The following is a 114,516-nucleotide window of genomic DNA, read 5'->3' on the forward strand; positions in this document are numbered from 1 at the left end:
CTCAGTTGGTCGACGAGTTTCTGCCAAACCGGATTGGGCATTGCCAACTCACTGCACCAAGTTGGTCATGGCGAAGTTCGCAACGGAGCTGCGACTTACGCCGAGCGTTAGCCGCGCTGTTGCATGGTACCGGGGTTGAGGTTGTCTTGCGTTTCGGTGGCGATCCGCGGCGAGACTACGGTGCCAGGAACCACGAGCGGGCCGTGGGTATTGGCTTCCATGATCTTCTTCAGTTCCACGCCGTCGACCGATTCGACTTCGATCAAGCGGCGCGTGAGCGCTTCGAGTGCAGCCCGGCGAACTTCGAGGATGTGCCGAACCTTTTCGTTCGATTCGTCGAGGATGCGGCGAACTTCTTGATCGATCTCGCGCTGCGTTTGTTCGCTGGCGTGGCTTGAGTATTCTTCGCCAGCCGCGGCTGCAAGGAAGGGACTGCGATGGCTTTGCTTGTAGCAGACGCGGCCGAGGCGGCTCATACCGTACTGCATCACCATGTTGCGGGCGATTTCGGAAGCCCGTTCGAGATCGTTCGACGCGCCGGTGCTGATGTCGTTGTAGATCATCTCTTCGGCCAGCGTGCCGCCGAAAAGAACCAGGATGCGGCTTTCGAGTTCCGATTGCGTCATCAGGAAGCGATCACCCTCGGGACGCTGCATGGTGTAACCGAGAGCAGCGAGACCGCGCGGAATGATCGACACTTTGTGGACCGGATCGGTGTTCGGCAAGCTATACGCCACGAGGGCGTGACCACTTTCGTGATAGGCGACGCGCAGCTTTTCCTCGTCGTTCATCACGCGTTGCTTCTTTTCGAGCCCTGCCGTGACGCGTTCGACGCCGTCGTTAAATTCGCTCATGCCAACCGAAGTCTTTTCCTTGCGGGCAGCGAGGAGGGCGGCTTCGTTCACGAGGTTGGCCAGGTCAGCGCCGACAAAGCCGGGCGTGATGGCGGCGATTTCTTTGAGCTCGACATTCGGGTCGAGCTTCACTTGCTTGACGTGAACCTTGAGGATGTCTTCGCGGCCTTTGATATCGGGGCGATCGACCAGCACGTGGCGATCGAAACGACCAGGGCGAAGGAGCGCCGGATCGAGCGTTTCGGGGCGATTGGTCGCTGCCATCACAATCACGCCGCTGTTCGAACCAAAGCCGTCCATTTCGACGAGCAGGGCGTTGAGCGTTTGTTCGCGTTCGTCGTGGCCGCCGGGCATGCCGCTGCCGCGACTCTTGCCGAGGGCATCGAGTTCGTCGATGAAGATAATGCAGGGCGCCTTGGCTTCGGCTTGCAGGAACATGTCGCGGACGCGCGCAGCACCCACGCCGACGAACATTTCCACGAAGTCGGAGCCCGACAAGCTGAAGAACGGCACGCCGGCTTCACCCGCAATGGCTTTCGCGAGGAGCGTCTTGCCCGTTCCGGGAGGACCGACGAGTAACACTCCCTTCGGAATGCGACCGCCGAGGCGTTGATACTTTTCAGGCTGGCCGAGGAAGTCGACCACTTCGCGAACTTCTTCAACGGCTTCATCAATGCCGGCGACGTCGCTGAAGGTTATGGCGAGATCTTCCTGAGCGTAAAGCTTGCCGCGGCTGCGACCAAACGACATCGGGTTGCTGATGCCAGCCAAGCGGCGAACCATCAGATAGACGACCAGCAGACCGATGAGAATCGCGAGGATATAGGGCGAGGCTTGTTCCAGTGGATTGGGTTGCGGGGCCGATCCCTTTTCAAATTTCGAATCGATCAGAGCTTGCTCGACCTCGACGCGCATCGGCGTGTTGGTGCTGGGAATGAAAGCCTGAAAGCGGACGTCTTCTCTTTTGGTCGTGCTGTCGACTTCCAGTTCGCCGCCGCCGCGAGCGTCCTTGAGCGTCGACATGGTCACCGTGCCGGTGACACTGCGGTCGTGCACCACGACGTTGGCGAGATTGGTGATGCGATATTTTTTCTTGGTATCGCGGCCGTCCTGTACATCGACATGGCCGACGTAGCCTTCGGCGTTTTTGTCTTCGGGACCGCCGACGCTGACGTGCGGGCTAACCTTGATTAGCTTGACCAGATCCGACTGGTCGATGGTCATGGCAAACAGGCCGCGAGAGACCACGACCACCAGCGTTAGGCCCAGCAGGACGAGGACGACAATCGCAAACAGGTTGAAATTCGACAGACCGCGATTATCCCGGTCACGCCCGTTGTCGTTGCTCATGCTCGTTCCTTGCGGTTGATCCGGAGAGAGGATCGGAGAACATTTTTCTGCCTGAATATCTCAGTATAGCGTCCTCTGGTTTTATTGCATCTGCTGGGATTTGTTCCCGTTGCTGCATTTCTAGCTCCCCCCTACAATGAGCCGCCGCACTCAAGTGCAAGCGTGGTTCCAAGTTACAGCTATTTCCATCGATCGATTGTTCGCCACCCGCATGACCTCACCCCGCAAGATCGCGCTGCTTGGCTCAACCGGCAGCATCGGGCAAAGCACGCTGGAAGTGGTGCGGCACTCGGCGGGACAGCTCCAAGTGGTCGCCATGAGCGCCCACACCAGCTGCGAGCAGCTGCGGCAACAAGCGTTGGAATTTCGGCCGCGGTGGATCATTCCCACCGAGGCAGCCGCTGCGGCCAAATGCGATTGGTCGGCTCTAAAAGGCGTGAGCGAAGTGGTTTGCGCCCCCGATGCCATGCAGCGAGTGGTGCAAAGTGACGAGGTCGACGTCGTCGTGGCAGCCATCGTCGGCAGCGCCGGACTGGATGGAACCTGGGCCGCGATCGAAGCCGGCAAAACCGTTGCTCTCGCTAATAAAGAAACGCTGGTGATGGCCGGGCCGCTGGTCATGCCCCTCGCGGCAAACCGTAACGCCAAGATTTTGCCCATCGATAGCGAACACAGTGCAGTGTTTCAGGCCTTGGCGGCTGGGCGTCGGCAGGATCTGCGGCGTATTATTCTGACGGCTAGCGGCGGGCCTTTCCGCCGCATGCCCAAGGAGCAAATGGAGCAGGTCACGGTCGAACAGGCGCTGGCGCATCCTACGTGGCGAATGGGACCGAAGATCACGGTCGACTCGGCCACCATGATGAACAAAGCCCTCGAGCTGATCGAAGCCCGTTGGTTGTTCGATTTGCCGCCGGAACAAATTGAAGTGATGATCCACCCGCAGTCGGTGGTTCATTCTTTGGTAGAATTCAACGACGGTTCGGTGCTGGCTCAAATGAGTCCGCCCGACATGAAGTTGCCCATACAATATGCGTTGACCTGGCCCGAGCGGCGAGCCTCGCCGGCCCGGAAGGTTGATTGGAAAACTAGTTGGAATTTGGAGTTTGAACCGCCGGACGAAGACCGCTTTCCTGCCCTTTCGTTGGGGCGCGAAGTGGCTCGAGTCGGCGGCACCGCGGGCGCGGTGTTGAACGCGGCGAACGAAGCAGCCGTGGCCCGGTTTTTGCGCGGCGAGATGCGATTCCTGCAAATCGTGCCGGCCTGCCGCGCGGTCATAGATCATCATTCCTACAATCCCTCACCCACGCTGAAGCAATTGATGCATCTCGACGCGTGGGCACGGGAGGAGGTTCAACGGTGGATTTCGTAATCGATTTGTCCTACCTACTCGCCGCAACGGGCGATCCCAATCCACTGGTCGCAGCACTCACGTCGCTGCTCGGCACGCTGCAGAGCTTGCTCTATGTCGCGGTCGGCTTGGGCTTCGTCATCTTTGTGCACGAGCTAGGCCACTTCCTCGTGGCCAAGGCTTGCGGCGTGAAGTGCGAGAAGTTTTACGTCGGCTTCGACTTCTTCGAGATTCCAATTCCGTTCACGAAGTGGAAGATCCCGAACGCGCTGTGGAAGATGCAGATCGGCGAAACCGAGTACGGCATCGGCAGCTTGCCGCTGGGCGGCTATGTGAAAATGCTCGGCCAGGATGATGATCCGCGCAATGCCGAAGCCGAAGCAGAACGAACGAAGTCGGGCGCCGAAGGATCGTCTTTGGAGGGTAAGCCCGTTGAAAATGAAACTGGTGCTGGCCTGACCATCGGATCGTCGATCGAAAAGGTCGGCGAAGCCGTGTCGGCGCATCCGCCGAAAGATCCGGTGACCAATGCCGATCCGCCGGCGCAGCCCGCCGTGGCGGTGAAGACCGCCGATGGCCGCGTGATCATGACCGATCCGCGCAGCTACACGGCGAAGTCGGTTCCCGCGCGCATGGCCATCATCTCGGCCGGCGTGATCATGAATGCGATCTTCGCGGTCGTGTTTGCCACGATCGCTTATCGTCTGGGCGTGCCTGAGTTGCCCGCCGGCATTGGCGCGGTCAGCCCCGGTGAAGCCGCCTGGCAAGCGGGTGTTGAGCCCGGTTCGAAAATCCTGCGATTCGGCAAGACGAGCCAACCTCACGAATGGCTCCGCTACGAAGACCTCCGCAAAGCGGTGATGCTCAACGGCACGACACAAGACCTCGCCATGCAAGTTCGCCTGCCGAATGGCAAGGAAGAATGGTTCGAAGTTCGCCCGGTGCAGCACAAAGAAAACACCTTCCCCACCATCGGCGTCGCCATGCTGGGCAGTAACAAGCTTGGACCAATGCCCGCCGAACTCGCCGCCAAAGAAGGGATGGCCCATCAACTCGCCAAGACCGACGTGCCGTTTGAAAAGGGTGACGTCGTCAAGGAGCTCGATGGTCAAGCCGTGAGCACCGGCGCTGAGATCAACTCGCTCCTCGTGCGCAAGCCACAAGGGCCAATCACGCTCACGATCGAACGAACCAAGCCGCTGCCGAAGGACGCGCCGAAAGACGCCAAGCCTGAAGTCACGACGCTGCCCATCGTCATCGAAGCCAAGCCGATCATGGACACCGGCCTGATTGTCGGCCTGGGACCGATCGCGTCGATTCGCAAAGGGAGCCCCGCCGATGTCGCTGAACTGCACGTCGGCGATGTGATCGAAACCATCGACGGTCAACCGGTCGGCGATCCCCTGTCGCTCGGTCAACGACTGCTCGACCGCGTGGGCAAAGAAGTAACGATCGTGCTCAAGCGGAACAAGGAAAAACTGACCAAGACCATCACCCTCGAAGCGCCGCGCAATCTGTGCACGGTCGGTCTCTTGGCCAGCAGTGGCCGGGCCGCTGCCGAGCCTCTCGGTGTCGCTTTCGACCTGCTCGCCGAAGTGGCCGATGTCGTTCCCGATTCGCCCGCTGCGAAGGCTGGCCTCAAAGCTGGCGATCAACTGATCGTGGCCGAATATCTCAAGAGCAAAGCCGCCAAGCCGGACACGCTCGACAAGGAAATCGGCGAACTCAAGCCGTTTGAATTGGCGAAATCGCCGAACCAGTGGGTGCGCGTGTTTGGTTACAACCAACTGGCCAAGCCCGATCAACAGCTCAAGATTCGCTATCAGCGGGGCGAAAAAACGATGACCGCCGAACTGGGGCTCGTCCCCTCGACGACCCACTTCGACGAAGGCCGCGCGTTGCCGATGATGCAAGAAACGCGAGTCAATCAAACCGATGACTGGGGCCGGGCGTTCCAACTGGGCTTCCGCGAAACCAAGGAAGCGATCATGGAAGTCTTCGCAGTCCTGAATCGGTTGGTCACGGGCAAGCTGGCCCTGTGGCACTTGTCGGGCCCGCCGGGAATTCTCCGCGCTGCAACGCACGTTGCTTCGACGGGCATTCCCAAGATGCTGATCTTTTTGACGATGCTCAGCGCAAACCTGGCCGTGGTCAACTTCCTGCCGATCCCCGTGCTCGACGGCGGACACATGGTGTTCCTCGCCGCCGAATGGATCCGCGGCAAACCGGTCGATGCCGAACTGCAAATGAAGCTGACTTACGCCGGCCTCGCGTTTCTATTCAGCCTGATGGTGTTTGCCTCAGCCATGGATGTGGGCAGATTCTTTATGTAACCAAGTAGAAGTTCCGTAGGGTGGGTCGAGCGGTACTCCGCGAGGCCCACCAAACTTTGCGCCAGACATTGGTGGGCCTCGTGAGTACACTCGACCCACCCTACACCATAATCATGTCCGACAATCCCGCTGCTCTGCTCGAAACGTTCGACAACCAATTCCCCGCGCGGGATTATGTGATCGAAATCGTCTGCCCCGAATTCACCTCGGTCTGCCCGAAGACGGGCCAACCCGACTTCGGCGTGCTAACGTTCACTTACACGCCCGAGAAAAAGTGCGTCGAGCTCAAGAGCTTGAAGATGTATCTGCAGAGCTTCCGCAATGCGGGCATCTTTTATGAGAACGTCACCAACCGCATCCTCGACGACCTGGTCGCCGCTCTACACCCGCGGCGGATGAAGCTCGTCGCCTCGTTCACCCCCCGCGGCGGCATCAGCACCAGCGTGACGGTCGTTCACGAGTCGAAGTAACCTGCGGCGGCCCTGAAAGTAGCTGAATTCGCCAGAATTCAGACGGTGACTCGTTCGGTCTCTGAATTCTGGCGAATTCAGCTACTGGGCACTGCGATTATTTCATTCCAATGTTGCTGTCGCCGCATTGAGTAGTTAACGTACGCATGTACGAACCGCGGTCCGCCTGCCGCCGACGTCTTCTGCACTCTTAGAAGAGTCGCAGGTACGTTATGAAACGCCGTGGCTTTACGCTGGTCGAATTGCTGGTCGTCATCGCAATTATCGGTGTGCTGGTAGCTCTCTTGCTCCCCGCCGTGCAAGCCGCTCGCGAAGCCGCGCGGCGGATGCAATGTCAGAACAACGTCAAGCAAGTTGCCTTGGCGATGCACAACTACCACGACACGTTCCTCCGCCTGCCGCCTGGCCAGTGGAACAATTTCTATTCGAACGACGCTCCTTGGATCCGAGGTTGCTGGGTGCAGCCGATCCTGCCATTTATCGAACAAAAGAATTTGTACGAAGTCTACAACGCTGCCCGTCTGACCAACGGCGACTGGGCGCTGCTCTGTCCCAACAAGGACTCGATCATCAAGTCGCTGATCTGCCCTTCGGACGGCAACAGCCCGAAGACGAAAACAACCGATACGAACTCGGTGGGTGGGGCGAACGTCATGCAAGGGATGCATGTCAACTACGCCGTGTGCTCGGGCGCGAGCACGTATGGCCCGAACGGCGACAATCTCGACGGCATGTTTTACACCAAGTCGTTCTTGCGACTCGCCGACGCAGTCGATGGCACGGCCAATACGTTGCTGTGCAGCGAGATCTGCATCTCGCCCGATAAAACGGCCAACGACTTGCGGGGCCGTTACTGCAATTCGTGGGAAGGGAACAGTTGGTTCAGCGCGCTCAATCCGCCGAACACCAGCGTTCCCGACGCGCAGAATTATCAAGGGCAATCGATCAAGCAGGCTCCTGTCACCAGCGTGACCACCACGAGTGGCTCGCAAGCGCTGTATGCTCGCAGCTATCATCCAGCCGGTGTCAGCGTCGGTTTGCTCGACGGCTCGGTGCGGTTTATGACGAATAACGTCAACGCCGTCACCTACAAAGCGCTCGCGACTCGCAACGGTGGTGAGCCGACCGGCGATTTCTAAACTCCTTCTCTTCTATCCCGTCAGGTTTTTCATGCTGCGCGCGCTCTCGCTGCTCGTACTTTGCTTTTCCATCGTTGGTTGCGGCTCGTCGGACTCCACGATTTCCATCAAGGGAAAAGTGACACTCGACGGCCAACCGGTGGAAAAGGGGGACATCTATTTCACCAACGCCGATCCGCAGTTCGGCCAGGAAGCCGGCAAGATCGCCAACGGCGAATACTCGGCCAAGGTCCATCCGGGCCAAAACAAAGTCGCCATCAGCGCCACCCGCGAAGTCCCCGGAAAATTCGGCCCGATGGGGACCGAACCACTTCTGGAAGACGCCGTGCCGGCCAAGTACAAGCTGCCGACCACCTCGAACCTGAGTGTGAACGTGACCAAGGAGAAGAAGGACGGCTACGATTTCCCACTGGAATCGAAATAGCATTAGCCGCGTTATCGAAGCCCGCGACCGTTTACTTCTTAGTGGACATTCGCATAATGCCCATTCCGTTTGTGTTCCCTCCCGACGTGGCATCACCCATGCCTGTCGGCGGTAAGCATGTCGGGGTGTTTGTTGAGATAGTCCCAGGCGAAATCGGTTATAACGTAGGGGAACCTGATAGTCGGGCCATAGACGAGAGTTGAATTGGAGCCCCGGTAGATAACTCCAGCATCTTCCAAGCAGATGACTACCCCGTCGAATCTGTCAAGATTCTGAGCGCGGGTTTTCCTATCTACATACCCCTTCAAGATAAGCTTCTCATCGTCGGTAAGTTGGTGAAGCCGCTTCCGGTGATTCTTGGCGACGGTTCTTCTCTCCAACCACGAGCCAATTGCTGCCCCAACTGTGGCGATTGTTTTCCAAATTACGGCGAGAACTTGCGACAAGAAAATACACGACGCGAGAACAAAGAGGATTGCGACAATCCAGCGAAAACTACCGAGCCCCAACCAGTCAAGGATTTCAGTTGAGAGCAGCATCGCGCCAAGAACGATGGCTGCTACGAAGGCAAAGAATGGCCTCTTTAGCCACTCAAGTACCGAGGTCCAATCTTTCAGCGAATCCATCGACAATCGCCTCTCAGTATTAGCCACAAATCACCGTTGCGATGCAGCCTTCTTGAAATCGCTCCCGGCTCGATTGAATTGCTCAATCAGTTGTTGAAGCTGTTCCCAATCGCCGGAGATTGGTGGCACCGACTCGCCATTGCTTGCTCGAAGTACCTGATTCTGAATCTTTGCGATAAGGGATTCAATTTCATCCGCCAGTCGAAGGCATCGGGTTGACTCATAAGCTGGTGCCCAATTCTTGTAAACCGAGATGAATGCACGCAGATCGACAACTTGCTTTCGCACGTCCTCTAGGTTCTCAAAGATTGCTTTCAGCTCGCTTGGAGAGGCTGAGAGTCTGGACGGCGGCTTTGTATCAGGAGGCGGTGAGTCTGAAACAGGCGTCGGAATCGGCGATTGTTCCGGTCGGGGCCGGATCGCAGATTGCCAAGCAATGCCGATAATCACGCCCACTACGACCGCCGCTGTAATCGCTACCCGCATGAAAATGCCCTCCGCATAAGCGTAGGCCATTGTTTGAGAGAGGGGTCGCCACACCGCGTTTTTGGGCAGACACCTGAATAGCTGGGCAAGATGAGGCTTTTAGGCAAAGCCGTTCCGATTGGCAACGACACACGCCTCGTTCCTTGGAAACTTGGTAGATCCGGCAACTACAGAGAGAGGTTGCGCGCACCAAACCAGGAAATTTAATTCGCTGGCGAAATAATATCGAAGTTTCGGCGGTTACATCGGTGTTATACGATGGTGATATTCGTGCGGCGCGGACATAAGGGATTGCGATCTATTTTTCGTCGCAATCACATTCCCCAAAGTACCTTACGACGATTCGCAGGTTCACATTCGCCTAAAGTAGCGCTGTTATAACTTGACTGCGGATTTTCCAGCCTATCTTGTCGCAAGCTATTCACCTGTAGTCACTTAGAATCTCATCGAAAACTGCACTGGGGTGTTATAAACATCGCGTCCGAAGCAATTTAAGGGCAACGTGGACAGCATGTCCACCTGATGGCCCGCTCGCCTGACCTAAGTTGGCAACCAGCCGCCGAAGTAAACCGTAGAGACACTTGGCTGGCGAAATCCGCGATCCCGATTGCGGGCAACTACCATATCTCTGGTGGCTGTTTTGCCAGAAGGTTGAGAATCAGCGCCCGTTCAATTGGTAAAGTCGGTTTTCTGTGTGAACAGGCGGCCGCACAACCGGTTAAGAGCAGAATTCGACCTGTCTTACCCAGACCAGCAGGTCGGAATAAACGTAAAACCCAATGGGCGTAAGTGGTTGTAGCAAATGTCCGCCCCTTACGCTGGAATAGAATTAGGTGACAATGAGTTGCTGACGGCGACAGTGAGCCGGTGAGCTGCTAGCGTGCCCTTTTCAAGGGATCAATGATAACGGATAAATGAGGGGCTCTCGATCAAGGGAATCCTGAAGCGACAGTGGCGCGGGCGGTGTTATCGCTGGCCTGCGTGCTGTCACATTACGCCTCGTCGTTCGCGACTTGGCTGAGGAGTGATTCATGGCTGTGACGGACAGCGTTGTGTTGGAAACCCGCCTGGTGACGAAGGTCTATGGCGAAGGAGACACCAAGGTCGAGGCCTTGCGCGGTGTCGATGTGCAGGTGCATGCCGGCGAAATGCTGGCCATTATGGGACGCAGCGGCAGCGGCAAGAGCACACTCCTCACACTGCTCGGCGGTGTCGATGTTCCTACCGGCGGTCATGTGCTGCTGGAAGGCAAAGATCTCGCAAAAATGACCGACGACCAGCGCACGCTTATCCGCCGGCAACGGATCGGTTTTATTTTTCAAGCGTTCAATCTGCTGCCGATTTTCACGGCAGAAGAAAATGTGGCGTTGCCGCTCGAGCTCGACGGCATGAACCCCGCGGTCGCCAAGAAGAAGGCGCTGGAAAAACTCGAACTCGTCGGCATGGGCAAACGAGCCGGCCACATTCCCGGCAAGCTCTCCGGCGGCGAACAGCAACGCGTAGCCATTGCCCGCGCACTCGCCATTGAACCAGCGATCCTGCTCGCTGACGAACCAACGGGCAATCTCGATTCGGCCAACGGTGAAAAAGTAACGGCCATGCTTCGCAGGCTGGTCGAAGATCACGGTCAAACAATTGTGATCGTAACGCACGACGCTCAAGTGGCCCGCCAAGCTGATCGGGTGATTTATCTGGCCGATGGTTTGATCGATCGCGAAGAAATCGTACGTCCTCGCAAGCCAGCCGCCGCTGCCGTCATGGAGGCCAGCCGTCGATGAGCTTAGGCAAGTTTTCGAGCCGCAGCCTGACCTCGCGGTTGGGCCGGACCATTCTCACGATTCTGAGCATTGTGATCGGCGTGACGGCCGTTGTTTCTGTCAGCTTGCTGAGCGAAACAACCAGCAAAGCTCAGAAGATGATGTTCGAAACCGTCACCGGCAAAGCGACGCTGGAAGTGACCGTGCCCGGCAACGCCGGCTTCGAAGACGACATCGTCGCCAAAGTGCAGCAGACCCCGGGCGTGCAGTACGCCGTGCCGCTGCTGCAGCGCGACGCCAAGATCATCAGCGGTGAAAAGCAAATCAAGCTGCAAGCGCTGGGTGTGGATACCGCTCGCGCTTCGAAGGAGCAAACCGTCGATCAGCTGGTGCGCGACTACAAAGTCACCGCTGGCCGCATGGGTGAACTCCGCACAGACAAGAAGAAGCCCTATGAACTCGTCATTGATGAAGGCTTTGCCAAGCAACAGCACCTGAAGATCGGCGATGTCGTTTCCGTGCGCGGTGCGGCTGCTAAAGTGGATCTGGAAGTGGTCGGCCTGGCCAAGCCGCTCGGCGGCGCTGCGATGCGTCAGATGGCGCTCGCGATGATTCCGCTCAACGACTCGAAGAAGATCTTCAACCGCACTCACCCCAATATCATCGACTCGATTCAAATCGTCACGGCGGTTGGCGCCAATGTCGATCAAGTCGCGGCCGAGATCGCCAAGATTCTTCCCGAAGGCTTGAAGGTTCGTCCGCCATCGAGCAATTCGAATTTGATGAAGCGGATGTTGCTGTCGACGGAACAGAGCTTGTTCGTCTCGACGGTGTTTTCGTTCGTGCTGGCCTGCTTCATCATTCTCAACACGTTCTTTATGAGCGTGGGAGAACGCCGTCGTCAGCTGGCCATCATGCGGGCCGTCGGCGCGACGGGCAAGCAGATCATGTACACGATGCTCGGCGAAGCGCTCATGCTCGGTGTCATCGGCACGGGCATCGGCATTCCAGCCGGCATCGGCGCAGCGTATCTGATGAACCGTACGATGTCGCGCGGCTTCGATGTGATCCTGCCCGATCCACAGATTCATTGGTTGCCGATCGCACTCGCTGCATTTCTCGGCATCGGCATTTCGCTCATTGGTTCGTATGTGCCGGCCTGGCGGGCGGGACAAGTTTCGCCGCTCGAAGGTCTCAGCCGCGTGTCGCGCGAAGACATCGAAGGTGGCGGTCGCCGTTACCTGGTTTTCGGCGGGCTGCTCATGCTGATCGGCGTGGTGATTGTTTATTTCTGCATCGCTGGCCAACTGAATATCTACGTCGGGCCGTTTGGCGCCGTGTTCCTGTTGATCGGCGTCGTCTTTTTGTCGCCGCTGTTTTTGGAACCGCTGATCACGGTCTTTGCTGCCATGATCAAACCCTTCACCAAGGTCGAAGGGGAAATGGCCCTGCGGCAGATTCTGCGGCATCGCGTCCGCACGCAGCTGACCATCGGCGTGCTCTTCGTCGCCGCCTGTGCGGTGATCGGCATGACCATTTCGATCAAGGACAACGTGCGCGATATGCAGGAGTGGTATCGCGCGTCGGTTACGAGCGACTTTTTCGTTCGCTCACTGATGCCTGATATGCAAAAGGGAACTTCACCCGACTTGCCCGCCGAAGTGGGCGATGAAATCCGAGAGATTTCCTATCTCGACCCCAGCATGGTCGAACGAATTGTGTTCGTCGGCGCCGACGTTTTAGACAAACAAGGAGCCGAGCATGGCATTCACGTCGTCGCTCGCGACTTTGCCGATCACCGACCCCCGTCGTTCGATCTGACCGACGGAACTTTGGAAGGGCTGCGCGAAAAGCTCTTCGATGGCCAGGTCGTGATTGGTTCGATTCTCGCTCACGACTTGAACCTCAAGGCGGGCGAAGAAATCAGCATCCTCGGCCGTAACGGGGCAGAAAAAGTGAAAGTCGCCGCAGTTGCCAACGACTACATGGTCGCCGGCCTGTCGGTTCACATGCAGCGCAAGACGGCGGAGCGGATTCTCGGTATCGAAGGCGTCGACGCGTATGCCATTCGCCTGGCCGAAAACGAGAATCGCGAAAAGCTCGAGGATCTGCGGAACAAACTCGCAGTCATCACCGACAAGTACGCCCTCATGCTGCAATCGAACACGGAACTGAGCTGGACCATCGACGCGATGAAAGCCGGCGTGGAACTTGGCATGTGGGGGCTCGTGTACGTCGCCTTCTTCGTCGCCATGATCGGCGTGGTGAACACGCTGACGATGAACGTGCTGGAACAAACTCGCGAGCTCGCCATGCTGCGGATCGTCGCGATGACCAAGACACAAGTTCGCAAAACGATTCTGACCCAAGCTCTGCTTATCAGCGCGGCGGGCCTCGTGCCGGGAATCGCGGTGGGCGTGTTCGTCGCTTACATCATGAACCTGGCCATGGTGCCATCATTCGGCCGGGAGATTGAGTTCCACTTTTATCCTGGCTTGCTGTCGGTCGCGCTCTTCGGCACGATTGCAGTTACGCTGATCGCGGCTTACTTCCCCGCACGTCGCGCGGCGAACGTCGATCTCGCGCAGGCGCTGCACTACGATTAATCGGCAGGCAGGCCTCAAACCAAAAGACCTCAAGCAACTTAAGTGGCTTGCTTGAGGTCTCTTTCATGCTGGCGCTGGTTGCGAACGATGCAATCGACCCAAGTCTCGACTCGCGATTGCTCGACCCCTACGTAATCGACGAGGAATGCGATCGCCAGCGATCGATTGTCGCCCGCACTTAGCTGCGTCCACCGCTGGACGAATTCGGCTTGCGTTTTGAGCCCGAGTTCGCGGTCCTGCTTCTGCATGTGCTGGGCAAAGATCTCGCCGAGCTTTCCCCACTCATCGTCCCGCCGAGTGATGAACTGCGCAATTGGTAAGCGGAACTTGAGCGGTGAATCGCTGTGCTCCCTCTCCCAGGGAAACTGCAGATTGCCGTAGAGCTCCACATTCCACCCAAAGCTTTGGCCGTAAAGCGTTTCGCCGAAACTGCGAGTGATTTCGAGGCGGCCGATCACTTCTAGCTGCTGTGCCTCCAAGGCTGACTTTTGGTCGTGGACCACATGCACTTCAACGGCCGCTTCCGGCGGGCTGCTGGTGAACCATTCCTTGATCATCACGTGCGAAGCGGCCACTTCGGCGAGTGTAGGCTTGTTCGGCTGACTGATGCGCGTGGTGACGAGGATAGCTCCGGCATAGCGAGTCTTCTCTCGATCCGCGGATACGCAAACTGCCGCTCCGTAGTTGCCATCGGCATGTCGAAAGGCCAGGCAATCGCCCGTCCGAAACGGGACGGAGTAGAGTCGCGGTTTGACCCGTTTCCGCGGTTTCTTGGTGGGGACCGCGAGCTTCTTCAGCAAGCGAGCGAGGATCTTCTTACGCGCCGGGTAGTCGGCTTCCCAGATCTCTTGCTCCAGATCTTCGTCGAAGGTTTGCTGCACGATGGCAAGCACATCGTCGTCGAGCGCCCCGCATTCCCACTGAGCCAGCGCCAGACCGAGCCAGAACGGTGTGTTGTCTATTATCACGCGATCGCGAAAAAGCGATTTCTCCTCGAACCGCTGCCGGATCTGCTCTGGCGTAGCCCCGAGGTTGTACTGGTCGATGTACTCGCCATAAGCGTCGAGCGCGGCATCGTCTTCCAGAATTTTGGTCCCCCAGGTGCCCATAGAAATGAGACTCTAACGTTGAAAAGGTGAGTTCACAATCAAATCGCCGCAACCGGTTCAAAATCAGTCTGCGGCGGAAGTTAGATCGCAGCGAATCTGCTATGCTGGGGGCTCCATTGTCGGGTCTGCATTGTGGACCATCCCCTCCGCCATTCCCCCCCGCTGTCATGTCTGCCGACTTTGAGGCCGCTCGATTTCAGGAACATCTGCGTAGCCTGCGGCAGCGGATTGAGGCTCAGCTGGCGGGCTGCACCGAATATGGCCCAGAAGTGCCCGCCCGGCTCGCGGCGGCGATTCGGCACAGCCTGTTTGCCCCCGCCAAGCGATTGCGGCCGCTGTTGGTGTTAATGGCTTGCGAGGCCTGCGGTTATGGGATCGAGGCAGCGTTGCCAGCGGCGGCAGCAGTGGAGTTTATCCACACTTACTCGCTGATTCACGACGATTTGCCGGCCATGGACGACGACGAACTGCGTCGCGGCCGGCCAACTTGTCACGTGGCTTTTGACGAAGCGACGGCGATCCTGGCGGGTGACGCGATGCTCGCTCAGGCGTTTGAAATTGTGGCGGCAAATTGTCCGGCTTGGGCGCTACAATCCTGTTTGCAGGAGTTGGCCCGCGCGGCCGGTCCGGGAAACCTGGTGGGAGGTCAGTACGACGATTTGAATCCGACCGAGCTCGAGCAAAGCCTCGCCGGGTTGGAACGAATACACCGGCGGAAGACGGGGGCTCTGATCAAGGTCTCGCTGCGAATGGGCGGCGCGATCGGGCAGGCTTCGGCGACCCAGCTTGCGGCTTTGGAGCGGTACGGCGATTGTCTGGGGTTGGCGTTTCAAATTGTCGATGACCTCTTGGACTTGCGGGGCGATGAAAGCAAGATGGGAAAGAAGACAGGGAAAGATTCCGAGGCTGGCAAGCTGACCTATCCCGGTTTGCTGGGCGAAGCAGCCAGTCAGCAGCGCGCAGCCGACCTGATTGCCGAGGCCCGGCAAGCGGCGGGAACATTTGGGGAGCGGGGTGCGTACCTGGAAGCGCTGGCCCGGTATGTGTTAGAACGGAATCACTGAGATTGGCTTGGAAGCCGCACAAAAAGCTATGCATCAAATACTTTCCAAAATCGAATCGGCCGCTGACCTGCAGAAAATGTCGGTCGGCGAACTCACGACCCTCGGCGCGGAAATCCGCGACGTGCTGTGCAATCTGCTCAGCACCCGCACCGCTCACTTTGCGTCGAATCTCGGCGTCGTCGAGCTGTGCCTCGCATTGCACAGCGTGTTCGACTTCCGCCGTGACCGCCTGATCTGGGACACCGGCCATCAGATCTATCCGCACAAGCTCGTGACCGGCCGCTATCACGAATTCAGCACGATCCGCACCAAGGGCGGATTGATGGGTTATCCCAACCCGCACGAGAGCGAATACGACCTCTTCATGACGGGCCATGCCGGTTCGAGCGTTTCGACGGCCTTGGGTTTGAAGAGCGGCGACGATTTGCGCGGCGAACCCGAACGACGATCGGTCGCGGTGATCGGCGATGGCGCATTTCCCTCGGGCATTGTTTTCGAAGCGCTCAATAATGCGGGCGGTTTGAAGAGCGACACGCTGGTGATTTTGAACGACAACAAAATGTCGATCTGCCCGCGCGTCGGCGGCCTGGCCAGTTATATGGATCGGCTGCGCACGACTCCGTTTTATGCCGGGCTGAAGAACAGCGTGGTCGAGACGCTGAACAAGGTGCCGCTGCTGGGCGATCCGGTGGAACGCTTCCTCGCGCAAATGAAGGAAGCCGTGAAGGCCGGTTTGCACGGCGGGATGATGTTCGAGGATCTCGGCTTCCGCTACCTCGGCCCGATCGACGGCCACAATCTGGTGGTGCTCCGCAAATACCTGCAGATGGTGAAGAACCTCAAGGGTCCGATCCTGCTGCACGTCGTTACCGAGAAGGGCCACGGCTATCAGCCCGCCGCGGCCGATCCGGTGTTCTTTCACACGCCGCCGGCCTTTGAAGATGACAACGGCTGTGCGATTCCGAAAAAGTCGGGCGGTTCGCCGGCCTACACCAATCTCATCAGCGAAGCCATTGGCAATGCGATGCGCCGCGATAACCGCGTGACGGTGCTGACCGCGGCCATGTGCCAAGGGAATAAGCTCGAGAAAGTTCGCGAGGAATTTCCGCAGCGGTTCTTCGACACGGGCATTTGTGAATCGCACGCGGTTGCCTTCGCCGGCGGTCAGGCCAAAACTGGTTTGCGGCCGATCGTCGATATCTACAGCACGTTTCTGCAGCGCAGTTACGATCAGATTTTCCAGGAAGTCTCGCTGCAAAATCTGCCGGTGCTGTTCACCATGGATCGCGCGGGGCTCACAGGTCCCGACGGCCCGACGCACCACGGCAGCTTCGACATCGCTTACATGCGGATCTTCCCGAACATCGTCTGCATGGCGCCGGGTGATGCTTACGATGCGCAGCGGATGATCGATTTCTCGCTCACGCTCGACGGGCCGAGCTCGATTCGCTATCCCAAAGCCAATGCCGAAACGCTGCCGGGCGATCGCCAGCCGATCGAACTGGGGCGGAGCGAAATCATTCGCTGGGGCCGCGATGGCTTGATTCTGGCCTGCGGCACGCTGGTAACCGAGTGCGTTCGCGCAGCCGACCGGATGCGTCAGGATGGGCTCGATATCGGTGTGGTCAACGCAAGGTTCATCAAGCCGATGGACAAGGACCTGCTCGAGCGGGCTCTCCGAGAATGCCCGTTCATCGTCACTGTTGAAGAAGGCTGCTTGATGGGCGGTTTTGGTTCGGCGGTGCTCGAGGCGGCCTCGGAATTGGGGCTCGATTGCAGCCGGATCAAGCGGCTGGGCATTCCTGATCGGTATGTCGAGCACGGCGAGCGGGCCGAACTGCTGGCCGATCTGGGGCTCGACCAATTGGGCCTGATTGCGACTTGCCGGGCGCTCGCCGAGCAAAGAACGCACGCCTAGCAGCGAATATCATGCATTCCGCCGGCCGAGCTCTTTGGGAGTTGCGGCCCGCTGGCGGGGAACAAATAATGCATAAGCGTGCGAGTTATCGCTCGGAGTACCGAGTTGTTCGGAATACTCGGTGTTCGCCTGATCTGCGGCTCTCATCTTTTTCATGGCACAACGTCACGAGCAAATCGATTCGATCATCCGTGTGGTCACACCGGAAAACATCGCGTTCGAATATCGGCTCGCCGGTCCGTTTCGCCGTTTGCCGGCCCTGCTCATCGACTGGACCATAACCGCCACGGCGATCTTCATCTGCGCAATTGCCATTGCGATTACGTTCGGCGCTTTCATTAGCGGCGGCCTGGCCGAAGCGATGATCTCGATTAGCTTCTTCGTCTTCCGCTGGTTTTACGGCGGTTTGTTCGAAACGTTCATGAACGGCCAAACGCCCGGCAAACGGCTGACCGGCATTCGCGTGCTGACGACCGAAGGTCAGCCGATCAACGGTCTGCAGGCGATCATGCGGAACCTGTTCCGCGGGGCTGATTTGTTTTTGCCGTTGCCGTGCCTCGGCTTGCTGGTGATGACGCTGAACAAGCGGAGCCAACGTCTGGGCGATTTGGTGTCGGGAACGATCGTGGTCGTCGAGCAGAACTCTTGGCTCACCGGCGTGGCGAAGCTTGAAGATCCTCGCGCAATTCAGCTTGCCGGTTATCTGCCGCCGAACTTTATTGTCTCGCGGCCACTCGCTCGCGCATTGGCAACGTATGTCGAACGTCGGCGATTTTTTTCACCGCTCCGCCGCCGCGAAGTCGCCAAGCACTTGGGCGAGCCGCTGTTGGTGCAGTTCGGTTTGCCGGCGGATACGAGTTACGATTTGCTGCTATGCGCGCTTTATTACCGCACGTTCATTGCCGATCGTGGTGAAGACGAACGGCGGCTCGCCGAAGCCACCGCGGCCGCTGCGCAGGTCAATCCGTTCTCGCAGCCATTCGCCACGCCCGCGCAGTTCAATTACAAACCGCCGCCGCTGCCGCAAGAGCAGATGGTGACGATTCCCGCCACGCCGCCTCGGCAGTTCTAAGAAAGTACAGACACGCTATGAAAGTTGTCGAACTGCTGGAACGCCGCCGCCAAAACTGGCAGGAACTGGAACGCTATTGCGACCGGATCAGCCAGTCGACGCTCAACACCGCAGAGATCTCGCGGTTCTCGGCGCTCTATCGCGCAGCGTGCGCCGACCTCGCGCTCTCGAACTCCTATCAGTTGCCCGAAAACACCGTTCAGTATCTTCACAAGCTAGTCGGCCGGGCTCACAACCAGCTCTATCGGGCCAGGCAGTTCGATTACAAAGTCTGGGCCAAGATGCTGCTAGAGGATGTGCCGCAGCGGATCTTCAACGATCGCTGCGTGCAGACGATGTTCGTTTTCTTCTGGGGCTTTTTCATTCTCAGTGCCTGGCTCGCCTATTCAAAAACGGCCTGGCCGGAATTTGCCGAGGAAATGCTCCCGCCCCAGATGCTTGAGCAGATGCAGGAGCACTTCAAGAAGCCGCCAGATGGCTCGGACCGCGACGGCGACACGAACCTGCGAATGGCGGCCTTCTATATCAACCACAACACCGGCATCGGCCTGCAATGCTTCGTCTGGGGCCTGCTTGTGGTTCCCGGTTTGTATATCACGGCCAAGAACGCGGTTTGGCTGGGGGCTGCCTTTGGTTACATGGCCCGCCCCGATGTGCCGCAGGGGGAACACTTTTTTCACTTCGTGCGGGCGCACGGGCCGTTTGAACTAACTGCGATTGTCCTTTCGGCCGGCGCTGGTTTGCGGCTCGGCATGGCCTGGATCATGCCGGGGCAACTTTCGCGCGGCGCGTCGCTGCAAAAGAACGGCGCCGAGATGATGCCGGTGATGTGCGCGGCAATGCTGATGTTTTTGTTCGCGGCGCTCATCGAGGGATTCATATCTCCGTCGTCGGCGCCCATCTGGTTGAAGTCTGGCGTTTGTTTGCTCTCGAGCGCTCTGCTGGGATTCTATTTCGTGGTGCTCGGTTTCCCGCGGAGGCTCCTCAATGCAGCTCGATAATACGCGCATTGCTATCCGCGAACGAAACCTGCTCGAGACGCTCGACCTATCGTTTCGTTTGCTGCGCGAATTCTGGAAGCCCTGGCTAATCTGTTCGCTGCTGGCCATCGTGCCGTTGGCTGCGATCAATGCCCTGCTGCTCAACTGGATGGCCGACGGTCTCGACTTTACCGAGCCCAATGAATGGCCGGTTCGCTATGCCTGGACGATGGCCGTCTTCATTTATTTCGAAGCGCCGCTGGCTTCGGTATTTGTCGTCGCATATCTGGGTCCCGCGGTCTTCATGGAGAACCCGCGGATCAAGCAAGTTGTCTGGGATGCTCTCAAACAATACCCAGCGATCTTTATCTGCCAGTTTCTGTTTCGCGCTGTGCTACCGATCTGGCTGCTCGCACTGGCCTTTGATCGCTTCGAGCCGAACTTTTTACTCGAGTTCGGGCTGATAGTGCTCTTGATGATTCCCTACGTCACGATCATGCGAGCCTTTCGGCCTTACATCAATGAAATCATCGTGCTGGAAAAAAATCCGCTCCGTTCCAAAAATCCGCAGGTGATCACCATCGGCGAACGCAGCTCGCATCTGCATGGCCCTTACAGCAACGACTTGTTCGTCCGCTGGCTGGGCACCGTGCTGGCCACCCTCGTACTGGTGTGGATGGTCGGCACGACGACTTATTTTCTGCAGGCCGTGCTGTTTGCCAGTTATGAATTGAATTGGATTCTCGTTTACATTTGGTATCCCGCCATGTTGTGGACGGTGGTCAGTTTAATTTCGGTGGTGCGGTTTTTGGATTACCTCGACCTCCGAATTCGCCACGAAGGCTGGGAAGTCGAACTGCTGATGAAGGCCGAAGCGCTGCGACTGAAACCAAGCCTGCTCTAAATCATGAAATTCTTCGCCCAGATCGTCATCCTGCTCGCCGCACTCCAGTGCTGGCCGGGAAGACTCTGCGCGCAGGAAGCACCGGCCCGCGAATCGGTGAAAGACGCCCGTAACGCGCTGAACGGTCGCACCCCCTTTCCGTTTTACGATTCGGCCAAAGACGATGTAAAACGCATGAACGTCAAAGCGCCGCCAGATGCCGCGCCCCCCGCGAAGGGAAGTACAACCTGGACTAGAAACGGCACCACGCCCGTGCGCGGCGGCGGCGGACGAGGCGGTGCAAGCGGCCTCGGCGCATTGCTTCAAATAATCGGGGTAGCGCTGTTCACAGCCGTCATCTCCGCCGTGGTCTACTTCCTGGTGAAGGCGTTTCTGCAGGGTGAGCAAACGCAAACCGAAGGGACGAAGTTCATCGATACCTCGAGCGACGTTGACCGCGTCGAGGATTTGCCGTTTCAGATCAAAAAGCCCACCGGCGATTTTCTGTCGGAAGCGCAGCGACTGTACGAAGCGGGCCAATACTCCGAAGCGATCGTGTATCTCTTCAGTTATCAACTGGTCGCCCTCGACAAGCGACATGTCATTCGCCTCGCCAAGGGGAAGACCAACCGGCAGTACCTGCGTGAGACGCGCTCGCGCGAAATGATCAAGCAAGTCCTGCAGCGCACGATGATTTCTTTCGAAGATGTCTTTTTCGGCCATCACAATCTGAGTCGCGAACGCTTCGAGGAGTGTTGGCGGCAGCTCGATGAATTTCATCAGCAACTAGAACGGGTGGAGGCCGCCGCCGCATGAGTGCTGCACCGACCTATCATTCCACCACTGAAGCTGCCGCAGGTGGCAACAAGTGGACGCTGCCGGCGGTCCTGGTGGGCGCCGTGTTGCTTGTTGCCTTTTTGATTTGGCTGTTTCGCAGCGCTCCCGAGTTGGAAACCGGCTACGGCCGGCGGATGGGCAACAATTATCGGGCCAGCGTCAACGGCACGATTGTTCTCTCGGAAATGTTCCGCTACAGCGGCCGCACGGTGACTTCGGTCGACAGGCTCACGCCGAAGCTGCGAAAGTATCAAACCATCGTCTGGTTTCCCGACGACTTTGGTGTGCCGACCGTGGAGCAACGGCAGTTTTTCGAACAGTGGTTGTCAGAAGGTTCCGGCAGGACGCTGATTTACGTCGGTCGCGACTACGACGCAGCGACGGCCTATTGGACAGAAATCCAGGCCGATGCCCCGCAAGATCAACTCGACGAAATCAAACAAAAACGCTCCGAAGCCAAGAGCAAGTTTGCCGAAGAGCGGGCGCGCATGCCCAAGGAAGAATTCGCCCGTTGGTTTGTGCTCCGCGATGGCAAGGCTCGCAAAGTGACTACGCTCGCCGGTCCTTGGGCAGATGGAATCGACGCCAAGCAGGCCGATATTTCGGTCAGCAGCCAGTTGGATAAGCCGACCATAAAGGATCGACCGAAAGACAATAAGGAAGAACTGCCCGAGGATTTCGAGCCGCTGCTGACCAGCGAAAAAGAAACGCTTGTTGCCCGCGTCACCGACAAGTCCTGGTCCGATGGCCAAGTGATTGTCGTCGCCAATGGCAGCATGTTCTTGAACTATCCGCTGATCAATCACGAAAATCGCAAGCTCGCCGGCAAGCTGCTCGACGAATGTGATCCCGACTCGCAAGTTGCGTTTCTGGAAAGTGGCCCGGGCGGACCGCCGATCCAGAAAAAAAGCAGCGAGAAGCAAGACCGCGAATGGCCTTTCCCATTGAACGCGATCGTGTTTCACCTGGTCATGTTTTCGCTCGTCTTTTGCCTGGCTCGCTCGGCGATCTTTGGCCGAGCTCGCGAACTGCCGCTGGAATCGCCTAGCGATTTCGGCCGGCACATTTCCGCCCTCGGCAAGTTGATGCAGCGGACCAAGGACCAGGCCTATGCCTACGCCCGTCTGCAGCAGTATCGCCAGCACGGCAAACGAGACTCCGGCAAGTCACACAAAAAATAACTCAACTACAAAATTACGCCACACCTTTTGCGAATCACCTCTGCATGTCCATCCCTTCACCTGGAAATGACCCGAACTTCATCGAGTTTGCCTGCACCGCCTGTGGCCGCACGCTGAAAGTGCCCGCCTCGGCCGCCGGACGAAAGGCTTCGTGCCCGTCGTGCTATGGTGTGGTGCAAGTGCCGCAATCGTCGACGGTCACGCCGCCACCGTTGTCGTTTGGTCCACCGACGCAATCGCCACCGTTGCAACCGCTCCCGCCCATGCCGCAGCAACCTCAACCGTTTGGGCAACCGCCGCAGCCTTTTGGCAATCCTCAGCCTTTCGCGCCGCAACCCTTTGCCCAGCAGCCGACGTTTTCGGCTCCGGCCAGCGGCGCGCCAGCATTTTCTCCGCCGCAGCATCATCCGCCGCAACCAGCGCCGGTGGGTGGCATTCACATGTCGCCGCGGGCCGAACCCGGCAAAGAAACGCCGACCAAGAAACTATTCGACCGCATTACCAAGGAAATCGCCAAGCTCTACGTCGGCCAGGATGAACTCGTCCTCGGCGCGCTCGTGGCCCTCTTTTCCAGCGGCCACGTGCTGATCGAAAGCGTCCCCGGCCTCGGCAAGACCTTGTTCGTGCGCACGCTCGGCAAGGTTCTCGGCTGCAACTTCGGCCGCATTCAATTCACGGCCGACTTGATGCCGTCCGACATCACCGGCGCACCGATCTTCGATATGAAGACGCAGGAGTTCCGCTTTCGCCCGGGGCCGGTCTTCACGCAATTTCTGCTGGCCGACGAAATCAACCGCGCACCGGCGAAGACGCACGCGGCGCTCCTCGAAATCATGCAGGAATATCGCGTAACGATCGACGGCGTGAGCCACGTCATCGAAAAGCCGTTCCTGGTGCTCGCCACGCAGAACCCGATTGAATCGGAAGGGACATACAACCTGCCCGAAGCTCAGCTCGACCGCTTCATGTTCAAGTTGATGGTGAACTACCCGCAAGAGCAGGAAGAGTCGCAAATTCTGAAGATGCACAGCCAGCAGCTCGATCTGAATGATCGGCTGAAGCATGAAGTCGAGACGATCACCAATCAGGCCGAGATCTTGAAAACGGTGCAAGAGAACGCCAAGGTGCGGATCGACGACCGCCTGATCGACTACGTCAACAAGATCGTGCGGCGGACCCGCGAATGGCCACAGTTTCACATGGGCGCTTCGCCCCGCGCAGGTCTCGCGCTCGTGCAGGCCGCGCGGACGTTGGCGGCGTTTGGCGGTCGCGATTATGCGGTGCCGGACGACGTGGTGCAGATCGCGCTGCCGGCGCTGCGGCATCGCGTGGTGCTGACTGCCGAGGCCGAAGTGGAAGGGCAGAAGATCGATGATTTGCTGACGGAGTTGATTCGTTCGGTGGAGGTTCCGCGCTTGTAGCGGAAGCTTCATGGAACGCCTCAATCAATGGCTGACCCAGAACGCCGATCTGCTCAATCACTACTCCGTGCTGATTGTGTTGCTCGCGGTGCTGCCACTCGCAATCCTTGCTTGGACACGGCGGACGTTTCCGCACGTCGCGGCGATCGCGATCTGCGGCATCCCGGTCGTGTTGACGTTTGCCCTGCTGATCGACAAGCGGCTGCTTGGCGCTGTGCTCGTGGTCGATGCCATCATTCCGCTCATTCTGCTGATCGACTTCTTTACGATCCCCAATCAAAAATCGCTCAAGATCGAGCGGCAGGCTCTGAAGATTGCCTCGCTGCAAAAGCCACATCGCGTCACATTAATGGTTTCGAACGTCAGCCCACGGGCCTTTTCGGTGTGGGTGCGCGACGACGTGCCGCAGGAGTTCACGGCCGAGCCGAAGGAGTTTGTGCTCAGGCTTGGCTCGCGCAGTCGATCGACAGTCCATTACGACCTGGTCGCCAGTCGCCGCGGCGCTTACACCATGTCGTGCGTGCACGTACGTGTCCGCAGCCTGTTCGGTTTTTGGAAACGCTTCTACAAATATCCCGCGCCGAGCCTGATTCATGTTTATCCCGACATGAAGCAGTTGTCGGAGTTCGCAATCCTGGCTCGCACCAACCGCCTCAGCTTGATGGGCGTGCGGCGCACGCGAAAAGTCGGCACCGAAAATGATTTCGAACGCCTCCGCGATTACACGCTCGACGACAATCACAAGTTCATCGATTGGCGGGCCAGTGCGCGGCGGAACAAACTGACAGTCAAAGATTTTCAGACGAGTCAGAGCCAGCGATTGATTTTTCTCGTCGACTGCGGCCGTTTGATGACGAACGTCGCTTCCGGCATCAGCCTGCTCGATCATTCGCTCAATGCGGTGCTCATGCTCAGCTATGTCGCACTGCGGCAAGGCGATTCGGTGGGCATGATCTGCTTTTCCGACAAGGTAATGTCGTTCGTGCCCCCACGCGGCGGCATGAACCAAATGAACCAACTATTGCATTCCTCGTTCGATCGTTTTCCGCAGTTGGTCGAGTCGCGCTACGATGATGCCTTCCTGCATCTTCACACCCACTGCAAGAAGCGGTCGCTGGTGGTGCTGATCACGAGCGTGATCGACGAAGTCAACTCGCACCAGGTACAGAGCTACCTGGGAAATGTGGTAGGCCAGCATCTGCCACTGGGCGTGCTGCTGCGGGATCATCATTTGTTCGATGCCGCCGATCGCGATCCGCGCAGCGAAGAGGAACTCTTTAAGGCGGCTGCCGCAGCGGAAATCCTCTCCTGGCGGCATCAAGTGCTGCGCGATCTGGAGCACACGGGTGTGCTCAGCCTTGATGTTTTCCCAGAGGATATGACGGCTCCGCTGGTAAATTCGTACCTAAACATCAAGGCGCGTCATTTGCTGTAGCGTGACAGCACGACGGAAGATACGGCAGCGAAGAAACTGTTCCATCGTCGAATGCATGTCAAAATGTCGGCGCATTGCTTCTCGCGAATTGCCATGCGCACAATGACGCCAATCGATTATCCGCGCGAGTGTGCCGCGCGGCCTGCTGCCATCTTCGTCGTCAGGAGTTTCGTCATGCGAAAGTTTGTTTCGTTCGCCAGTTTGCTCGTGCTGGGTTTGAGCGTCTCGTCAGGCTACGCAGCCAACAAGTGGGGATTGAAGGAAGGCTCGCCGGAATTGAAATCGGCCGGGCATCTCGCCTTCGGCCCCGAGGGAATTCTGTTCATCGGCGATGCCAAGGGTGCGCAGATCGTTGCCATCGATACTGGCGATGCGAAGGGCGAAGGCAAGAAGATTGAAATCGCCGATTTGAACGCGACTCTCAGTGCCGCAGCCGGCGGTTCAAAGGTCACGGTCAACGATCTGGTGGCGAATCCCGCCAGCGGCAATTTGTATCTGTCGGTGACCAAGGCCGACAATCAACCGGGCCTGATCAAGATCGATACCAGCGGTAAGGCGAGCGAAGTTTCTCTGACCAAGACGCAGTACGGCAAGCTCGCGCTGCCAAACCCGCCCGAAGACAAAGAGGTGGCAGCGAAGGGCCGAACTCGCAATCTGCGGAACGAAGCGATCACCGATCTCGCTTATGCCAATGGCAAGCTGCTCGTCACCGGTGTGACCGCCGATGCCACGCCTTCGAACGTCCGCGAAATCACGTTCCCCTTTGCCGAAGCCGATCAAGGAACGGCTGTCGAGATCTTCCACGGCGCGCATGGCCGCCTTGAAGACAATGCCGCGATTCGCGCTTTCATTCCCTTCACCATCGATGGCCAGCCGTCGGTGCTCGCCGGTTTCACCTGCACGCCGCTGGTGCGGTTTTCGGTGAACGATCTGGAAGCGAACAAGGGGAAGAAGCTTCGCGGCACCACGGTCGCCGAGCTCGGCAATCGCAATCAGCCGATCGACATCGTGCTGTATGAAAAGGGTGGCGACAAGTTCCTGCTCATCGCTAACACGGCTCGTGGCGTGATGAAGGTCAGCACCAAAGACATCGGCCGCAAGGAAGGGATCGAAGCCCCCGTCGGCGGTGGCGGCACGGCTGGCCAAAGCTACGAAACGATCAAGGACCTGGAAGGGACCGTGCAGCTCGATAAGCTCGGCGACTCGCAAGCGGTTGTCGTGATCAAGAGCGGCGACAATCTCGCGCTGAAGACGATTGAACTGCCGTAGTTTTCTTTGCCAGTTCTATCGGTAGTGCAAAAGCCGTTGAAGCCCCGCCGGAAAGGCGGGGGCGATTTTGACGAGCGTGGTTAGTCGGCTCGCTTGCTGACTGCCATCGTGGGAAACGACGAGAACAAGTAGAACGCCCGCGGCGTCGACAGCTCCAGCAGTCCTGCCGCGCTGTTCATTTCTTGCAGGCCCGCCAGTTGCTTGGCTTCGGCAGCGCCGATGCTGCCGAGGAGCGACGCGGGCTTTTTGTATTTTACCACGCGAACGCTATCCTTCTGCAGCTTGGCCAGTTCCAGCGCCCGATCGATGGCTTCTTCGATAAACCCGATCTTATCGACCAGACCGTGCTTCAGAGCCTGATCGGCAGAGAAAATTTCGCCTGTGGCGAGCGTATCGAGAGCAGCACCATCCTTGCGAAAGGCGGGTCGGCCCGATTTGACGATGTCCTTGAAGCGGCCGAACGATTCATCGACGTACGATTGAATGATGGCTCGATTTTCGGGCGACAGCTCGCGGGTCATGCTCAGCATCTGCTTCCGCTCGTGGCTGGCGATCGAATCGTCGACCACGTCGTACTTCTTCATCAAGCCCGCCACGTTGTAGTGCGGAATAATCACGCCGATCGAACCGGTCGTCGTGGTCGGCTCGGCGAAGATCGAGTTGTCTTGATCCTCAACGGCCATCGACACGTAGTAACCACCGCTGGCGGCCATGCTGCCCATGCTCACGACGAGCGGAATCTTCTTTTCGTTCTTGAGCTTCTTCAAATGGTGATAAATGAAGTCGCTGCCGGTCACCGTGCCGCCGGGCGAATCGACTCGCACTACGATCGCCTTCACGTCTTCGTCATCGCGCACGTGATCGATCTGCTGCTTGACGAAGCCGTCCCCTTCCATGATCACCCCTTCGATCGAGATGACCGCGATCTTGTCGCTGGCGCTTTTGCTGCCGGAGACATACTTCTCGTCGATGCTGCTCGAGCTATCGGAGCTCGCAAAGGCAGCCCATTGAACAATGATGATCAGCCCCGCCAGGAACAGGCCCATCCAACCCAGGATGGCGGCGATGGCCCAGAGCACGCCGCCACCTTGGCGAATGATGATGGGTTGCGGCTGATAATTCGGCGGCATTTGCGACATGAGCGTCGGCTCCAAAACGGCGAGAGTCTTAACGAATACTGCAATCCTACGTTATTTTACGAAAAAATGCGTCGCCATCGTAGGCCGGAAAAACAGTACTAAAACAGTTTCATTTGACCACCGGGCAGGCGTGGCGGACGAAATCGGCTGCAATCGAGTTCGGGTTCGGGCTGGTTGAGTTGCAGTTTGTGACAAAACGCTTTGAATGTCCGTGCGATCCCTTCGGCGTACGGGCCGGATCCTTTCATGCGTTGGCTCCATTCGGCGTCGTAAAGCTTGCCGCCACGAACCGACTTCACGAGCGCTTCGACTTTCTCTGCCTGCAAAGGCCGATGCTCGCGCAGCCAAGCCGTGAAGATCGGCGAGACGGCCCAAGGCAATCGCAGCATCACATAGCCAGCACTCGTGGCGCCCGCATCGCGGGCCGCGGTCAATACTGCGGGAATCTCGTGATCATTCAGACCGGGAATGATCGGCGCGTTCATCACGCGAACGGGCACACCTGCCGCCGTCAGTTCGCGAATGGCCCGCAACTTCGCCGCGGGGGTCGCCGTGCGCGGTTCCATGGTACGAGCCAGTTCGGCATCGAGCGTGGTGATGCTGATAGCCACGGCGGTCAGATTGCGGCGGGCAAACTCGCGAAACAAATCGAGATCGCGGAGGATGAGCGAGTTCTTCGTGATCAGCGTGAAAGGCTGCTCGGCTTCGAGCAGCACTTCGAGAATGCCGCGCGTCAATTTGAATTGCCTTTCGGCGGGCTGATAACAATCGGTCACGCCAGAGATCATGATCGGCTCGGGCTGCCACGATTTCTTGTTAAGCTCCTTACGCAGCAACTGCGGCGCGTCGTGCTTCACCATGATCCGCGTTTCGAAGTCTAGCCCCGCGTTCATGCCGAGCGTTTCATGACCAGGACGAGCGTAGCATTCTTGCCATCTAAGCCCTGCTCGCCAAATTCCGCCTGTATTCTCGCCCGGTCTAATTCGCTGTATCGCCCGGTAGAAGTCCAAAAAAGTTCCACCCGAAGGCCCAAATCATTTAGCAGGGAGCGTAGCGCCATCGGTTCGGCATAAATCCCGCTCCCGAACACTTCGCCATTTAGCACGAGGCGCTCAGCCACTTCGCCCGGTGCATCTCGCTCGCTCCCGTGATGCGGCGCTGCGGGCTGTATGCAAACGAGCTTCGCCCGAACCCCTCGCCACCAATCGCTAAACCCGGTCTCATTTTTCGGATCGCTCGCAGCGGATTCCGCAGCCTCAATTCCGGCAAGTTCCGTCCGCAAAGTCTTCACGTAATCCTGAAGGTCTTTCAAGTCTTCATCACCTACCTGCGTGTAATTCTTCACGCCTTTAGCAATCTGTTTCTTGAGTTCAGCGGCACGATCTGCGAGGCCAGCGGGATTAGGTTTCACCGCTGCCGGTTTAGCTCGCAGGACTTTCAGCACTTCGGAATCCACCGATTCAATAAGCTTGTGAATAACAAACGGGAGAATTGCCCGCTCTGTCACGCTCCATTGCCTACAGGTGCATCCTTGCGGGCGCTGCGAGGCTGTACTGCAAGCATAGGTGACATACTTCTCACCGCTCCGATACTTCCGGGCACGTTTTTCCATCCTGTAACCGCAGTGACCACAAACAAGCACACCGGAAAGAGCGCCATTGCCGTGCAATTGCCGTGCGGGCCTGAATTCGCCTTGCTTCCGCACAAGCTCCTGCACCCGATCAAAAACTTTCCTGCTCTTGATGATGATCGGAGCGCTGTTTTCCTTAACTCGTTTTTCCATCCTCTTGAAATGGGTCTTTTTAGTTCGCCTGTAACCGGGCGAGCATTGCCCGATATAAACCCGCTTAGTAAGAATGTCTTTCACTGCATCCTTATCCCAACTGCCGCCACCGGGCGAGGGAATGCCTTGCTCATTGAGTTTGCGGGCGATTCCTCGCATGCTGCGGGAATCACCATCGCAGAAAGTATCAAAAATCCACTGTATGATTTTTGCTTCCTCTTCATTCTTCTCAAGCTTCAAGTGCCAGCCCCTCGCTTTAATGCCCGAAGCTTTAGCAGTTCGCTTGATCCGTGCCACTTCCTTGCCTTCATAAAAGTAAATGCGGTCATAGCCATAGGGAACTTTGCCGTGCGGCCAATATCCCAAATCCATTACATTGTTGCGGCCTGAAGTAGTAGCGCTGGCCTGATTTACAGAGTATTCATGATCTAGCTCGCTGCGGATCGCATCAACGATACGTCCCTGCATCGTATTCCAATCAATCACACCGTTTTCAATAGTTTCCAGAATCTTCCCGGCATCAACAAGAGCTTCCTTGTACTTCGCCCCCGTAATGCTATTCAATCGCCCGAAGCGATTAGTATTCACGCAGATAATACGCTCCCAATTTGCCGCAGGAGCTTCCCGAATCATACGCAGGAAGTTCAGCCGCTTATGAACATCTTTGCTACCGCTCTTTCCTTCATCGATATAAATGGCAACGATTTCATAGCCCTTCGCTTTACAGAATGCGATTGCATCCCGTTGCTGCCGCTCAATGCTCAATTCCTGTTGATCGCTACTCATGCGAAGATACAGACAAACTTTCACTTGCTCGCCCCTTCATAATCGGCAGCTTCCGCCACCATTGAAACGGAAACCACCTGCGTAGGATTGATAACCAAACCTAGCAGCGCCACTACAGTTACTCGCCCCTTAGATTCATCATCAACAGCGAGGAAAACAATATTATCATCACCGGGATCGGACAATTCCGGTTTGAACCGAACTTGCTGGCCTTTCTTTATCACTTTCTTGCCTTTCATTCAGAAGAACAAAACCCGAACTAGCAAGCTATTATCGCCTGCGGGCGGGGGCGTGTCTGCTGCCCGATTTATAGGGAAAAACCGGGCTGTTGCTCACTACCATAGAGCATGAAAATTACTATCGAAGTTGCGTTTGAATTAGGTGATGTTGTCTTCATTCGCCTGCGTGATGATAAAAGACCGGGAATGATAACCAGATTCCACGTTTCGCCCGGTGGGATTACCTACTGCGTATCATGGTGCAATGGCTCTGAAACTTGGCACTATGCAATCGAGCTAAGCACGGAGTATGTCCCCGATTTTGTTACTGATGCTCTGCAATAAGCTGCGATATGAAATCAGGCGGCGCTAGTTTCTTCAGGTGATGCTTCCACCACTGCTGCAATAAGCCTTTCTGAGCGTGCGATATGGGCCTGCCTTCACAAACCTGATTCACGATCAGCTCGCAGATGAATTTTTTCTTCATAGGGTTCGTGGTGGTGGCGTGAATTTGAAGAGATCGCTCAAGCCACGTTTTATCGCTTGCCATCCCTTATGTATGCGCTATGCAAACGGATTTTCACCAATGTACATAAAAAAGCCTGCGGGGTGTTGATTAGCTCCCCGCAGGCCCAGACCGTAATCACCAAAGGTCAAAGTGATTAACAGATTCGCTACGGTATAATAGCACGCTCGCAACATATTACAACACCAGTTTTTTCTTCTTGCGCTACAGCAACAAGTTTTCTCATTGCGCTACAGCAACAAGAAAGTATTTCGGGAAAAATCGATTTTTGCTGTAACGGATGGCGGGCGGAATTGCTATATTATCTTCAGACCGTGAAAATACGGTTCGCAGGTTATGTTCTTAGGAACTTTCCCGGTAGCTCGCTACGAAAAAGACACCTAACAGGCTGCGGAGATTAAAAAGGTCTCTCTAGCTCTAGTCCCTCTGACCACGGATGAGGGAATAAAATTCAAATCAAATTGAATATTAACTAAGAGGATGAAAACTGAATTTTACTGCTAGGCTTACAAACCTAGAGTTTTTTCCAGGCAACGGGTTGCTAGTTGATGCAACAAGATACACCTACGTCCTGGTCCAAATGGAAGACTAATAATCTAACTTACGAACAAAAATTCAGAGTGGTAATTAGAAACAAGTGGTGAGTTCAAGGGTCTCATCTGTTTCGTCTCTTGCTAGATGAAAGAAGCGATAAAAGCGAACCGGGCAGATACAAACACTTTGGAATATCTTATTTTCTTAATAGGGTTTTCCACGGGAAGGTGGTTTTCTATAAATAACCAACCAATAGTCCCGTAGGGCATTTGCTATTATTCGCTTTCTCGTTCATCGCATCTAATTAAAATGCTCCCTAAAGCTCTAGGAAGCGATCTGTAGGCCGCAAATGCTCTGATGCGGCATACATATCATCGTGACATGGAAAGCAAGGAAAGAACGCAGCAACGAGATTTTTGAAAACGTAGTTTGGCCGATAGTTCGGACCTACTGCGGTGATGGCGAGATATACGCCACCGATGGGCCGCAGGGCACGATATTGCACCTGCTCGATGCGAAGGCCGGTATTGATTACTTCCAGCAGCTTCCTAGCGGTGGCTTCACAGGGATTGCTGCGAGGGTGGAAGATAAAGGGCGGAATTATCATACCTTCACGATTCGTTACCCTTCGGAATGGACCGGGCGCACAAGGGACATTGCCGCATTGAATTACTATCCGCACTGGTGGGTTCACGCCTATACCGATGGTGACAAGTTCCAATCCGCCGCAATAATCCGCACGCAGGAGCTATTTGATTATGCGCATAAGCTTCATAAAATTATGAAACAGCACGCAGGCCAAAAGTTCTATAGCATCCCGTGGGAAGAATTCCCCTCAGCCATCGTTATAGGCGAATCCGCTCCCCTGTAAAGCGAACCCGGAAAAAATCGAAATTTTCCGCCCGGTAGAAAGTTCTTGCTTTACAGCAATAAGAAAATATTTCCCGAATTCTTTCGCCCGAAGCGCCAAAACTTCGATTTTCGTTGGACGTGGCCGCACTCCCGGCAATTGATACCGCACGCAAAGCAGCGAGGAAACACAATGAACAGCAAGCAATTAGAAATCAAATTCACAATCCGCAGGCTGATCCGGTTAAAACGGAAAATTCAAAAAGCAAAGACAAAACTCAATAACCTAATAAGGAAACAATAATGAACTACAAGACAGCAGAGCAAATTCTAACAGATCAGTTCAACCTAGAGATCGCTGTAATAACTGAGGAAGGCATTCAAGCTGCCCTTAGAATACAAGAGGAAATAGGCCAGCTTTCTGATGCTGAAATAACAAATGCCCAGCTTCGGGCAGCGGGTGCCGCACGGGCATATCTCGATGGATTGCAAGAGTGGCAAGAGTATCGTTATGAAATGGAATCGCTTGAAGCATAGATAACATCGTATCGATCCATTGGCCCACGCAGCTCGTTGCTGCGTGGGTTTTTTCGTTTAATTTCATAAAAATCTTGCTCAGCAATACTACCATAGGGAGTGAATTACTTAGATTTATTTAGCGGCATCGGTGGCTTCGCACTTGGCGCACAATGGGCCGGAATCACTTTTGATAATCACTTGAACAGTGATATTGATGCCTTTTGTAACAAGGTCTACGCCCATCACTTTCCCGGTTCAATAAATCTCGGAGACATCACAGCAATATCAGGCCACGAGCTTCGGGAGCAATATGGGAAAGAATGGTGCATCAGCGGGGGTTTCCCGTGCCAAGACATCAGCAGCGCTGGCAAGCGTGAAGGAATCACCGGAAGCCGCTCCGGTTTATGGTTTCAATATCACAGGCTTATTATTGAACTCCGCCCCAAGTTCATCATCATCGAAAACGTGCAAGGCTTGTTCAATAGAGGATTTTATGAAGTCCTCACGGGCTTGGCCAACTGCGGGTATGATGCGGAATGGCAAACTGTACAAGCGAATTGGTGGGGACTGCCACACTATCGTAGAAGGCTCTTTATTACTGCCTACCCCACGGGCATTCGATGCCACGCAATTCCAGAATCATTGCAGGCCAAGCGAAGTGTGGCCAACAGCACGCAATTTAACTGCGAGGCTGATCGGATACCAATATCAACTCTCGGACAAGATGCCAAAGCCACCGGGCTGGTTTGTGGCGAACCCCTTGTTCTTAGAAGAGATGATGGGCTATCCGCACAATTACACAAACATCATTTAGCACGGGTAAAGGCTCTGGGCAATTCGATAGTGCCCTACGCTGCTCGTGACATATTCATAAGGTGGAAACAAACATGGAAATCGGAATAAGCTTTATCGTTGTTGGATTCGTAGTAATCGCATTCATGGCTTTCAAGTTCAAAATGCGGGAGTATTACTCACATTACAGACGCAGTAACGATGTATGCGAGTGCTGCGGCCTGCCAAAGACAAAGCCAGAGGAATATGAACATGAATAAATACAAATCAAACCCTAAGCACGTAGTATCGGTGCAGCTTGATGCTGACACCTTAAAGAACATTGATAAGCGTATCGATTCGCTCGCAGTGCAAGGCATGACAGATTGCTCACGCTCGCAGGTAGTCCGGTGGGCGCTCACAGAATACTTCAAAAAGCCAGTGAAGGTTGCTAATGAATTGCCTTAGCAAAGAACAACAGCAAGAGCTATGGCTTCTAGCACTCAGCGTAGCCCGGCGAAACGAATATGAAAAATCATACGATGCCAAAAACAGGCCAATTATCATTTACAGGCCAAAGAGGATTGATGGAGAAGTATTGCCCGAAGTGCAACAAGATCGTGCCAGTGGATCACAGCCACAGCAGGAAGACAATCAATTGCCGGAAACCATATCCAGCCCACATGCTGAAGGTGAACCGGATCAAGCTTGCGAATAACCCGCTATGCGAAGATTGCGAGGAGCAAGGCATCACGAGGCCCGCAAGCGAAGTGCATCATATTGTAAAGCCCAATGGCAACCCTGAACTGATGTACTCGCTCAATAACTTAAAATCACTATGTAAATCGTGCCACAGTAAGCGCACGCAGAGGGGAGAATGAGAACAACCAAAACTGATGGCCGCTATGTGAGCTTCAGCGTGACTGAGGAAGTCTATCAGCGCCTAGACAAGATGATTACCGATCTGAAGCAAAGGGGCTTAGGCATGCGTAAGATAGACCTATATCGCATTGCTATAGAGCAGATGCTTGAGAATGGCCTAGATGTGCATGTAAAGCACGAGGGAGGATACTAATGTTGCGAATAACAAGAAAGCTATATGAATCGTTTGTCATTCAGGTTCCACCATCGGACAAGCCGCAGAAGGTCAAGGTAATAGTATCAAACCTGCAACGCATTGATGATGATAGGGTTGGCCTAGCTATTGATGCCCATAGGGACATCACTATCCTGCGATCAGAGTTGATTGATAATGCTGCCCCCTAGGTGGCATATCCGGCAATTTTTTAAGACTTGCCAATATCATTGAACGCACCGGGACGTTCCGCTTTTTTTTAAGGTTTTTTGGCCCGATCCGGTGAGCGAGGCCAAGGCTGCAATAGGCTGCCACACGCAATAGGAAGCCCATTACAGCGATGCGAGGCCCAAAAGCCCCTCGCAATACAGGCGAATAAGGAAAGCTCACTGCGGAACGCAGGGAGATTTCTTCACCAAATTACATAGATAAGAACATGGCAATCATAGACAAGATCGGAATTAACCTGCGTGTGCCGCAGGAAACAATTGAGAATATAGGACAAACAATGGGAGCCCTGCGCAAGATCGCACGGCAAGTAGAGGACAACAATATGGACGGCGAACAAGTTAAGAATATATTCTTTGATAAGCTCGAATCGGGCGAATTGAAGCAAGCTGATGCCGATGAATTTCATCGCTGCACTGGCCTCTCGTGTGGTGCCGGTGAAGTGTGTGTTCATGCTGGTAAGCACACGATTGTAGTTTCAAAGGTGTTCCCTGTTCTTGATTGGATTAAGGATACCGTAGGCGAAACCTTCCAGCCCGGTGACATTGTGCGCCTCAAGAGCGGTGGGCCGCTGATGGTTATTGGCGAGCGTGTTACTAATGCACTCGTGCTTTGCTCTTGGTGTGATGAGGGCGAAGATATGAATAAATGGGGTCAATTACACTCTGAGACATTGGCCACCGCCACCCTCGTGAAGGCTGAGACCACAGAAATCGTTACCGATGTGCGAATCTTTGGCAATTCAATCACGATGCAAAAGCAGCGTGCGTATATCACGCCTGCCGGTGAAAGTGAATGGAAAACGATTCACGTAGGCAGCCCCTGCGAGGATGATTAATGAGCGCTGCCAAATCCCTCACCCTCAAGCTCCTTGAAGGGCACCCGAATCAGGCCGCATTGCGGCCGAACATGCAGGCCACGGGCGAACCCGTTAAGCCCGATCTAGGCCCGCACGGCAGCGCATTGTGGGATGAGATCGTGCCGCAGCTTAGGGAGCAAGGCATTGCCACGAGCATTGATGCGGGCGCTCTGGAATCCCTTTGCTTCTGGTGGGATGTATTCAAATCCTCGCAGGACAAGCTCGCAGCGGTGGAAGACATCACGGGCACCGATGCAAGCAGGGCTATGAATTTCATTAGCAAGGCTTTTGATAACTATCGCAGGCTTGCTCAGCAGTTCGGACTAACAGCACAGGCCCGCAATAGCGTGAGCAGCGCTCCCGTGGGCGATGATGCGGGGGATTTCTTCTCATGACAGAACTATGCTTACTAAATTTCGGTCTTACTTTCTATGGAGACAATATCGGAATGGATGATTACCACCCTGAGCTTCCTTCCGATCCGCCAAAGGAAACAAAAGCAAAGAAGCTATCCCAAGGTCCAAGCGCCCGCCGCAAACGGAAGCGTGAGCGAATGATGCGGCAGCATCCCTATTGCACATACTGCGGACTGAAGCTCAATAACGAGAATTCTACGCTCGATCACATCAGGCCAATAAGCAGAGGCGGGACAAATCATGATGATAATCTTGTCTTGTCATGCAGAAAGTGCAACGCAGAAAAAGGCGATCAGCTACATCACAAGTGGCTTCGCAAGAAAAAGAATCGTATGAAGCGATTCGCAAAAGGAAAGGATGGAATTTGAATTAAACGGTTATGATCCGTTCACGCACGATGGCAGTTTCTTCTATGATGAAGCTGCTGCTGAGAAGCCCCTCGCCTTCGCTGAAAAATGTCTCACTCACACTAAGGGCGAGTTTGCCCGAAAGCCTCTGATTCTTCACCCGCAGCACGCTGATTATGTCCGTGCATTGTTCGGTTTCAAGCATAAAGAAACTAAGCTCAGAAGATACAGAACCACGCTTTACAGCGCTGCCCGTGGTAATGCCAAGACAACATTATCATCCCTGCTCGCTCATTATCTAACCTATTGCGATGGCGAAGGTGGTGCAGAAACCTACCTATGCGCCAGCACCGCAAAGCAATCCGCAATCAATTTTGACATTATCAAACAGCAGGTAGTGCAATCCGCTAAGCTTAGAAGCAGGCTTGAGATAAATGAAAGCAGATCACGTATTCTGTACCGCAAGAATAATAGCTTTTGCTGCTCAGTTTCTTCGGAAGCAGGCGGCGCTCACGGGTGGAATACTCAGTGTTGCATCTGCGATGAAGTTAAAAACTGGCGAGGCCAACAAGGTAGAGATTTCTGGGGAGCTATTGAAACTAGCATGGGCAAGCGGCGGCAGCCCCTGCTGTACATATCAAGCACGCAAAGCTATGAACGTGAGGGAATTTGGTTCGATCTGTACACGTATGCTAAGCGGGTGAAGGAGAAACCCGATGTTGATTTCTCTTTCCTGCCCTTCATATTTGAACTTGATGCCAAGGATGATTGGACCAATTTAGAGCATATCAAAAAGGCGAATCCGCTCTGGGGAACTGGGGTTCAGCCTGATTATATCAAGCGAATGGTGGCGAAGGCTCAGACAGTTGCCAGCTTTGAAAATGAATTCAAGCGGGAACATTGCAATCTGTTAGTTGAGCAGAACAATCGGTTTATCAAAATGCAGGATTGGTTCGCCTGCCCGCAGCATGATCTTGATGTTGCTAACGAATGGTGCGTTGCTGCTCTTGATACTTCCAGCACCAAAGACCTAACAGCGCTCGCATTGTACTGGCCTAAATCCAAATACCTGCGGGTATGGTTCTGGATACCGGGCGAAAGTGCCCGGCAGCGATCAATGCGGGATGGTGTTGATTATGAATCGTGGATCAGGAACCCGCTTTGCAATATCACGTTCACGAAGTCCAAGCGAATCGAGCGTGACACGATAGTAAGCAAGATCATGGAGCTAAAGGGCAAATATAAACTCACTGGTATTGCCTTCGATCCGTGGGAAGGGCGGGTAGGTCTGGCTGATGATCTTCATAAAAAAGGCATCCGTATGATCGAACACGGGCAGAGTTATTCCGCTATGAATGCGCCCACGAAGCAGCTTGAAGTTCTTATTGCTACGCACGAATTGAACAAGGGCAATAACCCTCTGCTCGATTGGAACTTCTCTAATCTATGCGTGCAGGAGCATCCAAACGGGTTTATCAGGCCAGTAAAGCCGCAGGAGCAGGCCAAGCGTATTGATGGCTGCGTGGCAACGATCATGGCTTTAGGCATATCAAAAGCAATAACTCCTGTAACAATCACCTAGCGAACAGCTAAATACGGCATGTTCACATGGTTAAATAATATTGTCCGTGGCGTGTTGCAAGAGGGTGGTTACATTCGCTCGCCACAGGGAATCATACTCCCAGACGAGATGCAGGAACGCTATCGTGGCGGGGTTCAAGTTAATAAAGAAACATTCCTTGCCATCCCTGCGGTTAAGCGTGCCGTAGAAATCATCACAAACAAGGTAGCAAACTGCCGTTGTCACGTCCTAAAAATCCTCGCTTCCGGTGGCCGTGAATTTGATAAGAAACATGCAGCCTATAAGCTGCTCCGCAAGCGGGCGAATCCCTACCTTGCCGCCATCGAGTTTATCAAAACCCTCGTGCAGGATGCTATTTGGGCAGGCAATGCGTATGCGTTCATTCAGAAGAAAGCGGGCGAACCGGATGCACTGTACATCCTTGATCCTGACACCGTTACCCCTGCTATTATCCACACTGCAACCACGCAGCAGATGGTTTACGTGGTTCGCCGTGAAGGGCAAACTATTGCTCTTGATGCTTCGGAAGTAATTCATATTCGCTCGGCGCTCACTCGCTCCTGCGGCCTAGTGGGCATGCGCCTGATTGATCTTTGCCGGGAAAATATCTCCCTTCATATCTCAGAAGCCCGCTATGCAACGAAGTTCTTTGAGGCTGGCGGTATTGCTGATGCGTGGATCGAAGTGCCCGAAGGCGCTGTAGTTGATGAAGAGACATTAAAAGCCTTCAAGGTTTCATTGAATCGCCTGTTCAGCGGAATAGAAAACTCCCGATCTGCCGTTGCGCTCACGGGTGGTGCGAAGCTTAACAAGACTTACCTTAGCAATGGTGATTCCCAGCTATTGGAATCCCGCACTTTTAGCCTGATTGACATTGCGAACCTATGCGGGATCGATCCTAGCTTCATCGGTGGCCAGACAAACACGAGCTATAGCAGCCTTGAGAGTATCAACACCGCTGCATTATCTAATAGCTTCGGGCCTTGGCTGTCTGTTATCGAAGCAGAGTTTTCTTACAAGCTTCTGCGAACCGATGAACAAGATGATTATTACATCGAATTTGATAGAAACGATCTGACAAAAGGCGATGCCACGGCGGAAACCGCTGTTGCTGTTATGCGGGTGAGCAACGCATTGCAATCGTGGGAAGAGTACCGATTTGCCAATAACTTGCCTGTTGACAATAAGGAAACGGATACTTTTTGGCGTCCAAGCAACCTTGTTGATGCCTTTGCTGAGCCGCCAGCGCCCGCAGCTTCGCCATTTGGTGCCCCTCAACCCCCGCAAAACCCAGCCTCTGAGGACCAAACAGGGGCAAAAAGTGATGCGAGCGGCGAAGTAATCAGAGGAAAGCTTGCAGAAATCACGGAAAGAGAGCTTTCCAGATTGATAAATAGACTTCGCAAGGATGCACCAGCGAGCAAGGATGCTCTTTTTGCTTCTCATCATCACGTCTTCAGTGATGCACTGCCGGGCGCTGAGATGTTTATTGAGCGCTTATTCCTGCAAATTGGGGAAGAACTCGGGCAGGTTTTGCCAGAACAAAGGGCTGCGGTTTATGCCCGGTTAGATGCCAGAAAACTGGCAGGAGCAGTATGGAATCATTAGTATTTTCAGGTCCGAATAGCATCACGATTGAGGATGGTATCGTGCGGGGATTGGCCGCAGTTTATTACGATGGCTCAGCAGACACAGAATGTCAGCCATATCCAGATGGAACCTTTGAGAGGATCGCACCGGGCGCATTTGATAATGCACTGAAACGTGGTGGCGATGTTATTGCTACCTTCGATCATAACCAGAAAAACCTGCTGGGCCGCACTCGCTCAAGTACCCTCAAGCTCACGCCAGGTGCTCGTGGTATTGAAGTGGAATTAAAACTTCCAGACACGCAACTTGGCCGTGATGTCAAGTGTCTTATTGAGCGTGGCGATTTGCACGGGTTTTCATTCACCGGCAAACCGGGAAAAACTGCCTTCGCTCGTGAGGCTGGCAAGCGGGTGCTGACAATACAGGACTTCCAGAGCATTGCTGAGATTGGCATTGTTGTTACCCCTTGGTATTCGGGCGCAAAGATCAAGCGAGGCTGGCACGAGGAAGAGGAAAAACGGTGGGAAGATTATCAAGACTCCCTGCGGAGAATCGAATTGGTGAAAAACCTAAAGTAGCTGCATAGATACAGGTGGAATTTCTCTAGCATGTGGAATTCTCCTTAAAAGTTTGAAAGTGTTATCGGGCCTGCAAGTGCGTATCGCTTGCAGGCTTTTTCGTTTTCATAATCAGCCACATAGATACCTTCGATCCAAGTATCAAGGCCCAAGCGCCTAGCACGTTTTGATCGTAGGTATTTTACAATGAGTGATTTGAAACAACTTCAGGAAGAAAGAGCAGATATTATCCGTGGCTTGCAAGACTTGACAGCCACCGTTGAGAAGCGAGGCGGCGCATTCAGCGAAGATGAGAAAGAGCGGTTTGATAAAGACATGGCCCGTCAGGCTGATGTTGAAGGAAAGATTGATTCTATCCGCCGCAGCCAACAGGTTTTGGCATTGAATAGCAAGGATGTGGAACATGTTGATCCAGCACGCAATTACTGCGCTGCGAAGAACATGGAAAAAGAGCAGCACTTTACTCGTGGCTGGCTTGCATATCATAGTGACCGCAAAGATTTGGTGAGGGATTCTCACCGTCAAGCAGCTTATGATCTTGGCTACAATCTGAGCGATCCTGAATTCGTTTTCAGAAATCAAGTTGTTGGCACTGACAACGTAGGTGGCTACCTGCGTCAGCCTAACCAGCTTGTTGGTCTTGAGAAGGCGCTGAAGTGGTTTGGTGGCATCACATCGGTTTGCGATGTTGTTCCATCGAGCAACGGTTCGCCTACTTACATTGCTACGGTAAATGATACCGGCAATGTTGGCGCTGCCACGAACGAATTGGGCACCGCTGCAAACGTCTCGATTGCTGTTGGCAAGATTGATTTCAATTACCACAAGATCAGCACAGCGGTCTTTGAAGTATCGGAAGAATTGATAACCGATTCTGAATTCCCATTTGAGGATATGGTTGCTGAGCTTATGGGTGAGCGCCTCGCTCGTGCGATTGCTACTCATTCCACTACGGGCAACTTGACCAATAACAAGGGATTCGTAACTGAATCCGTATTTGGTCACACTGTAGCTACGCCTACCGCTCTAACGGTAGATGATTTTATTGATCTTGAAGCTAGTGTTGATCCAGCCTATAGGATCGATCCAAGCACACGCTATTACATGAACGCCAACACGTTCAGCTATTGCAAGAAGCTGGTTGATGATCTGGGCCGTCCATTGCTGATGCAAGATTATGCGAATGCTAACTTGCAGAAGATCAATGGCTATGAAGTCTTGATCTGCAATGACATCGCAGACATCGGTGCGGGTAACAAATCGGTATTGTTTGGCCCAGCCAGCAAGGTTCGTTATCGCCCGGTCACAAACGGCACAGGCATTAAGCGCCTCAGTGAGCTTTATGCTCTGAACAATAGCGTTGGCTTTACTTCTTTCCAGCGGTTCTCGCAACGCACGAAGCAGCCAAATGCTATGAAGCACTTGATCCACGCTCTATCGTAATAATATCCTAAAGACATGGGGTAGGAACCCCGCAACGTCCCTTAGCGTTGCGGGGTTTTTTCGTATCTGGCCTGAATAAATAAGGCATGTTCACAAAGTTAATCACCGCTCCTGCGAGCTACCCCATCACATTATCAGAAGCCAAAGCTCACTTGAAGGTTGAGCATTCAGATGAAGACACGTTAATAACTTCATATCTCGATGCCGCCACGCAGTACGTGGAAACGCTATCGGGCCTGCACCTTGTTGCCCAAACATGGGAACAACATCAGCACGGGTTTTACTGCAACTGGTTATTAAAACTCCCGATTCAGAGCATCACGCATATCAAATACTACGATGGCGATAATGTCCTGCAAACTCTGGATTCTGCTGAGTACAGGCTGCAAGCTCCCTATAAGCAACGGGCATGGATTGAACCCGTGAACTCGTGGCCAAGCACTTATTGCCGATCTGATGCCGTTCAAATCCGGTTTGTAGCTGGTTTCTCTGCCGTTCCTGAAAGAGCTAAGCAGGCGGTTCGCCTCGCTCTTGGGGTTTTCCATGCTGAGCGCTCGGGCGAGATCGTAGGAACGATTAGCAAGCAGTTAGAAAACGGCATCAATAGGCTTTGCAATGGCCTGCGGGGGTACTAATGAGAATAGGAACCTACCGCCACCGGATCACGATACAGACACAAACCACGGCACGGGATGCAGCGGGGGCTCTTGTACCTGGTACTTGGGCCACGCACGCAACACGGTGGGCTAACGTCCATGCAATCGCAGGGGGCGAGGCCCCACAAGCTGCTCAGCTAAAAAATACCCGCAGCTATTCAATAGCAATGCGGTATCTGTCCACCGTTACTGAGCAAATGCGAATCTCTTGGGATAGCAAGGTGCTGCAAATCATCAGCATCGTGCCGGATGAGACCAAAACAGAAATGGTAATTACTGCAACTGAGGTTAGATGAACGGAGTAACTGTAAGCTGGAAGAAACTAGAAAAAGAACTCAAGCAGTTTGATAAGAAAGTGCAGAAGAAAACCCTGATGCGCAACATGCGTAAGGGAATGAAGATTATCAAGGCTGAAGTAGAGGAGCAGGCCCCCGTAGGTGAGACGGGCGCACTTGCTGATAGTGTTAAAATCAAAGCTGGCAGGAAGTCCCGCACCAGCGCCAGCATCAAGGTGCAAATAGGCGAGGGAGATTTTAAGGGCGAAACGTGGTATGCCGCCGCAGTGGAATACGGCACGAGCAAGATGGAAGCAAACCCATTCATGCGCCGCTCGCTTGATAACAAGGGCGATGAAGCAAAGAACGTAGCGATGACAGGGATAGCAATTGACATCGAGAAACTAGCTGCCGTTGATAAATAAAGCATGCTCGAAACATCGCTTTACAATTACCTTGCCGCTGAGACCAATATCACAGCCATAACCAGCACCCGAATTTATCAACACTTCAGGGACCAAAACGCAGCGCTCCCTGCAATCACGATCCGCACGATTAGCAAACCGCACATTCATAACTTGAGCGGTAGCGCTGGAGCATCACGGGCGAGGGTGCAAATAGACTCTTGGGCCGCTGATTTGGCCACCTGCTTGAGCCTCGCTGAGGAAGTTAGGCAATCATTACAGGGATTCAGGGGCGATATGAGCGGAACCACTATAGGTTCGTGCCTGCTTGATAATGAAGTTCACTTGCACGAGCGGAATGATGGTGAGCAGTTCGGCACCTTTCATATTGCCAGTGATTTCCTGATTATCTTCGATGAGGAAATACCTTCGTAGCTCCATAAATAACTTCACAATCATTTGTGAGGTTATTAAATGGCAGTTGTAAAAGGAATGGGAACCACGATTAAGATGGGTTCCGATGTTACGGCACAAGTCTTGAGCATTAGCGGGCCTGCGTTTAGCTTGTCTGCGATTGATGCCACCAATTTGGCAAGCACCTGGAAAGAATATGTTCCGGGCATCCATGATATTGGCGAGCTTACTTTTGAAATTCAATACAATGCGGGCGAAACCACGCATGCAGGTTTAACTACAGCCCACATTGCTAAGACAGTTAGCACTTGGACTCTGACATTCACGGACACGGGCGCTGCTACGTGGGCCTTCAGCGGGTTCATAACAGGCTTTGAACCGGGCGGAATGGAAGAGGATGGAATTGTAACTGCATCGGTAACGGTTCAGGGTACAGGTGCGATCACAATTACTCCGTAGGATACTACCATAGAGCATGAGTATTAAACAGCAAATCCTAGCTGCCAATGATCTGCGGCTAGAAAAACTTGAAATCCCTGAATGGAATGTCAACTTGTGGGTGCGTGCGTGGGATGGTTCCGCACGCTCACGGCACGAGGACAGAGCAAGGGCATTATCAAAGGGAGCAAGCACCCGATTCCTGCGAGAACATATCGTTGCCATTTCGGTATGTGATGAGGAAGGCAGGCTTGTCTTTGATGAAGACAAAGACCTTGAAGCGCTCAGCAAAAAGTCTTCTGCGATCCTTGATCGGATCGTGGCGGCGGCGCTCAAGGTGAATGCTATTACTGCTGATGATCTGAATGATCTAAAAAAAAGCTAGAACAAGATCACTTCCGCAGGTTCATACTGAGGCTGTCTCGCCATTATTGCATTCCCCCTCGCAGGCTGCTTGAGGAATTCAATGGCTATGAAATCTCAGAGCAGATTGCCTTTGAGCAAATCGAACCGCTGCCGGATTTCTATTGGATGAATGCCATGAACTGCGGGATTACTGCGCAGGTGGCAGGCTGCAAGCGGGTTCGCATGGATCGCTTCATGCCCAATTATAAAAGCGCCGCACAATCGCCCGATGAAATGCGGGCGCTGCTTGGTTCCGTGCTTGGCTTTGCTAGATAGTGCATGGCAACAATCGGCAACATTATTATCGGCATGAAGGTATCAACAAAAGGTCTCACTGCGGGCCTTGGCTATGGTATCAAACAGATAGCTAACTTCGCTCAAAAGGTTCAAGGCTCAGCAGCCTTTGGCGTGGTCACGGATCAATTATCAAACGTGGCGCATGCGCTCACGGAAGTTACTAAGGCTTCCTTCGATCAAGTGGATTCAGCGAGTGAAGCAGCAGGCCGGATCGGCACGAGCGTGAAATCATTCACGCAGCTTCAGTACGCTGCCAAGATCACAGGCTCAGATATTGAGGGGCTGGAAGGTTCCATGCTCAAGCTCAATGCCTTGCTCGCCAATCCTTCGGATAAGGTTACAGAAACGCTACAGGCAATGGGCCTTGATGCCGCCAAACTAAAAGATCAAGACCCCTCAGAAACCTTCAAACAGATTGCAACGGGGGTTTCTGAGATAGAAAACCCTGCGGACAAAGCAGCCGCAGCCATTGCATTGTTCGGGAAGTCTGGCACGCAGTTATTAAACACGCTCAATGCGGGCGGGGATGAAATTAATAAGCTTGCCGATGAAGCTGATAGGCTTCATGCGAGCGTGAGCGATATTGATGCCCGCAACATCGGTGAAAGTTCCGATGCAATGGATAAGCTCGCCTTCGCTTGGCAAGGGCTAGGGAATATCATCGCCGCAGAAGTAGCCCCATTCATTACGGAAGTTATAGAAGCCTCGCTTCAATGGCTCACTACTTCCGTGGACCTTTCCGAAGTGGTTGCAATGGGATTTGGTTTCATTGTGAAGGCCATCGGGGTTGTTCTCGATGTTCTTCATACGCTCAAGCTCGCCTTCCTTGGCGTGCAGGTGCTAGTAACGAAGATGATACAGGGCATTGTCATCGGGTTCGGATACTTGGCCAAGGCTATCGATTGGGTAGTGAGCAAGGTATCGGGCGCTGAGATGCAATTCGGCACCTTCATGGACACGCTAAGCGAGGACTTGAGCAATCTTGCTGATGGGCAATGGAAGAACCTGCAAGATGAATTCACCAATGCAACACCGGGCGAGAAACTAAATGAATGGTTTGAAAGCGTGCGGGACAAGGCACGGCAAGCGGGCACGGAGCTAGGCAAGAACAAAACCAAGGTTGATGCTTTGGCTGAATCCACCAATAAGCTCGTGGAATCTATCAGCGATCTTGAGGACAAGCTCAAGTTAGAAATTGATACCTTTGGCATGAGCAGCGATCAGATTGATATTTTCAAACTGAAATCTCAAGGTGCTACGGATGACATGCTTGAGGGTGTTATCGCCTTGCAGAAGAAGCTCGAAGATATGAACAACATGAAAGAGTTTGAAGACACGATGAAGGCCGATGCGGCGGCGATCTTTGAGCAGACACGCACGCCCCTTGAGCAATTTGAAGAAGAAGCAGCGAAGCTACAGCGGTTATTGCTTGGCGGTTTCCTAGATCAAGACACCTTTGATCGGGCGATGCAGCAGGCCAAGGACAAGATAGAGGGTGAACCTATTGATATGCAGGCCAATATCAGCGGATTGGTGGAAAAAGGTTCGCAGGCTGCCCGTGATATTGTTCTGAAACATCGGTTCGGAATGGATGCTGCTAAGGACAATGTAGCGAATAAGGCATTGAAGGCGCAGGAAGAACAGCTTGATCGGTGGGATGTTGCTATTCCTATCCTGCGTATGATAGCCAAGCCAGCGCCTGAGAATCTGATTAACATCGCCTAAATATGGCATGGGAATAGTATCTGTAGCGTTGCAGTCACGTAACTGCTCGATCAATGAGAAGTCTGAACCAAGCTACTCGCATGTTTACTTGGTTCGGACTGACAACAAACTGCAAAACCTGCCAAGCATTCGCAGCGCTCCCGGCATCGCTATAGGTGATTCATACTTTGATGATAGTTTCGCCGGATGCAATGGGGTTGATTCTCAGCCTTATGGTGAAGATGGTTTCTGGCATACCGTCACAGTGAATTGGGGGCCTTGGCCTGAACGGGAAGAAAACCCGCTCAATGAACCCACGCAGGTTGAATGGAATCTATCTCAGTTTGAACTTGAAGTAGAAAAAGACCGCAACGGCAAGCCAATAGTAAATGCTGCGGGGATGCCGCCACGGGACATCCTCACGAAGGATGATAGCAGGCCGATCCTTACAGTGACTCACAATGAAGCCAGCTTTAATGGAGCGCTCGCATATTCATACCGTGATACCGTGAACCGGGCGGCATTTTTTAATGCTCCTCGTGGCACCGTGAAGGTTATGAACATATCAGCATCCCGCCAGTTCTCACCGATCTGCGGTTTCTTCTATCAAGTGAAGTATGAATTCGCCTTCAATCTCGATGGCTGGGCGAAGGAATTTCTAAATTGCGGCACGCATGAACTTGATGCCGGAAAGCTCAAGCCCATTTTAATAAACGGCAAGCCTACTGATGAACCCGTGCCGCTGACACGAGCAGGGGCGAAGCTCCCCGCAGGCGCTGCACCCGTGATGCTGAAATTCGATGTTTATCACGAGGCTGATTTCGGAGCTTTTAACTTGGAATAATATGGCAACATTCAATGACCAATCAGCGAGACGAATTGCAAAAGCGGTTCGCATCGTAGAAAAACTAACTAAGAATAAGGGCGGTTTGCGTAGGCCCCTGCACGGGGGCGAGGGTGGATTCTGGGCAAAGATCGGTGAGCGTGAAGATAAACGCTATAGCTGGAAACAGGTTCACGCTGTTGATGATGACAAGCTAGAAGAGGATGAAGAAAACTTCGCTTCCGGTGACAAGGATGAAGAAACCGGATATGCAATTGAGGCGATGGAAAAAAAAGACGTGCCAGAGGATTCTATCGTATGGCTACAGCCCGGCATCACAAAGGATTACTATGTCTTCAAATATTCTGATGCCGTTCCCGGTCTCATTCGCTTTCAGCTACAGGAAGATTTAACATTAGGTGGGCATGCACGAGCGATCCCGCTCAAACTCTCTCACCCTTCAAGCTCATACATTGCCGATGATGATGCTGATGAGATAGAAGTTTATGATATTTTCCGCCGCAACTTCAGCGGAACAAGCATTGAAGGCATCGCCTCGCCCGGTATGTGGGCAGGTTTTCAATATATGTGGGGCTGGGCGCAGCAGCGAACCGGCAGCACCGATTACGTGGACAGTGGCGAATCGGAAAGCACAAGCGATGATGAAAAAAGAGTCAAATATGATATTGTTTGGATGGAGCAAATCGCTGAACGTATCATGTTCATGACAACAGGCCCAGTTCATAGCGAAGGTGGCGGGTTAGCAGTAGAGGCTCAAGTAATCAGGTTTGATGGCCAAGGTATCAGCCCGGTAGAAGTGATTGCCAATGATGAAGAGGATCATATCACGATTCACGTTCCCTTTTTCTTTCAGGACTCGCTAGGCAGCAATGCTTATGGACTCGCAGAATATGATTACAGCGAGCGGAAGTATTACATAACGGAAGTAATGCGGGTTGCAATCTTCGCTACAGCTACGATTACTGAGAAGCTTTGCGGGGATGAATTCCCTTCTAATGATGTTGACATCAGCGGGTTTAGCATCATCCCGCACGGGTGGCATCAAATGAACCCGCCTGCCACGCCAACAAAGGCGCAGAATTCCTACGGGCACGCAGGCCCAAGCGGTTCAAAGGTTCTATTACTGCGGGTTGGCTTAGACTCACTTCCTATAGATGGTGACAATGACAGCCAGAAATATCGCTGGGAAATTGTGAACATTTACAAGCGGCAAATGAATGTCATCTTCGATCTGACATGGGGTTTGAATGATGATGTAGAAATGGCGGTTCAATACAAAGAACGGGTTTGCCGCATGGAATGGTGCGATCCAGACACGCCAGAAGCATGGCAAACCCTCGTCACCGCAAAGAATTGCGATGGCACGGAGGATTAGTGGCGCTTGTATTGAGAAATGATGGCAGCTTGTTATTAAATCCGCATACGGGCGGGTTAGCTTTTGGCGTGCCGATCCTTGGGGCAACAAACGGAGTTTATCAAAATTGCTGCGGCGGCAAGTGTGACTGCATGTGCAATACGTTGCCTAGCTCGTGGACTCTGGAGTTTTATGATTGCACGGAAGAATGCACCTGCTTGAACGGCATGACAATAACGGTGGATCGTGGAACTACAATTACAGGCGGAATAGAAAATGATTGCGCTGGTTATGTCAATGGCAGCCCGTATATCTGCGAGGCGGGAACGGGACATATCAAGTGGGTTGGCTGCCACATGGATAATGGAGCTTCGGGAATCTTCACGGTATCAATGCGGATAAATTCGGATCAAGTGTTTTTTGGAATTCCTACTTCCACTTGGCCCGGTTATTATTTTCCGTTTGGAACCTACCCAAATGATCCAGCGAGGGACGTGCATTATCAAGATTGCTTTACCCCTGGAACCATTACCGTTGATGGTTACTTGCTTTACTTCGCCTTCGATTTCTTGCACTACGGATTTACTGTTGATGTCACTCCGCACCCATAGGATTTTATGAATTGCCAATATGTTGAAACATCGCCCCCTGATGAGAAAGGGAAACGCACGGTCACTTGTTCGGTTTGTGGTTTCAGCCTGAAAACCCGCTCGCTGCCAGAGAATTGCATAAGGGCATGCGGGCCTGCACGCACAGCGCCCGCACGAATGCAAGGCTGCAAAAAGTGCGGAAAGAAAAACTTGCCTGAATCATAAATAAGGCATGGCAAATCTAATCGTATGCAATGAAGGTGAATTAGTAATTACAGGCTGGGCCTTGCGGGATACCAGCGTCACCGATGATATTAAACTCAAATTGTTCAAGAACAATGTCACGCCATCGGCAACAAGCACCGTTGCTACGTTCACGCAGGCGGATTTCACAGGGTATTCTGCTAAATCCCTCGCTCGTGCAAGCTGGACAGCACCAAGCACGGTATCGGGCAAAGCTTATCTTTCCTATGCCGATCAGACTTGGACCAATGGCGGTAGCTCCCAAACGGTTTACGGGTACTATGTGACCACTGCTGATGATGCTACTTTGCTTTGGGCAGAGCGGTTTGATACCCCAAGATCGGTAACAACAACTACCATGGTATCGCCAAAATTCACGGGAGCTTCTGAAGCCTGATAACTAAATAAAGGCATGAAGACAACAGTTGCCTTATTAACCGCTCGTGGCGCTCAGGTGCCATCGGGTGAAGAAGCCCGCATTGAGACAGTAACGATTAGCGGCGCTGATCGTAAAGTTCTTTCCTACGATACTACGCAGTATGCAATCTATACCGTGCCTTATTGGCCAGATATTTACCTTGGCACGGGCACGCTCAAGCTAGAAATCGCAGCCTATACCGATGGCACGGATACCACGGCAGTAGGCTGGAGCGTGCAAGTAGAAGCCATAACCGCTGCCGATGCTGTTAATCTTTCTTCCGCCGCATCATTCGATACAGCAAATACAGCCACGCAAGCAGCACCGGGCACGGCAGGAAGATTATTCCTAAGCACGGTTACACTTTCCAATAAGGACAGTGTTGCCGTTGCCGATTATGTTCGCATTAAAATTGTTCGCTCCTCAGATAGCAATACCGATACAGCGAAGGTTGTGGGCATCACGCTTTATGAAGAAACCACGCAGGTAAATTTCGGGCAGGATGCGCTTAATGACACGTTTATTAACACGCCAAGCAGCGGGCAATACCTTCGCTACAATGGCTCACAATGGACCAATGAATACGCTTCGGGAATAACAGGTGCTACAGGCCCGCAAGGCCCACAAGGAAGCTCGGGCGCTCAAGGGGTACAGGGAAGCCAAGGACATACAGGCGCTCAAGGCTCAGCGGGTATGGCGGGTTCACAAGGTAATCAGGGACATACAGGCCCGCAAGGTTCGCAGGGTTCGCAGGGCTCAGGATCACAAGGTTCACAAGGTTCGCAAGGCAGTCCCGGTAGTCAAGGCGCTTATGGTGGTGTCACTTCTCACTGGTATTGGGATTCAGATACTTCAGCGCCGCCAGCGAATAACAGCCTTGCGTTTAATAACGGAACCTTCGCAAGTGTTACCTCTGTCATGCTTCATGATCTGAATCAGACTGGCGTGGACTTGAGCGGGTTCGTTTCCTCGCTTGTTGTTGGTGACAAGATTCGGGTTTTCGATGTTAATGATTCGGTTTCTAAGTTCTGGCTTGGAACTATCACGAGCATCACGGACAACAGCACCTATTACAGTTTGGGCGTTACCTACATTGCTTCCGCTGGCAACTTCTCAAGCACCAGCCTCGCAGGTTTTACTATTGCGATGAAGGGCGCTCAAGGCTCACAAGGTAGCGCAGGTGTTCAAGGTTCCCAAGGCGCTCAAGGCCCACAAGGGGCTGCCGGTGGTGGTACTGGCGGGGGTAGCCAAGGCCCACAAGGTTCTCAAGGCTCACAAGGTAGCGCAGGCGCTCAAGGTAGCCAAGGTGCTTATGGTGGCGTTACATCAGATTGGAACTTCTCCACGGAAGTTGACCCACCACCGGGAAACCAGCAAATGAGATTTAATAATGCTACGCTCACAAGTGTCAGCACCATTTTCATCGATGACCAGAATTCAGCGAATGTGGATATGAGCGGATTTTTGGGTGCGTTCAATACTGGTGACTGGGTAAGGGTTTTTGATGTAAACGCATCAACCACAAATTTCTTGATTGGCATAGTAACGAATATTGTGGACAACTCGGGCTATTTCTCATTCAGCGTGGCCTATGTAGCGCATGCTGGCAGCTTCGCATCAGTAACAAAAGCAGGATTCACAATTGCACCGATTGGGCCAAGAGGGGCCACGGGAGCATCGGGTTCATCAGGAGCAGCAGGAACTTCATACACTGATGAGATGGCGCAGGACGCTTGCTTTAGTAATATCCAGGCAGGCCAAGGTATACAGGCGAATTACGCTGATGCAAGTAATGTTTATCAGCTTTCCGTTGATGTGGCGAAGTCCATCACGTTTGATTCAAATTCACTCGTGCTAGTAAATGATGAAACCAGCCCAAGCGCAGGCAAATACTATGGCACGGGTTCGCAAAGCTCCACCAAAGGCTGGTATACGTTGCCAGAGGGTGGCGGCGGTGGTGGTTCACCTACGGCAATCAATGATATTGCCGATGCTACGGGTGCAGGTGCCGTTGAACTTGGCTCAAACTCGTGGACATTAAACGTAGCTTCTGGGGTACAGGCGCTTAATGTAACAACTAGCATGGGCGCTGCTGATGTTCAAATTCCTGCGGGCAATTTGGTTTTGGGCCAATCAGGTAGCAATCTCGGCATTGCTGCAAGTTATGTTTCTATCGGTGCAGGTGGTGCCTATGTTGGTTTCAGAGGGGTAACTCCCGTTGCTTTGCCAACTATGCCACTGAACAGTGATACAAGCGGTGCAGCGCTGCAAACCACGATCAATGCGATTTTAACCGCATTGAATGCACAGGGCATCATCGGCATAGACATCTAGGAGATTCATGAGCTATTACGTTCCGCACCTGTTTGATGAAGGCGATTCCCTCGTGTCATACGTTGATGAGATGCACGGGGGCATTGTCTGGGGTGGTGTCTTTGATGATCCCGGTGGCATTGTTTGGGGTGGTTTCCCGCTTCGCAAGCGCAGACGCATAACCATACCCGCAGGAACAACATCAGAGGATTTATATTCCTTCACAGTGTTCGTTTATCACAAAGACTTGGAAGGCGAGGACAACGTGCAATTCGAGGATGCAAATTACAATCCTCTCCCCTTTGGTTTTCGTGCTGATGGTACTTATACGGTTCACTTGGACACGATCACGAGCGCCCAAGACACGATATTTTATGTTTACTATGGTGAGGAATAATGAGTACCTGTTGCCCAAAATTTCCGGTTACTAATGGCGGCATCCTCTGGGGTGGGTCCGCCCGGTATCGTGTTGCTGATGATGCCTATGATGGCTACGAAATGGTCCAGCCATTGAATGAAACCGCTACGGGTGCTGCTGGTGATTATCAAGATCGCACGATTCACGATCTTGATGGGCGTGGCGGGGATGCTACCGATCCTGATTTGGTGCCTGATGTTGATGATGGGGTTTTCTGCCTTCCCTCGCAGCACTTCGATGGGCGGCAATTTATCACGCTCGATTCAGACAACATGATTACCACGCAGCCCTTTGCCGTGAGCATGTGGGCCAAAGTAGAAACCTATTACAAGCCTCGCAGGTTTTTTTCTCGTGGCAACTTTGCATTTGGCTATGATTTCCTAAACAGGCTGGATGCTATTTGCTACACTGCGGACATGCCGGACGATGATAAATTTTGCACGGGTAGCACAGCGCTATCACAAAACCAGTGGTATCACGTTGCGGCGAATTGGAAACCGGGCACCGGAATGAAAGTATTCTTAAACGGTGTTCAAGATGGCTCAAAGGCGATTAGCGAAACCGAACTAGCGCCCGCAGGTGCATCATATTTGTCTCGCTTTGGCGAACCCGGTAGCAGTTCAATAGAGGGTAACTTGCAGGAAGTCCGCTTGCATCCTCGTGAGCGATCCGCAGCGTGGTTTCTCGCTGAATTTGAGAACATCTGCGATTATGAAAACTTCCTTGAGTTTTCAGGTGAAGAAAATTCTAGCTGGCACTAACTGCCCGTGGACAAGCCCGCTCCCGCAGAGCATATTCGCTCCCTTGGTTTGTTTTGTTTTTCTAACACAGGGAGCGAATCGAATGGCTAAGAAACTGGCAGCGGGCGAGATGAGCAAGCAAGAACAAGTCATGGAATTCTTGAAAACTCATTCAGATTTAACAGCGAAGGAAGTGCAGGAAGCGCTTGCTAACAAGGGGGTGGAAGTTAGCATTCCTACGATTCACGCAGCGAAGCAGAAAGCGGGCCTTGTGAAATCGAGAGGGGGCGAAGCTCCTGCGAAGCCCGCTAAGGCTGCGAGCAAGCAAATGGACTTCCCGCCTGTAGCTGCGAGCGGGGGAATGGGCCTTATCAAGACCGCTTCGGACTTCGTGAAGGCTGCGGGGAGCGTACAGGCCGCACAGGAAGTTCTGAAATCGCTGGAAACCTTCGGGAAGTAGAAACCCCGCTCAGCGAAGCTTACAGAGCCTCGCAGGAAGCCCCTGCGAGGCTTTTTTCGTATCTTCCTAGCCCTTGAAAACCCGATCAATTTTCACGGTTAGGGGTTGGCGCTCAAGAACAATAAACGCAGCCGTGTTCGCAGCCGCGATAGGCGTTGATGCTATAACGAAAATTAACGTCCGGGCTGTCGTTCTCGCGAATCAGCGTGCCGGCTTGATCGGGCAAAAACTCCGTTTCTACTTTCCGCCGTTCGCCAGGCAGATAATCATCCTCGGCGAACCCGTGCTCGTGATCGGCTTCCTGTCGCGAGTGCTCGAAACGATTCGGCGGACTAACCGTGCTGCCGCGAGCGATGAAGTGAAATGGAGTGTCACTGTCCATTCGAACAGTATACGCATGGCCACTAAACAGATCAATCGCGGTTGCGACTGTCGGCATCGTTGCCGTAACTTGACCGAGCTAGAGTCCGTCTCCCGAGTAAGTTTTCAAAAATCGACCCGAATTGCGGCAGCACAGCATTTCGTTAGATGGCTCAAAACAAATATTCCCACGCTCCCCCGGTCGTTGGCATCGTGCTTCTTTGCCTGCCGCTCATTTATCTCGGCAGTTACCTTTGCCTCGTGTGTCCGGCATATAGCCACCATCCATTTCTTGGCGAGATCAACTACCGCGGAAAATGGAGGGGAGCGGCGAGATTCTATTGGCCGCTCGAACACATCGATCGTCAGCTTCGGCCTGATTTTTGGAGCCCATACGCAGACGAGGAAATGCTAACCATCGATTTCGACGACTAGTGAGGGAAGCTTGCCGCTCCTCATCTTGACGATCCCGCCACGTGTCCGTTAGCAATGGTCGCATGCTCTTAGACATCACCCCTCTCCGGGTCTCGCGCGATTATCGGCTGCTGTTTTTCGGTCAGTTGATTTCTTACTTCGGTTCGATGATGACCTTCATCGTCGTGCCGGTGCAGATGTTCAAGCTGACCGGATCGAATGCCATGGTCGGCTATATTTACCTGGCCGAGTTCGTGCCGATGGTGATCCTGGCGATCATCGGCGGTGCGCTGGCCGATGCTTTTGATCGGCGGCAGATCTTGCGAGTGACCGAGATCGGGCAAACACTGGCGACTGCCTTGTTGCTGGCGAACAGTTGCCTCGCACAACCGCAGGTTTGGGTGCTATTTGTCGCGGTGGCGCTGCATGCAGGGTTCGCAGCCGTACAGCGGCCGGCGTTTGAGTCCTTCATTCAAAAGGTGGTCCCGCCCGAACACATGCCGGCCGTCATGGCGCTGAATGCGGTGCGTTATTGCCTGGGCGCCATCATCAGTCCTGCGCTCGGTGGAATTGTCGCAGCACAATACAGTTCGACCGTTGCCTATGGCTTTGATGTGACAACGTTCCTGGCATCGCTCATTGCAGTGTTTTTGCTAAGGGCCGATCCAAGTCGCGAGCATGCCGATCGGCCGTCGCTGCAGGCCACTTTCCAAGGCTGGTCGTACGCGCTCAGTCGTCAAGAGTTGCTCGGCACCTATCTCGTCGACATGGCGGCCATGTTTTTTGCAATGCCGCAGGCGCTCTATCCGGCGCTTGGGAAGATCTATGGCGAGCAATATGTCGGTGCGTTTCCCGCCGCGATCGCCACCGGTGCTCTGGTGGCGAGTTTAACCTCCGGCTGGACTAAGCATGTGCATCGCCATGGCTTGATGATCACTATCGCCGCGGTGCTGTGGGGCCTGGCGATTGTCGGCTTTGGATACATGACGAACATTTGGCTCGCGCTCGGCTTTCTGGCGCTGGCTGGTTTTTGGGATGCGATCTCGGGGATCTTTCGGGGTTCGATTTGGAATCAGACGATTCCGAATTTTCTGCGAGGTCGTTTGGCGAGTATCGAGGTGATTTCGTATCTCGCGGGACCGATGCTCGGAAATGCCAAGATGGGCGTGGTCGCGGAAGAATTCGGTGTGCCGACGGCGATAATTTCTGGCGGCCTGATTTGCGTTTTCGCAATCTTGATATTGGCCCTGCTCTTGCCGAAATTCTTGCGTTATGACGGACGCGAAGGAGTCAAGCAAAAGGAAATTGAAGAAGCCAATCAAAGCGGGGCGGCGGCGGAGATGAATCTGTAGGCTGCTAGGCTTTTTTCGTGGCGCGAGCTATATTTCCGGTTGCTGGAAGCCACTTTTCTCCTCGCGCTCGCTTCGCGCCGGGGATTGTTATTCCGAGCGGCCCCGCGTGGCTGCTCGTGGGACGTCAACCTCTCCGCCTGCCCAGGTCCATCCGTTTTCCCAACGGCCAGCGGCGAGCTTCTGTTCTGAGGAGATTTCACATCATGCGTGAGCACGTGTCTTTGCTGCGACTTCATCGGTTCTTGTTGTGTGCAGTGGTAGCCCTCGCCTGCTATGGCTTGGCCGTGGGTGACGAAGGTTCGAAGCCGCGAAAAAAAGACGAAGGCAAACCAGAACAGAAACAGCCGGCGAAACCAGAGAAGGCTGACAAGCCAGAAAAAAAGCCGGAGAACAAAACCGAGAAGCCCGAGCCAAAGCCGGAGAAGAAAGTAGACAAGAAGCCCGAGAAGGTCGCGGCAAAAGAAACCGAGCACGCGCCGATTTTGAAAGCCATTGACGCCTTTGGCGATGCGTTTAATTCGCACAACGCGGCGAAGACAGCCGCTTGCTGGGCAAGCGATGCAATCTACACCGATCGCAGTTCGGGCGACCGAATCACCGGGCGCGAAGACATTCAAGCTGCGTACGCCGATATCTTCAAGCGGCGGCCGAAGGTCGAACTCTCGGCGACCATTCATTCCATTCGCATGATCACGGCTGACGTCGCCCAGGTCGAAGCGACCGTGACGGTGCGCGACAAAGGCGACGATGATGCGGTAGCCACCGACTTCTCGGCGATCTTCAAGCAGGTGAAGGGAACCTGGCTGCTCGACAGCGGCGTGGAAACCGAACTCGACCACGCGGCGACCATTCAAGACAACCTGGAAGAGCTCGATTGGCTCGTCGGTGAATGGCACGATGAAGGGACGACCGACGGCTTGAAGGTTCGCAATGTGTTTCGCTGGAACTCGAAGCGGACCTTTTTGATTCGCTCGTACCATGTCGAAGAAGGGGACGAAGTTGTTCGCCAAGGAACGCAGATCATTGGCTGGGATCCGGTGAACGAACGAATCCGCAGCTGGATCTTCGGCAGCGAAGGTGGATTTGGCGAAGGCTTTTGGGTGAGCGAAGAGGACGGTTGGTTGGCCACGCTCAGCGGCACGATGCCCGACGGCAGCAGCGCGATCGTCACGCAAGTGTTTAAGAAGACGGGTGAAAATTCGATGACCAGTCAGCTGGTTGGGGCCGAGATCGACGGCGAACTGCAGCCGGCAAAACCGGTAGTGAAGATGAAGCGAATTGTGACTGAGGAAAGTAAGTAGTTCGCGATTGGTCATCCCCATTCAATCTTCGCAGGTACCTGATATGTCCTATTACATTCGTTTCGCAGCGGTAGCTGTGCTGATAAGTTCTCTCTCGTTGACTGCCAACGCCGGCGGCATTCGCGGCGGTGGTGGAGGTGGCGGCGGAGCCCGCATGGGCGGTGGTGGTGGCGCGCATATTGGAGGTGGCGGTGGCGGCATGTCGCGTCCATCACCGAATATCAGCAGGCCTTCGCCAAACATCAGTCGGCCGTCACCCAACATCTCGCGCCCTTCGCCGAATATTTCACGGCCCTCGCCGAACATCAGTCGCCCTAGTCCACAAATCTCGCGGCCGCAGCCGTCGATTCATGATTTCAATCGGCCGACGACTCGACCGGGTGGCGGCGGCGCTTCGTCGTTGCCCGATTTCGGTTCGCGGCCTGGAAGCGGCGGCATTGCCAATCGGCCTTCGCAGCCATCACGGCCGTCGATCGACTTCAATCCCGGCGGTAATCGCCCCGGCGGTGCAACTCGGCCTGGTGGCAATCATCCATCGAACGGCAACGTCGAAGATTTCCTCGGCATTCACGATCGTCCCTCGACGCTGCCCAGCCGACCGGGCGCGGGTGGTGGTGGAATTCAACGCCCCACGCCGTTGCCGAGTTTTCCCGGCGCGGGTGGCTCCGGTACACAACGGCCGATCAACCGTCCTGACCATGGTGACTTCCGCCCTGGTCACGATACCCGGCCGGGCCAAGGCGGCGGCGGTGTGCAACGACCAACTCGTCCTGGCGAAGGTGGTGGTGGAGTGCAACGGCCCACGCGTCCCGGTGAAGGTGGCGGGGGCGAGCGTTGGCCCGATCTGCGACCGGGCGGTGGCGGTGGTGGCGGCAACAACAATCGTCCGAACCGGCCCGATCGTCCGATTAACATCGGCGACATCACCAACATCGGTCATCGTCCGGGTTGGGCGAATCTGCGGCCGAACGACATCAATGTCATCAACAACAATATTAACAACGTCGTGAATCGACCCACGATGAACAACTGGGTCAACAATCATCCGAACCGCTGGAACCACTATCAGAATTGGGGCAACGGCATCGCGAATCGCTGGCCCGGTTATCACAACGGTTGGTTCAATAACAACTGGTGGCACAACCATCCGTGCAATCACTGCTGGTGGCACTATCAAGGTTACTGGCCGTATCGCCCGTGGAACTACTGGTGGCGTTATCCGTCGTGGGGCCAGGTAACCAATTGGTTCCCGAGCTACGGCTGGGGCGGCGGCACGTTCTACGACTACGGCTCGGGGGGCAACGTTGTCTATCAAGACAACTCGGTCTACATCGACGGCCAGCAGGTGGCGACGAGCGCAGAATATGCGCAGAGCGCCGCGACTCTCGCCGCGGTAAATTACCCGGCCGAACCGGATCAAGCCGTGGCTGCCAAGATGGAATGGTTGCCGCTGGGAACTTTTGCCATCTCGAGCGGTGAGAATGACAAGGAGACGACGAAGACGATTCAGCTCGCGGTGAACCAGGACGGCGTCGTGTCGGGAACGTATTACAACCAGCTGACCGACAAGACGTATCCGGTGCAAGGCAACGTCGATAAAAAGACGCAGCGCGTGGCCTTCACTATCGGCAGTAACAACGATGTGGTGATGGAGACCGGTATCTTCAACCTGACGCAGGACACCGCGCCGGCGCTCGTCCATCACGGCGTGAATCAGACCGATACCTATCTGCTGGTGCGGTTGGATGCTCCTGAGGAAGAGTCGAAAGGCACGGATTTACTGCCGTAACGGTTGTAACATCTGTTTTTGCGGCCGCTGAAGGCTGCAATTACTATCAAGGGTTGTGGCTACGGACAATTTGTCCGTAGCCTTCTTGCCCGCTTCTTGTGATTGTCGCTCGCCACATGTGGAATTGGATCAACGTTCTGACCGGCCGCAACCGCCCGAATTCTGGCGGCGCGGGGCAGGCACATCTCACCTTCGGCCAAACTTCGATCGGCCGCACCATCTCGCGGACCGGCGTGGTGCTGAAGAAACAGCTGTGGATCTGGCCGATCATTGCGTTCGTCGTATTGGCCACAATCGGGTTCTTTATCAAGTCGTCGATCCAACGGACGATGGAAGACAATCTCACCAATCAACTGGTGACACTGCGCGATATCGAAAAGGCGATGCTCGAAAAGTGGTTTGAGGTGCAAGAGTCGAATGCCAGCTCAATTGCCAGTGAAGTGGAACTGCGCGATCTGGTGGCCGAGTTGCTTGTAGCGCTGAAGCCGATTGGCGAGGGTGATGGTCCACCGGCGGGCCAGCGACCTTTGTCGGTCATTCGCGCCGCGCTTACCGCCGAACTCGAGCCCGGTCAGCAAGCCCATCAGTTCGCCGGCTACGCGATCTTTGATCGCGATCAACGGATCGTCGCTTCGAACGAAGAAGGACTCATCGGCCACAAGCAACCGAACTACGAAGAGTTTCTCTCGCGCGTGTTCGACGGCGCGCCGTCGGTCAGCGTGCCGTTTGCGAGCATCACGCTGCTGAAGGATCATCTGGGAAGAATGCGGGCCGGGTTGCCGACGATGTTTGCTTGCGTGCCGGTGCGCGATAGCAACTTTCGCGTGATCGCGCTGCTCGGTTTGCGGATTCGGCCAGAGCGGGAATTCACCGACATCATCCAGCATGGCAAGTTCGGCGCGACGGGCGAAACGTACGCGATCGATAAAAACGGCACGCTGATTTCGAACAGTCGGTTCGATCGTGAGCTGATCGATCTCGGCGTCATTCCCGATACGCCAGACACAGCTTCGATTCTCAACGTGCAAATGCGAGATCCCGGTGGCAACCTGGCCACTGGCTTTCGCCCCGGCAAACGTCGCGCAGAACTGCCGCTGACGAACTCGGCCAAGAAAGCGATTTCTGGAGACACCGGATACAGCCTCGGCGGTAATCGCGACTATCGAGGCGTGCCGAACGTGGCCGCGTGGACCTGGCTGCCGAAGTATGAGATGGGCTTGGTTACGAAGATCGATTACTCCGAAGCGTTCCGGCCACTAACGATTTTGCAGCGAGTTTTCTTCAGCCTGTTTGCGCTGCTGATCGTTGCCGCGATCGCGATCTTTATTTTCACGATCATCGTTTCGCGGTTGCAACGCGAAGCGCAGAAGTCGGCCATCGAAGCGCGACAGCTCGGTCAGTATCGACTCGAGGAACAAATCGGCGCCGGCGGCATGGGTGTCGTGTATCGCGGCCATCATGCCATGTTGCGCCGTCCCACGGCGGTGAAGATGCTCGAGCCAGACCGCGTCAGCGAAGCCTCGATCGGGCGTTTTGAGCGTGAGGTGCAGATTACTTGCCAGCTCAACAATCCGCACACGGTGGCGATCTACGACTACGGTCGCACTCCCGAAGGCGTGTTTTATTACGCGATGGAGTTTCTCGACGGTATCAACCTCGAGTCGCTGGTTGAGAAATACGGCGCGCAACCCGATGGTCGCGTGATCGAGATTTTGAAGCAAGTTTGTGCGTCGCTGTACGAAGCTCATTCGCTGGGCCTGGTGCATCGCGACATCAAGCCGGCGAACATCATGCTCAATCGTCGCGGCGCCGAACCCGACGTAGTGAAGGTGCTCGACTTCGGCCTGGTGAAATCGCTCAACGAACGGTCGGATGCCAGTTCGCGCACGCTCAGCGGCACACCGCTCTACATGTCGCCCGAAGCTATTCAATCGCCCGACATGATCGATGCCCGCAGCGACATCTACGCCGTAGGCGCCGTGGGGTACTTTTTGCTGACCGGCTTTACGGTATTCAGTGCTCGCACGCTGAACGAATTGTGTCAGCAACATATCGATGCAGTTCCTGAGTTGCCGTCGCAGCGACTGGGAAAATCCGTGCCGCAGGAACTCGAGCACGCGCTGCTGGCGTGCCTGGAAAAGAATCGCGCCAAACGTCCGCAGACGGCGCGAGACCTCGCCAATCTGCTCGATCGAATCACGCCGCAACAACCTTGGACGCGAGAAGCAGCCGAAGGTTGGTGGAGCCGACACGAGCGAAAGCAAACGGCAGGCGCGGGCAATTCACCGCTGCCGCAGTCCGGCGGTACTGTGGCGAGCGGTCTTGACCGGACGATTGTCTACGATGGCGACAATCCGCCGCCCTCGTAATCGTTATAACCCTGCCAGCCGCGCCGCATTGGCTGCCGTGCGACCTAGAGTTGAGTGCGATTTTCGCGCTCATTTCGAGGGGCAGACATGACCACTACACTTCAGCAACCAGTTCAGCATCGCTGCACGCGCTGCTACCGCACGCTCACCTCCGACGCTTCCGAAGCCGGCACCGAACAAGCATGCGAGTTCTGCGGTCAGGCGCTGATCGTTCCCGATCTGGAATCGCAAGCCAGCGAGTACGGCGGTTACAAACCGCGTGGCCGCGAACGCTCGTTCGGCAGCGAGCCGAGCGCGGCGGCTCTTGCGGGATTCATGGTCGGTCAAAACGCCCCACTCGCGCCGCATTGGAAACGCTTCGTCGGCGCACTGGTCGATGGCCTGCTGATGGGCCTCGCCGTGGCTGCGGGCGTCTTGCTCGTCAGCCTGCTGATATCGCAAGGGCTGTTCAGTCAGCACGCGCTGCGCATCAAGGAATTCAACTGGGACAAACTCAACGCGCAAGCGGTGATCTACTTCCCATTGCTCATGCTCCTGCTGATTCAATGGAACATGATCGCCAGCCGCGGTCAGTCGATCGGCAAGTATTTGCTCGGCATGAAGATCGTCGATCCGCACGGCGGCAACCCGGGCTTCATCTGCGGCGTGATCCTGCGCAACTGGGTTCGCTTCGCCTTGTCGTTCATTCCGTTCTTCAGCTTGATCGACGTGCTGTTCATCTTTGGCGATTCGCGCCGCTGCCTGCACGACTATCTCGCCGGTACCACAGTGGTGGAAGCCGACTAGTTAGTCATCACTTCGCCACGTGACTCACACCGTTCGTCGAATTGCCGTCGAGCAATCGCCAGTGGGTCACATCAGTGGTGCCAACGCGCTGGACGATGGGCTCGATGTAGATCGTGCATTCTTCCGCTGGCGGGCCGGGATCGGCCTTGATGCCAGGGCCGATACGATTGGCCGTGAAGACATCCTGGGCCGGACCGAATTTCTGTCGCACGGTGTTCTTCAGCGTTTCGATCACTTTCATCTGATACCAATGCACGCCCGTCTCGCCGCCGAGTGGGCGGATGAGCTTGGCCCGCAGTACGACGGGCGCTCGCGCGAGTCGATCGGGATCGGTGTTCTCGATCTTCTCAACTGTTTTCTCGGCAGGCTTATCCGCCGATTCGGACTTGGGTGCCTTTTCGGCCTGGCCCCAGGCAACAGCAGGCGTAGCAACGATCAGAGCGAGCAAAAAATGGCGGCGAAGCATCGGCACATCTCTCAGTGAGGGAGAAATCTCATTCCCAGGCTGAGACGATCCGCAGGCTCGTTTGGTTTTGTCCTTTACCAAATCCGAGGCGATTTCACCTGCTGGGTCTTCGCTGGCGTCATGTCTTTGGCCGCCGAAACGGGCGTGATCGGGCCCGGCCGAAAGATTTCGATCGCCAGTTCAGCCCGGGCGTTGATCGCCGCCGCTTGCACCACTGGCAGATGATTTACCTGAGCCTGACTCACTTTGCCAGGCCCGGCCGGCGCCTGATAAAGACCGGCTACGACCGTTGGTTGCGGCCGCAGTCCGAATTTGGTCATCAGGTGTGTGATGACGCGGCTCTCATCGCCCGTCAGGCCGGTGAACGTTATCCGCTGCAATTGGTGGCGTTGATCGAAATAATAGGTCAACGAGCCGGCGATGTCGGTCGGCTGTGTGCCGGAAACGAGCGCCACGCGCAGGCCCATCTCATCCCCTTCGCCGGCAACGGTGTTCACGCGCGACCAATGCGAAGTGACCCACACCGAGCTGATGTCGAGCCGCAGCGCTTCTTCGAGACTGATCGGCGGCAACTGCGGACCGGCATCGAATTGCGGGATCCCTTGCGGAGCGGCTTGGAACCAGCTGGCCATGCTCGCGTTGTTGGCAGCTGGCGCCGAACTGCCGCCGAAGAAACGTTGCCACTCCGTGCGCGCGGTCTTCGATAGACCTTCGTCGAACATGACGTAAGGAACCACGATCGCGGCTCCCAGCACGAGCAAGAACAACGTTCCCCGATTGAACATCGCGATGGCCCCGAGCCCCGGCAAGAGATACTGTTCGCAGCGACAATTCGCCACTTCTCTCATCGTCATCGCTGATCGATTTCTCGCCACGAGCGCCGGCCGCCGCTAGATGCCCTGCGATCCGTACTGCCGCACCAGGTCATCGACGGTCAAGCCAAGCAGCGCCGCCGCGTATTCTTCGTCGCTGTAATAAGCGGCCCGTTCGTTCCGCCACTCGATTCGCAGCGACTGCAGCAGTTCCTCGGCGCGCTCGGGAGGATACTTTCTCAGCAATTGTTGCCGCAGCGCGGCAAAGTCATCGCCATCGGCTCCTTCGGCAACGGTGTCCCAGCGATGGAGCAAGTGGCCGGCGTTGTGTTCCAGCACTCGCGCCCGGCAACAAGCGGCCACGGCAGGCAATTGCAGATCATGAGCCAAGGCAGCCGCGAGAAACAAGAGTCGATCGCGAACGAGCAAACGCTGCCGCCGAGCCGCAGCGCGGGCCAGATGCAAATACATGCCGAGTAGATCGACGGGCGAAGCCATGCTGCGTATGATCCCTGGAAGAACGTTTCAAAGCAATCAGGCTCAGCACCATCCGCATGGAAGATCATCACTGGCTCACCTCTGCCGCCGCCCAACCGTTGCTCGAGGAATTGCAGCAAAAACTCCGCGCCGCTGGGCAAGTCGACGTGCGATTGGCGGCCAGCTTGCGAAAATCGCATTCGGCCACGCGCACGCATCTGCTGCTGGAACAAGTCGAGCTCCGCAATCGTGCCCGCGATAAATTTGCCGATCCGAGCGCGATGTTTTTCACCCGCAAAGGACTGGAGCAATGCACCGACGAAGCGCTGGCCGGCTACAAAGCAGCCCGTTTTCCGCAGGGATCGATTGCCGATCTCTGCTGCGGCATCGGTGGCGATGCGCTCGCGCTGGCCAGGCGCGGCCCGGTTTCGGCCTGGGATGCAGACGCCACAACGGCTCACTACGCAGAATGCAATTTGAAGTTGCGTTTGCCGGAGAACGCGCAAGTTCACGCGCAGATTGCCGCTGCAGAGGCTGTTGCGGAAGTCGCGGCCTGGCACATGGATCCCGATCGTCGAGCGACCGGCGAGCGCACGATTGAGCTCAGCGATTATGAGCCTGGGCCGGAACTGCTGCGTGAAATGTTGCAAAAAAATCCGCACGCTGCCGTAAAAATCGCGCCGGCAGCGGAAGTAAATCCGAGCGAATGGCCGCCGCATGAGCGCCAATGGCTCGGCAGCCGCGGCGAATGTCGGCAGCAAGTGCTCTGGTTCGGCGAACTCGCACAGCATGCGCATCAGCATGTCGCCACGGTTGTGGCCAGCGGCGGCGAAGTCACTTCGTTCGTCGGCGACGCGAACCTGCCGTTCCAGCCAGCAGATGCAGTTCTGCAATACATTTACGAACCCGATGCTGCGGTCCTTGCTGCACAACTAGCGGGCGCAATGGCAGCAGAACATGACCTCGCTGCCATCACAGCCGGCGGCGGTTATTTGACTGCTGATCATCAAGTTAATCAGAAGCTGCTCACCGCATTTCGCGTTCGTGATGTTCTTCCTTACGACCTGCGCAAACTGAAAGCGTATTGTCGCGAGCATCAGCTGGGCCAACTCGAAATCAAGAAGCGGGGCGTGGAACTTCAGCCGCATTATGTTCGCCGGCAGATTCTCGCCGCTGGTGAGAATGCGGCCGTGATTTTTGTGACGCCGGTGGGCGATCAGGTGAAAGCGATTGTGGCGGAACGTGTCCTTGATCCCCTCTCTTCGGTACTCCGCGGAGAGTCGTGACGATTCTGCCGTCGAATCAGCTCCTGCCGATTCTCCGCCAAACAGCCTACTGTGTGCTATGGTTGAGCATTCGCAACTCTCGCAGGCGCCAACTATGCGTTCTCTCTGGCTGATCGCTTTGATTCTGACAACCGCCGACATTTGTTCGGCGGCAAACATCTACGTCGATAACCTCGCCGGCGATGATCGGCGGAACGGCCTTGAGGCGAAGTCGCTCGGCGTCGGCAATGGCCCGGTGCGCACGATTGCGAAAGCGCTGCGACTGGCCCAGAAGGGCGATCGGATTATTCTCGCGAACAATCCCGGCAGCCCCTATCGCGAGAGCATTGCGATTAGCGGCGGTTTTCACTCCGGCATTGCGACGTACCCCTTCGAACTGATCGGCAATGGCGCTACGCTCGACGGCTCGCTGTCGCTGGCGAACGGCGAATGGGAGTTTGTCAGCGGCCAAACGTTTCGCGTCAGGCCGCCGCGCGGTGCATATCAGCGGCTGTTCCTCAACGATCAACCTGCCGAGTTCATCGCCTCGCAAGGCGATGCCCGGGCAATGCTCAAGCCGTTGCAATGGACGCTCATTCAAGGCCAGATCTATTTTTGTTGTGAGAAGGATAAGATTCCTGCGAGCTACAACCTGTCGTGCTGCGGCCTGCGAACAGGTATCACCATCTATCAGGTCGAAGACGTACAGATCAGCGATCTGACGGTGCGCGGCTTTGAACTCGACGGCGTGAATGCCGCTGATACGGCTTACAAAACGAAGCTGTTGGGCGTGGTCAGCCAAGACAACGGCCGGAGCGGCTTTACCGTTGGCGGCGCGTCGCGCGTGACGCTCGATCAATGTACCGGCACCGGAAACGGCAACTCGCAGCTGCGGGCTGAAGGGTATTCGCAAACGACCATTCGCGATTGCGAACTCGATTCCAAGTCGGCCCCTGCGCTGGTTCGCGACGGCGGCCGCGTGTTTCAAATCAAGCCGTAACGGCGATCGAACTCACTCGACCGGCAAGCCGGCTGCCTTCCAAGCTTTGTAACCACCGGCCAGCGATTGCACGTTGGTGTATCCCATCTTCTGCAGGTTATCGACCACCAGCGCCGAGCGATAACCGCCGCCGCAATAGCAAATGACTGGCGTCGCGGTATCTGGCACCGTCGGCTCGATCTTTAGCTCGACCACACCTTTGCTCAGATGGATCGCGCCGACCGCATGCCCGGCCGCGAACTCATCGGCTTCGCGCGTGTCGATGATCAGCACGCCCTGCTTCTGCTGCTCGTACGCATCGGTGGCGGAAATTTCTTTGATGCGCGTCTTGGCATCGGCGGTCAGTTGTTCGAAGCGCGGCGGATGGGGCATGTCAGATCCTTTCTGAGAATGGCAAAGCTTTATTGTACCGGACTCGGGAGGGCGAGGCTCCCGCCGAGCCGTTGAGGTTGAACGCAACGGCTGTGGGCGATCGTATTCGACCTACGCGGCTCGGCAGGAGCCTCGCCCTCCCGATGGCTAAACTTGCTCCTGCGATTGCCAGGCGACTACACTAGGGCTCTCCCTCCTGATTGTTCCTGCCTGGAGCATCGTGTCATGCGATTCCTCACCGCAGCCGTGCTGCTTGCTTGTCTGGTCGTTTCTCCCCAAGCGACGAACGCGCAAACGGCCTTCCCGATGCTGATGAGCATCAAGCCAGTCGCGGCGACTGTCGGGCAATCGTCGGAACACGTGATCGTTTCACGCTACACGATGTACGGCGCTTATCAGATTCTTGTTAGCGGCAATGGCGTAACGGGCGAAGTGTTGCCCAGCGAGATCAAGGCCGAAGACGCCGCCAAGAAGCCCGTCGAGCAACTCAAAGTCAGATTCCAAGTCGCCGCCGATGCACTCCCTGGCGTGCGTGACGTGCGCGTGGTGATGCCGACCGGCGTGAGCACCGTCGGACAACTCGTGATCGGTACCGGGCCGGTGGCGATCGAGAACGCCGCAAACGACAGCCTCGATAAAGCGACCGCCGTGCAAGTGCCAGCAACAATCTGCGGCTGCGTCGAAAAAGCCGAGGACGTCGACTTTTATAAGTTTCACGCCACGGCCGGGCAGGCGTTTAACTTTCATGTTCGCTGCGGTCGGCTGCAAGACAAAATTCACGATCTGCAGCTGCACTGCGATCCGATCCTCATGCTCCGCAATTCCGCCGGCGTGACGATCGCAGCAAGCGATAACTATTTCCGCGCCGATCCATTTCTGAGTCAGCGTTTTGAACAGGAGGGTGACTACATCCTCGAAATTCGCGACGTGCGTTATCAGGGAAACCAGTACTGGGAATATGCAATCGAAATCAGTTCGCAACCGTTTATCGAATGCACTTTCCCACTCGGCATTTCGCGCGGAACCACCGACATCAGCGCCGCTGGTTTTCTGCTCGGAGACAAACCGCTGAGTGTGAACGTCGATGCAAACATTCCCGCCGGCGAGTTCTGGACGACCGCGAAGAAGGGGGACCAGCAAACACTGCCGTTCGCCGTCGAAGTGACCGATTTGCCGCTCGTCACTGAGATCTCATCCGACAACAACAAGCCGGAGCAAGGACAGTTGCTAACCGCTCCCTGCGGCTTGAATGGCCGACTCGAAACCGAAGCCGACGTCGACTATTACACGTTGGAAGCGAAAAAGGGAGAAGCGCTGTCGCTGGAGATCGTCGCCCGTCGGCGAAACTCGGCCATCGATTCGCACCTGCGAATCCTGAACGAGAAGGGAGTTCAATTGCAGCTGAGCGACGATCTGAAAGTCGGCAAGCGCAACTATTCCGATTCGTGGATCGAAAACTGGACTGTCCCTGCCGATGGCAAATACACGATTGAGATTCGCGACGTGCATTTGCGCGGTGGTCCTCGCTTTCCGTACTTCTTGCAGATCACACGCAGCAAGGCCTACTTCGAACTCTATCTCGATACCGACAAGACACAAATCCCGCTCGGTTCGCAGGGAGTGATTTACTGCCGTGTCGAAAGGAAGAACGGTTTCACCGGCCCGGTCGATCTCGCCATCGATGGCCTGCCGCCAAGCATCACGGCGACCTGCGGCCGGATCCAAGCAGGCAAAGCAGTCGATGGCGTAAGTGTGCTCGCTGCCGAGCCCGACGCTCAACTCACGGTCGGCAGCGTTCGAGTCACCGGCACTGCAGTTCATGAGAAGGACGGCGAGAAGCTGGAACTCAGCGCGGTTGCTCGTCCTTATCAAGAGACCTATCAACCAGGCGGCGGGCGTGGTCATTGGCCTGTCGATGCGCACATCGTCGCGGTTACCGACTACGGCGATATCCGCCGCGTGAATGTCAGCACGCAGGAGATCCGCCTGCAGCCCGGCGGCTCGCAGAAGATCGAAGTCACAATCGACCGCAGCCCCGAGTTCACGACCAATGTGACGCTCGACATGCTCTATCGCCACCTAGCCAGCAGCTTCGGCGATTCGCTGCCACCGGGCGTGTCGCTCGACGACAAACAAGCCAAGACGCTACTCGCCGGTAGCGATACAAAGGGCTTCGTCACGGTAAAAGCCGCCGCCGATGCACCGCCGGTCGAAAACCACGTCAGCGTGGTGATGGCTCACGTGTCACTGAATTTTGTCATGAAGACGACTTACTGCAGTCCGGCGATTCGGATTAGCGTCGAGCCGAAGAGCGACATCAAAAAGTAAAAGGAAGAAACGAACCAGGGAGTGCGTCGTCTTATTCATGACGGAAGCCGGGTCGGATTGCGCAGCGGCTGATCTCATTCGTAGAAAGGAGTGTGTATGAAACTGCCGTTCCTGATGATTGGCTTGTGTTGCTGCCTCTTTACATCTCAGGCCTGGGGCGATGCTTTACCGGGGCCGGGACCAGCGCCCAATGCCGCGCCGCCTGCGCAGCGAGTCCCCAATTTCGCGGGCGAAGCGAAGACAGAAAAGGTCACGCTCAACCTGACCGTGAAACATGCGGATCTAAAGGGAGAAGGTGACGGGGTACAAGCCAAGCTCATCCTCCCCGCGAAGCTGCGCGACCTGCCGCCGCCAGCAGCAGCGCCGGGAAAGGTCGGCCAGCAGGAGAGTTCGCCTCGCTCACTCATTGCCGCCATCGCCCTGTCGCTGGCTGCGGTCAGCGTGGTCTTCGTCATTCGCGGCAAACGTTGGAGCGCGGCCAATAAAGCAGCATTGCTCGCCATCACCGTCGCTGCGGCCGGTTGCACTCTGGTCTATGCGAACGCTGGTCCGCCGCGCAATCGGGCCCCCAAGTCGCAGATTGTGATTGAGTTTTCAGCCGACGCGACTGAAGTTATGCTCACGCTGCCTGAGAAATAAATTACGGACAAATATCAAACTCCCTTATCGAAGGAACTTCCTGATGATGGTGCCAAGATTGTTTGCCGGTTGCCTCGTGTTCGGCCTGTTCTTGTGTGTTCGAAACGCCTCAGCCGATATCAAGGTTCCGCCGCGTCCTGCCCCAGCCCCAGCGACGAAGACGACGACCATTCCGGTGCAAATAAAGCACGCCGATCTGAAGGGGGAAGGCGATGGAGTGCAGGCTAAGATCGTCTTGCCCGCGAGCTTGCGAGATGCGGCGGCGGGCAAGGTTGGTTTGAAAGAAGATGCAGCGCCGACGCAGCGTTCGATTGTGGCCGCGATCGCGTTGTCGCTGGCCGCGGTCAGCATGGTGTTTGTGTTGCGTGGGAAGAAGTTGAACACTACCAGTAAAGCGGCCATCCTAGCCGTCGGTGGCATCCTGGCAATCTTCGGCGCCGCTCAAGCCGATATTGCGATCCCCGGCCAGAAGCGTGGGCCGCGGCCGATCCCGCCGCGCGAACCACTGGCCAAGTCCATGATCATCGTCGAATTTTCGAGCGACGTTGAAGAAGCGATCCTCACGCTGCAAAAGTAACTTCACGACCCCGACGCTACTCCATCGCAAGTTGAGCTTTAAGTTTGTCCACTGCGCTGCCCACGAAATCCGATTACGCCGAACCGTCGGCCACGACAGTTGTTGTCTGGTGGCCGGCTACGGTCGTCGTCGCGTTTGTCGCCGGGGCGTGGCTATTGGCAGTGAACGCACCGCTCGGTTTTTCGATCGCGGCGGTGTTTCTATTTGCGGGCCCGCACAACTGGATGGAAGCCCGCTACATGCTGCGGCGGATGCCGGCCCGCTGGGGGCCGCTCACGCCGTACTTTTGTCTGGGAATCGGCGGCACGCTCGTGCTGTCGGCATGGCAGGGAATGTTTCCTTGGCTGGGTCGTTCGCGCGATTGGACGCAAGACGATTGGGGCACTTCCATCGCGCTGTGGAACACGACGCTCGTTGTTTGGATCGTTACGCTCGCGCTGCTCCGCGGCACGCAAAATCCTCGCCGCGATTGGCGGTGGCTCATTCCTGTGGGCTTTGCGCTAATCGGTGTCAATTGGCTGTGGCCGCTTGGCTGGAGCATGGCGCTCGTCTATTTGCATCCGCTGGTCGCGCTCTGGTTTCTCGATCGGGAACTCGCTCGCGCTCGGTCGCCCTGGTTGAACGGCTATCGCGTTTGTCTGACCTTTTTGCCACTGTTGCTTGGGGCGTTGTGGATGATGCTCGCCCGGTCGCCGAACTTGCCCGGTGAAGACATTCTTTCGCTGCAGATCACGCAGCACGCGGGCGAGGGAATTCTCAGCGGCATTTCGACGCATTTGCTCGTCGCCACGCACACATTTTTGGAAATGCTTCATTACGGCGTGTGGTTGCTCGCTCTGCCGCTGGTCGCCGGCATGGCTAGGCCGTGGCAGTGGAAGTCGCAACTCGCGCAAACACCACTGGCCCGTCGCGGTCTGGTGTGGCGTCTCGGCGTCGGCGCGGTGCTCGCAATCGGCGTGATGGTGATGATCGTCCTTTGGGCTGGCTTTGCGGCCGATTATCCGCTGACACGCAACATCTACTTCACGGTGGCCATGCTGCACGTGCTCGCCGAAGTGCCGTTTCTGCTGCGGGTGCTGTGATGCATCCACCGAGTGTGGACGAGCTTTGGCGAGGAATCTTTTGGGCCTATCTACTGACGATCTCGCTCGAAACTCCCGTGCTGCTCGCGGGTTTGTCGCCCCGTCATTCCTGGCAGCGGCGACTCTTTTGTGGCGCGTGGTTGACCGCCTGTACGTATCCCGTAGTCTGGATCTTGCTGCCGCTGACGGCTTGGGAATGGTGGGGCTACACGCCGTATATTGTGATCGCTGAGATCTTCGCGCCGGTGGCGGAGTGCCTGATATTTTTGGCTGCGTATGCGGATAAGACGTCGACGTGGCGCGAAATTATTCGCGACTGCGCTGCCATCGTGGCCGCGAATCTGCTGTCGTACATTCTTGGCGGCTACTTGCTGGAGATCCTCAGATAGCCGCGTTCACGCTACGGGCTACCTTTTTCCGGCTGAATCGGCTCGAAGACCACGGCCTCTTCTTCCTGAACTTGCGGTTGCATCAAGCCGAGTTGCACAAGGCGGCGGATGAGACGGCCGCGCTGCAGTCCAAGCAATTCGGCAGCTTTAGTTTTGTTGCCGTTCGCTTTGCGGAGGGCCCGCTGCAGCAACTCCTTTTCCACCTCGGCGAGGAACTCGGGCAGATTGATCGAGGGCTCGGCGGGGTTTTGGTGCAGCAACGCTTCGCGGCCGTGATGGACTTGTGGCGGCAGATCGGCAGCTGTAATCGCAGCACCGCTGGCCGTGGCGCAGGCTTGCTTGACCATGGCTGCGAGTTCATCGATGTTGCCCGGCCAGGGATAGAGAAGCAGTAGCTCGAGCGCATCCTGAACAAAGCCGCCGTGCTGCGTGCCGCCGCGGGCGTTGTGCTGTTCGAGAAAATACTGTGCGAGGAGCGGCACGTCCTCGAGTCGCTTGCTCAGCGGCGGCGCGTTGAGCGTGAACGTGCTCAACGCAAAGGCGAGGTCCTGGCGAAAACGACCGCGAGCGGCAAGCTTGTGCAACGAACGCGAAGCCGTCGAGATCGTTTGCAACTCAACGCCTGGCAGCAGCAGAAATCCGGCCAGCTCTTGCTGCGCATCGGCCCGCAGTTGATCGACATCGGTGAGGAGCAGTGCCGGCGGCCGGCGGAAGGTTGTTCCTTCGCGCTGTTTCAAAAAACGGGTCAGCGTGAGTTGCATCAACTCCGCATCCATCACTGGGCAGTCAACGGCTGCCAGCGGACCAACCTGATTGACGTCGCCGACGTAGTGAATGGCGCGGGCCAGTTGGCGCCGACCGCTTCCCGTGGGACCAATGAGCATCACCCGCACGTTGGCGTGCTGGGCGACTTTCACCTGTTCGCGCAAACGGCGGATCGCATGACTCTGCCCGATCAGCGGACTCATGAGCAGCGCGGGATCCAGTTCGCTCCGCAGTTGCAGCAACTGCAAATGCGATAGCCGCGGCGCGAGGTCCATCGCGTGTCCATCCGGCGCAGCGGTATTTGCTGCACCGACGAAAACCAACACACCCGCCGCACCACTGAGTGCCTGAAACGTCGCCGTGCGAACCTCAGTGGGACTTCCGTCAGGTCCGCCGCAGATTTCGCCGGTCGTACAGCCATGCTCAAAGGCAGCCGGCGGCGGACCGAGCGAGTTGGCCACGGCGGCTTGTCCGTCGCGCGTGCTCGTCGCGGTGAAGTCGCAGCGCAGGCCGATCAGGTCCGGCAGTTTTTTCCCAAGCCATTGGCAGCACGCTTCGTTGGCATACTGCAGCTTCCGCTCGGCGCTGACCAGGTAGATAGGGGTCAGCGATTGGTCGAATGTCTTCAACAGCAAACGGGCTGGAGAAGCCTGGCGGGCCATGGGAATCCGATGGAGATGAGGACGAGTTGAATCAGCTCATCATAGCTGATTCAACTGCCACTTTCGCTTGCCACTCAGCTTGTGGCTGGCCCGGCGATATTAGACGAATTCCGGCTCGACGAGCGTCGGAATCACACCGGCTTCGAAACCGCGCTTCAGCAGTTCCTTGACCGCGGCCCGGCCACGCGGACCGAAGTCGAGCGTCCAATCGTTGACGTACATACCAACGAATTCGTCGGCTTTCGCGCGATCGAGGCCGCGACCGTAGCCCTGAGCATAGTCGAGAGCCTTGCCGCGATGTTCGAGACCGTAGGCGATGCTCGCCTTCAGCAGACGATTGACTTCCTGAATGTCATCCGCCCCCAGATCCTTGCGAATGCCGTTGGCGCCGAGCGGCAGCGGCAGGCCTGTTTCCTGCATCCACCATTTGCCGAGGTCGACAATCAGGTGCAGGTTTTGATCGCCGTAGGTCAGCTGACCTTCGTGAATGCAGAGGCCGGCGTCGATCTTTTCGCCGTTGAATTCGCCCCGTTCGGTAACGTTCAAGATTTCATCGAACGGCACGACGACGTGCTTAAAATCGTTGCCGATGCAAAGCTTGAGGGCGAGAAACGCGGTCGTCAGCGTTCCTGGCACGGCGATCGTTTGGCCGCGAAGCGACGCGATGTCGCGCGGTTCGCGGGCGATTACCATCGGGCCGTAATTGTCACCCATGCTCGCGCCGCAGGTGCAAAGCATGTATTTGTCGGCCAGGTGGGCGTAGGCATGCAAGCTGAGCGCGGTCAGCTCGAGCTCACCGGAAAAAGCCCGCCGATTCAGCGTTTCGATATCGACCAGCTCATGCGTAAAGCGGAATTTGCCCGTATCAAAGCAATCCTTGGCCAGGGCATAAAACATGAAGGCATCGTCCGGGTCGGGGCTGTGCCCCACGCGAATGAGCTTTTCTTCCGTCGAACCAGCAACCGCAGACATGGGCAATTCCTCAAACAGCAGACCAGAAACGCAGACTAAGGCCGTGAAACAAGCCTTTTATCTTCGCGACTGCTGTTTGAACCGCAAGGGGCGGAGAGAGATAACTGCCGGTCATAACCCGCGGCGTCAGCCAGGGGTTGGGCGAGAGATCGCGGCCATTTGCTCACGCAGCGGGTTAAGACATCGCTGGCTGAATGCCAGCGACGCATCTCGACGGAGCGAAATTATTGCCGATTCTTAGAACTCGCAGTTCAGCCCCAGTGTCAGGCTTTGCACCCAGAAGCTGGTGGTATGGAACTGGAAGGTCGGGCTCGTCGGCGGCACGTTCACGTCGTCGACCACCGTGTTGATCTGTTCGCCGGGGCGAACGATGTTGCTCCAGTACATCAGGTTGTAGCCGACGGTGAGTTGCGTCCGTGGCGTGATGTAATAGCCCAGCGACAGCCCCGTTTCGGTCACGGCGGCGAATTGATCTTGGCTGTAGTTGCCGATGTTCGACGAAGCCGTGAACAAACCACCCGGCTGATTCGGATCGACCACGCCGTTGACGCTCGTCGAGCCGTTGATGAGCACCGATTGGTGCATGTTGCCGACGCTCACGCGGGCTTTGCCACGGAGAGTCAGGCAGCAAACCTGATGTTCGGTCAGCACACCCAGAATCAAACCATTGAACTGATTCTCGGTGTTGAATTGATCGAGCAAGCGGACGTCGTTGTTGGCTTGGTTGCCGTCGGTTTGCATCCGCAGTTGGAAGTTGTCGTTCACACTCGAGGTGTGCCAACCGGTGATGAAATCGATGCGACCTGTCGCCGTCCGAGTGTAGAGCAAACGAGCGTATACATCGAAGCCATGAATTTCATTCGAAGCGCGAATGGCGACGCTGCCGCTGCGAACTTCACCGCCGACATCGGGATGAGCCAGCAACAAGGCCGAGTTGGCATTCAGATCCATGCTGAAGAACGGAATCGCCAGGACTGCGTTCTGCCCACTGTTGCGTGAGAAGTTGCCATCGTCGGCGCCAAAGAAGAAGTAACGGCCACCGAAACCGATCGTCTGGCAATCGTCAAGGAACGTGCCGAAATCGAGATTCAGGCCGGCTTGCATCTGTGTGTTTTTGGTATCGCCGTCGTACAAAATCGTCGCGTCCGGCAGCACGCCAGCCGTCGTCGAATCTTCGTTGGCGGGATCAGTCGTCACGAGCGGCGGATAGCTCCGCCCCTTACGCCAACCGAGCAGCAGGTCGGCTTTGGCCCACCACAGCGGTGGCCGGCATTGAAAGCACGGATCTTCCGGGCTGGGCGAATTCCAGAAACCGCCAGGCGGCGGGCAATAGCGCGGGCCGCAGGGACCACACGGATTGCAAACCGGGCCGCAGCAACCAGGACCGCAAGCCGGCCCTTCGTTTTGCATCCAGCCGTTCAGCGATTCATCGACGTACTCTTGATGCTCCATCGGAGGAGCCACTTGCACATTGTTGCGCTGACCGCGATTCGGCAGCACCGAGCGCGGACGCCGCGGCTGCTGAGGAATCGGTTGAGCCTCGGGCACCGGCTGAATTTCCGGCACCGGTTCCGGATTGGGCGTGCGCGTTTGCGGCCGCGGGTCGGGCTGCGGTGGTCGCAGATCGCCAGGCTGTGGCGGTTGCAGTTCGTTTTGCCAGTTCGCCAGGCGAGCCTGCTGATTGCGAGGGCCAGTCGGTGGCTGATAGACGGCAGGCTGGGCTTGTGCCAACGCGTGCTCGGGAATGGCCGAACCAGTCAGCCCTGCGGCCAGCACGCCGGCACAGAGCCAGCGCGCGGGAGCCTGAAATAACGCAGAGCCGCGGAACTTTCGTTCGATCGTGGAGAACGACATTTTCGTACTCGTGTCTCGGGGGGAGATGCCGACGTGTGTCGCGCGAACGAAAGGTAAGCCTTCCGGTCGCATCGAGTTTTTCGGCAATGCAGATGTTGCCGGTTGAATGAACCTGGCAATTTGCACCGAGTTTTCCGAACCTGCCGGTTGTATCGGCAGAAATCGACATCGCTAGCGTGGTTTCGCCAGCAAGCGAACTAGGATGGATAAGAGGCCGATTCGTGTTGCACTCCGAATTTCGAACTTCAAACTTCGAACCAAAAATGCGTTACCTACTTTGTTGCTGTCTGATTCTTAGTAGCACTTCCGCCGTCTTCGGCCAGTTTCAAAGCAACGACCCGAAACCAGGAGTTGCCGAAGCGGGCGCGATCGGGCCGAAGCTGGATCAGAAGGTCGTCAACCGCTACGTGGTGGGCGTGAAGATCCGCGCCGTCGGCGGCCCGGTATCGGGACTGACCGGCACGTTTGCCGTGCCCACCGATTGGGACGATCAGCAAGTGAAGCCGGTCACGGAAGACATTTCCAAGGCAGTTCGCCAGCACTCGCTCCGCAGCGGCGATTGCAATACGAAGCAAGTCGTCTTCAGCGTGCCGCAACTCACGGCCGGCGAAACCGCCAACGTGCTGTATACGTTCGAAATTACCAGCCTGTCGTCATCGAAGGCGCCGACCGATACCGCCGGCTTGGTCATTCCCAAAACGCTCAAAGGGGACGTCCGCAAATACCTGCAGCCGAGCCCGCAAATCGAAATCGCCAATCCCAAAGTGAAATCGTTCACCAAGGAAGCGACCGACGGCAAAGAAACGGCTTGGGAACAAGTGAACGGCATTTACGAAGCCGTGCGTGAAAAGATTCGCCTCGACACCTCCAAGATCAAAGGGGCTGCCATGGCGCTGAAGGATGGCGCGGGCTCGGACGATGACTTTGCCTCGGTCTTTGTCGCTTGCTGCCGCGCTCACAAAGTGCCGGCCCGCGTGCTGTTCATTCCGGATGCCACCCAGGCCGAGTTTTATCTGGAAGACGCCGACGGCAAGGGAATGTGGTTTCCGGTCGTGCTGAAAGGTGAAAAAGCCTTCGGCTTTCGCCCCACGGCGACCGTCATTCTGCAGCGCGGCGACAACATTCGCGTGCCCGAAATGAAAGACCCGCAGCGGTTCGTAGCCGAGCACTTGACTGGCAAAGGAAACACCGGCGGTAAGCCGGAAGTGGAATTTGTGCGCAAGTTTGAACGGTAATCTGCTAAGGTAGCGCGTAGCGTCGGCGCGAGAGGACGACTTTCAGCCAAAAGCGAAACTGCCAAACGCTTAGCGAGGAAAGAACCATGAAATCAATTCTCCCGCTCACCCTTCTCTTTTGTTGCTCGCTCGTCACCACAGCCGCCGAACCGCAGATCCGTTTCGGCCGCGAACAGACCAAGCAAGTCCGCGCCGGCTTCAAGATCGACGCTTCGGCCGGAAGCGTGACTGGCATCGTCGCCACCTGGGCCGTGCCCATGGATTGGCCTGAGCAAAGCGTGAAGCTCGTCAGCGAAACCATCTCGCCTAACTGCCGCGTGACGTATCGCAATCTCGACGGCGGCGTGAAGCAGCTCGTTGTGAACATTCCCCGCCTCGCCAAAGGAGAGACGGCCAGCGTCGAGCAGATTTACGAATCCACGATTCGCGAAATCCTGCCTCCGGAATCAACCGACGGTTTCGTGATTCCCACGAAGCTCAATAAAGAACTCACCAAGTTGCTGCAGCCGAGTCCATACATCGAAGTCAATTCGCCCGAAATCAAGAAGCTCGCCCCCGAGATCATCAAGGGGAAAGATAAAGCCTGGGATCAAGCCGAAGCGATTCTTAACTGGGTGCGCGAGAATGTGAAATACAAATTCGCGACCGACATCAAACCCGCCATCGCTGCGCTGAAGGATGGCGAAGGAGATTGCGAAGAACTATCGAGCCTGTTCATCGCACTCTGCCGTGCGAACAAGATTCCCGCCCGCGCAGTTTGGGTGCCGGGGCACACTTATCCCGAATTTTATTTGGAGGACGCGGCCGGCAACGGCCATTGGTTCCCCTGCCAAGCCGCCGGCAACACCAAAGAATTCGGCCAAATGTTCGAAGATCGGCCGATCCTGCAGAAGGGCGACAACTTCAAAGTCCCCGAAGAAAAGGCCCCGCAGCGCTACGTGAAGCAATTCCTGAAAGCGGCGAATGCGCAGGCCGATCCCAAGGTGCAGTTTTTCATGGAACGGGTCAAAGAGTAGGCATTGTCGCCTTTCGCTCGGCGAGAGGACGCGGCGCAGTGAACGCAAACTTACGAAAAATCTTGCTCGCTGCGATCACACTGCTCGGCGTGCGCGTGCTGATCGGCATCGTCTGGGAATATCGCCTCTACTTTCCGCCGAACTTTCAAACCGCTGCGTTTCTCATCGGCCGCGAAGAGACATTCACGCCGCTCTATGCCGCGGCGTTTTACTCGCACATCATCAGCGGGCCGCCGGCGATTCTATTGGCTGCTTTTTTGCTTTGGAGCAGCAGTCGCTCAGCGCTGCAGAAGGCCCATCGCTGGGCCGGACGAATTCTGGGGGTGCTGGTCTTCGCCGTACTCTTGCCGAGCGGCCTGTGGATGGCGGGCCGAGCGTTCGCCGGTCCACTCGCCGGCATAGGTTTCGCCTCGCTTACACTGAGCACGGCCTGCACGCTGGGCAAGGCGATTTCGCTCGCACGCCGCAGAAAATTCGCGCTGCATCAGCAATGGGCCATTCGCACATTCTTGCTGCTGGCCTCGCCGCTGTTACTGCGCGTGATTGGCGGCGCGCTGTCAGTCAGCGGTTGGGACATTCCCGCAGCCTACATCGCCAACGCCTGGCTGAGCTGGCTCGTGCCGCTCGCCGGTTACGAGGTTTGGCTGCGAAGTAGGCCGGAACAAGCGGTACCCCGCGCAGTTCCGGCAAGACCGGCGAGTGAAAGCTAAGTTTCCGCTTTGCCGGAACTGCGCGAGTACGCTTGTTCCGGCCTACGGATCACGCCGCCTTTCGCGTCCCAATCTGCATGAGCTTTGTCGCAGCAGCGGGAGCAACAGGAGCAGTGCCACGACTCGCGAGGGCCTTCGTCTTGGCCGCGACATTTTTCGCCGCTTCGGTCAGCGAGTAAATCTGCAGCGCTTCCTCTTCCTCCGAATCCACCACAGGCGTCAGGGCCAGATCGGTGTACTGCTTGGCGGCGGCGTTCTTCTTGATCTTCCGATGCATGCGTTCGAGATAGAGCGTGAAGCTCGCGAAGCCGGCATACGTGCGGAAGATCTCCCACGCCCGTTTGGCATAGAACACGAGAGGATTTTCGACCGGCATGTCGCTGCGCCGCGTGGTCCGCACTTTGTGGCGAAACACGCCGCACTGCAGCGGATGGACATGTTCGTAGCGATAGCTGCCGTAATAGGTCGCGATGGCCCACTTCACTTTTTCGGCGCCGAACTTCAGCGTCTCTGCGCGGCGCATCAAGGTTTCGATGTGCTCGGGGCTATAGTACTGATGCCAGGCGTCGCGATACACCTGCTGCCACTCGTCGTCCGACATCTTGCTGTGACTCGTCGTCACATGCTCGAGGTCGTACTTATTCATGTCCTGGTCCATCACCACACCTTCGCGATGCATCTTTTGATGATCAGCCGAGCCCGGCAGCGGCGTGAGGATGAAGAACTCCAGAATGTCGATCGGCAGTTCTTTCTGAATGACGGCAATATCCCGTTTGATCGACTCCGGTGTATCGGCAGGAAAACCGAGAATGTAACCAGCGATCGTCACCACGCCCTTGTTTCGCCAGGCTTGCAACAGCTTGCGATATTCGGTGATGCGGTTCTGAAACTTCTTGGTGTGAACCAGGTTGTCAGGGTTGATGTTCTCCATGCCGATGAAAACCCGGTTCACGCCGGCAGCCGTCGCTTTCTCGACGAAGTTCGGAATCTTGTGACACATCGTGTCGACTTGAATCACGAAGCGTAGCGGCCACTTTTCCTTTTTCTTCAGCTCGATGATCCGATCGAAAATGGCTTCCCAGTTCTTGTTCCGGGCCATGTTGTCGTCGGTGATAAAGAACTGCGTGATACCGTTGGCCACGTATTGCCGCAGCATTTTTTCGACATCGTCGGCGTCGCGATGTCGCGACTTGCGGCCTTGCACGTTGATGATCGTGCAAAAGCTGCATTGAAACGGACAGCCACGGCCCGCATCGAAGGCGGTGAAGTACATGTACTTCTTCGCGATCGCGGTCGGCAAAAACGGCGTGACCTGCTTCTGCATATCGGGCAGATCATTGAGATAGTTGTAGATCGGCTTGAGGGTTCCCGCGCTTGCTGATTTCAGCAAGTCTTCCATCCGCCCTTCGGCTTCACCGGCAAACAGCGACACGCCGAGGTCTTGAACTGCTTTGATGTCGGCCGGCAATTCGGGCAGCATCGACAAGCAACCGCTGACGTGAAAGCCGCCGATGACAACTTTGATTCCCGCGGCCCGCAGTTCGCGGCAGATATCGGCCGTGCGCGGAAACTGGTTCGACTGCACGCCAGTCATGAAGACCACGCCCTGGCCGTCGTTGGCCTGGATCCGCTTGATGATCTGCTTGATCGGAACGATGGTGTGGCATTCGTCATACGCGTTGATGACGATCTCGGTGTTGTCGCCGAGCACCTTGCGCTCATCGCAGTCGCGCACAATGCCGAACATGCAGGCGAGAGAATTGGACGGCACGAAGGCTCGCCACCATTGAATCACGTAGCCGTCGTCATCATAGTGCGAAGGCTTGATGAGCTCGACGTAGAACTTTTTGGTGGCTGTACTTTTGGCAGCCGGGCTCGTCGTGACCAGATTTGTCGAAGCAGTGGCCGTAGCCGTGGTCGTCGCGTCCATGCGAACCCCCAAGCGAAAGGTAACTAGCGAGGGGGAAGCTTAATCCGTTATCGGCTGGCCACAAAGTGCGATCATAACGATTCTGTCGGTAACAGCGAAAATTTCGCTTAATTCTTGCGAATCGCCGGGAACGCAAAATCGGCGATCTCTGCTAGCAGCTTCGGCCGGCGGTCTTTGAGTTCGCGTAGCAACTCCAGTCCCTCTTCCTTACCATAGGCCCGCTCGGCATATTGCTGCACCAGAACGCCCTGGCCATCGGCGCTGAGCTGATAGATGAAAATATTGAACTCGGTGATTTCGGCAGCGGTGTCCCACGTCACAAAGTCGACCTTAGTTCGCTTGCCGTCGGGGCTCATCAGAACGGCTGCACGAGCTTGCGGATTCTTTTGCTTCAAGGCCTGCACCAGACGCCCGGCGAGCTCACGATAATCCTTGCGTCCCGAGTAAGTGCGAATCGCGATTAGCGAGCTCCATTCGTCGATCGTCTCATTCTCGGGAACATACTCGTTGAGGGCTTCGAACTGATTGGCCTGTGAAAACGCCAGGACGTAGGTCTCTTCCTGAAACTCAATCTGCGGCTTGCGACCTTCTGCGGCCTGACAGAAACCAGCAAAGCAGAAGACAGCAACGGCGGTGGCGGCGAACAAGCGCATCGGAGAACTCCCAGAAAAGTGGCGTCTCTCCAAATATGGGTCGCAAACCGGCTGTCGGCTGAGAAAGCCCGCGGTAGCGATTGTGCCGGCCGATTCGTTTATGCGCTCGAACGCTTCACTTACGGCGTTCGTTTTCGCCGTTCTTCGCTGGCCGCGACATCGGCGGCGATTTCTTCTGCCGTCGGTTTCCAGTTTCGGCCGGCGAGCTTGATTTCGAAATCGGGTTGCCCCGCGAGCACGCAAACTTCTCGCAGCACCCGGAGCATCAATCGCTGCACGAGTTCCGAATCATCTTCGCGACCGTAGAACTCCGAGACGTCGATCAATTCTCCGACGCGCACTTCGACGCGAGCCCGCATGAGAAACGGACTCCAAGCCGTTTTGCGATACGGCGAGCCCTGAATGTAAACCGGCAGCAACGGCACGCGCGACTTCAGCGCGATCACAACCGCCCCAGGCCGGCAAGGGAGCAGCAGTTGCTCGGTCATGTTGATCCGCCCTTCAGGGAACATGCCGACCAGACCTTTGGCCGCCGTGTATCGCAGGGCAGTTTTCGTCGCCCCCGTATCGACGCCGCTCCGGCGGACTGGAATTACTTCACAAATGCGAAGGAAGAAACCGAAGAGCGGATTCTCGACGAACTCGCGCGCCACCATCCAATAAATCTTGCGATGCGAGGCCATCTGCACAAAGAACGGATCAACACTGCTGCGGTGATTGCAAACGATGACCGCTCCCTCGAGCTCGGGAATCGGCAATTTCTTTGGTAATTTCGCACGCCACTGCCAGCGCACCAAGATCGATGCGCCGAAATAAAAAATCGCTTGCAGCGGCCCGAACTGGCTGAACAACCGCAAGTAAATTAACCAACTGATCAACAGCGCGACGCACACGCCCAGCGCGATGAGCGATCCTTGCAGCAAAGTCACAACGGCCTCCGCGCGGTTTACCGGTCAGCGCTGTCGCTGCTCGGTGGTGGTTCGGCCGGTGGAATCTGAGGTGGCGGAGTACTCTCGGCAGGTGGCGTAGTGATCTCCGTCGTGTTCACGGCTGGCGGTGGTGTCGGTGGCGCTGCAGTATCAAATGCAACCGTCGCACCCGGCGGCGGCGGTTGCTGCGCCGCGGGCGTTTCGTCGCTCAGCATTCCTTTCCGGGCGGTTTCGAGAATCTCTTCGTCCTCTTCGAGCTGGATTTCATCCATCTCTTTATCATCGACGGCCAACCGCATCAGCAGGAAAATGGCAGTTGAAGCGACGAAGAAGTAGCTGTAGGCAGCCGCCCGCTCGACGACTTCAACCAGGCTAAGGACGAGCGCAACTAGTTCGACGCCCCCCTCGCGCATGATCGGCGCTTCGACGTTGGCTCCCAGTCGAACTTCGGTCACTTGCTGGCGAATCAAAGCAATCCGAGTTGCTCCAGCGCCCCATGAAGCACTCCACCAACCAAACTCGATTGCCGAGGTCGCGAAGAGGTGAACGATGAGCAGCCCCAAACCGCCGAGGAAAATCGCCACCAGTGCGTACCACAAATAGTGGAGTGGCTTGCCGTAGACGTACGAAAACGAATCGCTGAAGGCTTGCAGTGCATCACCATCGCGCTTCGAACCGATCACACCGTACATCAGCGGCCAGCCAAAGAACAAACCGACAATCAGCCACGCCGCCACCAGCCCCAGGCCGATCACGAAGATCCACAACAGCCCCGCGAGAAACACACCGATCTCGAGTCGCATGAGCAAACCCAGCGGTACGACGAGCAAGCCCATCACGCACAGTGCGAAGAGGGGAGCAAGCGGAGCGAGCGCGTACTGCAGATAGCGAGGCGCAACGAACCGGGCCGCATCGAGCCAGTCGTAAGTCGTATCGCAACCCAACTGCACCAGGGCTTGGCGTGAAATCACCCCGCCGAAAAATCCCCACACGGCAGCAGAAATCAAAAAGCCAATGCCGTAGTAAACGACATGCCGAAACGAAGTGTCGGCGCTGAAGATCTCCAGCGCTGGTTCTGCCAGTCGTTTAAACGGTACCGTGGCGGCACCTTCGAGCGGCAGATTCGTGCCGAACGTGTGCTGCGGAAATTGCGTCATGTTGCTGTGCGGATGCGTGGCTACGGCTTCGGTCAGCAGCAGCGGCTGACGAACGCGCTCGCGCTCTACCTTCGGCAGGATGAACGCACTTTCCCACCAACCCAGCGAGGTGAACGCGACGGCCGCCGTCGCCAGCATCAATGGCCCCGGTGCGATCGCGAGACGAAAGCAGCGCATGAGGATGAGCCAGGGAAAAATGTCGCGCCAGATAATTTGTCGCACAGCGACGGCTTGCTGTGCGTTTACAGGTTGTTCATTCATGGGTGCCAACTCAAGTTGAGGACAGACGAGACAGCTTTATTCTGCTTCCGCTACCGCGCCCCTTCCAGCATTTTCAGAAACTCACGCATCAACGGCGCGTTATCGTGCCACGTTCGGGCCGAGATCAGTCGGCCGTCGATCACCACTTCTTTGTTCACATACTTGCCGCCACCTTGCTCGACATCGAGTTGGCACTTGGCAACCGTGGTGACACTCTTACCCTGAATGATGTTGGCCGCGGTGAGAATCTCGACACCGTGACAGACCGAGGCGATGGGCTTGCCCGCGTCGGCCATCTCGCGCGTCACGCGGAGCAGATCTTGATCGTAGCGGATGTATTCCGGCGCTCGGCCGCCGGAAATGAACATGCCGGCGAAGTCGCTGCCGCGGCAATCGCGAAACGCCATCGTGGCTTTGATGAAGTAGCCGGGACGTTCCTGCGTGATATCCCAAGGAATGCTGGAGTCTGGCGGAATCTCGTGCAGCACCGTGTGGTAGAGTCGCGCTTCCGGCCCCGCGACGACTACTTCATAACCGGCTTCTTGCAGGCGGAAGAAAGGATAAAACGTATCGAGCGCCTCGGTAGCATCGCCGAGCGGCATCAAGATTTTAGGCATCGGATAAACTTTCGAAGTACCGCGATTCGGCAGGGCGAGACGCCTGCCGAGCCGAGGTATGCAGAACGACGTCGCCCAGCAGGTCACGGCTCGGCGGGAGCCTCGCCCTCCCGGGGACAGCGGTCAGATTAGCGGCGTGCATCTCTCGCGACCAGTAGCCGAGTTTCTCCTGGGCTTGGTACGATAACGTATTCCCGCCCATTGGTTCTCCCGCCCTTCTATGAGCGATGTGTCCATGAGTTCCGCTGCCACCGCCACTGCTTCGTTCGATCAATTGCAGTCCTCGCTCGCCAGCGGCGGCGCTGCCCAGGTGCTCGCGCAAGCCGCGCAACAACTCCGCGACGAAAAGCGCTATCATGAACTATTCGAAGCCCTCAAGATGCAAACCCGTTTGCAACTCGGCTTGCCGTTGCAGACCAAGGACAACAACGAAGGACTGACGGAAAAGCAGCGCAAGGAACTCGAAGACGGGCTGATCGCCGCCTGCCGTGAGGTCGGCTCGCTGCTGCTCAAGCAAGGCAAGATCCGCGAAGGCTACATGTACCTGCGCCCGGTCGGCGAACCGGCCGAGGCCCGCGCACTGCTCGCCGACATCGAAGCCGATGAAGACAACGCCGAAGAACTGATCGAGGTTCTGCTTCACAAGGGCGTCGACATCGGCCGCGGCTTTCAGCTGATGATCGATCAGTACGGCACGTGCAGCTCGATCACGCAGTACGACCAATCGGTCGCTCGCCGTCCCCGCAGCGAACAACAGCCCGCCGCTCGCAAGTTGCTGCAAAAGGTCCACAGCGATCTGCTCGGCAGCGTGAAGCACGACATTGCCAAGCAAGAAGGCGCCAACCCGGCCGGCAACACACTGCTCGAATTGATCCGCGATCGCGAATGGCTGTTCCAAGAGAACGCCTATCACATCGATACCACGCACCTGGCCTCCACCGTCCGCAACGCTCGCGTCCTCAGCGACGCCGCCGATCTGCGGATGGCCCTCGACCTGACCGAGTACGGCCGCCGCTTGAGCCAGCAATTTCAATATCAGGGAGACGAGCCCTTTGCCGATCAGTACCCGGCCAACGCTCTTTACTTTCAATCCCTGCTCGGCCAGAACGTCGAAGAAGCCATCGCCTACTTCGAGCAAAAAGCCGAACTGCTCGACCCACAGTACAACGGCACCGCGCCGCTCGAAACGCTCGTCGACTTGCTCGCCCGCCTGAACCGCCCCGCCGAAGCCATCGTGGCCGGCATCAAGATCAAGCCCAAGTGCGTGCAGCCGATCGGCCTTGCGCCGTCGCTGGTCGAACTTGCCACGCAAGCCAAACAGTTCGACGCGGTCCTCGCCTATTGCAAAGAACAGGGCGATGTTCTTGGATATGCGGCGTGCTTGGCCGCTAAGGGAAAATAACGTCTTGAAATGGCATCTCGTACATTATGGCAGCCCGGAACTAGGCGACGAATGGCGCTGCCACTTCGCGAATGAAGCCGATGTGGAGATACACGACCAGGACATTTGTCAGCTGCAAGTCGACGCGATCGTCAGCCCGGCAAACTCGTTTGGCTTCATGGATGGCGGTCTCGACATCGCCCTATCGAACCGCTTCGGCTGGGATTTGCAAAAGAAGCTTCAGCAGTTGATCGCTGCTCGGCCACTCGGTGAACTGCTCGTCGGCGAAGCGATCGTGATGTCGACCGGCGACGAACGCATTCCCTGGCTCATATCTGCGCCAACGATTCGTGTGCCCATGAAACTCCGGCAGTCCATCAATCCCTACCTGGCGATGAAAGCCATTCTTTCCACGGTAATTCATCACCAACTGTCGCCAGCCATCAACAGCGTGGCAATCCCCGGTCTCGGAACCGGCGTTGGCGGCATGAGCGCGGCAACCGCCGCTTGGCAAATGTGGCAGGCGTATCGCGAAGTCATCCTTTGGCAAACGCCCTATCCCACCGACTTCGACGAAGCCCAACGCCGGCATCTGAATCTCAATCGTGATGAGATCAAGATTTGGGATTAACAGGAAACGCAATTCCGCAATTGGATTCCCATGGCAAATCCATCCATCGAAGATGTTTCTCATCTGATTGTGAACCACCAGGTGGCTGCCGAAGCTGCGATCCGTAGCGATCCGCAGTTGGTAACGGCAACGGACTCTTTGGGCGACACGCTACTCCACTATGCGGCGGGCAGCGGCAAGGTCGACTTGATTCGGCTGCTGGTAGAAATGGGGAGCGACATCAATGCCCGCGGCGACAAAGGCGAAACGCCGCTGGTGCGGGCCGTCGTCAACAACGACAAATCGAAGCCCGTCCAAGTGCTGCTAGAACTCGGCGCTGATCCCAACATCGCGGACAACTTCGATCACACTCCGATCTACTGGGCGGCTGCCGGCGAAATGAAGTCGATGGCCAAACTTCTGAAGAAGCACAACGCCACGATTGATTTTTTTACGGAAGTGTTTCTCAGCGGCCCCGGCAAGGTTGCGAAGAAACTCAAACAGGATCCCTCGCTCCTGAAAGAGATTCGCGACCTGCCTCAATTTGCCTGGAGCGCGATCGAAAATCAGGAAGTCGAGCTGGTGGAATTTCTGCTCGATCATGGTCTCGATCCGAACGCCCGGTTTGAAACCAGGCCGCTCCTTTATGTCGTTTTAAACCGCTGGTCGCCGGTGAAAATCCTCGACGCGTTTCTCGCGCATGGAGCCGATCCAAATGCACCGGTGTTCCCTGGTCAAACGATAGGAGTGACTAAGTATATCAAACAAGAATACGATGGATTGATGGGCGGCGACTATAGTCGCCTCCCCAACGTTGCGGAACTGTATCAGCATCTGATTGACGCAGGTGGAGATCCGACAAAATAAGTGTAGGCCGGAGCTGCGCGGAGTACCGCTTGCTTTGGCCTATTTCTACACATACGTATCATTCGCCGCTGCGATGCTCGCTCCATGCGTGAACAGGTAATCCTGCTCCGCGAGCAGTTGTTCCAGCGCACCAAGAATCAGCAGCACGTTCGCCGGGCGCGAACCATAGCCCATCAAGCCGATCCGCCAGACCTTGCCTTTGTAAGCGCCCAGGCCGGCGCCGATCTCGATGCCAAAGCGGTTGAGCAGCGCACTGCGGACCTTTGCATCGTCAACACCTTCGGGCACGGTGACCGCATTCAGCTGCGGCAGAATGTGTCCTTCCTGCGTGCTGTAGCGAATGCCGATCGCGGCGAGGCCGGCTTTCAGAGCTTCGTGGTTTTTGCGATGGCGAGCGAAGCAGTTGTCGAGCCCTTCCTCGAGCACGAGTCGCAACGCTTCATACAAACCGTAGGTCATGTTGATCGGCCCGGTGTGGTGGTACACGCGGTTTTGCCCCCAATAGTTGGCGAGCATCGAGACATCGAGGTACCAGCTCTGCACCTTGGTCTTACGCGAGAGAATCACTTCCATCGCCTTGGGGCTGAACGAAACCGGCGACAACCCCGGCGGGCAGCTGAGGCACTTTTGTGTGCCGGAGTAAATCGCGTCAATGTTCCACTTGTCCACTTCGACTGGCACACCACCAAGGGCAGTAACTGCGTCGACGAGCAGCAGCGCGCCAGCGTCGTGCACCGCTTTCGAAATCTCTTCGAGAGGCTGATGAGCGCCCGTCGAGGTTTCGGCCATCACGATGCCGAGAACTTTGGGTTTGTGCTCGAGAGCTGGCGCGATGTCTTCGACGGTGAAGACCTGTCCCCACGGCTTTTCGACCTTGATGACTTTGGCCCCGGCCCGTTCGGCGACATCGACCATGCGGCCGCCAAAGACGCCGTTAACGCACACCACCATGGTGTCGCCCGGTTCGATGAGGTTGACGACGGTCGCTTCCATGCCCGCCGAACCCGTGCCGCTGATGGCCATCGTCATGGGGTTTTGCGTGCGAAAAACCTGCCGCAGCATGTTCTGCAGGTTGTTCATCAGCTCGAGATAATAGGGATCGAGATGGCCGACCGTTCCCTTGGCGAGGGCTTGCAGCACGCGGGGATGCGTATCGCTCGGACCAGGTCCCATGAGTACGCGGACCGGCGGCACAAGTTCGGGGGCAATCATGGGAAACTCCTGTGGTGATGGTTTCGCCCATGATAGCCGCCGTTTTGCCGCGGCGGCAGATGTCGTGAACTAACGATTCAATTCTCACCCGACGATTCAGGTCGATATTCGCGCACCCGGCCGCGCTCGATGCTCCAGAGCTTCCCTAGAACGGCTTCCTTTTCCAGTGCCTGCAGCAAGGTGCGGCAAACCAGCAGCAGTTCGTCGTGACTGGGGTGAGCCGACAGGCGCAAGACCATAATGCCGTGATATTCGGACGGCGTGAAGATCAGAGGATTGCTGAAGTCGAGATCGAGAGTAACGAGACCGCGTTCCTCGCGCTGGCAGACCGTGATGACGTCATCGTCGGTAGAACCCAACAAGCCTTCGTCGCCGACGGTATGAACATCGTGGCCTGCTTCGCGGAAGATTTCCGCCGCCGAGCGACTCAAATTCTCGTCGAGCTTCAGTTTCATCGAGCCGCATCCAGGGCAATCTCGACATACCGCTCGCGACTCATTTCCGCGCCATACGCAATGCAGGCAAGCACATCTTCCTTTGTTAAATCGTACTCGCGCATGACTTGCGAAACTTCCAAGCCACTCGCCAGCCAGTCGAGCACGAGAGAAACCCAAATTCTCCGGCCACGGACGCACGGCTTACCGAAGCAGACGTTGGGATTGATCGAGATTCGGCTCAGCAGTTCGTTGCGCGTCATCGGCTAATTCCTGAATACTTCTTGCGACCTGTATTCTAGCGAACGTCTCCTCTGGGGGCGAATCCGAAATCGTCTGATTAGAATACTTCGATGCAACCCAACCCCTACGCATCGCCGCGCGAACTGAACGAGCCGCTGCCGCCCCCATTTGACTGGGAGCGGCTGGTGCGGTGGGCACTGTACGCGTTTTGTGCCTGCGCAATCGTGGTGGCGGTGCTGTTCAGCTGGAGTGAGATCATGGTTTTTCGCACACATCGTAGTCACGTCGACTATAAGACGAACTCGGTAGGCGCGAAACCATTGCCTCCGCTCGCTCGTTCATTGATAATGGACTGCTAGGAACATTTCTCCGGCTCGTTCGCAGCTAATCGGTCCGTTGAGGCGTGATATGACTCGTACCTGGTTCGTTCGCTTTTGTTGCCTGGCTTTGACCATCATGGTCTGCACCCTGGGCTGGGCTCAGACCAAAGGTGGCAAGTCATTCAAGCGGGCTCAGCCGCCGAAATTCGATAAGCCGAACTCCAACTTCTTTGCCGATGCGTTCAAGGATGGGTTGCAAGGCGAACGGCCCGGCAATCTCGGTCAGCCGGGGACTGCCGTTGCCGTGAACACCGGTGGGAAAGCCCCTGTGACGGGCGGCCCTGCGGCGCCAGCGGGGGGCGTGGCTGGCTCGGGTTGGGCAGGGGTTATTAGCGGCGATACGCTCGAGCGGATCGTGAAGGAAATGAAGAAGCAGGTCGATACGGGCGTGACCACCCCCAGCGACTTTGCCGGCAAGGGCTACAAAGCGGCCCGCCGCGACTTCAGCGTGCTCGCCATGACCTTTGGCATTATCGGCGAATATGACGGCGAGGTTCGTTGGAAGGCGAATGCCCCCGTGGCTCGCGACGAATTCGCCCGCACAGCAGCCAACTCCAAAGTCGGCACGACGGGCGTCTTCAACGAAGCCAAGAAGCGGAAAGAAGAACTGCAAGACCTGATCGGCGGCGCCAATCCCTTCGAAGGGAAAAACGGCGACGCCAAGGCATCTTGGAAAGACGTTTGCAATCGCACGCCGCTGATGCAGCATCTGGAAAGCGTGTTCGAGCCGCGACTGAAGCCGGCTTGCTCCGACAAAGGTGCCTTCACGGCCAATGCCGACAAGCTGCTGTATGACGCCGAAATCTTCGCCGCCATCGGCGCAGTTCTCGCCAAAGAAGGAATGGAAGATGCCGACACCAGCGAATACACGGCGATCTGCAATAAGCTGAAAGCCGCCTCGCTGGAAATCGTCGATGCGGTGAAGACCAAGAATTTTGACAAGGCTTCGAAAGCGGCCAGCGACATCGGCAAGAGCTGCACCGATTGTCATGAGAACTATCGATCGTAGCCCGTCGCAGTCTCTCGCGCCGACTACATCGGTCGGCGCGGCAGCAACTTCTGCAGGCCATCGGCAATTTCTTTTTGATCGAGCGCGCCGTTTTTGTCTTGATCCCATTCACCCGATAGCCGCTTCATGCCGACGGTGAATTCGGCTTCCGAGACTTTGCCATCTTTATCGGCATCGAGCGCGTCGAGCAATGGCTTGGCCAATTGCTGACCGGCACCGGGCGGTGGCCCGCCAAAGCCGAAGCCTTGCGTCGGCATGTAGCCTTTGCTTTTGCCGTCGAGTTGCGAGTTGACGGAAGTGACGCGTTGCGTGATGAATGCTTGCAGCGGCATCGTTCCACCGCCGAACATCCCCATGCCGCCTCCCTGCTCCTTGCGATTCGTGGCCGCAGCTTTATCCTGGGCGAGCGGTTCTTTCAAAAGAGTTTCCACGGCACTAAGCCCACGGCCGAGCTTGTCAGCATTGAAAAGCTCGGCGATCAATTTGCGCAGTTGCTCACGATAGGCGGTCTTCACGTCGGGCATGGCGAGCAAGCGATCGATGAGTTTGTTTTCGCCGACGTGCGGATGCTCGATGCTCAGATCGGCCAGTTGCTGAGTATTGCCGTACATCGGGAAGGCTCCGAACGCGAGGTCGAGGTCCCAGGGAATGAAGGCGAACTTATTCGTCTTCGGCGACAGATAGAGATAGTAGTTGTGGCCGACGCCGATAAAGCCATCCATGCTCGACAACAGCGTGTTCGCCGCGAGGAAACGCGTGAAGGCGTCGATGTCGAACTTCTCTGCGATCTGCCCACGGAACTCGGCGTCGTCGGCTTTGTTGACGAGGCGTGTGAACTCGATCAGCCGTTTCCAATCAGCAGTCTTGGCATCGCTCTTGAGGTTGTAGAGCTTTTCGTAACTGGCAACTTCATCGCCCAGGTTCGGCACGCCGCGGATTCCTTCCGGCTTGAGAAGCAGACCGCTGTTATCGCCGAAGTGCGTCTTAAGAAATGGCTTGTCGACTTGCTCGACGAGCGTGTACACGCCGAGCATCTCGCGCTCGAACTTACCCGGCACGGTGAGCGTCACGATGGCCAGCGCAGTTCGCGGCGCGGGAACTCCAGCCGCGCGGAAGACTTCGTAGGCCAGCACCTCGCGGGCCTTGGTGGGATCCATCACACCGCTGTTGAGGTTTAGCTTCTTGTGCTCATGAAACGTCGCTTCACCGCCGTAGCGATCGAGATCGATCTTGAACGAGCGTTTGGCCTGCCGCTGCGACATCATATAAGTGCCGCTCCCTTTGTAGCGCAGACCGACGTCCTTATAGGTCTTGCCCTCCACTTCCAAATCAGCATGGACATACTCGAACTCAAACCCAAAATTCCCCGCGCCCGCATCGGCAGGATTCAGCACCGGCCGCGCAGGAGCCGCACCCGGCCTGCCGCCGAAACCGGCGGGCTGCGGCGGATCCATGGCAGCGTAGTCTTTGGCCGAGACGGTCAGATGGAATTCGTGGAGTTTATCGAGGCCGAAGATTTCGCCGCGGGCATCCTTCGGCTCAGCGGCGACAGTGCAGACGTGGGATATGAGGAAGATACCCAGCCACAGAATTAATCGCTCCATAGCTCACTCGTCCTTGTCATCAATCGAGTTCGTAGCAATCCAGCGTTGCAGCGTGGGTTCCTCGGGACCAAGGAGCTTACCGGCGACCGCCCAAGTTGCCTGCCGCACGATGTAGTAGTCTCGCAAGTTGCGATTTGCCTTGACGGAGACCTGGTCGACTCGCGGCAGCTTGGCCTTAGCCAGCACTCCGCGGATGACGATCGGTTGACGGCTAACTTCTTCGCTCCAACCCGGCATTTCTTCTAAATTCTCGACATAGATGTCCTGGTCACGAAACTCAAACCACCAAACCCCATTTCGGCTCGTCGCGCGACCTCGCAGCTCAACCTTCTGACCTACTTGATCAGCGAGATCGACCGGGCGCGCCGAACCGTCGATGAGTGTGAAAACCTCGACTGCCTTCGGATTGTCGTAGTCTGGTTTGCCTGGATTGTACATTCCGAGAGTTTCAACCTTCTTCTCAAGTATCTCCTTAGGCCAAGGCGCCTTGGGATTGACAATGACTTGCCATTGCTCGCCATCCATGATGGCTTGGCCGTCTTTGTCCCGAGCTATTCCCTGCAGTATTGCCCGGCGTCCAATGAAATCGGCTGGTGTGAAGGTTACAGCAGGAATTTCTTTAACGCGGACGAAGCAGAATTCAAGACGGAAGTAATGCGGAACTGTTTGGAAGAACGGCCCCGCTCCCAGGTCCGGATGTCCGACAAACCCGCCAGTTTCATAACCCTCCAGCTCGTAAGACTTGCCTCGCTGGGGGCGAATCTTGTCTTTCTCTTGCGTGGGAACCGCGTGAGTCTCATCGTCCATTTGCAACTGAATGTACTCCTGCGTCGCCTTTCCATTGATGCGCTGCACGCGGAAGTTATCGTTACTGTCAAAGCCCTTAGAGCTGCCTTCAACAACGAAGCCTTTAACGCGAACCACTTTGCCGAGTGGTTCATGCAATCTGCCGATTAGTTCGTAACCTTTACCCAGCTCAACAACCGGAACAGCAACTTTGGTCTCCTGACCAAGCGCGGCACTAAGAGTTCCAACAACAAAAAATGTAATGGCCGAAAAGACGTTCGCCTTCATCGAGAACTCCGTTCAAATGAAGTGGCAAGTGAACTTTCGTCGTTGCTACGGCAAGTCACTATATAGTTTTTCTCGCCCAGTTACCAAAGTTAGTAGATCGCTAGAGCGCAGCCACTCAAGAAACGACGCGCCGAATGTTCTCTTCATTCACCGGATCAATCACGCCGCGCTCGGTGATGATGCCGCGGATCAGGCGGGCCGGAGTGACGTCGAAGGCGGGGTTGTAGACAGCGACGCCCTCGGGGGCCGTTTGGCGGCCAAAGCCGTGGGTGATCTCGGTCGCGGCGCGCTGTTCGATGGGAATGAGATCGCCAGTGGCGAGCGTCAGGTCGAACGTGGTCGTCGGTGCCGCGACGTAGAACGGAATGCCGTGGGCGTGGGCGAGAACAGCGACCGAGTACGTGCCGATTTTGTTGGCGGTGTCGCCGTTGGCGGTAATGCGGTCGGCGCCGACGACAACGGCTTGGACGCGGCCCTCGCGCATCACCTGGCCGGCCATGTTGTCGCAGATCAGCGTGGCGTCGATGCCGCGCTGAGTGAGTTCCCAGGCGGTCAGACGGGCGCCTTGCAATAGCGGCCTAGTTTCATCGACGAAGACTTTGAGCGCTTTACCTTGATCCTGACAGGTAAAGAAAACCGACAACGCAGTGCCGTATTCCGCCGTCGCCAGGCCGCCGGCGTTGCAGTGAGTGAGCACACCGCTACCGCTCGGGATGAGCGCCGCGCCGTGACGGCCGATCGCGCGGCAGAGCTCCCGATCTTCGTCGTGAATGGCTTTCGCTTCTGTGAGCAACAGCCGGTGGACTTCGGCGGGAGATTTGGTCGCGCGGAGTTCTTTCGCGCGACGCTGCATCCGGTCGAGAGCCCAAAACAGATTGACCGCCGTGGGCCGGCTGCCGGCAAGGTATTCGATGGCCTTGGTCAAATGCGCATCGAAAGCGGCTTCGCTCTGGCCTTTCACGGTTTGCAATCCAACAACCACGCCATACGCGGCCGCGATGCCGATGGCAGGAGCGCCGCGGACGCGGAGTTGCTTGATCGCTTCCCACACCATCTCGACGGTCGTGCAGTTGAGCTCGATGAGTTCGAGCGGGAGGCGGGTTTGATCGATGAGAGACAACGAGCCGGTTTGCTCGTCGCCGATCCAACGCATGGTTTCAACGGGTTTATGATTCATCTGAAGTAGCCGGATTCGCCAGAATTCGGAGAGTTGCGAGTGAACTAGGAAATGAAAATCGAACCAGCTTCTTCTGAATTCTGGCGAATTCAGCTACAGCTACTTCTAAGCAGAAAACGGCAGACCGAAGGTTTCGGCAACAGCGCGGTAGGTGACTTGGCCGCGGCGGATGTTGACGGCGGAGGCGAGCGCAGGAAGTTCGCGGCAAGCGTCGTCGATGCCGCGCTGGGCGAGTTGCATGACCCACGGCAGCGTGACGTTGCAAAGCGCAAACGTGCTGGTGCGGCCGACCGCGCCGGGCATGTTCGTGACGCAGTAATGGAGCACGTCTTCTTCCATGTAGGTCGGATCGCTGTGCGTGGTCGGCCGGCTCGTTTCGATGCAGCCGCCTTGGTCGATAGCGACGTCGATGATAACGCTGCCGGGCTTCATCACTTTGAGGTCTTGCCGCGTGACGAGCTTCGGCGCGCGAGCGCCCGGGATGAGCACGGCCCCGATGACGAGATCGGCGAGTTTCAACTGCGATCGAATCGTGTGGCGATCGCTGTAAAGAACGTTGACGTTCGGAGGCATGATGTCGTCGAGATAGCGGAGGCGATCCATGTTGACGTCGAGCAACGTGATATCGGCTTGAAAACCGGCCGCGATTTTCGCTGCGTTCGCACCAACGATGCCGCCGCCGAGAATCGTGATGTGAGCGGGAGCCACGCCAGGAACACCGGCGAGAAGAATGCCGCGCCCCTGCTGCGGCCGTTCGAGGTATTTCGCTCCTTCCTGAATACTCATGCGGCCGGCGACTTCGCTCATCGGTGTGAGGAGCGGCAAACGGCCTTGTGCATCGCGGAGCGTTTCGTAAGCGATGCATGTCGCGCCGCTGCCGAGCATGGCGTCGGTCAATTCTCGACTGGCGGCGAAATGGAAATAGGTGAAGAGTGCCTGGCCGGGGCGAATCAGCGGCCATTCTTGGTAAAGCGGTTCTTTCACTTTGACGATGAGTTCGGCTTCGCCGTAGACATCGGCGGCCGAATGCACGAGGCGGGCGCCTTGTTCTTGATACTCCGCATCAGTGATGCCGCTGCCGAGGCCCGCGCCAACTTCGATCAGCACCTGATGCCCGGCGCGAACCAGCTCGTCGACGCCGACGGGGAGCATCGCCACGCGGTACTCATCCCGTTTGATTTCCCGCGGCACGCCAATGATCATTAGCAGGCTCCTGAGTTTGGTTCGTTCTACTTACGCGATTTGGCAGTTGGTTTGGGCGGTGGTGGCGGCATCAGCTCCGGCAACGGCTCGAGGCCGATCGCTTCCGCCAGGCCAGCGGTCACGAGTTGGCTGCCAGTCACATAGCTACCCGGATTCAACCAAGGCTTGAGCGTCTCCAGCGGCACGCCAAACAGCCGCGCGAGGAGTTCGTCCATATCTTTTTCGAGGTGCACAAAATGCCGAGCCCATTCGGCTGCTTCGGCAATGATGACATGCTCTTCGCTTTGCCATTTCATGGGATGAAACAGCAACACGCTGTGGGGCGTAACTAGGCGACGACGACAGGCGGCGAAAATCCAGATGGCCGCCGAGGAGCACTCGCCGACAACGATGCCGGTCGCGTTCAAACCGCGGAGTTTAATCAGGCTGGCGAGTGAATAGGCACTGTAAGCCGCTCCGCCCGGCGAATTGAAATAAATAACGCAGTCGCCGCCTGGGGGCACATCGAACAGCTTTTCGGTGATCTCGGCTTCCCGCTCGGTCAGGTCGCCGCAAATGGCGATTTCCAGGGGACCTTCGGGCAGGTCATCGCCCGGGGAGTCCGGTTCGGTCATAACGATTCTTCCGTGGGCAAATTGCCCGGATCTTGGGCTGAGGTTTTCAACGGGTTTTTCAATTCGAGCGGCCGTTATCTATAATAGCAACTGTCCGGCGGTTGGCCCTGAGGGGGTGCTGTGCGCGCGGGAAATGAGATTAGGCGATTATGGGTATCCGTTTTCATTGTCCGAACGGCCACAAGCTGAACGTAAAATCGTTCTTGGCTGGCAAGAAAGGGGTCTGCCCTGATTGCGGCGTGAAACTGCGCATTCCCGAGCGCTCGGAGCCCGGCCTCGGCAGCGACGGCGATGACGACAAAGACGCGCCGACGGAGCCAGCACCAACTTCCCCAACGGCCGTCGTGCAGGCGGTGCATCCACAGTCTGCCTACACGCAAAAGCCGGTTCTGCCCGGTTATCCATCGCAACAAGCGCCGGGGCCGATGCCGCAGTTTGTGCCCCCCGCGCCCAGCATGCCACCTCCACCACCGGGGTTGGCAGGCGATCCGATTGCCGAGAATCCGCTGGCGACCTGGTTTGTGCGGCCGCCATCGGGTGGCCAGTTTGGTCCTGCTCGCGGCGATGTGATGCGCAAGTGGTTAGCCGAAGGGCGAGTCACTTCCGATTCGCTCGTCTGGCGCGAAGGCTGGGTCGATTGGCTGGCCGCAACCGAGGTCTTTCCCTCCCTCGGCAAACCCGCGGCCGCGGCTGCTCCCGTCTTCAGCGTGCAAACGAACACGGCTCCTAAATACTCTTCGCCGCACATTCCGGCGGGCCATTCCAGATCCAAGAACAATTCCACGACGGTAACGATCCTGGTCGTGCTCGTCATGGTCTGCTTGGTCTTGGGCGTGTTTCTGGCCCTCATTATTTCCGGCCAGTTGTCGCTTTCCGGCGAAACTCCCAGCCCGTAAAATGGCCGCTGGATTTTGGCACATCGCTATCAGCTGTCTCACCATTAGGGGTTTTCGTATGCGCTGCGGTTTCTTGTTCGCTCTGGCGTTGGCATCACTGTGTTCCTTTGCGTCTGCTCAAGAAGCGACGAAGTTCGCCGTTGCCGACGGCAAGTTGGAATTCAAAGCTCCCGCCGGTTGGACGAAGAAAACTCCCAAGGTCCGCATCATCGAAGTCGAGTATGAAGTACCCGCCGCGAAGGGTGACGAACTCGCCGGCCGCATGACGGTGATGGGTGCCGGCGGCACGGTCGAAGCCAACATCGATCGCTGGATCGGCCAGTTCGATCAACCGGGTGGCGGTGACAGCAAAGACAAAGCCAAGATCGAAAAGCTGAAGGTCGGCGGTCAAGATGTGCAGTGGGTCGACGTGGCCGGCACTTACAAGGACAACCCGGCGCCGTTCGCTGGCGGCAAGCCGGTGCTGCGTGAGAACTATCGGATGCTCGCCGCGATTGTGCAGACCAAGGATGCCGGCAATTACTTTCTCAAGTTCTATGGGCCGAAGGCGACCGTGACCGAGAATGAGAAGGCATTCCGCGATTTGGTGGATTCGATGCAGGTGAAGTAGGGAGATTGAATCACAGAGTCGCGGAGGACGCAGAGAAGGCATGGGCGGCAGGATCGTAACAAACCGGGTGGTTTTACGATCGGGAGGGAGTGCTAGCCGATAAGGTGTGGGATACTGCGCCTTACTTTCATTCTTCATCCTCGCGGCAAAAACTCCGGGTACTCCCGGCAATAACTCTGTGACACGTATTCCCGGTAATCAGCGCCTCCTCGCCTCGGTTTTCGATCGGCTGATCGAAATCAAACCGAACGAGGAGGCCACGCCGCAGAATCCGCAATCGCTGTCCCTCAGCGAATTGCAGAGCAACGTGTTTCGCGACCTGGCGTCGATGCTCAACAGCCGCCAGGGCTTGGCCGAGCCGCTCGAAGAAGGCTCCGAAGTTCGCCAATCGGTCATCGCCTTCGGCTTGCCCGATATCAGCAATGTGAACCCCGACAGCCTCGAACAGCAGGCAACGATCCGGGCCGCGGTCGAAGAATCGATCCGCCTCTTTGAGCCGCGGCTGTCGAATATCGTGGTCACCACGCAAGGGGCTTCGCAGTCGGATCGCAGCTTGCGATTGACGGTGCGAGCCAATCTGAAGATCGAACCCAACCCCGTGCCGGTGGAGTTCGATACGGTCATCGAAAGCGGCACCGGCGAGTGGAAGGTGAAAAAGACCTAATGGCCACTCGACTCGAGCGCGAATACGAAAGCGAACTGGCGTTCATCCGGCACTATGCCAAGGAGTTCGCCGCTGAACGCCCCGGCATTGCCGGCCGATTGGTGCTGAGCGAAGACACCGGCGTGTCGCAAGATCCGCACGTCGAGCGGATGATCGAAGCCTTTGCCTTTCTCACCGCCCGCGTGCAAGTAAAGCTGAAGGACGAGTTTCCCGAACTCGTCGACTCGCTGCTGAACATTCTCTATCCGCATTACCTCGCGCCGATCCCCTCGATGGCGATTGCTCAGCTGGAGCTCGATCCAGCCCAAGGCAATCTCACCACCGGACCGGTCATCACGCGCGGCACGGAGATTTTTTCGCGCGAGATCAACGGCTTGCCTTGTCGCTTTCGTACCACGGCAGATGCGGAACTCTGGCCGCTCGAAATCATCAGGGCGCGCTACGAGAGCGCGCCCTTCGGCCGCGAGATCAGCGACGTCGTCGATCCCCGCCGCCTGCGCGATGCCGAATCGGCGATTCGCATCGAGATCAAATCGCGCAGTGCTCATCCGCTGGCCAAGCTCGATATCAAAAAGCTCCGCTTCTTTTTGAGCGGCGATCAGCCAACGACCAATCAGCTGTACGAACTGCTGTTCAATCACGCGGTGAGCGTGATGGTTCGCATTCCCGATGTGAATCCCAAAGACAGCTACGCCTTTCTCCCTGCAACGTGCTTGCAGCAAGTTGGCTACGGTCCTGACGAAGGAATGCTACCCTACGGACCACGATCGCTGCCTGGCTATCGGCTGCTGACCGAATTCTTCACGTTTCCGCACAAATTTTTGTTCTGCGATGTCACCAAGCTCGACATCCTGCAGCAACTACGGGCGACCGATCAATTCGAACTCGTCGTGTTTCTGAACAAACCGGCGAACCAACTCGAGACGCGGATCAAGACCGACACGTTCCGTCTCGGCTGTACGCCGATAATCAACCTGTTTAAGCAAACCACCGAGCCGATTCGGCTGACGCGGACGAAGACGCAGTATCCGCTCTATCCCGACATTCGCCGGCAAACCGCGATGGAGGTCTATTCGATCGACGAGGTCGAGAGCATCCATCCGGAAACGAAAGAGAACATTCAATACAAACCGTTCTTTTCGTTCCAGCACGATAGCGAAGCCGCGGGCGAGCGGGCCTACTGGTGTCATCACCGCACGCCGTCGATTCGCGACGACGACCATGGCACGGATGTGTTCATGTCGTTTGTCGATCTCGACTTCAATCCCACCGTGCCGCCGGCCGAAGTGGCGATTGTGACAACGACGTGTACCAATCGCGACGTCCCCGGCAACGTGCAAAAATCCGGTGCCGATCCTTGGGGCTTTCAACTCGTCGGCCAATCTCCGGTGCGTAAGATCACGACGCCCGTCGAACCCACCAAGCCGTTGCGGTTGCGCGAGGCGGCCAATCGCTGGCGACTCATTTCGCATCTGTCGCTCAATCACCTGTCGATCACCGGCGGTTCGGACGGCGCAGCTGCGCTGCGCGAAATCCTCCGGCTTTACGATTACACCTCGTCTCAAACGACGGCGCAGATGATCGAAGGCATTACTTCGATCAACAGTCAGCGGAGCATTGCCCCGATACTCGACGGCAAGACCCGCGGTTTTTGCCGCGGCCTGGATGTGCAACTGACGTTCGACGACGAGAAGTATCCCGGCACTGGGTTCTTCTTGCTCGCTTGCGTGCTGGAGCACTTCCTCGGGCAATATGCCACGATCAATTCATTCACGCGGATGATCGCGAAATCGAAACAGCGCGACTCCTGGGAGCGAACATGGCCGCCGAGAACTGGCCATCTGACGCTGAGTTAGCGGATTGGATCCGCGCGTCAAAGGCTGGCAGCGACATCGACCCAACCGACGCCGATCACGATCCGGCGCGGCCTGGATACTCCGTGCGCATGTCGCTCCTCGGCGAAGCGATTTACCGCTACGAATTCTTCGCAGCGATGCACGCGCTGCGGCAGATGCGGCTGTTCGACCACAAGGTCGATCTCGACAGCTTGCTCGAACCGCTGCCGATCCGCTTTCGCGCGCATCAGTCGCTGTCGTTTCCTTCGAGCGAAGTTTTCGATCTGCGCAGTTTTCCGAACCAATCGAAACGCCGGCTTGAGATGACGGTGTCGTTCCTGGGGCTGACCGGCTCGATGGGCGCGCTGCCGCGGTTCTATACCGAAAAAGTCATCGAGCGGATGCAGAAGCGCGACTTTGTGCTTCGTGACTTTCTCGATCTGTTCAACCATCGCCTGGTGATGTTGTTTCACGAAGCTGGACAAAAATATCGCTTCTGGTTCGATTATGAACGGGCCGTGAAAATCGGTCGCATCCGTCAGGAACAAGGAACACAAAAGTTTCGCGGCTTCGTGCTCGAAGATCGGCCGAAGCTCGACAAGGTCTCGCAAAACCTGCTCGACCTCGGCGGTTTCGGCACTTCGCTGCTGCGTTACAAAGATATCGTTCGCGGTGCACTCGCCAATCGCTTGAACGTCGCCGACGAAACACTCCGGCACTACGCGGGACTCCTCTCGCAATCGCATCGCAGCGCGATCGGGCTCGAGCAACTTCTCAGCGGTTACTTTGCGACGCAAGTGAAGGTGCAACAGTTCGTCGGTCAATGGCTGCAACTGCCAGCCGAGTATCGAACTTGTCTGCCCATTCGCGAGGAAGTCGTCCGGCCTGGTGAAACGAAAAAACAATCGCCTGCCAAACCAGCCGTCAAAACGGCAGCGCCTCGGCTTGGCCAGAACACCGTGATTGGCTCGCGAATCTGGGAATCGCAAGGCAAATTCCGCATCCGCCTCGGCCCGCTCAGCTATAAGCAATTTCTCGACTACTTGCCGGTGGGCGGCGCATTTCTCAAACTGGCGCAACTCACAAGGGTGTATGTCCGCGGCGGTTTCGATTACGACGTGCAGCCGACGCTGAAAGCGGCGGAGGTTCCCTGGTGCCAACTGGGGGGCAAGGAATCGCCCGGCGCGCGACTTGGCTGGAATACCTGGGTGAGGAATAAGCCGTTCGAACAACCTGCGGATGACGCGGTGTTCAACGTCGAAAATAAATTGTCGTTTGGTTCGTAGTTCGCTCGATGGATTGCGGAGGAATCAGATGAAAGCTTCTTTTCCGTCGGTTATTTCGATGGTCCTGGTGTTTGTCGCGGCCGCCCCGGTTCTCTTCGCGCTCCCTCCGATCGATAAGGAGTGGAAAGAGCGGTACATCGAGAAGAACCCGCCGCCGGCTTATAAGGAAGATGCTGCCACGCAGAAGTGCAATGTCTGCCATGAACCTGGCGGCAAGAAGGCCAAGAACGAATATGGCAAGGCGGTCGGCAAACACCTCAAAAAAGCCGACATCGATGCCCTGAAAGGCAATCCACCGGCAATGAAGAAACTCATTCAAGACGCCCTCGAAAAAGCGGAATCAGAGAAGAACGAAAAGGGCGAAAAGTTCGGCGACATCATGAAAAACGGCAAATTGCCTGGCTCGAAGTAACGCTCACGCAATTAAGTCTGTAACAAATTCGCCGCAATCGCGCTTCAGTCTGTTCTTCCCTATCTCTAACCTCTACTCCCTTCATCCCTTCAACTTCATCCCTACTCCCCCGCGAGAACAACGTGGCTCTCAATCTCAAATCGCTGATTGGCAAGTTGAACGAATACAGCCGCCGGGCCCTCGAAAACGCGGCCGGCCTTTGTTCCTCAAAAAGCAATTACAACGTCGAGATGGAGCACTGGCTCCTCAAACTGCTGGAAACGCCGAACACTGACATCGCTCGTTTGCTGCGGCAGTATGAGTTGAATCAATCGCACCTCGAACGCGACCTCACGAAGTCGATCGAACAATTCAAAACCGGCGCGAGTCGCGTGCCGTCGCTGTCGCCGAAGATCAGCGATCTGATTCGCGAAGCCTGGACGTTTGCGTCGGTGGAGTTCAACTCCAGCACAATCCGCTCCGGCCATTTGCTCCTCGCGATGCTTGCCACGCCCGACCTGGCCACGCTCATCATGAGTAGCTTGCCGCAGCTCAATAAGATTAATGTCGAGCAGCTGCAAAAAGACCTCCGCGACGTGACGGCGGGTTCGATCGAAGACGTTGCTAGCGCACCGGCCGGCGGTTCCGGCGCTGCTGCTCCGGCTGGCGGCGGCAAGACACCGGCCCTCGATCAATTCACGATCGATCTCACCGGCCTCGCCCGCGCGGGAAAAGTCGATCCAGTCCTCGGCCGTGATTTCGAAATCCGCCAGCTGATCGACATCTTGATGCGCCGCCGGCAGAACAATCCGATCCTCACCGGCGAAGCGGGCGTCGGCAAAACAGCCGTCGTCGAAGGCTTTGCGATCAAGATCGCCGCCGGCGATGTGCCGCCGATCTTGGCCAATGTTTCGCTCCGCACGCTCGACCTCGGCTTGTTGCAAGCCGGCGCTGGTGTGAAGGGCGAATTCGAAAACCGCCTGAAGTCGGTCATCGCCGAAGTGAAGGCTTCGCCGCAGCCGATCATCCTGTTCATCGACGAAGCTCACACCCTGATCGGTGCTGGCGGCGCTCAAGGCCAAGGTGACGCGGCCAACTTGCTGAAGCCGGCGCTCGCTCGCGGTGAACTCCGCACCATCGCGGCGACGACCTGGTCGGAATACAAAAAATACTTCGAAAAGGATCCGGCCCTTGCTCGCCGTTTCCAAGTCGTGAAGGTCGAAGAGCCGACGGAAGATGTCGCCATCAATATGATGCGTGGGTTTACTTCGACTCTGGAAGATCACCACAGTCTTCATGTGCTCGACGAAGCGATTCGCGACGCCGTGAAACTTTCGAGCCGCTACATCAGCGGCCGACAGTTGCCTGACAAGTCGGTCAGCTTGCTCGACACGGCTGCGGCCCGCGTGGCCATCAGCCACAACAGCACACCGGCGCTCGTCGAGGATGCCGGCCGACGAATCGAAGAGCTCACTCGTCACATCGAAGGCCTCACGCGTGAAAACGCGATTGGCGGCGGGCACGACGAACGGCTCGCCGAGTTGAAAGAAGAAAAAACAGCAGCCGAAGCCACGTACCAGCAGCTGAAAGATCGCTGGACGAAGGAACTGGAACTCGTAAAGCAAATCCGCGAGATTCGGACGAAGATCGAATCGGCAGTCGCACCGAAGAAGGCGAAGAAAAAGAAAGAAGCGCCGCCAGTAGCAGCACCAGCTGCGGCTGCTCCCGCAGGAACACCGGCTCCGGCCGCAAAGCCCGCCGAAGAACCCAAGCCGCCGACGGCCGAAGAACTCGTGCAGCTGCGCAAAGATCTCGATGCGAAAAACGCCGAGCTGAAAACGCTGCAGGGTGAAAACCCGCTGATGCAAGTTTGCGTCGATTCGCAAACAATTGCCGAAGTGGTCTCCGGCTGGACGGGCATTCCGATCGGCAAAATGTTTACCGACGAAATCAAAACGGTCCTCGCACTCCGCGAGAATCTCGAGAAGCGGGTCATCGGCCAATCGGATGCGCTCGAAGCCCTCGGCCAGCGGATTCGCACCGCCCGTGCCGGCCTCGTCGATCCCAAGCGGCCGATCGGCGTGTTCCTGCTCGTCGGCCCCAGCGGCGTCGGCAAGACCGAAACCGCGATGGCCCTCGCCGACATTTTGTACGGCGGCGACAAGAACATGGTCATCATCAACATGTCGGAGTATCAGGAAGCTCACACGGTCAGCAGCCTGAAGGGTTCGCCCCCGGGCTACGTCGGTTACGGCGAAGGTGGCGTGCTGACCGAAGCGGTCCGTCGCAAGCCGTACAGCGTGGTGCTGCTCGATGAAATCGAAAAAGCCCACAACGACGTGATGGAGCTCTTCTATCAGGTCTTCGACAAAGGCATGCTCGAAGACGGCGAAGGTCGCGAGATCGATTTCAAGAACACTGTAATCTTGCTCACCTCCAACGCCGGCACCGATGCGGTGATGAAGCTCTGCGCCGATCCCGACACTCGGCCCGATTCCGCCGGCCTCGCCGAAGCGCTGCGTCCCGAGCTTTTGAAGGTCTTCAAGCCGGCGTTCCTCGGCCGCATGGTGGTCCTCCCGTACTTCCCGCTCGCCGACGACGTGATGCGCGACATCATCAAGCTCAAACTCGGCCACATCGGCAAACGGCTGGCGGAAAATCACAAGGCCAAGTTCAGCTACGACGATTCGGTAGTCGAAGCCGTCCGCGAACGTTGCCGCGAAGTCGAAAGCGGCGCCCGCAACGTCGACCACATCCTCACCGGCACTATGTTGCCCGACATTTCGAAAGAAGTGCTGGCCCGCATGGCCGAAGGTCGCGCGATCAGCCGGGTGCACATCAAGGTGAACGGCCAATCGCAGTTTGCCTACGAACTCGAATAATTTTTCGGCGATTTGCGAAGAAATGCACGCAACTCCGCGGTTTCCGCGGCGAGAACATTAGGTAGAACAGAACCTTCGCCCCGGCGTGCGCGGAAAATCCGCGCACGCCGTACTCATATCATCGAGACCACGCACCATGTCGAAACTTGCCCAAAAAGGCCGCTGCCTCGGGGTCACCACCGCGGCTGGCGAAGACAAGCTCGTCATCGAGTCGTTCAACATGACCGAGCGGATGAGCTCGCTCTTTGCCATGACCGTCGACATGCTGTCGGAAGATCGCGAGGTTAAACCCGAAGCGATCATCGGCAAGCCCGTGACCGTGCGCGTCACTTCGCACGACGGCAATGTCGAGCGTTTCTTTCACGGCATTTGTCGGCGCTTTGCGCAGGGGCCCGAAGATGATCGCGTCCGCTCGTACCAGCTCGAAGCCGTGCCGTGGCTGTGGATGCTGACTCAAACTTCCGACTGCCGCATCTTCCAGGACAAGACTGCGCCCGAAATCATCAAAAAAATCTTCAGCGATCTCGGCTTTTCCGATTTCAAAGATGAACTGACCGCCACCTACACCAAGTGGGATTACTGCACGCAGTATCGCGAGACCGATTTCAATTTCATCAGCCGGCTGATGGAGCACGAAGGCATCTTCTATTACTTCAAGCATGAAAAGGATAAGCACACGCTGGTGCTCGCCGATTCACCCGATGCTCACAAGCCATGCCCTGTCGCAGCCGAAGTGAACTACATCCCCGAGATCGGCGGCGATAAGAAATACGAAGGTGTGCTCGACTGGCAACTGTCGCAGGAAATGAAGCCCGGCAAGTTCAGCAGCCGCGACTTCAATTTTCAAATGCCCGATAAGACGCTCGACGCCAACGAGTCGAGCCAGGTGAAGGTCGGCGGCAACGACAAGCTCGAGATGTTCGACTTCCCCGGCTACAACGGCCAGCAGTTCAACAAGCCCGATCAGCGGATGGGCGATGTCGAAAAGCTCGGCAAGTCGCTCGCCAAAATCCGTATGGAAGAGGAAGAAGCCTCGCATCTGGTCGCGACCGGCTCGTCGAACATGCGCGGCTTCTCGCCCGGCTTCAGCTTCACACTCAAGGACAAAGAGGGCCGCCGCACGAAGAACAATCCGTACGTGCTTACCGAGGTGCAGCACTCGGCCGTGCAAAGCCCGCCGTACTTTTCTGACGACGTGGTCGACAACGCTTATCAAAACACGTTTGCCTGCATTCCGAAGAAAGTGAAGTTCCGCCCCGCGCGAACCACGAGCAAGCCGGTTGTGCACGGCCTGCACACTGCCGTCGTGGTCGGCCCCAGCGGCGAAGAGATTTACACCGACAAGTACGGCCGCATCAAGGTGCAGTTTCCGTGGGACCGCGAAGGAAAGAAAGACGAGAGCAGCAGTTGCTGGCTCCGCGTCTCGCAGCCGTGGGCGGGCAAGCAATGGGGCGCGTTCTGCTGGCCGCGGATCGGGCATGAAGTGCTCGTCAACTTCATGGAGGGCGATCCCGATCAGCCGCTGTGCGTCGGCAGCGTCTACAACCACGACAACATGCCTCCCTACACGATGCCCGACAATCAAACGCGCTCGGGCATGAAGAGCCGCAGCTCAAAAGAAGGCAGCACCGACAACTTCAACGAGCTCCGCTTCGAAGACAAAAAGGACAAGGAAGAAATCTACTTCCACGCCGAGAAGGACTTCAATCGCGTCGTCGAAAACAACGACACACTGAAGGTGGGCTTCGATAAAAAGGACGACGGCGATCAGACGATCGAGATCTTCAACACCCAAACCGTGAAGATCGGCACGCCGCAAGCCAAAGAGGGAAGCCAGAAAACGGAGATCTATAAAGATCGCGACACGAAGCTCAAGATGGGCAACGATACGCTGAAGATCGAAATGGGCAACCGCGAGACAAAAATCTCGCTCGGCAACGACACCACCAAGCTCGACCTCGGCAAGAGCGCCACCGAAGCCATGCAATCGATCGAGCTCAAGGTGGGCCAGAGCAGCATCAAGATCGACCAGACGGGCGTGACCATCGAAGGAATGATGATCAAGATCAACGGCCAAATGATGACTGATATCAAAGGCCTGATGACCAACGTCCAAGGCTCGGCGATGGCGACGCTGAAGGGCGGAATTTTGATGATCAATTAAGTAGGCCGGAACAAGCTGTACTCAGCGCAGTTCCGGCGAGAATCGGCGAGTGACGCAATTCTTGCTTGCGATTGGCAATCAACAGCGCACAGAATGTGGGAACTGCTTCGACATTTCCCTCCCACCAGGTGCCGCCATGACTCTCTCCCGACGTGAGTTTGTGCAGACCTCGTCTGTTCTCACTGCTGCCGCGCTCTCGGGCGGTTTGCTGGAATCGCCGGTTGCTGCCGCCGAAGAGAATGCAACCGAGCGGCCGTTTCTCACACCAGCCGATAAATTTCGCGATGTCTCGCGCGGCACGCCCAAGCCGCATTCGCTCGTCGGCGAAGCGCTCGTTGCGGCGAAGCTCACACCAGAAACTTGGCGGCTTGAAATCACCATCGACGGTCCCGCCACGCCGGAGCAAAAGGAGTTTGCCACCGGGAAGGAACTCAAAAGCGAAACCGACAACTCCCTCGATCTCGCCGCGCTGCTGGAACTCGGCAAGAAGCACGAAGTCCAATTTCTCAAAGCCATGCAATGCCTCAACATCCCCGCGCCGCTTGGTCAGGGATTGTGGGAAGGGGTGCCGCTGCGTGATGTGCTGCGGCTGTGCTCGCCGCTGAAGAATGTGCGGCGGATTTACTACTGGGGCTTTCACAACAACGATCCGAAGCAGCTGTTTCAATCATCGCTGAGTTACACGCAAGCCATGGAGACGCCGCCAGGCGAACTGCCGGCGTTTCTCGCCTACCGCCTTAATGGCGAACCAATCCCGCTCATGCGCGGCGGCCCGGTGCGAATGGTCATTCCGTGGGCCCACGGCTTCAAGTCGATCAAATGGTTGCAGCGGATCTGCCTGACCAACGATTACAAAGCGAACGACACCTACGCCGAACAGAACAACGATCCTGAGTCGTATTTAAAAACAGCGGCGTATTTCGAAAATGTTCCCGCGAAGGTCGCCGCCGACAAACCGCTGCGAGTCAGCGGCACCGCGATGTCGGGGCTCTCGGGTTTGAAGCGCGTCGAGTATTCGCTGACAAGCGACGAGAACAAAGAAGAGAAATGGATTCCCGCGGCACTTGATGAGTCACCCAGCGATTGGTCGACGCAGTTGCCGGCTGGCATCTCATCCAAACAGATTCTGGGCTTCGATCCAAAAACCGGCGAACCGCGCACCTGGCCGCTTCGCTACAGCATGGTCGGTTGGTCGCTGAAACTTACCGACCTGAAGCCAGGCCAATACGCACTCCGCGTCCGCGCGGTCGATCTCAACGACTTCGCACAACCCGAGCCTCGGCCGATTCAAAAGACCGGGCGGAATTCGATCGAGGTGAAGGAGTTTGAAGTGGTGGGATGAAAGTACACAGTCGGCTTTCGCTCCGCGAGAGCACGCGTCTTTCGCCGGCGGAGTCGCCTAGGAAGCCGGCAGGGCGCGCGAATCGCGATGGGTAAAAGACGCGTCCTTTCGCGGAGCGAAAGGCGACTGTGGTTCGCCCCTTGGCCCTTCTGGCCGAGTGGCCTACATTCAACGGCATGAACGACCAGGACATGCTCCGCCGAATGATCGTGCAGCAGCTTGAGTCGCTGCGCGCAGCCGGTGTGCAGCAGATCGGCGCGCTGCCGTTTGTTGCGCCGGTGGCGCACACGGCGACTGCCCATGCTCCGGTTGCTCCAACTCCCAGACCTGCTCCGACTCCTCTTCCCGCTCGTCACGAGGACGAACCGATGCCCAAAAAAGCTGCGGCCAGCGCCAAGCCAGTTGCCAGCCCACCCGCTCCTCCCGGCGCCAGCGTCATTGGCTTGCCGTTCAGCAGTCCCTGCCTCAGCAGCAACGAACGGCTCGATGTTTTTGCGAAGATGAAAAAGGAAGTCGCCGGCTGTGTCGCTTGCCAGGCCCTGGTTCGCAATCGCACGCAAACCGTTTTTGGCGTGGGCAACGTCAATGCGCGCGTCGTCTTTTTTGGCGAAGCCCCAGGCGCGGATGAAGACAAACAAGGCGAGCCGTTCGTCGGCCGCGCGGGACAACTGCTGACGAAGATCATCGAGGCCTGCACGTTCAAACGCGAGGACGTTTACATCATGAACGTCCTCAAGTGTCGGCCGCCGGACAACCGCCAGCCGGAGCCGGACGAAGTCACCAAGTGCCGGCCGTTTTTCGAAAAGCAGTTCGATACGATCCAGCCCGAATACATCGTCTGCGCCGGCGCGACGCCCGCGCAAGCTCTGCTCGAGACTACGCTGTCGATCGGCAAGCTCCGGGGGAAGTTTCATTCGTATCGCGGCATCAAAGTCGTTTGCACGTACCACCCGGCATACTTGCTGCGAAATCCCGATGCCAAAAAGTTTGTGTGGGACGATTTGCAAATGATGCTGCGCGACATGGGAATCGATCCCACCAAACGCAGTTCTTAATACCAACGAGGAAGAGATGGCCGCCAAGAAAATCCTGATGCTCGTCGGCGACTACGTCGAAGACTACGAAGCGATGGTCCCCTATCAGATGTTGCTGATGGCGGGCCACCAGGTCGAAACCGTTTGCCCCGACAAGAAGGCCGGTCAGACGGTGCGGACCGCGATCCACGATTTCGACGGCGATCAAACCTACAGCGAAAAGCCGGGGCACAACTTTCGCGTGACGGCGACCTTCGACACGCTCGCTGAAGAGAGCTTCGATGCGCTCGTGATTCCCGGCGGCCGCGCACCGGAGTATTTACGACTCACGCCGCGCGTGCTGGAAATCGTGAAGCACTTTGCCGAGAAGAAAAAGCCGATCGCCGCGATCTGTCACGGCGCGCAGTTGCTCTCGGCAGCGAGGGTCATCAGCGGTCAGAAGATCAGTGCCTACCCAGCCTGCGCGGTGGAAGTGGAACTGGCCGGCGGCGAATTCGTCCCCGCTGCCGAAACGTTTGACAATGCGCACACCTGCGGCAACTTCGTCACGGCACCGGCCTGGCCGGCGCATCCGGAGTGGATCAAGCAGTTCTTGGCGCTGCTGGGTACGAAGATCAGCACTTAAGTTGTTCGATGTCTGATCAATTCATCTTCGTGGCGGACTTCGCGGACTTTTGCCGACTCGTCGACGAAAATAGAGTCGGCGTCAGCTGGACTGTCTATTCCGAAATCGGCCCCGATCAGATCGGCAGCTATCGAGTAGTGCAATTCTCCGTCGACGGAATCAGAGTGGCTGAAGACGCCACCATGACTCCCCTCGTCGAACGCCTAATCACGGCGTTATCGCTTCCCGCCTCGAGTGAAGACCTCGTCCTCTCCGGCGAAGGGAGCTTGCGCCGGAATGGAAACGAGATTGAAGTGGACTACGACTGGTTCAACGCCGCGCCCTACGCTGATCCCGTGGATCATGGGAGCGGTGTGTTCACGCTGGCGCGCGTCGATGAGCGGGCGTTCCGTGGAAATTGATGCTGAGTTTGAGCGCCGCTTCGGCCCCTCACCCCAGCCCTCTCCCCGGAGTACCGAGGAGAGGGAGTTAGGACCGTTTAGGCATCCGCCTTTTCTAGCAGGCCGATGTCTTGCATTACCTTCAGCAGCCAGGCGTGAATGCGCGCGTCGTGCTGGTCGGATTCGTTTTCTTCGTCGAGTCCCAAGCCGAGGAAGTGGTTGTCGTCGAACTTGCCGGCCGAGTCATCGAACGTGTAGCCCGCCGAGGGCCAGACGCCGACGAGCTCGGCGCCGAGCGGCTTGACGACGCCCCATAGTTCGCCCATCGCATCGAGGAAGTTGTAGGAATAGCCGACCGAATCGCCGAGGCAGAAGATTGCGACCTTCTTGCCTTTGAAATTCAGGTCTTTCATCCGCGGCAGGAAGTCGCCCCAGTCGTCCTGCATTTCGCCGATGTTCCAGGTCGATACGCCGAGGAACAGCAGATCGTACGGCAGCATGTCTTCCGGCTCGGCTTTGGCGACGTCGGCGATGTGTTGAATCCACTCGCCCATCTGCTCTTTGATTTTTTCGGCAGCCGTCTGTGTGTTGCCGGTGCTGGAACCGTAGAAAATCGCCATCGAAGTCATTTCACCATCTCCGTGTTTTGAGTTGAGATCGATCGGGAGAGTCCCGATCGGAGGCACAAGAAGCTGGCTACTTTGTTGACTGAAAGAAGACTGCGTGCAGATTCGACGCGCGAGCGTCCGAAGGTTGCAGGCAAGCATTTCACATTCGGCCAGAATGCTGTCGAAGAGGATGGCGGGCCGAACGGAGGCAACCGGCGATGGAGATCAACCGGCTGCTAACAGAACAAGTTTGCTAACGGAGGTTAGCTTGCCCCGAGAGAAATTCGATGTCAAGCCGGGGAAGCGGTAGAGTGCTCAGAGGGGCTGGCAGGGAAACGTAGTCCGAAGCCATGCTTCGGACGAGTTGCCACTCGCCACGTGCAAGGATCTGAATCCCTCATTCGAAGCATGGCTTCGAACTACGGGATCCCGCCAGCGTCAAACGATTCGAGCGACCATCGGCCTCGTGCCGATGGGGCCCTCACTTTCCGGCTGGTACGGGATCGTCTGACCCCTTAGCTACGCAGTGAGCGTTCCACTGGGGCGAGCCCAGTGGTCACGAAGGAAGAGTCGCAGTGAGCGATGGTAGCTGACCAGTGATCGCCCCGCCGGCACGAGGCCGGACGGTCGCGAGATCTTGGAAACAGTGAGCAGGGTCAGCAACTCATCGAACATCGGCCCCAAGAAGGAAGGACCTAAGTTGTCACGACTCAGGGTCTAATTTTGCAGTTGCTCTTTTTCAAATTGGTAGGTCTTTGGTCAATCGACAGAGGTCGCTGCGGTACCGGTGCGCGCGGATCGCAAGGTACGGCGGGTGAGGTGAGGGCTGCTGGGCAGTCGAGCGGAGTGCAATAATCTGTGATATCGGGAGGGTGTTATTACCGCGGTTTTTTGGTGCAAGTTGTTGGTGGATCGAGAGTTGGGAGCTCGCAAAAATATTGCATCACCTGTTATATAACCCTCCCTCGGAATAGCGGGCGGGAGGGTTGCAGGCACTCGTGTGCCTGAACTATCGCGGCAGGACGTTGGTGGCATCCAGGTCGTCGGCGGGGATTTCCACGCCTTCGACGAAGCTTTGCAGGGTGCGGGCCCGGTAGGGTTGTTGCAGCTTGCGGACGGCCTTGGTTTCGATCTGGCGGACGCGTTCGCGGGTGACGCAGAAGATCTTGCCCACTTCTTCGAGCGTGTAGGCGTAGCCGTCGGTCAGGCCGTAACGGAGGCGGAGGATTTCGCGTTCGCGATAGTTCAGGGTCGACATGGCTTCTTCGATGCGGTTCTTCAGAGCGACCTGGTTGGCTTCGAACAACGGATCGTCTTCGCGGTGATCGGCGAGGAACTCACCGAAGTAGCTGTCGTCGTGATCGCCGACCGGTTGATCGAGCGACAACGGCTGACGGGCCATCTTGATGATGCAGCGAGCTTCTTCGAGCGACAGGCCGGCGCGGCGGGCGGTTTCTTCGGCCGTGGGTTCGCGACCGAGTTCTTGGACGAGTTGACGAGTGATGATGCGGACCTTGCTCATCGTGTCGATCATGTGCACCGGCACGCGGATGGTGCGGCTTTGATCGGCGATGGCCCGGGTGATGGCTTGGCGAATCCACCACGTGGCGTAGGTGCTGAACTTGAAACCACGAGCGTATTCGAACTTATCGACGGCACGCATCAGGCCGGTGTTGCCTTCTTGAATCAGATCGAGAAAGCTCAAACCGCGGTTGCGATACTTCTTGGCGATCGACACCACCAGACGCAGATTGCCTGCCGAGAGAACTCGCTTCGCAGCGTCATACGATTGGTGATAGGCTTCGGTCCGTTCGATGCGGCGAGTCAGGGTCGAAGGAGTTTCGAGCGTGATCCGCATCAGGTGCACGAGTTCCTTGCGGAGTTCGCTGTGGCTGCGGCCGCAGAAGGAACCGGTGGCCTTGGCTTCCTTGACCTGGTGACGCAGGACACGCATGCGGATCTGGATTTCCTTGAGCTTGTCGAACAACGGCTGGAGGCGGTTGTTGCGGAGGTTCATTTCTTCGACCAGGCGAACGGCCTTGTTGCGGCGGCGGGTGAGGTTGATCCAGGCCTGGTGGCGAGCCTTCTTCGGCTGTTGCTTGCTGATGGCGATGCGGAAGTCGGCGTGGTTGGCCTTGAGCAGCTTCTTGAGCGTGACCAGGTTTGGCCAGATCCGCTTCATGATCCGCTTCTTCTCAGTCGTGTTCGTCACGCTGACTTCGATGGTGCGATCGAGCCGGAGTTGACCGTCGCGAACCTTTTCGAGCAGTTCGACGGCCCCTTGCAGGACGTAGTCGGTGGCGAGCATCGAGTGGCGGAACCGCTTGCGAGTCGCTTCGATCTTACGGGCGGCAGAGATTTCTTCGGCCCGGTTGAGGAGCGGAATCTGGCCCATTTGCATGAGGTACATGCGAACCGGGTCGTCGGTGGCGTCGACGCTGTCGGATTCGTCTTCGACAGTGGTGATGTCTTCTTCGACGAAACCGAATTCTTCGGCTTCTTCCAGCACTACTGCGTCGTCCATTTCATCACCCAGGCCGAGGCGATCGTCGCCAGTGCGGGCGTGACCGTTGGCCTTCTTCGCCGGGCCCTTTTTGGCGGCGGCTGGCTGAACGGAGACTGGCAGAGACTTGCGGAAGCTTTTGGCCATCGATTACTGCTCCAAGGTGAGAAACCGCAGCGTTGACTCGCGGTGATAATTGGAAGTAAAGCAAGGCCCATGCCCCTCCTGGATTGGCTTGTGTGCTGGCCCGCATCTTGAGTCTGAAACTCTTGACAGGGCAGCACTTTGGACTAGGAACGCCGTTACTTAATTGCCGCCGCGCGAATGTCAAGTGTGGTGTTGTCGCCACAGCGGACCCGCATCACGTTGCCGCGAAGCAACAAGGAATGCTACGGAGGAGGGATTGAAGGAGTAGTGCCAGAACGGCGGAGAGTGCCGATTTTTGCGGATAATCGGCGAACTCGGCGCGGTTGTATGGGTCATACAGCTTGCGCTGGCGAGTCGCTGCATCTGGAACCGCGCCGCGCGGCTGAGTATGCTGTGAGTGCTTTCCCAGGCCGAATGAAATCGGCTTCGCTTTCTTCCCCGCCTCTCCGATGTTGGTCGCTTATGCTTCGCTCATTGTTCGTCGCTGCTATCGCCTGCCTGTCGCTGCCGATCGTGACGCTCGCTGCGGATTTGTTTCCGGATAAGAACCTGGAAGCTGCCGTGCGGGAGCAAGTCTTTGAAAAGCGGAACAACACGATGCCGCTGGTCGAAGCGGACGTAGCGAACATCGCGATCGTAAAAGGAGCCGACAAGAAGATCAAAGATCTGACCGGCCTGGAGAAGTGCAAGAGCCTCGCTCAGCTGGAGCTGATGAACAATGAGATCGTCGACCTAACGCCGCTGAAGGAACTGAAGAACATCCAGCAGCTGCGGCTGGAGAAGAACAAGATTGTCAGCCTCGAACCGCTGGCCGGCCTGACCGACATTCAGTACCTCAGCATCAACGACAATCAGATCGAGGACCTCAGCCCGCTGAAGAAGATCTCTGCCCTGCGGAACCTGTACGCCGGCAACAACAAGATCAAGGACATCAGCCCGCTGACGGAGACCAAGAAGGTTTACTCGCTTTATCTCAACGCCAACCCGATCGAAGACTTCAAGCCGCTGGCCGAACTGAAGAGCC

General features: G+C 56.4%; 111 protein-coding genes (2 of these 111 running past the window's edge). 79 read left to right on the top strand and 32 right to left on the bottom strand.

Annotated elements, in window-relative coordinates:
• Window positions 1-41: the beginning of an SMI1/KNR4 family protein gene (locus M9Q49_RS18890; protein ID WP_254510381.1), read on the bottom strand. 604 nt of this gene lie to the left of the window's left edge; only the first 41 of its 645 coding nucleotides appear in the window; its start codon is at window positions 39-41; its stop codon lies beyond the left edge, outside the window.
• 66 nt (window positions 42-107) lie between these two features.
• Complete coding sequence (ftsH, locus tag M9Q49_RS18895) at window positions 108-2,204, bottom strand: ATP-dependent zinc metalloprotease FtsH (RefSeq protein ID WP_315861183.1); 2,097 nt, start codon at window positions 2,202-2,204, stop codon at window positions 108-110.
• Window positions 2,205-2,340: 136 nt separating this feature from the next.
• Between ftsH and dxr the strand changes: the two genes are divergently transcribed.
• The 5 genes from dxr (at window position 2,341) to M9Q49_RS18920 (ending at window position 7,918) form a co-directional block, all read left to right on the top strand.
• Window positions 2,341-3,573 carry a 1-deoxy-D-xylulose-5-phosphate reductoisomerase gene (gene dxr / locus M9Q49_RS18900; RefSeq protein WP_254510382.1) on the top strand — a complete coding sequence of 411 codons (1,233 nt, stop codon included), beginning with the start codon at window positions 2,341-2,343 and terminating at the stop codon, window positions 3,571-3,573.
• A complete protein-coding gene (locus M9Q49_RS18905) occupies window positions 3,561-5,885 on the top strand; it encodes a site-2 protease family protein (protein ID WP_254510383.1) in 2,325 nt (774 codons plus the stop codon). Before dxr ends, M9Q49_RS18905 begins: the two co-directional genes overlap by 13 nt.
• Before the next feature lie 113 nt (window positions 5,886-5,998).
• Window positions 5,999-6,355 carry a preQ(1) synthase gene (queF, locus tag M9Q49_RS18910; RefSeq protein WP_254510384.1) on the top strand — a complete coding sequence of 119 codons (357 nt, stop codon included), beginning with the start codon at window positions 5,999-6,001 and terminating at the stop codon, window positions 6,353-6,355.
• Between the two features lie 212 nt (window positions 6,356-6,567).
• A complete protein-coding gene (locus tag M9Q49_RS18915) occupies window positions 6,568-7,494 on the top strand; it encodes a DUF1559 domain-containing protein (RefSeq protein WP_254510385.1) in 927 nt (308 codons plus the stop codon).
• Between the two features lie 31 nt (window positions 7,495-7,525).
• The gene (locus tag M9Q49_RS18920; RefSeq protein WP_254510386.1) at window positions 7,526-7,918 is read left to right on the top strand and encodes a hypothetical protein; all 393 of its coding nucleotides are present in this window, start codon (window positions 7,526-7,528) and stop codon (window positions 7,916-7,918) included.
• Between the two features lie 92 nt (window positions 7,919-8,010).
• On the opposite strand, the gene M9Q49_RS18925 is transcribed toward M9Q49_RS18920, so the two are convergent.
• Both M9Q49_RS18925 and M9Q49_RS18930 read right to left on the bottom strand, forming a co-directional pair.
• Complete coding sequence (locus M9Q49_RS18925; protein WP_254510387.1) at window positions 8,011-8,544, bottom strand: super-infection exclusion protein B; 534 nt, start codon at window positions 8,542-8,544, stop codon at window positions 8,011-8,013.
• A 30-nt stretch (window positions 8,545-8,574) separates the two neighbouring features.
• Window positions 8,575-9,060 (bottom strand): hypothetical protein, encoded by a 486-nt coding sequence (locus tag M9Q49_RS18930; RefSeq protein ID WP_254510388.1) that lies wholly within the window; start codon window positions 9,058-9,060, stop codon window positions 8,575-8,577.
• Between the two features lie 1,001 nt (window positions 9,061-10,061).
• Between M9Q49_RS18930 and M9Q49_RS18935 the strand changes: the two genes are divergently transcribed.
• On the top strand, window positions 10,062-10,808 hold the full coding sequence (locus M9Q49_RS18935) for an ABC transporter ATP-binding protein (RefSeq protein ID WP_254510389.1): 747 nt from the start codon (window positions 10,062-10,064) through the stop codon (window positions 10,806-10,808).
• Window positions 10,805-13,393, top strand: a complete 2,589-nt coding sequence (locus M9Q49_RS18940; RefSeq protein WP_254510390.1) for an ABC transporter permease — start codon at window positions 10,805-10,807, stop codon at window positions 13,391-13,393. Before M9Q49_RS18935 ends, M9Q49_RS18940 begins: the two co-directional genes overlap by 4 nt.
• A gap of 38 nt (window positions 13,394-13,431) precedes the next feature.
• Here M9Q49_RS18940 and M9Q49_RS18945 read toward each other — a convergent pair whose 3' ends face one another.
• Window positions 13,432-14,502, bottom strand: coding sequence for a hypothetical protein (locus M9Q49_RS18945; protein ID WP_254510391.1), 1,071 nt, complete (start codon window positions 14,500-14,502; stop codon window positions 13,432-13,434).
• Between the two features lie 167 nt (window positions 14,503-14,669).
• Between M9Q49_RS18945 and M9Q49_RS18950 the strand changes: the two genes are divergently transcribed.
• From M9Q49_RS18950 to M9Q49_RS18995, 10 genes are all read left to right on the top strand, one after another.
• Window positions 14,670-15,566, top strand: a complete 897-nt coding sequence (locus tag M9Q49_RS18950; RefSeq protein ID WP_254510392.1) for a polyprenyl synthetase family protein — start codon at window positions 14,670-14,672, stop codon at window positions 15,564-15,566.
• Between the two features lie 28 nt (window positions 15,567-15,594).
• The gene (gene dxs, locus M9Q49_RS18955) at window positions 15,595-17,484 is read left to right on the top strand and encodes a 1-deoxy-D-xylulose-5-phosphate synthase (RefSeq protein WP_261365076.1); all 1,890 of its coding nucleotides are present in this window, start codon (window positions 15,595-15,597) and stop codon (window positions 17,482-17,484) included.
• Window positions 17,485-17,638: 154 nt separating this feature from the next.
• Complete coding sequence (locus M9Q49_RS18960) at window positions 17,639-18,556, top strand: RDD family protein (RefSeq protein ID WP_254510393.1); 918 nt, start codon at window positions 17,639-17,641, stop codon at window positions 18,554-18,556.
• Between the two features lie 17 nt (window positions 18,557-18,573).
• Window positions 18,574-19,557: a stage II sporulation protein M gene (locus tag M9Q49_RS18965; protein WP_254510394.1), complete on the top strand. Its 984-nt coding sequence runs from the start codon at window positions 18,574-18,576 to the stop codon at window positions 19,555-19,557.
• Window positions 19,544-20,440, top strand: a complete 897-nt coding sequence (locus M9Q49_RS18970) for a hypothetical protein (RefSeq protein ID WP_254510395.1) — start codon at window positions 19,544-19,546, stop codon at window positions 20,438-20,440. The genes M9Q49_RS18965 and M9Q49_RS18970 overlap by 14 nt, the downstream gene beginning before the upstream one ends.
• Before the next feature lie 3 nt (window positions 20,441-20,443).
• Entirely contained in the window at window positions 20,444-21,235 is a 792-nt protein-coding gene (locus tag M9Q49_RS18975) for a DUF4129 domain-containing protein (protein ID WP_254510396.1), read from the top strand.
• The gene (locus tag M9Q49_RS18980; RefSeq protein WP_254510397.1) at window positions 21,232-22,437 is read left to right on the top strand and encodes a DUF4350 domain-containing protein; all 1,206 of its coding nucleotides are present in this window, start codon (window positions 21,232-21,234) and stop codon (window positions 22,435-22,437) included. Before M9Q49_RS18975 ends, M9Q49_RS18980 begins: the two co-directional genes overlap by 4 nt.
• Before the next feature lie 263 nt (window positions 22,438-22,700).
• Complete coding sequence (locus M9Q49_RS18985; protein ID WP_390844829.1) at window positions 22,701-23,858, top strand: AAA family ATPase; 1,158 nt, start codon at window positions 22,701-22,703, stop codon at window positions 23,856-23,858.
• 10 nt (window positions 23,859-23,868) lie between these two features.
• Complete coding sequence (locus M9Q49_RS18990; RefSeq protein WP_254510399.1) at window positions 23,869-25,293, top strand: DUF58 domain-containing protein; 1,425 nt, start codon at window positions 23,869-23,871, stop codon at window positions 25,291-25,293.
• Between the two features lie 174 nt (window positions 25,294-25,467).
• Entirely contained in the window at window positions 25,468-26,562 is a 1,095-nt protein-coding gene (locus tag M9Q49_RS18995) for a hypothetical protein (protein ID WP_254510400.1), read from the top strand.
• Between the two features lie 80 nt (window positions 26,563-26,642).
• On the opposite strand, the gene sppA is transcribed toward M9Q49_RS18995, so the two are convergent.
• The 4 genes from sppA to M9Q49_RS19015 form a co-directional block, all read right to left on the bottom strand.
• Window positions 26,643-27,701 (bottom strand): signal peptide peptidase SppA, encoded by a 1,059-nt coding sequence (sppA, locus tag M9Q49_RS19000; protein WP_254510401.1) that lies wholly within the window; start codon window positions 27,699-27,701, stop codon window positions 26,643-26,645.
• 98 nt (window positions 27,702-27,799) lie between these two features.
• The gene (locus M9Q49_RS19005) at window positions 27,800-28,594 is read right to left on the bottom strand and encodes a PA0069 family radical SAM protein (RefSeq protein WP_254510402.1); all 795 of its coding nucleotides are present in this window, start codon (window positions 28,592-28,594) and stop codon (window positions 27,800-27,802) included.
• On the bottom strand, window positions 28,591-30,294 hold the full coding sequence (locus M9Q49_RS19010; protein ID WP_315861184.1) for a recombinase family protein: 1,704 nt from the start codon (window positions 30,292-30,294) through the stop codon (window positions 28,591-28,593). The genes M9Q49_RS19005 and M9Q49_RS19010 overlap by 4 nt, the downstream gene beginning before the upstream one ends.
• Window positions 30,291-30,509, bottom strand: a complete 219-nt coding sequence (locus M9Q49_RS19015) for a hypothetical protein (RefSeq protein WP_254510404.1) — start codon at window positions 30,507-30,509, stop codon at window positions 30,291-30,293. The genes M9Q49_RS19010 and M9Q49_RS19015 overlap by 4 nt, the downstream gene beginning before the upstream one ends.
• A 1,415-nt stretch (window positions 30,510-31,924) precedes the next feature.
• On the opposite strand from M9Q49_RS19015, the gene M9Q49_RS19020 reads away from it, so the two are divergent.
• The 30 genes from M9Q49_RS19020 to M9Q49_RS19150 all read left to right on the top strand — a co-directional run bounded on the left by M9Q49_RS19020 (window position 31,925) and on the right by M9Q49_RS19150 (window position 53,778).
• On the top strand, window positions 31,925-32,419 hold the full coding sequence (locus tag M9Q49_RS19020) for a hypothetical protein (protein ID WP_254510405.1): 495 nt from the start codon (window positions 31,925-31,927) through the stop codon (window positions 32,417-32,419).
• 281 nt (window positions 32,420-32,700) lie between these two features.
• Window positions 32,701-32,934, top strand: coding sequence for a hypothetical protein (locus tag M9Q49_RS19025; protein WP_254510406.1), 234 nt, complete (start codon window positions 32,701-32,703; stop codon window positions 32,932-32,934).
• Between the two features lie 99 nt (window positions 32,935-33,033).
• A complete protein-coding gene (locus tag M9Q49_RS19030; protein ID WP_254510407.1) occupies window positions 33,034-33,819 on the top strand; it encodes a DNA cytosine methyltransferase in 786 nt (261 codons plus the stop codon).
• A 141-nt stretch (window positions 33,820-33,960) separates the two neighbouring features.
• Window positions 33,961-34,155: a CopG family transcriptional regulator gene (locus M9Q49_RS19035; RefSeq protein WP_254510408.1), complete on the top strand. Its 195-nt coding sequence runs from the start codon at window positions 33,961-33,963 to the stop codon at window positions 34,153-34,155.
• Window positions 34,142-34,405: a hypothetical protein gene (locus tag M9Q49_RS19040; RefSeq protein ID WP_254510409.1), complete on the top strand. Its 264-nt coding sequence runs from the start codon at window positions 34,142-34,144 to the stop codon at window positions 34,403-34,405. Before M9Q49_RS19035 ends, M9Q49_RS19040 begins: the two co-directional genes overlap by 14 nt.
• Entirely contained in the window at window positions 34,371-34,568 is a 198-nt protein-coding gene (locus M9Q49_RS36135) for an HNH endonuclease signature motif containing protein (RefSeq protein ID WP_390844831.1), read from the top strand. Before M9Q49_RS19040 ends, M9Q49_RS36135 begins: the two co-directional genes overlap by 35 nt.
• Window positions 34,569-34,761: 193 nt before the next feature.
• On the top strand, window positions 34,762-34,953 hold the full coding sequence (locus tag M9Q49_RS36140) for a carbon storage regulator (protein WP_390844370.1): 192 nt from the start codon (window positions 34,762-34,764) through the stop codon (window positions 34,951-34,953).
• A 245-nt stretch (window positions 34,954-35,198) separates the two neighbouring features.
• Entirely contained in the window at window positions 35,199-35,828 is a 630-nt protein-coding gene (locus M9Q49_RS19045; protein ID WP_254510410.1) for a YodC family protein, read from the top strand.
• A complete protein-coding gene (locus M9Q49_RS19050; RefSeq protein ID WP_254510411.1) occupies window positions 35,828-36,244 on the top strand; it encodes a P27 family phage terminase small subunit in 417 nt (138 codons plus the stop codon). Before M9Q49_RS19045 ends, M9Q49_RS19050 begins: the two co-directional genes overlap by 1 nt.
• Window positions 36,241-36,633, top strand: a complete 393-nt coding sequence (locus M9Q49_RS19055; protein WP_254510412.1) for an HNH endonuclease — start codon at window positions 36,241-36,243, stop codon at window positions 36,631-36,633. Before M9Q49_RS19050 ends, M9Q49_RS19055 begins: the two co-directional genes overlap by 4 nt.
• Window positions 36,623-38,194 (top strand): terminase large subunit, encoded by a 1,572-nt coding sequence (locus tag M9Q49_RS19060; RefSeq protein ID WP_254510413.1) that lies wholly within the window; start codon window positions 36,623-36,625, stop codon window positions 38,192-38,194. Before M9Q49_RS19055 ends, M9Q49_RS19060 begins: the two co-directional genes overlap by 11 nt.
• A gap of 18 nt (window positions 38,195-38,212) precedes the next feature.
• Window positions 38,213-39,802: a phage portal protein gene (locus tag M9Q49_RS19065; protein ID WP_254510414.1), complete on the top strand. Its 1,590-nt coding sequence runs from the start codon at window positions 38,213-38,215 to the stop codon at window positions 39,800-39,802.
• Entirely contained in the window at window positions 39,790-40,362 is a 573-nt protein-coding gene (locus tag M9Q49_RS19070) for an HK97 family phage prohead protease (RefSeq protein ID WP_254510415.1), read from the top strand. The genes M9Q49_RS19065 and M9Q49_RS19070 overlap by 13 nt, the downstream gene beginning before the upstream one ends.
• 186 nt (window positions 40,363-40,548) lie before the next feature.
• Window positions 40,549-41,805, top strand: coding sequence for a phage major capsid protein (locus M9Q49_RS19075; protein WP_254510416.1), 1,257 nt, complete (start codon window positions 40,549-40,551; stop codon window positions 41,803-41,805).
• Window positions 41,806-41,891: 86 nt separating this feature from the next.
• Window positions 41,892-42,440, top strand: coding sequence for a head-tail connector protein (locus M9Q49_RS19080; protein ID WP_254510417.1), 549 nt, complete (start codon window positions 41,892-41,894; stop codon window positions 42,438-42,440).
• A complete protein-coding gene (locus M9Q49_RS36145) occupies window positions 42,440-42,757 on the top strand; it encodes a phage head closure protein (protein ID WP_390844376.1) in 318 nt (105 codons plus the stop codon). The genes M9Q49_RS19080 and M9Q49_RS36145 overlap by 1 nt, the downstream gene beginning before the upstream one ends.
• Window positions 42,754-43,161, top strand: coding sequence for an HK97-gp10 family putative phage morphogenesis protein (locus tag M9Q49_RS19085; RefSeq protein WP_254510418.1), 408 nt, complete (start codon window positions 42,754-42,756; stop codon window positions 43,159-43,161). Before M9Q49_RS36145 ends, M9Q49_RS19085 begins: the two co-directional genes overlap by 4 nt.
• A 3-nt stretch (window positions 43,162-43,164) precedes the next feature.
• Window positions 43,165-43,575, top strand: a complete 411-nt coding sequence (gp17, locus tag M9Q49_RS19090; RefSeq protein WP_254510419.1) for a tail completion protein gp17 — start codon at window positions 43,165-43,167, stop codon at window positions 43,573-43,575.
• A 39-nt stretch (window positions 43,576-43,614) separates the two neighbouring features.
• Window positions 43,615-44,013: a phage tail tube protein gene (locus M9Q49_RS19095; RefSeq protein WP_254510420.1), complete on the top strand. Its 399-nt coding sequence runs from the start codon at window positions 43,615-43,617 to the stop codon at window positions 44,011-44,013.
• A 16-nt stretch (window positions 44,014-44,029) separates the two neighbouring features.
• On the top strand, window positions 44,030-44,377 hold the full coding sequence (locus tag M9Q49_RS19100; protein ID WP_254510421.1) for a hypothetical protein: 348 nt from the start codon (window positions 44,030-44,032) through the stop codon (window positions 44,375-44,377).
• A gap of 146 nt (window positions 44,378-44,523) precedes the next feature.
• A complete protein-coding gene (locus tag M9Q49_RS19105) occupies window positions 44,524-44,673 on the top strand; it encodes a hypothetical protein (RefSeq protein ID WP_254510422.1) in 150 nt (49 codons plus the stop codon).
• Window positions 44,674-44,676: 3 nt separating this feature from the next.
• The gene (locus tag M9Q49_RS19110) at window positions 44,677-46,419 is read left to right on the top strand and encodes a hypothetical protein (RefSeq protein ID WP_254510423.1); all 1,743 of its coding nucleotides are present in this window, start codon (window positions 44,677-44,679) and stop codon (window positions 46,417-46,419) included.
• A gap of 7 nt (window positions 46,420-46,426) precedes the next feature.
• Window positions 46,427-47,242, top strand: a complete 816-nt coding sequence (locus M9Q49_RS19115) for a hypothetical protein (protein ID WP_254510424.1) — start codon at window positions 46,427-46,429, stop codon at window positions 47,240-47,242.
• Between the two features lies 1 nt (window position 47,243).
• Entirely contained in the window at window positions 47,244-48,617 is a 1,374-nt protein-coding gene (locus M9Q49_RS19120) for a hypothetical protein (protein ID WP_254510425.1), read from the top strand.
• Window positions 48,617-49,207 carry a hypothetical protein gene (locus M9Q49_RS19125; protein ID WP_254510426.1) on the top strand — a complete coding sequence of 197 codons (591 nt, stop codon included), beginning with the start codon at window positions 48,617-48,619 and terminating at the stop codon, window positions 49,205-49,207. Before M9Q49_RS19120 ends, M9Q49_RS19125 begins: the two co-directional genes overlap by 1 nt.
• A 211-nt stretch (window positions 49,208-49,418) precedes the next feature.
• Window positions 49,419-49,826 (top strand): hypothetical protein, encoded by a 408-nt coding sequence (locus tag M9Q49_RS19130; protein WP_254510427.1) that lies wholly within the window; start codon window positions 49,419-49,421, stop codon window positions 49,824-49,826.
• A 15-nt stretch (window positions 49,827-49,841) separates the two neighbouring features.
• A complete protein-coding gene (locus M9Q49_RS19135) occupies window positions 49,842-52,181 on the top strand; it encodes a collagen-like triple helix repeat-containing protein (RefSeq protein ID WP_254510428.1) in 2,340 nt (779 codons plus the stop codon).
• A 7-nt stretch (window positions 52,182-52,188) separates the two neighbouring features.
• Window positions 52,189-52,557, top strand: coding sequence for a hypothetical protein (locus M9Q49_RS19140; protein WP_254510429.1), 369 nt, complete (start codon window positions 52,189-52,191; stop codon window positions 52,555-52,557).
• Entirely contained in the window at window positions 52,557-53,339 is a 783-nt protein-coding gene (locus M9Q49_RS19145) for a LamG domain-containing protein (protein WP_254510430.1), read from the top strand. The genes M9Q49_RS19140 and M9Q49_RS19145 overlap by 1 nt, the downstream gene beginning before the upstream one ends.
• Window positions 53,340-53,421: 82 nt before the next feature.
• The gene (locus M9Q49_RS19150; protein ID WP_254510431.1) at window positions 53,422-53,778 is read left to right on the top strand and encodes a hypothetical protein; all 357 of its coding nucleotides are present in this window, start codon (window positions 53,422-53,424) and stop codon (window positions 53,776-53,778) included.
• A 112-nt stretch (window positions 53,779-53,890) separates the two neighbouring features.
• Here M9Q49_RS19150 and M9Q49_RS19155 read toward each other — a convergent pair whose 3' ends face one another.
• Window positions 53,891-54,160 (bottom strand): hypothetical protein, encoded by a 270-nt coding sequence (locus tag M9Q49_RS19155; RefSeq protein WP_254510432.1) that lies wholly within the window; start codon window positions 54,158-54,160, stop codon window positions 53,891-53,893.
• Window positions 54,161-54,635: 475 nt separating this feature from the next.
• Here M9Q49_RS19155 and M9Q49_RS19160 point away from each other — a divergent pair, with 475 nt between their 5' ends.
• The 5 genes from M9Q49_RS19160 to M9Q49_RS19180 all read left to right on the top strand — a co-directional run bounded on the left by M9Q49_RS19160 (window position 54,636) and on the right by M9Q49_RS19180 (window position 62,149).
• Window positions 54,636-55,904 (top strand): MFS transporter, encoded by a 1,269-nt coding sequence (locus tag M9Q49_RS19160; RefSeq protein WP_254510433.1) that lies wholly within the window; start codon window positions 54,636-54,638, stop codon window positions 55,902-55,904.
• 203 nt (window positions 55,905-56,107) lie between these two features.
• The gene (locus tag M9Q49_RS19165) at window positions 56,108-57,205 is read left to right on the top strand and encodes a YybH family protein (protein ID WP_254510434.1); all 1,098 of its coding nucleotides are present in this window, start codon (window positions 56,108-56,110) and stop codon (window positions 57,203-57,205) included.
• Between the two features lie 43 nt (window positions 57,206-57,248).
• Window positions 57,249-58,994 (top strand): mu-protocadherin- cell-suface protein, encoded by a 1,746-nt coding sequence (locus M9Q49_RS19170; protein ID WP_254511894.1) that lies wholly within the window; start codon window positions 57,249-57,251, stop codon window positions 58,992-58,994.
• Window positions 58,995-59,110: 116 nt separating this feature from the next.
• On the top strand, window positions 59,111-61,363 hold the full coding sequence (locus M9Q49_RS19175; protein WP_254510435.1) for a serine/threonine protein kinase: 2,253 nt from the start codon (window positions 59,111-59,113) through the stop codon (window positions 61,361-61,363).
• Window positions 61,364-61,450: 87 nt separating this feature from the next.
• A complete protein-coding gene (locus tag M9Q49_RS19180; protein WP_254510436.1) occupies window positions 61,451-62,149 on the top strand; it encodes an RDD family protein in 699 nt (232 codons plus the stop codon).
• A gap of 7 nt (window positions 62,150-62,156) precedes the next feature.
• Here the strand turns inward: M9Q49_RS19180 and M9Q49_RS19185 are convergent, their stop codons facing one another.
• The 3 genes from M9Q49_RS19185 to M9Q49_RS19195 form a co-directional block, all read right to left on the bottom strand.
• Complete coding sequence (locus M9Q49_RS19185) at window positions 62,157-62,615, bottom strand: hypothetical protein (protein WP_254510437.1); 459 nt, start codon at window positions 62,613-62,615, stop codon at window positions 62,157-62,159.
• A gap of 74 nt (window positions 62,616-62,689) precedes the next feature.
• Window positions 62,690-63,469, bottom strand: coding sequence for a DUF6690 family protein (locus M9Q49_RS19190; protein WP_254510438.1), 780 nt, complete (start codon window positions 63,467-63,469; stop codon window positions 62,690-62,692).
• A gap of 36 nt (window positions 63,470-63,505) precedes the next feature.
• Window positions 63,506-63,925, bottom strand: a complete 420-nt coding sequence (locus tag M9Q49_RS19195; RefSeq protein WP_254510439.1) for a hypothetical protein — start codon at window positions 63,923-63,925, stop codon at window positions 63,506-63,508.
• 56 nt (window positions 63,926-63,981) lie between these two features.
• Between M9Q49_RS19195 and M9Q49_RS19200 the strand changes: the two genes are divergently transcribed.
• Together M9Q49_RS19200 and M9Q49_RS19205 are read left to right on the top strand one after the other, a co-directional pair.
• The gene (locus M9Q49_RS19200; protein WP_254510440.1) at window positions 63,982-65,190 is read left to right on the top strand and encodes a class I SAM-dependent methyltransferase; all 1,209 of its coding nucleotides are present in this window, start codon (window positions 63,982-63,984) and stop codon (window positions 65,188-65,190) included.
• Between the two features lie 94 nt (window positions 65,191-65,284).
• Window positions 65,285-66,169, top strand: coding sequence for a right-handed parallel beta-helix repeat-containing protein (locus M9Q49_RS19205; RefSeq protein ID WP_254510441.1), 885 nt, complete (start codon window positions 65,285-65,287; stop codon window positions 66,167-66,169).
• A 12-nt stretch (window positions 66,170-66,181) separates the two neighbouring features.
• Here the strand turns inward: M9Q49_RS19205 and M9Q49_RS19210 are convergent, their stop codons facing one another.
• Window positions 66,182-66,541 carry a rhodanese-like domain-containing protein gene (locus tag M9Q49_RS19210; RefSeq protein ID WP_254510442.1) on the bottom strand — a complete coding sequence of 120 codons (360 nt, stop codon included), beginning with the start codon at window positions 66,539-66,541 and terminating at the stop codon, window positions 66,182-66,184.
• A 225-nt stretch (window positions 66,542-66,766) separates the two neighbouring features.
• Here M9Q49_RS19210 and M9Q49_RS19215 point away from each other — a divergent pair, with 225 nt between their 5' ends.
• The 5 genes from M9Q49_RS19215 (at window position 66,767) to M9Q49_RS19235 (ending at window position 71,556) form a co-directional block, all read left to right on the top strand.
• The gene (locus M9Q49_RS19215; RefSeq protein WP_254510443.1) at window positions 66,767-68,869 is read left to right on the top strand and encodes a PPC domain-containing protein; all 2,103 of its coding nucleotides are present in this window, start codon (window positions 66,767-66,769) and stop codon (window positions 68,867-68,869) included.
• 96 nt (window positions 68,870-68,965) lie between these two features.
• Window positions 68,966-69,508 carry a hypothetical protein gene (locus M9Q49_RS19220; RefSeq protein WP_254510444.1) on the top strand — a complete coding sequence of 181 codons (543 nt, stop codon included), beginning with the start codon at window positions 68,966-68,968 and terminating at the stop codon, window positions 69,506-69,508.
• 43 nt (window positions 69,509-69,551) lie between these two features.
• Window positions 69,552-70,085 carry a hypothetical protein gene (locus M9Q49_RS19225; protein WP_254510445.1) on the top strand — a complete coding sequence of 178 codons (534 nt, stop codon included), beginning with the start codon at window positions 69,552-69,554 and terminating at the stop codon, window positions 70,083-70,085.
• Between the two features lie 44 nt (window positions 70,086-70,129).
• Complete coding sequence (locus M9Q49_RS19230) at window positions 70,130-71,167, top strand: hypothetical protein (RefSeq protein ID WP_254510446.1); 1,038 nt, start codon at window positions 70,130-70,132, stop codon at window positions 71,165-71,167.
• On the top strand, window positions 71,167-71,556 hold the full coding sequence (locus M9Q49_RS19235; RefSeq protein ID WP_254510447.1) for a hypothetical protein: 390 nt from the start codon (window positions 71,167-71,169) through the stop codon (window positions 71,554-71,556). Before M9Q49_RS19230 ends, M9Q49_RS19235 begins: the two co-directional genes overlap by 1 nt.
• A gap of 11 nt (window positions 71,557-71,567) precedes the next feature.
• On the opposite strand, the gene M9Q49_RS19240 is transcribed toward M9Q49_RS19235, so the two are convergent.
• From M9Q49_RS19240 to M9Q49_RS19250, 3 genes are all read right to left on the bottom strand, one after another.
• Window positions 71,568-72,983, bottom strand: a complete 1,416-nt coding sequence (locus M9Q49_RS19240; protein WP_254510448.1) for a sigma 54-interacting transcriptional regulator — start codon at window positions 72,981-72,983, stop codon at window positions 71,568-71,570.
• Window positions 72,984-73,082: 99 nt separating this feature from the next.
• The gene (locus M9Q49_RS19245) at window positions 73,083-73,955 is read right to left on the bottom strand and encodes a menaquinone biosynthesis family protein (protein WP_254510449.1); all 873 of its coding nucleotides are present in this window, start codon (window positions 73,953-73,955) and stop codon (window positions 73,083-73,085) included.
• A gap of 237 nt (window positions 73,956-74,192) precedes the next feature.
• The gene (locus M9Q49_RS19250) at window positions 74,193-75,809 is read right to left on the bottom strand and encodes a BBP7 family outer membrane beta-barrel protein (RefSeq protein WP_254510450.1); all 1,617 of its coding nucleotides are present in this window, start codon (window positions 75,807-75,809) and stop codon (window positions 74,193-74,195) included.
• A 263-nt stretch (window positions 75,810-76,072) separates the two neighbouring features.
• Between M9Q49_RS19250 and M9Q49_RS19255 the strand changes: the two genes are divergently transcribed.
• The 3 genes from M9Q49_RS19255 (at window position 76,073) to M9Q49_RS19265 (ending at window position 78,770) form a co-directional block, all read left to right on the top strand.
• Window positions 76,073-77,044: a transglutaminase-like domain-containing protein gene (locus M9Q49_RS19255; protein ID WP_254510451.1), complete on the top strand. Its 972-nt coding sequence runs from the start codon at window positions 76,073-76,075 to the stop codon at window positions 77,042-77,044.
• Window positions 77,045-77,130: 86 nt separating this feature from the next.
• Window positions 77,131-78,060 carry a transglutaminase-like domain-containing protein gene (locus tag M9Q49_RS19260; protein WP_254510452.1) on the top strand — a complete coding sequence of 310 codons (930 nt, stop codon included), beginning with the start codon at window positions 77,131-77,133 and terminating at the stop codon, window positions 78,058-78,060.
• Between the two features lie 38 nt (window positions 78,061-78,098).
• On the top strand, window positions 78,099-78,770 hold the full coding sequence (locus M9Q49_RS19265) for a DUF2306 domain-containing protein (protein WP_254510453.1): 672 nt from the start codon (window positions 78,099-78,101) through the stop codon (window positions 78,768-78,770).
• A 49-nt stretch (window positions 78,771-78,819) separates the two neighbouring features.
• Here M9Q49_RS19265 and M9Q49_RS19270 read toward each other — a convergent pair whose 3' ends face one another.
• The 5 genes from M9Q49_RS19270 to M9Q49_RS19290 all read right to left on the bottom strand — a co-directional run bounded on the left by M9Q49_RS19270 (window position 78,820) and on the right by M9Q49_RS19290 (window position 84,317).
• Window positions 78,820-80,700, bottom strand: coding sequence for a B12-binding domain-containing radical SAM protein (locus M9Q49_RS19270; RefSeq protein ID WP_254510454.1), 1,881 nt, complete (start codon window positions 80,698-80,700; stop codon window positions 78,820-78,822).
• Window positions 80,701-80,807: 107 nt separating this feature from the next.
• Complete coding sequence (locus M9Q49_RS19275; protein ID WP_254510455.1) at window positions 80,808-81,353, bottom strand: hypothetical protein; 546 nt, start codon at window positions 81,351-81,353, stop codon at window positions 80,808-80,810.
• Between the two features lie 119 nt (window positions 81,354-81,472).
• On the bottom strand, window positions 81,473-82,282 hold the full coding sequence (locus tag M9Q49_RS19280) for a lysophospholipid acyltransferase family protein (protein WP_254510456.1): 810 nt from the start codon (window positions 82,280-82,282) through the stop codon (window positions 81,473-81,475).
• 17 nt (window positions 82,283-82,299) lie between these two features.
• Entirely contained in the window at window positions 82,300-83,700 is a 1,401-nt protein-coding gene (locus M9Q49_RS19285; RefSeq protein ID WP_254510457.1) for a hypothetical protein, read from the bottom strand.
• A gap of 50 nt (window positions 83,701-83,750) precedes the next feature.
• Window positions 83,751-84,317, bottom strand: coding sequence for a DJ-1/PfpI family protein (locus M9Q49_RS19290; protein WP_254510458.1), 567 nt, complete (start codon window positions 84,315-84,317; stop codon window positions 83,751-83,753).
• Window positions 84,318-84,552: 235 nt separating this feature from the next.
• Here M9Q49_RS19290 and M9Q49_RS19295 point away from each other — a divergent pair, with 235 nt between their 5' ends.
• The 3 genes from M9Q49_RS19295 to M9Q49_RS19305 are packed head-to-tail and all read left to right on the top strand — an operon-like array spanning window position 84,553 to window position 87,175.
• Window positions 84,553-85,719, top strand: coding sequence for a hypothetical protein (locus M9Q49_RS19295; protein ID WP_254510459.1), 1,167 nt, complete (start codon window positions 84,553-84,555; stop codon window positions 85,717-85,719).
• Window positions 85,720-85,723: 4 nt separating this feature from the next.
• On the top strand, window positions 85,724-86,329 hold the full coding sequence (locus M9Q49_RS19300) for a macro domain-containing protein (RefSeq protein WP_254510460.1): 606 nt from the start codon (window positions 85,724-85,726) through the stop codon (window positions 86,327-86,329).
• 30 nt (window positions 86,330-86,359) lie between these two features.
• The gene (locus M9Q49_RS19305) at window positions 86,360-87,175 is read left to right on the top strand and encodes an ankyrin repeat domain-containing protein (RefSeq protein WP_254510461.1); all 816 of its coding nucleotides are present in this window, start codon (window positions 86,360-86,362) and stop codon (window positions 87,173-87,175) included.
• A gap of 45 nt (window positions 87,176-87,220) precedes the next feature.
• Here the strand turns inward: M9Q49_RS19305 and M9Q49_RS19310 are convergent, their stop codons facing one another.
• From M9Q49_RS19310 to M9Q49_RS19320, 3 genes are all read right to left on the bottom strand, one after another.
• On the bottom strand, window positions 87,221-88,387 hold the full coding sequence (locus tag M9Q49_RS19310) for a pyridoxal-phosphate-dependent aminotransferase family protein (RefSeq protein ID WP_254510462.1): 1,167 nt from the start codon (window positions 88,385-88,387) through the stop codon (window positions 87,221-87,223).
• A 77-nt stretch (window positions 88,388-88,464) separates the two neighbouring features.
• Entirely contained in the window at window positions 88,465-88,842 is a 378-nt protein-coding gene (locus M9Q49_RS19315; RefSeq protein ID WP_254510463.1) for a DUF5615 family PIN-like protein, read from the bottom strand.
• A complete protein-coding gene (locus tag M9Q49_RS19320) occupies window positions 88,839-89,084 on the bottom strand; it encodes a DUF433 domain-containing protein (RefSeq protein WP_254510464.1) in 246 nt (81 codons plus the stop codon). The genes M9Q49_RS19315 and M9Q49_RS19320 overlap by 4 nt, the downstream gene beginning before the upstream one ends.
• 388 nt (window positions 89,085-89,472) lie before the next feature.
• On the opposite strand from M9Q49_RS19320, the gene M9Q49_RS19325 reads away from it, so the two are divergent.
• Entirely contained in the window at window positions 89,473-90,453 is a 981-nt protein-coding gene (locus M9Q49_RS19325) for a cytochrome c (protein WP_254510465.1), read from the top strand.
• A gap of 23 nt (window positions 90,454-90,476) precedes the next feature.
• Here M9Q49_RS19325 and M9Q49_RS19330 read toward each other — a convergent pair whose 3' ends face one another.
• The 5 genes from M9Q49_RS19330 to M9Q49_RS19350 form a co-directional block, all read right to left on the bottom strand.
• On the bottom strand, window positions 90,477-92,057 hold the full coding sequence (locus M9Q49_RS19330; RefSeq protein ID WP_254510466.1) for a CotH kinase family protein: 1,581 nt from the start codon (window positions 92,055-92,057) through the stop codon (window positions 90,477-90,479).
• A 3-nt stretch (window positions 92,058-92,060) separates the two neighbouring features.
• Entirely contained in the window at window positions 92,061-93,131 is a 1,071-nt protein-coding gene (locus M9Q49_RS19335) for a hypothetical protein (protein ID WP_254510467.1), read from the bottom strand.
• 115 nt (window positions 93,132-93,246) lie between these two features.
• A complete protein-coding gene (mtnA, locus tag M9Q49_RS19340; protein WP_254510468.1) occupies window positions 93,247-94,308 on the bottom strand; it encodes an S-methyl-5-thioribose-1-phosphate isomerase in 1,062 nt (353 codons plus the stop codon).
• Window positions 94,309-94,413: 105 nt separating this feature from the next.
• Window positions 94,414-95,511 carry an alanine dehydrogenase gene (gene ald, locus M9Q49_RS19345; protein ID WP_254510469.1) on the bottom strand — a complete coding sequence of 366 codons (1,098 nt, stop codon included), beginning with the start codon at window positions 95,509-95,511 and terminating at the stop codon, window positions 94,414-94,416.
• Window positions 95,512-95,537: 26 nt separating this feature from the next.
• Entirely contained in the window at window positions 95,538-96,125 is a 588-nt protein-coding gene (locus tag M9Q49_RS19350) for a ClpP family protease (protein WP_254510470.1), read from the bottom strand.
• Window positions 96,126-96,274: 149 nt separating this feature from the next.
• Between M9Q49_RS19350 and M9Q49_RS19355 the strand changes: the two genes are divergently transcribed.
• The 12 genes from M9Q49_RS19355 to M9Q49_RS19410 all read left to right on the top strand — a co-directional run bounded on the left by M9Q49_RS19355 (window position 96,275) and on the right by M9Q49_RS19410 (window position 110,255).
• Window positions 96,275-97,021, top strand: coding sequence for a DUF4339 domain-containing protein (locus M9Q49_RS19355; RefSeq protein ID WP_254510471.1), 747 nt, complete (start codon window positions 96,275-96,277; stop codon window positions 97,019-97,021).
• A gap of 58 nt (window positions 97,022-97,079) precedes the next feature.
• Window positions 97,080-97,631 (top strand): hypothetical protein, encoded by a 552-nt coding sequence (locus M9Q49_RS19360; RefSeq protein WP_254510472.1) that lies wholly within the window; start codon window positions 97,080-97,082, stop codon window positions 97,629-97,631.
• 178 nt (window positions 97,632-97,809) lie between these two features.
• Window positions 97,810-98,295, top strand: coding sequence for a type VI secretion system baseplate subunit TssE (tssE, locus tag M9Q49_RS19365; RefSeq protein ID WP_254510473.1), 486 nt, complete (start codon window positions 97,810-97,812; stop codon window positions 98,293-98,295).
• The gene (gene tssF, locus M9Q49_RS19370; RefSeq protein WP_254510474.1) at window positions 98,295-100,151 is read left to right on the top strand and encodes a type VI secretion system baseplate subunit TssF; all 1,857 of its coding nucleotides are present in this window, start codon (window positions 98,295-98,297) and stop codon (window positions 100,149-100,151) included. The genes tssE and tssF overlap by 1 nt, the downstream gene beginning before the upstream one ends.
• Window positions 100,115-101,416, top strand: coding sequence for a type VI secretion system baseplate subunit TssG (gene tssG / locus M9Q49_RS19375; protein ID WP_254510475.1), 1,302 nt, complete (start codon window positions 100,115-100,117; stop codon window positions 101,414-101,416). The genes tssF and tssG overlap by 37 nt, the downstream gene beginning before the upstream one ends.
• A 28-nt stretch (window positions 101,417-101,444) precedes the next feature.
• The gene (locus M9Q49_RS19380; protein WP_254510476.1) at window positions 101,445-101,828 is read left to right on the top strand and encodes a hypothetical protein; all 384 of its coding nucleotides are present in this window, start codon (window positions 101,445-101,447) and stop codon (window positions 101,826-101,828) included.
• 122 nt (window positions 101,829-101,950) lie between these two features.
• Entirely contained in the window at window positions 101,951-104,689 is a 2,739-nt protein-coding gene (gene tssH / locus M9Q49_RS19385; RefSeq protein ID WP_254510477.1) for a type VI secretion system ATPase TssH, read from the top strand.
• 136 nt (window positions 104,690-104,825) lie between these two features.
• Window positions 104,826-106,853 carry a type VI secretion system Vgr family protein gene (locus M9Q49_RS19390; RefSeq protein WP_254510478.1) on the top strand — a complete coding sequence of 676 codons (2,028 nt, stop codon included), beginning with the start codon at window positions 104,826-104,828 and terminating at the stop codon, window positions 106,851-106,853.
• A 136-nt stretch (window positions 106,854-106,989) separates the two neighbouring features.
• Window positions 106,990-108,195, top strand: coding sequence for a molybdopterin-dependent oxidoreductase (locus M9Q49_RS19395; RefSeq protein WP_254510479.1), 1,206 nt, complete (start codon window positions 106,990-106,992; stop codon window positions 108,193-108,195).
• A 128-nt stretch (window positions 108,196-108,323) separates the two neighbouring features.
• Entirely contained in the window at window positions 108,324-109,250 is a 927-nt protein-coding gene (locus M9Q49_RS19400; protein WP_254510480.1) for a uracil-DNA glycosylase, read from the top strand.
• Between the two features lie 16 nt (window positions 109,251-109,266).
• The gene (locus M9Q49_RS19405) at window positions 109,267-109,854 is read left to right on the top strand and encodes a DJ-1/PfpI family protein (RefSeq protein ID WP_254510481.1); all 588 of its coding nucleotides are present in this window, start codon (window positions 109,267-109,269) and stop codon (window positions 109,852-109,854) included.
• Between the two features lie 8 nt (window positions 109,855-109,862).
• Complete coding sequence (locus M9Q49_RS19410) at window positions 109,863-110,255, top strand: hypothetical protein (RefSeq protein ID WP_254510482.1); 393 nt, start codon at window positions 109,863-109,865, stop codon at window positions 110,253-110,255.
• Between the two features lie 77 nt (window positions 110,256-110,332).
• Here M9Q49_RS19410 and M9Q49_RS19415 read toward each other — a convergent pair whose 3' ends face one another.
• A complete protein-coding gene (locus tag M9Q49_RS19415) occupies window positions 110,333-110,863 on the bottom strand; it encodes a flavodoxin (RefSeq protein ID WP_254510483.1) in 531 nt (176 codons plus the stop codon).
• 988 nt (window positions 110,864-111,851) lie between these two features.
• Complete coding sequence (locus tag M9Q49_RS19420; RefSeq protein ID WP_254511870.1) at window positions 111,852-113,366, bottom strand: sigma-70 family RNA polymerase sigma factor; 1,515 nt, start codon at window positions 113,364-113,366, stop codon at window positions 111,852-111,854.
• 588 nt (window positions 113,367-113,954) lie between these two features.
• Between M9Q49_RS19420 and M9Q49_RS19425 the strand changes: the two genes are divergently transcribed.
• On the top strand, window positions 113,955-114,516 hold the 5' portion of the coding sequence (locus M9Q49_RS19425; protein WP_254510484.1) for a leucine-rich repeat domain-containing protein. It continues 278 nt past the right edge of the window; the window shows 562 of its 840 coding nt (coding positions 1-562); the start codon lies at window positions 113,955-113,957; its stop codon lies beyond the right edge, outside the window.

The organism is Anatilimnocola floriformis (genome assembly GCF_024256385.1).
GTDB classification, from domain to species: domain Bacteria; phylum Planctomycetota; class Planctomycetia; order Pirellulales; family Pirellulaceae; genus Anatilimnocola; species Anatilimnocola floriformis.

Excerpts from the sequence above, each read along its gene's own strand:
- M9Q49_RS19330 (WP_254510466.1), bottom strand. The coding sequence starts at position 92,057 with ATGGAGCGATTAATTCTGTGGCTGGGTATCTTCCTCATATCCCACGTC.
- M9Q49_RS18930 (WP_254510388.1), bottom strand. The coding sequence starts at position 9,060 with ATGGCCTACGCTTATGCGGAGGGCATTTTCATGCGGGTAGCGATTACA.
- M9Q49_RS19145 (WP_254510430.1), top strand. The coding sequence starts at position 52,557 with ATGAGTACCTGTTGCCCAAAATTTCCGGTTACTAATGGCGGCATCCTC.
- M9Q49_RS19270 (WP_254510454.1), bottom strand. The coding sequence starts at position 80,700 with ATGGACGCGACGACCACGGCTACGGCCACTGCTTCGACAAATCTGGTC.
- M9Q49_RS19420 (WP_254511870.1), bottom strand. The coding sequence starts at position 113,366 with ATGGACGACGCAGTAGTGCTGGAAGAAGCCGAAGAATTCGGTTTCGTC.
- M9Q49_RS19150 (WP_254510431.1), top strand. The coding sequence starts at position 53,422 with ATGGCTAAGAAACTGGCAGCGGGCGAGATGAGCAAGCAAGAACAAGTC.
- M9Q49_RS19290 (WP_254510458.1), bottom strand. The coding sequence starts at position 84,317 with ATGCCTAAAATCTTGATGCCGCTCGGCGATGCTACCGAGGCGCTCGAT.
- M9Q49_RS19220 (WP_254510444.1), top strand. The coding sequence starts at position 68,966 with ATGAAACTGCCGTTCCTGATGATTGGCTTGTGTTGCTGCCTCTTTACA.
- M9Q49_RS36135 (WP_390844831.1), top strand. The coding sequence starts at position 34,371 with ATGCTGAAGGTGAACCGGATCAAGCTTGCGAATAACCCGCTATGCGAA.
- M9Q49_RS19120 (WP_254510425.1), top strand. The coding sequence starts at position 47,244 with ATGGCAACATTCAATGACCAATCAGCGAGACGAATTGCAAAAGCGGTT.
- M9Q49_RS36140 (WP_390844370.1), top strand. The coding sequence starts at position 34,762 with ATGTTGCGAATAACAAGAAAGCTATATGAATCGTTTGTCATTCAGGTT.
- M9Q49_RS19135 (WP_254510428.1), top strand. The coding sequence starts at position 49,842 with ATGAAGACAACAGTTGCCTTATTAACCGCTCGTGGCGCTCAGGTGCCA.
- M9Q49_RS18995 (WP_254510400.1), top strand. The coding sequence starts at position 25,468 with ATGCGAAAGTTTGTTTCGTTCGCCAGTTTGCTCGTGCTGGGTTTGAGC.
- M9Q49_RS19015 (WP_254510404.1), bottom strand. The coding sequence starts at position 30,509 with ATGAAAGGCAAGAAAGTGATAAAGAAAGGCCAGCAAGTTCGGTTCAAA.
- M9Q49_RS19225 (WP_254510445.1), top strand. The coding sequence starts at position 69,552 with ATGATGGTGCCAAGATTGTTTGCCGGTTGCCTCGTGTTCGGCCTGTTC.
- M9Q49_RS19320 (WP_254510464.1), bottom strand. The coding sequence starts at position 89,084 with ATGACGCGCAACGAACTGCTGAGCCGAATCTCGATCAATCCCAACGTC.
- M9Q49_RS19075 (WP_254510416.1), top strand. The coding sequence starts at position 40,549 with ATGAGTGATTTGAAACAACTTCAGGAAGAAAGAGCAGATATTATCCGT.
- M9Q49_RS19205 (WP_254510441.1), top strand. The coding sequence starts at position 65,285 with ATGCGTTCTCTCTGGCTGATCGCTTTGATTCTGACAACCGCCGACATT.
- M9Q49_RS19190 (WP_254510438.1), bottom strand. The coding sequence starts at position 63,469 with ATGACGATGAGAGAAGTGGCGAATTGTCGCTGCGAACAGTATCTCTTG.
- tssF (WP_254510474.1), top strand. The coding sequence starts at position 98,295 with ATGGCCACTCGACTCGAGCGCGAATACGAAAGCGAACTGGCGTTCATC.
- M9Q49_RS19160 (WP_254510433.1), top strand. The coding sequence starts at position 54,636 with ATGCTCTTAGACATCACCCCTCTCCGGGTCTCGCGCGATTATCGGCTG.
- M9Q49_RS19095 (WP_254510420.1), top strand. The coding sequence starts at position 43,615 with ATGGCAGTTGTAAAAGGAATGGGAACCACGATTAAGATGGGTTCCGAT.
- M9Q49_RS19305 (WP_254510461.1), top strand. The coding sequence starts at position 86,360 with ATGGCAAATCCATCCATCGAAGATGTTTCTCATCTGATTGTGAACCAC.
- M9Q49_RS18990 (WP_254510399.1), top strand. The coding sequence starts at position 23,869 with ATGGAACGCCTCAATCAATGGCTGACCCAGAACGCCGATCTGCTCAAT.
- M9Q49_RS19235 (WP_254510447.1), top strand. The coding sequence starts at position 71,167 with ATGCATCCACCGAGTGTGGACGAGCTTTGGCGAGGAATCTTTTGGGCC.
- M9Q49_RS18960 (WP_254510393.1), top strand. The coding sequence starts at position 17,639 with ATGGCACAACGTCACGAGCAAATCGATTCGATCATCCGTGTGGTCACA.
- M9Q49_RS19005 (WP_254510402.1), bottom strand. The coding sequence starts at position 28,594 with ATGAACGCGGGGCTAGACTTCGAAACGCGGATCATGGTGAAGCACGAC.
- M9Q49_RS18950 (WP_254510392.1), top strand. The coding sequence starts at position 14,670 with ATGTCTGCCGACTTTGAGGCCGCTCGATTTCAGGAACATCTGCGTAGC.
- M9Q49_RS19050 (WP_254510411.1), top strand. The coding sequence starts at position 35,828 with ATGAGCGCTGCCAAATCCCTCACCCTCAAGCTCCTTGAAGGGCACCCG.
- M9Q49_RS36145 (WP_390844376.1), top strand. The coding sequence starts at position 42,440 with ATGAGAATAGGAACCTACCGCCACCGGATCACGATACAGACACAAACC.
- M9Q49_RS19080 (WP_254510417.1), top strand. The coding sequence starts at position 41,892 with ATGTTCACAAAGTTAATCACCGCTCCTGCGAGCTACCCCATCACATTA.
- M9Q49_RS19175 (WP_254510435.1), top strand. The coding sequence starts at position 59,111 with ATGTGGAATTGGATCAACGTTCTGACCGGCCGCAACCGCCCGAATTCT.
- M9Q49_RS19085 (WP_254510418.1), top strand. The coding sequence starts at position 42,754 with ATGAACGGAGTAACTGTAAGCTGGAAGAAACTAGAAAAAGAACTCAAG.
- M9Q49_RS19025 (WP_254510406.1), top strand. The coding sequence starts at position 32,701 with ATGAACTACAAGACAGCAGAGCAAATTCTAACAGATCAGTTCAACCTA.
- sppA (WP_254510401.1), bottom strand. The coding sequence starts at position 27,701 with ATGTCGCAAATGCCGCCGAATTATCAGCCGCAACCCATCATCATTCGC.
- M9Q49_RS19405 (WP_254510481.1), top strand. The coding sequence starts at position 109,267 with ATGGCCGCCAAGAAAATCCTGATGCTCGTCGGCGACTACGTCGAAGAC.
- M9Q49_RS19350 (WP_254510470.1), bottom strand. The coding sequence starts at position 96,125 with ATGACCGAACCGGACTCCCCGGGCGATGACCTGCCCGAAGGTCCCCTG.
- M9Q49_RS19335 (WP_254510467.1), bottom strand. The coding sequence starts at position 93,131 with ATGAAGGCGAACGTCTTTTCGGCCATTACATTTTTTGTTGTTGGAACT.
- M9Q49_RS19055 (WP_254510412.1), top strand. The coding sequence starts at position 36,241 with ATGACAGAACTATGCTTACTAAATTTCGGTCTTACTTTCTATGGAGAC.
- M9Q49_RS18965 (WP_254510394.1), top strand. The coding sequence starts at position 18,574 with ATGAAAGTTGTCGAACTGCTGGAACGCCGCCGCCAAAACTGGCAGGAA.
- M9Q49_RS19045 (WP_254510410.1), top strand. The coding sequence starts at position 35,199 with ATGGCAATCATAGACAAGATCGGAATTAACCTGCGTGTGCCGCAGGAA.
- M9Q49_RS19105 (WP_254510422.1), top strand. The coding sequence starts at position 44,524 with ATGAATGCCATGAACTGCGGGATTACTGCGCAGGTGGCAGGCTGCAAG.
- M9Q49_RS19070 (WP_254510415.1), top strand. The coding sequence starts at position 39,790 with ATGGAATCATTAGTATTTTCAGGTCCGAATAGCATCACGATTGAGGAT.
- M9Q49_RS19140 (WP_254510429.1), top strand. The coding sequence starts at position 52,189 with ATGAGCTATTACGTTCCGCACCTGTTTGATGAAGGCGATTCCCTCGTG.
- M9Q49_RS18970 (WP_254510395.1), top strand. The coding sequence starts at position 19,544 with ATGCAGCTCGATAATACGCGCATTGCTATCCGCGAACGAAACCTGCTC.
- mtnA (WP_254510468.1), bottom strand. The coding sequence starts at position 94,308 with ATGAATCATAAACCCGTTGAAACCATGCGTTGGATCGGCGACGAGCAA.
- M9Q49_RS19250 (WP_254510450.1), bottom strand. The coding sequence starts at position 75,809 with ATGTCGTTCTCCACGATCGAACGAAAGTTCCGCGGCTCTGCGTTATTT.
- M9Q49_RS18935 (WP_254510389.1), top strand. The coding sequence starts at position 10,062 with ATGGCTGTGACGGACAGCGTTGTGTTGGAAACCCGCCTGGTGACGAAG.
- M9Q49_RS18975 (WP_254510396.1), top strand. The coding sequence starts at position 20,444 with ATGAAATTCTTCGCCCAGATCGTCATCCTGCTCGCCGCACTCCAGTGC.
- M9Q49_RS19255 (WP_254510451.1), top strand. The coding sequence starts at position 76,073 with ATGCGTTACCTACTTTGTTGCTGTCTGATTCTTAGTAGCACTTCCGCC.
- M9Q49_RS19040 (WP_254510409.1), top strand. The coding sequence starts at position 34,142 with ATGAATTGCCTTAGCAAAGAACAACAGCAAGAGCTATGGCTTCTAGCA.
- M9Q49_RS19155 (WP_254510432.1), bottom strand. The coding sequence starts at position 54,160 with ATGGACAGTGACACTCCATTTCACTTCATCGCTCGCGGCAGCACGGTT.
- M9Q49_RS18925 (WP_254510387.1), bottom strand. The coding sequence starts at position 8,544 with ATGGATTCGCTGAAAGATTGGACCTCGGTACTTGAGTGGCTAAAGAGG.
- M9Q49_RS18915 (WP_254510385.1), top strand. The coding sequence starts at position 6,568 with ATGAAACGCCGTGGCTTTACGCTGGTCGAATTGCTGGTCGTCATCGCA.
- M9Q49_RS19395 (WP_254510479.1), top strand. The coding sequence starts at position 106,990 with ATGACTCTCTCCCGACGTGAGTTTGTGCAGACCTCGTCTGTTCTCACT.
- M9Q49_RS19060 (WP_254510413.1), top strand. The coding sequence starts at position 36,623 with ATGGAATTTGAATTAAACGGTTATGATCCGTTCACGCACGATGGCAGT.
- M9Q49_RS19195 (WP_254510439.1), bottom strand. The coding sequence starts at position 63,925 with ATGGCTTCGCCCGTCGATCTACTCGGCATGTATTTGCATCTGGCCCGC.
- dxs (WP_261365076.1), top strand. The coding sequence starts at position 15,595 with ATGCATCAAATACTTTCCAAAATCGAATCGGCCGCTGACCTGCAGAAA.
- M9Q49_RS18980 (WP_254510397.1), top strand. The coding sequence starts at position 21,232 with ATGAGTGCTGCACCGACCTATCATTCCACCACTGAAGCTGCCGCAGGT.
- M9Q49_RS19240 (WP_254510448.1), bottom strand. The coding sequence starts at position 72,983 with ATGGCCCGCCAGGCTTCTCCAGCCCGTTTGCTGTTGAAGACATTCGAC.
- tssG (WP_254510475.1), top strand. The coding sequence starts at position 100,115 with ATGGCCGCCGAGAACTGGCCATCTGACGCTGAGTTAGCGGATTGGATC.
- ald (WP_254510469.1), bottom strand. The coding sequence starts at position 95,511 with ATGATCATTGGCGTGCCGCGGGAAATCAAACGGGATGAGTACCGCGTG.
- M9Q49_RS18985 (WP_390844829.1), top strand. The coding sequence starts at position 22,701 with ATGCCGCAGCAACCTCAACCGTTTGGGCAACCGCCGCAGCCTTTTGGC.
- M9Q49_RS19215 (WP_254510443.1), top strand. The coding sequence starts at position 66,767 with ATGCGATTCCTCACCGCAGCCGTGCTGCTTGCTTGTCTGGTCGTTTCT.
- M9Q49_RS19180 (WP_254510436.1), top strand. The coding sequence starts at position 61,451 with ATGACCACTACACTTCAGCAACCAGTTCAGCATCGCTGCACGCGCTGC.
- M9Q49_RS18940 (WP_254510390.1), top strand. The coding sequence starts at position 10,805 with ATGAGCTTAGGCAAGTTTTCGAGCCGCAGCCTGACCTCGCGGTTGGGC.
- M9Q49_RS19410 (WP_254510482.1), top strand. The coding sequence starts at position 109,863 with ATGTCTGATCAATTCATCTTCGTGGCGGACTTCGCGGACTTTTGCCGA.
- M9Q49_RS19210 (WP_254510442.1), bottom strand. The coding sequence starts at position 66,541 with ATGCCCCATCCGCCGCGCTTCGAACAACTGACCGCCGATGCCAAGACG.
- M9Q49_RS19295 (WP_254510459.1), top strand. The coding sequence starts at position 84,553 with ATGAGTTCCGCTGCCACCGCCACTGCTTCGTTCGATCAATTGCAGTCC.
- M9Q49_RS19325 (WP_254510465.1), top strand. The coding sequence starts at position 89,473 with ATGACTCGTACCTGGTTCGTTCGCTTTTGTTGCCTGGCTTTGACCATC.
- M9Q49_RS19355 (WP_254510471.1), top strand. The coding sequence starts at position 96,275 with ATGGGTATCCGTTTTCATTGTCCGAACGGCCACAAGCTGAACGTAAAA.
- M9Q49_RS19185 (WP_254510437.1), bottom strand. The coding sequence starts at position 62,615 with ATGCTTCGCCGCCATTTTTTGCTCGCTCTGATCGTTGCTACGCCTGCT.
- M9Q49_RS19310 (WP_254510462.1), bottom strand. The coding sequence starts at position 88,387 with ATGATTGCCCCCGAACTTGTGCCGCCGGTCCGCGTACTCATGGGACCT.
- ftsH (WP_315861183.1), bottom strand. The coding sequence starts at position 2,204 with ATGAGCAACGACAACGGGCGTGACCGGGATAATCGCGGTCTGTCGAAT.
- M9Q49_RS19360 (WP_254510472.1), top strand. The coding sequence starts at position 97,080 with ATGCGCTGCGGTTTCTTGTTCGCTCTGGCGTTGGCATCACTGTGTTCC.
- M9Q49_RS19415 (WP_254510483.1), bottom strand. The coding sequence starts at position 110,863 with ATGACTTCGATGGCGATTTTCTACGGTTCCAGCACCGGCAACACACAG.
- M9Q49_RS19390 (WP_254510478.1), top strand. The coding sequence starts at position 104,826 with ATGTCGAAACTTGCCCAAAAAGGCCGCTGCCTCGGGGTCACCACCGCG.
- queF (WP_254510384.1), top strand. The coding sequence starts at position 5,999 with ATGTCCGACAATCCCGCTGCTCTGCTCGAAACGTTCGACAACCAATTC.
- M9Q49_RS19315 (WP_254510463.1), bottom strand. The coding sequence starts at position 88,842 with ATGAAACTGAAGCTCGACGAGAATTTGAGTCGCTCGGCGGCGGAAATC.
- M9Q49_RS19380 (WP_254510476.1), top strand. The coding sequence starts at position 101,445 with ATGAAAGCTTCTTTTCCGTCGGTTATTTCGATGGTCCTGGTGTTTGTC.
- M9Q49_RS19170 (WP_254511894.1), top strand. The coding sequence starts at position 57,249 with ATGTCCTATTACATTCGTTTCGCAGCGGTAGCTGTGCTGATAAGTTCT.
- M9Q49_RS19260 (WP_254510452.1), top strand. The coding sequence starts at position 77,131 with ATGAAATCAATTCTCCCGCTCACCCTTCTCTTTTGTTGCTCGCTCGTC.
- M9Q49_RS19035 (WP_254510408.1), top strand. The coding sequence starts at position 33,961 with ATGAATAAATACAAATCAAACCCTAAGCACGTAGTATCGGTGCAGCTT.
- M9Q49_RS19245 (WP_254510449.1), bottom strand. The coding sequence starts at position 73,955 with ATGTCTGCGGTTGCTGGTTCGACGGAAGAAAAGCTCATTCGCGTGGGG.
- M9Q49_RS19065 (WP_254510414.1), top strand. The coding sequence starts at position 38,213 with ATGTTCACATGGTTAAATAATATTGTCCGTGGCGTGTTGCAAGAGGGT.
- M9Q49_RS19165 (WP_254510434.1), top strand. The coding sequence starts at position 56,108 with ATGCGTGAGCACGTGTCTTTGCTGCGACTTCATCGGTTCTTGTTGTGT.
- gp17 (WP_254510419.1), top strand. The coding sequence starts at position 43,165 with ATGCTCGAAACATCGCTTTACAATTACCTTGCCGCTGAGACCAATATC.
- M9Q49_RS19100 (WP_254510421.1), top strand. The coding sequence starts at position 44,030 with ATGAGTATTAAACAGCAAATCCTAGCTGCCAATGATCTGCGGCTAGAA.
- M9Q49_RS19115 (WP_254510424.1), top strand. The coding sequence starts at position 46,427 with ATGGGAATAGTATCTGTAGCGTTGCAGTCACGTAACTGCTCGATCAAT.
- M9Q49_RS19130 (WP_254510427.1), top strand. The coding sequence starts at position 49,419 with ATGGCAAATCTAATCGTATGCAATGAAGGTGAATTAGTAATTACAGGC.
- dxr (WP_254510382.1), top strand. The coding sequence starts at position 2,341 with ATGAGCCGCCGCACTCAAGTGCAAGCGTGGTTCCAAGTTACAGCTATT.
- M9Q49_RS19285 (WP_254510457.1), bottom strand. The coding sequence starts at position 83,700 with ATGAATGAACAACCTGTAAACGCACAGCAAGCCGTCGCTGTGCGACAA.
- M9Q49_RS18945 (WP_254510391.1), bottom strand. The coding sequence starts at position 14,502 with ATGGGCACCTGGGGGACCAAAATTCTGGAAGACGATGCCGCGCTCGAC.
- M9Q49_RS19110 (WP_254510423.1), top strand. The coding sequence starts at position 44,677 with ATGGCAACAATCGGCAACATTATTATCGGCATGAAGGTATCAACAAAA.
- M9Q49_RS19275 (WP_254510455.1), bottom strand. The coding sequence starts at position 81,353 with ATGCGCTTGTTCGCCGCCACCGCCGTTGCTGTCTTCTGCTTTGCTGGT.
- M9Q49_RS19200 (WP_254510440.1), top strand. The coding sequence starts at position 63,982 with ATGGAAGATCATCACTGGCTCACCTCTGCCGCCGCCCAACCGTTGCTC.
- M9Q49_RS18920 (WP_254510386.1), top strand. The coding sequence starts at position 7,526 with ATGCTGCGCGCGCTCTCGCTGCTCGTACTTTGCTTTTCCATCGTTGGT.